Origin of the sequence: Streptomyces liliiviolaceus, assembly GCF_018070025.1 — a bacterium.
Classification (GTDB): Bacteria; Actinomycetota; Actinomycetes; order Streptomycetales; family Streptomycetaceae; genus Streptomyces; species Streptomyces liliiviolaceus.
On the sequence record NZ_JAGPYQ010000001.1, the window covers coordinates 3,091,738 to 3,206,744 of the forward strand.

The 115,007-nt window shown below is 71.5% G+C and carries 94 protein-coding genes, 3 tRNA genes and 1 pseudogene (2 of these 98 only partly in view); 47 read left to right on the plus strand and 51 right to left on the minus strand.

Annotation, left to right across the window (positions count from 1 at the left end; genetic code table 11):
- A protein-coding gene (locus tag J8N05_RS13510) for an FGGY family carbohydrate kinase (RefSeq protein WP_210882852.1) crosses the window boundary here: on the minus strand, window positions 1–114 show its 5' portion. It extends 1,341 nt beyond the left edge of the window; 114 of the gene's 1,455 nt are visible here — the first part of the coding sequence; the start codon lies at window positions 112–114; the stop codon falls past the left edge of the window.
- Between the two features lie 176 nt (window positions 115–290).
- Window positions 291–599, minus strand: a complete 309-nt coding sequence (locus tag J8N05_RS13515) for a YtxH domain-containing protein (RefSeq protein WP_210882854.1) — start codon at window positions 597–599, stop codon at window positions 291–293.
- 161 nt (window positions 600–760) lie between these two features.
- On the opposite strand from J8N05_RS13515, the gene J8N05_RS13520 reads away from it, so the two are divergent.
- The 3 genes from J8N05_RS13520 to J8N05_RS13530 all read left to right on the plus strand — a co-directional run bounded on the left by J8N05_RS13520 (window position 761) and on the right by J8N05_RS13530 (window position 1,166).
- Window positions 761–833: transfer RNA gene (locus J8N05_RS13520), tRNA-Asn, on the plus strand.
- Window positions 834–839: 6 nt separating this feature from the next.
- Window positions 840–912 (plus strand) — tRNA-Asn (locus J8N05_RS13525).
- Between the two features lie 177 nt (window positions 913–1,089).
- Window positions 1,090–1,166, plus strand: a tRNA-Ile gene (locus J8N05_RS13530).
- 282 nt (window positions 1,167–1,448) lie between these two features.
- Here the strand turns inward: J8N05_RS13530 and J8N05_RS13535 are convergent.
- The 6 genes from J8N05_RS13535 to J8N05_RS13560 form a co-directional block, all read right to left on the minus strand.
- Window positions 1,449–3,065, minus strand: a complete 1,617-nt coding sequence (locus J8N05_RS13535; RefSeq protein ID WP_210882856.1) for a GAF domain-containing sensor histidine kinase — start codon at window positions 3,063–3,065, stop codon at window positions 1,449–1,451.
- Window positions 3,066–3,117: 52 nt separating this feature from the next.
- Window positions 3,118–4,155: a rod shape-determining protein gene (locus J8N05_RS13540; RefSeq protein WP_210882857.1), complete on the minus strand. Its 1,038-nt coding sequence runs from the start codon at window positions 4,153–4,155 to the stop codon at window positions 3,118–3,120.
- 252 nt (window positions 4,156–4,407) lie between these two features.
- Window positions 4,408–9,492, minus strand: coding sequence for an SAV_2336 N-terminal domain-related protein (locus tag J8N05_RS13545; RefSeq protein WP_210882858.1), 5,085 nt, complete (start codon window positions 9,490–9,492; stop codon window positions 4,408–4,410).
- On the minus strand, window positions 9,482–10,522 hold the full coding sequence (locus J8N05_RS13550; protein WP_210882859.1) for an AAA family ATPase: 1,041 nt from the start codon (window positions 10,520–10,522) through the stop codon (window positions 9,482–9,484). The genes J8N05_RS13545 and J8N05_RS13550 overlap by 11 nt, the downstream gene beginning before the upstream one ends.
- Before the next feature lie 61 nt (window positions 10,523–10,583).
- Window positions 10,584–12,482 carry a VMAP-C domain-containing protein gene (locus J8N05_RS13555; RefSeq protein WP_210882860.1) on the minus strand — a complete coding sequence of 633 codons (1,899 nt, stop codon included), beginning with the start codon at window positions 12,480–12,482 and terminating at the stop codon, window positions 10,584–10,586.
- Entirely contained in the window at window positions 12,479–12,865 is a 387-nt protein-coding gene (locus J8N05_RS13560) for a CU044_2847 family protein (protein ID WP_210890166.1), read from the minus strand. Before J8N05_RS13560 ends, J8N05_RS13555 begins: the two co-directional genes overlap by 4 nt.
- A gap of 201 nt (window positions 12,866–13,066) precedes the next feature.
- Here J8N05_RS13560 and J8N05_RS13565 point away from each other — a divergent pair, with 201 nt between their 5' ends.
- Entirely contained in the window at window positions 13,067–16,846 is a 3,780-nt protein-coding gene (locus J8N05_RS13565) for a S8 family serine peptidase (protein ID WP_210882861.1), read from the plus strand.
- Window positions 16,847–16,876: 30 nt separating this feature from the next.
- On the opposite strand, the gene J8N05_RS13570 is transcribed toward J8N05_RS13565, so the two are convergent.
- The 3 genes from J8N05_RS13570 to J8N05_RS13580 form a co-directional block, all read right to left on the minus strand.
- A complete protein-coding gene (locus tag J8N05_RS13570) occupies window positions 16,877–18,262 on the minus strand; it encodes a carboxyl transferase domain-containing protein (protein WP_210882862.1) in 1,386 nt (461 codons plus the stop codon).
- A complete protein-coding gene (locus J8N05_RS13575; protein ID WP_210882864.1) occupies window positions 18,255–19,748 on the minus strand; it encodes an acyl-CoA synthetase in 1,494 nt (497 codons plus the stop codon). Before J8N05_RS13575 ends, J8N05_RS13570 begins: the two co-directional genes overlap by 8 nt.
- Before the next feature lie 114 nt (window positions 19,749–19,862).
- Window positions 19,863–21,212: an SLC13 family permease gene (locus J8N05_RS13580; protein WP_210882866.1), complete on the minus strand. Its 1,350-nt coding sequence runs from the start codon at window positions 21,210–21,212 to the stop codon at window positions 19,863–19,865.
- Between the two features lie 205 nt (window positions 21,213–21,417).
- On the opposite strand from J8N05_RS13580, the gene J8N05_RS13585 reads away from it, so the two are divergent.
- The 3 genes from J8N05_RS13585 to J8N05_RS13595 all read left to right on the plus strand — a co-directional run bounded on the left by J8N05_RS13585 (window position 21,418) and on the right by J8N05_RS13595 (window position 24,124).
- Complete coding sequence (locus J8N05_RS13585) at window positions 21,418–22,140, plus strand: FadR/GntR family transcriptional regulator (protein ID WP_210882868.1); 723 nt, start codon at window positions 21,418–21,420, stop codon at window positions 22,138–22,140.
- Between the two features lie 168 nt (window positions 22,141–22,308).
- On the plus strand, window positions 22,309–22,983 hold the full coding sequence (locus J8N05_RS13590; protein WP_210890167.1) for a Type 1 glutamine amidotransferase-like domain-containing protein: 675 nt from the start codon (window positions 22,309–22,311) through the stop codon (window positions 22,981–22,983).
- Window positions 22,984–23,239: 256 nt separating this feature from the next.
- Window positions 23,240–24,124, plus strand: coding sequence for an ATP-grasp domain-containing protein (locus tag J8N05_RS13595; RefSeq protein ID WP_383937710.1), 885 nt, complete (start codon window positions 23,240–23,242; stop codon window positions 24,122–24,124).
- On the opposite strand, the gene J8N05_RS13600 is transcribed toward J8N05_RS13595, so the two are convergent.
- The 10 genes from J8N05_RS13600 to J8N05_RS13645 all read right to left on the minus strand — a co-directional run bounded on the left by J8N05_RS13600 (window position 24,105) and on the right by J8N05_RS13645 (window position 36,619).
- Window positions 24,105–24,737, minus strand: coding sequence for a hypothetical protein (locus J8N05_RS13600; RefSeq protein ID WP_210882870.1), 633 nt, complete (start codon window positions 24,735–24,737; stop codon window positions 24,105–24,107). The genes J8N05_RS13595 and J8N05_RS13600 overlap by 20 nt on opposite strands.
- Window positions 24,706–25,554, minus strand: a complete 849-nt coding sequence (locus tag J8N05_RS13605; protein WP_210882872.1) for an FkbM family methyltransferase — start codon at window positions 25,552–25,554, stop codon at window positions 24,706–24,708. Before J8N05_RS13605 ends, J8N05_RS13600 begins: the two co-directional genes overlap by 32 nt.
- A complete protein-coding gene (locus J8N05_RS13610) occupies window positions 25,551–25,847 on the minus strand; it encodes a Trm112 family protein (protein ID WP_210882874.1) in 297 nt (98 codons plus the stop codon). The genes J8N05_RS13605 and J8N05_RS13610 overlap by 4 nt, the downstream gene beginning before the upstream one ends.
- On the minus strand, window positions 25,738–26,766 hold the full coding sequence (locus J8N05_RS13615) for a hypothetical protein (protein ID WP_210882875.1): 1,029 nt from the start codon (window positions 26,764–26,766) through the stop codon (window positions 25,738–25,740). The genes J8N05_RS13610 and J8N05_RS13615 overlap by 110 nt, the downstream gene beginning before the upstream one ends.
- 2 nt (window positions 26,767–26,768) lie before the next feature.
- Window positions 26,769–27,527, minus strand: coding sequence for a class I SAM-dependent methyltransferase (locus tag J8N05_RS13620; RefSeq protein WP_210882876.1), 759 nt, complete (start codon window positions 27,525–27,527; stop codon window positions 26,769–26,771).
- Window positions 27,524–28,852 carry a condensation protein gene (locus J8N05_RS13625; RefSeq protein ID WP_210882877.1) on the minus strand — a complete coding sequence of 443 codons (1,329 nt, stop codon included), beginning with the start codon at window positions 28,850–28,852 and terminating at the stop codon, window positions 27,524–27,526. Before J8N05_RS13625 ends, J8N05_RS13620 begins: the two co-directional genes overlap by 4 nt.
- Window positions 28,849–33,333 carry an alpha-(1->3)-arabinofuranosyltransferase gene (locus J8N05_RS13630; RefSeq protein ID WP_210890170.1) on the minus strand — a complete coding sequence of 1,495 codons (4,485 nt, stop codon included), beginning with the start codon at window positions 33,331–33,333 and terminating at the stop codon, window positions 28,849–28,851. Before J8N05_RS13630 ends, J8N05_RS13625 begins: the two co-directional genes overlap by 4 nt.
- Window positions 33,330–34,115, minus strand: coding sequence for a class I SAM-dependent methyltransferase (locus J8N05_RS13635; protein ID WP_384275624.1), 786 nt, complete (start codon window positions 34,113–34,115; stop codon window positions 33,330–33,332). Before J8N05_RS13635 ends, J8N05_RS13630 begins: the two co-directional genes overlap by 4 nt.
- Window positions 34,112–35,263 (minus strand): glycosyltransferase family 4 protein, encoded by a 1,152-nt coding sequence (locus J8N05_RS13640; protein WP_210882878.1) that lies wholly within the window; start codon window positions 35,261–35,263, stop codon window positions 34,112–34,114. The genes J8N05_RS13635 and J8N05_RS13640 overlap by 4 nt, the downstream gene beginning before the upstream one ends.
- A 378-nt stretch (window positions 35,264–35,641) precedes the next feature.
- Entirely contained in the window at window positions 35,642–36,619 is a 978-nt protein-coding gene (locus tag J8N05_RS13645) for a DUF3068 domain-containing protein (RefSeq protein ID WP_210882879.1), read from the minus strand.
- A 326-nt stretch (window positions 36,620–36,945) separates the two neighbouring features.
- Here J8N05_RS13645 and J8N05_RS13650 point away from each other — a divergent pair, with 326 nt between their 5' ends.
- The 4 genes from J8N05_RS13650 to J8N05_RS13665 all read left to right on the plus strand — a co-directional run bounded on the left by J8N05_RS13650 (window position 36,946) and on the right by J8N05_RS13665 (window position 40,208).
- A complete protein-coding gene (locus J8N05_RS13650) occupies window positions 36,946–37,098 on the plus strand; it encodes a hypothetical protein (protein WP_210882880.1) in 153 nt (50 codons plus the stop codon).
- Between the two features lie 2 nt (window positions 37,099–37,100).
- Entirely contained in the window at window positions 37,101–38,342 is a 1,242-nt protein-coding gene (locus J8N05_RS13655) for a helix-turn-helix domain-containing protein (RefSeq protein WP_210882882.1), read from the plus strand.
- Window positions 38,343–38,508: 166 nt separating this feature from the next.
- The gene (locus tag J8N05_RS13660) at window positions 38,509–39,282 is read left to right on the plus strand and encodes an IclR family transcriptional regulator (protein ID WP_210882884.1); all 774 of its coding nucleotides are present in this window, start codon (window positions 38,509–38,511) and stop codon (window positions 39,280–39,282) included.
- On the plus strand, window positions 39,279–40,208 hold the full coding sequence (locus J8N05_RS13665; RefSeq protein WP_210882886.1) for an SMP-30/gluconolactonase/LRE family protein: 930 nt from the start codon (window positions 39,279–39,281) through the stop codon (window positions 40,206–40,208). The genes J8N05_RS13660 and J8N05_RS13665 overlap by 4 nt, the downstream gene beginning before the upstream one ends.
- Before the next feature lie 123 nt (window positions 40,209–40,331).
- Here J8N05_RS13665 and J8N05_RS13670 read toward each other — a convergent pair whose 3' ends face one another.
- On the minus strand, window positions 40,332–41,027 hold the full coding sequence (locus tag J8N05_RS13670) for a GntR family transcriptional regulator (RefSeq protein WP_210882888.1): 696 nt from the start codon (window positions 41,025–41,027) through the stop codon (window positions 40,332–40,334).
- Between the two features lie 89 nt (window positions 41,028–41,116).
- Between J8N05_RS13670 and J8N05_RS13675 the strand changes: the two genes are divergently transcribed.
- The 8 genes from J8N05_RS13675 (at window position 41,117) to J8N05_RS13710 (ending at window position 49,740) form a co-directional block, all read left to right on the plus strand.
- Window positions 41,117–41,710, plus strand: coding sequence for a YbhB/YbcL family Raf kinase inhibitor-like protein (locus J8N05_RS13675; RefSeq protein WP_210882890.1), 594 nt, complete (start codon window positions 41,117–41,119; stop codon window positions 41,708–41,710).
- Between the two features lie 35 nt (window positions 41,711–41,745).
- Window positions 41,746–42,639 carry an SCO6745 family protein gene (locus J8N05_RS13680; protein ID WP_210890171.1) on the plus strand — a complete coding sequence of 298 codons (894 nt, stop codon included), beginning with the start codon at window positions 41,746–41,748 and terminating at the stop codon, window positions 42,637–42,639.
- Window positions 42,640–42,823: 184 nt separating this feature from the next.
- Entirely contained in the window at window positions 42,824–44,182 is a 1,359-nt protein-coding gene (locus J8N05_RS13685; protein ID WP_210882892.1) for an extracellular solute-binding protein, read from the plus strand.
- Entirely contained in the window at window positions 44,179–45,120 is a 942-nt protein-coding gene (locus tag J8N05_RS13690; RefSeq protein WP_210882894.1) for a carbohydrate ABC transporter permease, read from the plus strand. The genes J8N05_RS13685 and J8N05_RS13690 overlap by 4 nt, the downstream gene beginning before the upstream one ends.
- Window positions 45,117–46,028: a carbohydrate ABC transporter permease gene (locus J8N05_RS13695; RefSeq protein ID WP_247706267.1), complete on the plus strand. Its 912-nt coding sequence runs from the start codon at window positions 45,117–45,119 to the stop codon at window positions 46,026–46,028. The genes J8N05_RS13690 and J8N05_RS13695 overlap by 4 nt, the downstream gene beginning before the upstream one ends.
- A 47-nt stretch (window positions 46,029–46,075) precedes the next feature.
- Window positions 46,076–47,041 (plus strand): arabinan endo-1,5-alpha-L-arabinosidase, encoded by a 966-nt coding sequence (locus tag J8N05_RS13700; protein WP_210882896.1) that lies wholly within the window; start codon window positions 46,076–46,078, stop codon window positions 47,039–47,041.
- Between the two features lie 112 nt (window positions 47,042–47,153).
- Window positions 47,154–48,668 (plus strand): arabinosylfuranosidase ArfA, encoded by a 1,515-nt coding sequence (gene arfA / locus J8N05_RS13705; RefSeq protein WP_210882898.1) that lies wholly within the window; start codon window positions 47,154–47,156, stop codon window positions 48,666–48,668.
- Between the two features lie 172 nt (window positions 48,669–48,840).
- Window positions 48,841–49,740 (plus strand): sulfite exporter TauE/SafE family protein, encoded by a 900-nt coding sequence (locus J8N05_RS13710; protein ID WP_210882900.1) that lies wholly within the window; start codon window positions 48,841–48,843, stop codon window positions 49,738–49,740.
- Window positions 49,741–49,915: 175 nt separating this feature from the next.
- On the opposite strand, the gene J8N05_RS13715 is transcribed toward J8N05_RS13710, so the two are convergent.
- Both J8N05_RS13715 and J8N05_RS13720 read right to left on the minus strand, forming a co-directional pair.
- Window positions 49,916–51,463: a helix-turn-helix domain-containing protein gene (locus tag J8N05_RS13715; RefSeq protein ID WP_210882901.1), complete on the minus strand. Its 1,548-nt coding sequence runs from the start codon at window positions 51,461–51,463 to the stop codon at window positions 49,916–49,918.
- Between the two features lie 66 nt (window positions 51,464–51,529).
- Window positions 51,530–52,435, minus strand: coding sequence for a LysR family transcriptional regulator (locus J8N05_RS13720; RefSeq protein ID WP_210882902.1), 906 nt, complete (start codon window positions 52,433–52,435; stop codon window positions 51,530–51,532).
- A 154-nt stretch (window positions 52,436–52,589) separates the two neighbouring features.
- Between J8N05_RS13720 and J8N05_RS13725 the strand changes: the two genes are divergently transcribed.
- Window positions 52,590–52,781: a hypothetical protein gene (locus J8N05_RS13725; RefSeq protein WP_210882903.1), complete on the plus strand. Its 192-nt coding sequence runs from the start codon at window positions 52,590–52,592 to the stop codon at window positions 52,779–52,781.
- Window positions 52,782–52,980: 199 nt separating this feature from the next.
- Here the strand turns inward: J8N05_RS13725 and J8N05_RS13730 are convergent, their stop codons facing one another.
- Window positions 52,981–53,742 (minus strand): intradiol ring-cleavage dioxygenase, encoded by a 762-nt coding sequence (locus tag J8N05_RS13730; RefSeq protein ID WP_210882904.1) that lies wholly within the window; start codon window positions 53,740–53,742, stop codon window positions 52,981–52,983.
- Between the two features lie 258 nt (window positions 53,743–54,000).
- On the opposite strand from J8N05_RS13730, the gene J8N05_RS13735 reads away from it, so the two are divergent.
- Complete coding sequence (locus J8N05_RS13735) at window positions 54,001–54,993, plus strand: arabinan endo-1,5-alpha-L-arabinosidase (protein ID WP_210882905.1); 993 nt, start codon at window positions 54,001–54,003, stop codon at window positions 54,991–54,993.
- On the plus strand, window positions 54,975–56,408 hold the full coding sequence (locus J8N05_RS13740) for a family 43 glycosylhydrolase (protein ID WP_210882907.1): 1,434 nt from the start codon (window positions 54,975–54,977) through the stop codon (window positions 56,406–56,408). The genes J8N05_RS13735 and J8N05_RS13740 overlap by 19 nt, the downstream gene beginning before the upstream one ends.
- Window positions 56,409–56,611: 203 nt before the next feature.
- On the opposite strand, the gene J8N05_RS13745 is transcribed toward J8N05_RS13740, so the two are convergent.
- From J8N05_RS13745 to J8N05_RS13780, 8 genes and pseudogenes are all read right to left on the minus strand, one after another.
- Window positions 56,612–58,177: a pyridoxal phosphate-dependent aminotransferase gene (locus J8N05_RS13745; protein ID WP_210882908.1), complete on the minus strand. Its 1,566-nt coding sequence runs from the start codon at window positions 58,175–58,177 to the stop codon at window positions 56,612–56,614.
- Window positions 58,178–58,329: 152 nt separating this feature from the next.
- Window positions 58,330–59,430, minus strand: a pseudogene (locus J8N05_RS13750) (aldose epimerase family protein); the annotation flags it as partial.
- Window positions 59,431–59,495: 65 nt separating this feature from the next.
- On the minus strand, window positions 59,496–60,743 hold the full coding sequence (gene mmsB / locus J8N05_RS13755; protein WP_210882909.1) for a multiple monosaccharide ABC transporter permease: 1,248 nt from the start codon (window positions 60,741–60,743) through the stop codon (window positions 59,496–59,498).
- A gap of 5 nt (window positions 60,744–60,748) precedes the next feature.
- On the minus strand, window positions 60,749–62,290 hold the full coding sequence (gene mmsA, locus J8N05_RS13760) for a multiple monosaccharide ABC transporter ATP-binding protein (RefSeq protein WP_210882910.1): 1,542 nt from the start codon (window positions 62,288–62,290) through the stop codon (window positions 60,749–60,751).
- A 35-nt stretch (window positions 62,291–62,325) separates the two neighbouring features.
- Entirely contained in the window at window positions 62,326–63,438 is a 1,113-nt protein-coding gene (chvE, locus tag J8N05_RS13765; RefSeq protein ID WP_210882911.1) for a multiple monosaccharide ABC transporter substrate-binding protein, read from the minus strand.
- 135 nt (window positions 63,439–63,573) lie between these two features.
- Entirely contained in the window at window positions 63,574–64,542 is a 969-nt protein-coding gene (locus J8N05_RS13770) for a hypothetical protein (RefSeq protein ID WP_210882912.1), read from the minus strand.
- A 131-nt stretch (window positions 64,543–64,673) separates the two neighbouring features.
- A complete protein-coding gene (locus J8N05_RS13775) occupies window positions 64,674–65,687 on the minus strand; it encodes a zinc-dependent alcohol dehydrogenase (RefSeq protein WP_210882914.1) in 1,014 nt (337 codons plus the stop codon).
- A gap of 142 nt (window positions 65,688–65,829) precedes the next feature.
- Window positions 65,830–66,990: a mandelate racemase/muconate lactonizing enzyme family protein gene (locus tag J8N05_RS13780; protein ID WP_210882916.1), complete on the minus strand. Its 1,161-nt coding sequence runs from the start codon at window positions 66,988–66,990 to the stop codon at window positions 65,830–65,832.
- A gap of 277 nt (window positions 66,991–67,267) precedes the next feature.
- Here J8N05_RS13780 and J8N05_RS13785 point away from each other — a divergent pair, with 277 nt between their 5' ends.
- Window positions 67,268–68,023, plus strand: coding sequence for an SCO2400 family protein (locus J8N05_RS13785; protein WP_210882918.1), 756 nt, complete (start codon window positions 67,268–67,270; stop codon window positions 68,021–68,023).
- 397 nt (window positions 68,024–68,420) lie between these two features.
- Here J8N05_RS13785 and J8N05_RS13790 read toward each other — a convergent pair whose 3' ends face one another.
- A complete protein-coding gene (locus J8N05_RS13790; protein ID WP_210882919.1) occupies window positions 68,421–68,867 on the minus strand; it encodes a MarR family winged helix-turn-helix transcriptional regulator in 447 nt (148 codons plus the stop codon).
- A gap of 113 nt (window positions 68,868–68,980) precedes the next feature.
- Here J8N05_RS13790 and J8N05_RS13795 point away from each other — a divergent pair, with 113 nt between their 5' ends.
- Window positions 68,981–70,003, plus strand: a complete 1,023-nt coding sequence (locus tag J8N05_RS13795) for an NADP-dependent oxidoreductase (RefSeq protein WP_210882920.1) — start codon at window positions 68,981–68,983, stop codon at window positions 70,001–70,003.
- 323 nt (window positions 70,004–70,326) lie between these two features.
- On the opposite strand, the gene J8N05_RS13800 is transcribed toward J8N05_RS13795, so the two are convergent.
- Window positions 70,327–71,481 (minus strand): serine hydrolase domain-containing protein, encoded by a 1,155-nt coding sequence (locus tag J8N05_RS13800; protein ID WP_210882921.1) that lies wholly within the window; start codon window positions 71,479–71,481, stop codon window positions 70,327–70,329.
- 69 nt (window positions 71,482–71,550) lie between these two features.
- Complete coding sequence (locus J8N05_RS13805) at window positions 71,551–74,127, minus strand: M14 family zinc carboxypeptidase (RefSeq protein WP_210882922.1); 2,577 nt, start codon at window positions 74,125–74,127, stop codon at window positions 71,551–71,553.
- A 213-nt stretch (window positions 74,128–74,340) separates the two neighbouring features.
- Between J8N05_RS13805 and J8N05_RS13810 the strand changes: the two genes are divergently transcribed.
- Together J8N05_RS13810 and J8N05_RS13815 are read left to right on the plus strand one after the other, a co-directional pair.
- Window positions 74,341–75,204 carry a serine/threonine-protein kinase gene (locus J8N05_RS13810; protein WP_210882923.1) on the plus strand — a complete coding sequence of 288 codons (864 nt, stop codon included), beginning with the start codon at window positions 74,341–74,343 and terminating at the stop codon, window positions 75,202–75,204.
- A gap of 529 nt (window positions 75,205–75,733) precedes the next feature.
- Entirely contained in the window at window positions 75,734–76,537 is an 804-nt protein-coding gene (locus J8N05_RS13815; RefSeq protein WP_210882924.1) for an EI24 domain-containing protein, read from the plus strand.
- Window positions 76,538–76,539: 2 nt separating this feature from the next.
- On the opposite strand, the gene J8N05_RS13820 is transcribed toward J8N05_RS13815, so the two are convergent.
- Window positions 76,540–77,847, minus strand: a complete 1,308-nt coding sequence (locus J8N05_RS13820) for a pyroglutamyl-peptidase I family protein (protein ID WP_210882925.1) — start codon at window positions 77,845–77,847, stop codon at window positions 76,540–76,542.
- A 151-nt stretch (window positions 77,848–77,998) separates the two neighbouring features.
- Window positions 77,999–78,568 (minus strand): TetR/AcrR family transcriptional regulator, encoded by a 570-nt coding sequence (locus tag J8N05_RS13825; RefSeq protein WP_210882927.1) that lies wholly within the window; start codon window positions 78,566–78,568, stop codon window positions 77,999–78,001.
- Between the two features lie 166 nt (window positions 78,569–78,734).
- On the opposite strand from J8N05_RS13825, the gene J8N05_RS13830 reads away from it, so the two are divergent.
- Window positions 78,735–81,173 carry a beta-glucosidase gene (locus tag J8N05_RS13830; protein WP_210882929.1) on the plus strand — a complete coding sequence of 813 codons (2,439 nt, stop codon included), beginning with the start codon at window positions 78,735–78,737 and terminating at the stop codon, window positions 81,171–81,173.
- A gap of 91 nt (window positions 81,174–81,264) precedes the next feature.
- On the opposite strand, the gene J8N05_RS13835 is transcribed toward J8N05_RS13830, so the two are convergent.
- The gene (locus J8N05_RS13835; protein WP_210882931.1) at window positions 81,265–82,179 is read right to left on the minus strand and encodes an SGNH/GDSL hydrolase family protein; all 915 of its coding nucleotides are present in this window, start codon (window positions 82,177–82,179) and stop codon (window positions 81,265–81,267) included.
- A 198-nt stretch (window positions 82,180–82,377) separates the two neighbouring features.
- Between J8N05_RS13835 and J8N05_RS13840 the strand changes: the two genes are divergently transcribed.
- Complete coding sequence (locus tag J8N05_RS13840) at window positions 82,378–82,872, plus strand: DUF3145 domain-containing protein (protein WP_107018521.1); 495 nt, start codon at window positions 82,378–82,380, stop codon at window positions 82,870–82,872.
- A gap of 165 nt (window positions 82,873–83,037) precedes the next feature.
- On the opposite strand, the gene J8N05_RS13845 is transcribed toward J8N05_RS13840, so the two are convergent.
- The 5 genes from J8N05_RS13845 to J8N05_RS13865 all read right to left on the minus strand — a co-directional run bounded on the left by J8N05_RS13845 (window position 83,038) and on the right by J8N05_RS13865 (window position 88,094).
- A complete protein-coding gene (locus tag J8N05_RS13845; protein ID WP_210882932.1) occupies window positions 83,038–84,333 on the minus strand; it encodes a beta-ketoacyl-[acyl-carrier-protein] synthase family protein in 1,296 nt (431 codons plus the stop codon).
- 174 nt (window positions 84,334–84,507) lie between these two features.
- Window positions 84,508–84,756 carry an acyl carrier protein gene (locus J8N05_RS13850; protein ID WP_055611752.1) on the minus strand — a complete coding sequence of 83 codons (249 nt, stop codon included), beginning with the start codon at window positions 84,754–84,756 and terminating at the stop codon, window positions 84,508–84,510.
- A gap of 71 nt (window positions 84,757–84,827) precedes the next feature.
- The gene (locus J8N05_RS13855; protein ID WP_210882934.1) at window positions 84,828–85,859 is read right to left on the minus strand and encodes a ketoacyl-ACP synthase III; all 1,032 of its coding nucleotides are present in this window, start codon (window positions 85,857–85,859) and stop codon (window positions 84,828–84,830) included.
- Between the two features lie 22 nt (window positions 85,860–85,881).
- Window positions 85,882–86,799 (minus strand): ACP S-malonyltransferase, encoded by a 918-nt coding sequence (locus J8N05_RS13860; protein WP_210882937.1) that lies wholly within the window; start codon window positions 86,797–86,799, stop codon window positions 85,882–85,884.
- An 89-nt stretch (window positions 86,800–86,888) separates the two neighbouring features.
- Entirely contained in the window at window positions 86,889–88,094 is a 1,206-nt protein-coding gene (locus J8N05_RS13865) for a PucR family transcriptional regulator (RefSeq protein WP_107018517.1), read from the minus strand.
- Between the two features lie 84 nt (window positions 88,095–88,178).
- On the opposite strand from J8N05_RS13865, the gene J8N05_RS13870 reads away from it, so the two are divergent.
- The gene (locus J8N05_RS13870; protein ID WP_210890174.1) at window positions 88,179–88,835 is read left to right on the plus strand and encodes a pirin family protein; all 657 of its coding nucleotides are present in this window, start codon (window positions 88,179–88,181) and stop codon (window positions 88,833–88,835) included.
- Between the two features lie 44 nt (window positions 88,836–88,879).
- On the opposite strand, the gene J8N05_RS13875 is transcribed toward J8N05_RS13870, so the two are convergent.
- Window positions 88,880–89,722, minus strand: a complete 843-nt coding sequence (locus J8N05_RS13875; RefSeq protein WP_210882938.1) for a helix-turn-helix transcriptional regulator — start codon at window positions 89,720–89,722, stop codon at window positions 88,880–88,882.
- A 124-nt stretch (window positions 89,723–89,846) separates the two neighbouring features.
- Here J8N05_RS13875 and J8N05_RS13880 point away from each other — a divergent pair, with 124 nt between their 5' ends.
- The 11 genes from J8N05_RS13880 (at window position 89,847) to J8N05_RS13930 (ending at window position 101,208) form a co-directional block, all read left to right on the plus strand.
- A complete protein-coding gene (locus tag J8N05_RS13880) occupies window positions 89,847–90,917 on the plus strand; it encodes an aldo/keto reductase (RefSeq protein ID WP_210882939.1) in 1,071 nt (356 codons plus the stop codon).
- A 358-nt stretch (window positions 90,918–91,275) separates the two neighbouring features.
- The gene (locus tag J8N05_RS13885; protein WP_210882940.1) at window positions 91,276–92,013 is read left to right on the plus strand and encodes a FadR/GntR family transcriptional regulator; all 738 of its coding nucleotides are present in this window, start codon (window positions 91,276–91,278) and stop codon (window positions 92,011–92,013) included.
- A gap of 56 nt (window positions 92,014–92,069) precedes the next feature.
- Entirely contained in the window at window positions 92,070–93,143 is a 1,074-nt protein-coding gene (locus J8N05_RS13890; protein WP_210882941.1) for an ABC transporter substrate-binding protein, read from the plus strand.
- A gap of 31 nt (window positions 93,144–93,174) precedes the next feature.
- Window positions 93,175–93,948, plus strand: a complete 774-nt coding sequence (locus tag J8N05_RS13895) for an ABC transporter ATP-binding protein (RefSeq protein WP_210882942.1) — start codon at window positions 93,175–93,177, stop codon at window positions 93,946–93,948.
- Window positions 93,945–94,799 carry an ABC transporter permease gene (locus J8N05_RS13900; protein ID WP_210882943.1) on the plus strand — a complete coding sequence of 285 codons (855 nt, stop codon included), beginning with the start codon at window positions 93,945–93,947 and terminating at the stop codon, window positions 94,797–94,799. Before J8N05_RS13895 ends, J8N05_RS13900 begins: the two co-directional genes overlap by 4 nt.
- Window positions 94,800–94,892: 93 nt before the next feature.
- Window positions 94,893–95,699, plus strand: a complete 807-nt coding sequence (locus tag J8N05_RS13905; RefSeq protein ID WP_210882944.1) for a creatininase family protein — start codon at window positions 94,893–94,895, stop codon at window positions 95,697–95,699.
- The gene (locus J8N05_RS13910; RefSeq protein ID WP_210882946.1) at window positions 95,696–97,126 is read left to right on the plus strand and encodes an amidohydrolase family protein; all 1,431 of its coding nucleotides are present in this window, start codon (window positions 95,696–95,698) and stop codon (window positions 97,124–97,126) included. Before J8N05_RS13905 ends, J8N05_RS13910 begins: the two co-directional genes overlap by 4 nt.
- A complete protein-coding gene (locus J8N05_RS13915) occupies window positions 97,123–98,202 on the plus strand; it encodes an acetamidase/formamidase family protein (RefSeq protein WP_210882948.1) in 1,080 nt (359 codons plus the stop codon). The genes J8N05_RS13910 and J8N05_RS13915 overlap by 4 nt, the downstream gene beginning before the upstream one ends.
- Window positions 98,199–99,866: an amidase gene (locus tag J8N05_RS13920; protein WP_247706269.1), complete on the plus strand. Its 1,668-nt coding sequence runs from the start codon at window positions 98,199–98,201 to the stop codon at window positions 99,864–99,866. Before J8N05_RS13915 ends, J8N05_RS13920 begins: the two co-directional genes overlap by 4 nt.
- Window positions 99,863–100,750 carry a cysteine hydrolase family protein gene (locus tag J8N05_RS13925; RefSeq protein WP_210882950.1) on the plus strand — a complete coding sequence of 296 codons (888 nt, stop codon included), beginning with the start codon at window positions 99,863–99,865 and terminating at the stop codon, window positions 100,748–100,750. The genes J8N05_RS13920 and J8N05_RS13925 overlap by 4 nt, the downstream gene beginning before the upstream one ends.
- Entirely contained in the window at window positions 100,747–101,208 is a 462-nt protein-coding gene (locus tag J8N05_RS13930; protein ID WP_210882951.1) for a cupin domain-containing protein, read from the plus strand. The genes J8N05_RS13925 and J8N05_RS13930 overlap by 4 nt, the downstream gene beginning before the upstream one ends.
- On the opposite strand, the gene J8N05_RS13935 is transcribed toward J8N05_RS13930, so the two are convergent.
- Window positions 101,174–101,995: a serine hydrolase domain-containing protein gene (locus tag J8N05_RS13935; RefSeq protein ID WP_210882952.1), complete on the minus strand. Its 822-nt coding sequence runs from the start codon at window positions 101,993–101,995 to the stop codon at window positions 101,174–101,176. The genes J8N05_RS13930 and J8N05_RS13935 overlap by 35 nt on opposite strands.
- Window positions 101,996–102,074: 79 nt before the next feature.
- Window positions 102,075–102,545 (minus strand): GNAT family N-acetyltransferase, encoded by a 471-nt coding sequence (locus J8N05_RS13940; protein ID WP_210882953.1) that lies wholly within the window; start codon window positions 102,543–102,545, stop codon window positions 102,075–102,077.
- Window positions 102,546–102,640: 95 nt separating this feature from the next.
- Here J8N05_RS13940 and J8N05_RS13945 point away from each other — a divergent pair, with 95 nt between their 5' ends.
- Together J8N05_RS13945 and J8N05_RS13950 are read left to right on the plus strand one after the other, a co-directional pair.
- Complete coding sequence (locus tag J8N05_RS13945; protein WP_210882954.1) at window positions 102,641–103,105, plus strand: MerR family transcriptional regulator; 465 nt, start codon at window positions 102,641–102,643, stop codon at window positions 103,103–103,105.
- On the plus strand, window positions 103,102–104,118 hold the full coding sequence (locus tag J8N05_RS13950; protein ID WP_210882956.1) for an aldo/keto reductase: 1,017 nt from the start codon (window positions 103,102–103,104) through the stop codon (window positions 104,116–104,118). Before J8N05_RS13945 ends, J8N05_RS13950 begins: the two co-directional genes overlap by 4 nt.
- A 128-nt stretch (window positions 104,119–104,246) precedes the next feature.
- Here the strand turns inward: J8N05_RS13950 and J8N05_RS13955 are convergent, their stop codons facing one another.
- The 3 genes from J8N05_RS13955 to J8N05_RS13965 form a co-directional block, all read right to left on the minus strand.
- Window positions 104,247–105,158, minus strand: coding sequence for a DUF4429 domain-containing protein (locus J8N05_RS13955; RefSeq protein WP_247706711.1), 912 nt, complete (start codon window positions 105,156–105,158; stop codon window positions 104,247–104,249).
- Between the two features lie 58 nt (window positions 105,159–105,216).
- Window positions 105,217–106,440 carry an alpha/beta hydrolase gene (locus tag J8N05_RS13960; protein ID WP_210882960.1) on the minus strand — a complete coding sequence of 408 codons (1,224 nt, stop codon included), beginning with the start codon at window positions 106,438–106,440 and terminating at the stop codon, window positions 105,217–105,219.
- Window positions 106,441–106,613: 173 nt separating this feature from the next.
- Complete coding sequence (locus J8N05_RS13965; RefSeq protein ID WP_210882961.1) at window positions 106,614–107,282, minus strand: TetR family transcriptional regulator; 669 nt, start codon at window positions 107,280–107,282, stop codon at window positions 106,614–106,616.
- Window positions 107,283–107,416: 134 nt separating this feature from the next.
- Here J8N05_RS13965 and J8N05_RS13970 point away from each other — a divergent pair, with 134 nt between their 5' ends.
- Window positions 107,417–109,033 carry an MFS transporter gene (locus tag J8N05_RS13970; protein WP_210882962.1) on the plus strand — a complete coding sequence of 539 codons (1,617 nt, stop codon included), beginning with the start codon at window positions 107,417–107,419 and terminating at the stop codon, window positions 109,031–109,033.
- Between the two features lie 293 nt (window positions 109,034–109,326).
- The gene (locus J8N05_RS13975) at window positions 109,327–109,635 is read left to right on the plus strand and encodes a small hydrophobic protein (RefSeq protein ID WP_210882963.1); all 309 of its coding nucleotides are present in this window, start codon (window positions 109,327–109,329) and stop codon (window positions 109,633–109,635) included.
- Between the two features lie 422 nt (window positions 109,636–110,057).
- Here the strand turns inward: J8N05_RS13975 and aceE are convergent, their stop codons facing one another.
- Window positions 110,058–112,805 (minus strand): pyruvate dehydrogenase (acetyl-transferring), homodimeric type, encoded by a 2,748-nt coding sequence (gene aceE / locus J8N05_RS13980; protein ID WP_210882964.1) that lies wholly within the window; start codon window positions 112,803–112,805, stop codon window positions 110,058–110,060.
- A gap of 497 nt (window positions 112,806–113,302) precedes the next feature.
- Here aceE and J8N05_RS13985 point away from each other — a divergent pair, with 497 nt between their 5' ends.
- From J8N05_RS13985 to J8N05_RS13995, 3 genes are all read left to right on the plus strand, one after another.
- A complete protein-coding gene (locus tag J8N05_RS13985) occupies window positions 113,303–113,740 on the plus strand; it encodes a DUF3052 domain-containing protein (RefSeq protein WP_055519877.1) in 438 nt (145 codons plus the stop codon).
- A gap of 351 nt (window positions 113,741–114,091) precedes the next feature.
- Entirely contained in the window at window positions 114,092–114,550 is a 459-nt protein-coding gene (locus J8N05_RS13990; protein WP_210882965.1) for a peroxiredoxin, read from the plus strand.
- A gap of 138 nt (window positions 114,551–114,688) precedes the next feature.
- Window positions 114,689–115,007, plus strand: the 5' portion of a protein-coding gene (locus J8N05_RS13995) for a TerD family protein (RefSeq protein WP_055617911.1). The gene runs 257 nt beyond the window's last position; only the first 319 of its 576 coding nucleotides appear in the window; its start codon is at window positions 114,689–114,691; its stop codon lies off the right edge, out of view.

The following is a 115,007-nucleotide window of genomic DNA, read 5'->3' on the forward strand; positions in this document are numbered from 1 at the left end:
GCCGTCCAACGGATGCGGGGCATACCCCTGTCGGAGTACGGCTCCGCTGTCCGCGTCGCAGACGACGATGCGTGTGAAATCGGGCGAACTGTCCAGCCCGGCGACTATCCCCATGGCGGAAATTCTGCCGTATCGCTGCGCCGGCTCGGGCCGTGGGCGGCGGTGGGGTGCCCGATCTTCTCCGTCTGCGGCGCCGTCGGGGCTGGTCGCGCCCACGCGGCGGAGGCGCAAATGTCACAGCCTCGCGCCCCTGAGGTCGGTGGGGGCGGACCTGGTCCGTACACGTACCGCTAGGTGTTGCTCGTGCCCCAGTCGTCCTCCGTGCGGGTGCCGTTCGCGTTGCGGTCGCGCAGGGAGCGGACCCGCTCGGAGACCGAGTCGGGGACCCGGTCACCGACCTTCTCGCTCACCACGTGGAACGCCTTCCCGGCGAACTGCCGGCCCTGCTGGGCCGCCGACTCGGCGGTGTTGCGCACCGCCGGGTTCTGCGAGACCTGCCGGGCGGTCTTCCTCAGTTGCTCGTAGCGCTCGCGCCCGGCGCGTGTGCCGAGCACGTATCCCAGAGCCAGTCCGACGACGAACGTGAGCCGGTAGCGCATGGGGCCACCCTTCCTCTTGGTCGGTCCTTTGCGGCGGCGTCGGTCGCAGGCGGGTTACCGATTGGCGAAGCACCCCCCTGCTTGCGCTAATGTATGTGTCGCAGCGAGCGCACGCCCTCTGGCGAATACCCAGGGAGCTACGTTCGATGCAAACGAGGCAATCCCCTGTAGCTCAATTGGCAGAGCAGCCGGCTGTTAACCGGCAGGTTACTGGTTCGAGTCCAGTCGGGGGAGCTTCGATCTTCCGTAGCTCAATTGGCAGAGCAGCCGGCTGTTAACCGGCAGGTTACTGGTTCGAGTCCAGTCGGGAGAGCAGTGCGGACGAGGACCCCATGGACTCCATCGGGGTCCTTTTTCATGGCCGCGGGAACCGCTGCGCCCCAGGTGAGGTCCTAGAGGGCAGGCGAAGTCGACCATCCGAAGCAGGAGATCGTATGAGCGGCTATGCTGCGGCAGACGGCGCGCACACATGTGCGCGACGCGCCGTAATGGGGCGGTAGCTCAGCCGGTTAGAGCAGCGGACTCATAATCCGCCGGCCGTGGGTTCGAGTCCCACCCGCCCCACCAGCGCTACGCGTGGAGAAACGATCTGACCAGCATTGTCGCTGGAGGATCAGGCGAGTTGAGGGGTCCTGGGGACCCTCCTCGCGGCTTAGGGGAGACAGGGCACCGCAGCGTCGGCCCGTCCGGCGAACGGCCCATGCCGCCTCATCGCGCGGGCCCAGCGGAACCCCCCGTCCGACCTTGATCGAAAGGCCTGTCCCGGGCCCGCTCCCGGCCCCTTGCACGCCGTGTCCCCGCCCCGTCGGTGACCGTGTGACGGCTTCCGGGGCCTCGATGGCCGGACGGTCAGAGAGGGGCCTGCCACGTCGTCGTGGTGCCCTGGCCGTCCGGGATGTCCGTCGCGGTGTCCGGGGTACCGTCGTCCGAGACCGTCAGACGGACTCCAGGGCGGCCGTCCGGGAGGCTCACCGTCGCGTCCACCGTGACCGCGATACGGGTCGTGCCGGCGCGGTGCGACGCCGTGGCGAGGGCGGTTCTGAGGGCCGTGAGGAGGTGCCCGGCCACCGTGCCCGGGACGCGGGTGTCGACCGGTCCCGTGAACTGGACCGACGGCTGGACGCCGAGCACCGCCGCCGCGCCCGCCGTCTCGCGGAGCACCTTGCCCCTGAAGCTCGTCGGGGCGTCCGCGGGCGGCTGCTGCAGGGCGAAGATCGCCGTACGGACCTCCTGGACGGTGGACCTGAGTTCGTCCAGGGCCCGGCCGATCGTCGCGTGGACCTCCGCCTCCCGCTCCTCCGCGGCGGCGCGGCGCTGCGTGGACTCCAGCATCATGCCCGTGGCGAAGAGCCGCTGGACGACCAGGTCGTGCAGGTCACGGGCGATCCGGTCGCGGTCCTCGAAGACCGCCAGCCGCTCCCGGCGCTGCCGCGCGTCCGCCAGCACCAGCGCCAGCGCGGCCTGCGAGGCGAACTGCGTGGCCAGCAGCTTCTCCGCCGGGCTGTACGGGGTGTCGCCGCGCCGGCGCGGGAGGGCGAGGGTGCCGATGAGCCGGCCCCCGGCCTGGAGCGGCAGCATCATGCTCGGCCCGAACCGGACCCGTACGGGGGTCGTCATGCGCGCGTCGGTCGCCGAGTCGTCCAGGAACACCGGCTCGCCCCCGAGGAGTTGCTCCAGGACCGCGCTGCCCGGCGCGATGGTCGTGCCGATCAGGCCCTCCCGGCCCGTCGGCGCCGACGCCGTGACGATCTCCATGCCGCCCTCGTCCGTGGGCTGGAGGATCACCCCGGCCGACGCGTCGGCGAGGACACGGGCGCTCTCGGCGACCGTCATCAGCGCGTCCGCCGCCGCCTCGCCGGTGAGCAGCGCCGTCGTCACCGCCGCCGCGCCCTCGATCCAGCGCTCCCGCTGACGGGCCGTCTCGTACAGACGGGCGTTGCCGATCGCGATGCCCGCCTGCGCGGCCAGCAGCCGCGCCACCTGCTCGTCCTCGGCGGTGAAGGGGCCGCCGCGCTTCTCGGTGAGGTAGAGGTTGCCGTACACCTCGTCCTGTACGAGCAGGGGTACGCCGAGGAAGCCGCGCATCTGCGGGTGGCCGGGCGGGAAGCCGCACGCGCGCGGGTCGGTCGTCAGGTCGGTGAGCCTGAGCGGCGCGGCCTCGTCGACGAGCGCGCCGAGCAGGCCCCGGCGTCCGTCGGGCGGATGCCCGATACGGGCCCGCTCGGCCTCCGGCAGTCCGGCCGTGCAGAACTCCGCCAGGCCGTTGTCGCCGGGCGCGAGCACGCCCAGCGCCGCGTACCGGGCGCCGGTCAGCGCCGCCGCGTTCTCCACGATGCGCTGGAGCGTGGCGCGCAGTTCGAGATCGCTGCCGTCACCGAGGACGGCTTCGAGGAGCCGGGGGAGCGGGAGCCCGTGTGAGGGGGGCTCCGCGGGGTCCGTGGGGTCCGTGGGCGTGGGTTCCGTCATGGGTGTGGTGGTGGGTGGTGGGGGTGGGGGCTCCGCGGGTCCGTGCGGGTGTTCAGCCGGCCGTCGGGTCGAGGACCAGGGGCTCGATCCGGCCCTCCAGCATCGCGCCCAGACCGAGGACCGCGCACACGTCGGGCCGTTCGGCGATGTGCACCGGCATGCCCGTCGCCTGCCGCAGCATCTGGTCGAGGCCCGGCAGCAGCGCGCTGCCGCCGACCATCATGATCCCGCGGTCCACGAGGTCGGCCACCAGATCCGGCGGGCAGACGCGCAGCACCTTGCCGATGCCGTCGAGCACGGCGGTCAGCGGGGTCTGGATGGCGTCTCGCACGGCGGCCGTGTCGACCTGTACGGAACGGGCGAGGCCGGTGGCCACGTCCCGGCCGTGGATCTCGGTGGACGTGGGCCCCTGGGAGGTGAGCCCGTTCCCGGAGAGGGCGAGCTGCAAGGGGCGCACGGACTGCGAGGGGAGCATCAACTCGTGGTGGTGGCGCAGGTGCTGGACGATCGCGTGGTCGATGGCCTCGCCGCCCACGGGGATGCGTTCGGCGGTGACGATCGAGCCGAGCGACAGCACGGCGACCTGGGTGGCGGCGGCCCCGCACACCATGATCATGGTGGCCTCGGGGCGTTCCACGGGCAGTCCGCAGCCGACACCGGCGGCGATGAGCGTGTCGACCAGTTCGACGCGGCGCGCGCCCAGACCGACGAGCGTCTCCACGGTCGCCCGCTGGGCCAGCGGGTCGGAGTCGTGCGGGGTGCAGGCGGCGGCCCGCAGCCGGGGCTTGCGGCGCAGGGTGCGGCGGACCTTGTCACCGAGGAGCTGGCGCAGCATGCGCTGGGCCATCTCGATGTCGACGACCGTGCCGCCCGAGACGGGGCGCACGACACGGATGTAGTGAGGGGTACGGCCCGTCATCTTCTCGGCGAACTCGCCGACCGCGATCAGGGCGCCGGTCCTCGTGTTCACCGCGGCGACGCTGGGCTGGTCGACGATCAGCCCGGCGCCCTTCACGAAGACACGCGTTCTCGCCGCTCCGAGGTCGACGGCGAAATGGCAGCGGCGCAACTGCTCCAGGCTGGCGGTCATGGCAGATCCTCCCGAGAGCACAGACCGTGGGACTCCACCGGGCGGCGGTCCTCCTACGCATCGTGCGGGAACTGACGGGGTGTCGCCTTTCGGGGTGGGCCGGGCGGGGTGCGGCTGGACGGGTGGTCTTCGCGCACGGCCGGTCCCGGCGAACGACTGGTCCTGGCGAACGACTGGTCCTCGCGGACGGCGTACGGCCGGCAGTGGACGGGCCGTCAGGTGACGGCTGGGTGCGCCGGGCGCCCGGGGGGCTCAGGTGTTGGGGAGGGAGCGCAGGAGGGGGGCCCACGAGGACGTGGTCGCCCCGCAGCCCGCGCGGACCAGGCGCTGCCTGTGCCCCTCGGAGCGGGTGTAGCCGAGGAAGCGCAGGCCGGCCGCCCGCGCCGCGGTCAGCTCGGCGACCGACGAGCCGACCAGCACGGCGTCCTTCGCCGGTACGCCCAGGTGGTCCAGGGCGCGCAGGAGGCAGTCGGGGTCCGGCATCAGCAGGGTCAGGTCGTCCGCGCGGCCGTGCACTCCGCCGGTCACCAGGCCGGTCAGCCGGCCGTGGGAGTGCAGGTACTTCCAGACGGCGCTGGGCGCGTTGTCAGCGACGACCGCGGTACGCCGCCCGAGCGAGCTGAGCGTGGTGATGGCGGCGTCCGAGAACGGGGTGGGCGCAGCGGTCGACACGGCCCGCTCCTCGATCCGGTTGAGCCGGCGGCGCAGATCCGCGCCCAGCGGATGGTCCGCGAAGGCGCGCAGCAGGTCGAGGGGGTTGGAGCGCCCCTCCATCGGCTCCGGGGGCCCGCCCCGGGCGGTGAGCGGCTCGCCCCGGAGCGCGGCCCCGGGGTCCCGCAGCTCTGCGAGCAGCGCGGCGAGTTCCCTGGTGACCTGCTTCTCGGCGTCACTCGTGTAGAGCCGGACGAGGGGCCCGTCGAACCCGAGGAGCACGCAGGGGCTCTCCATCAGGGCCGCGGCGGCGTCCTCCGACCGCCGGGCGGCGTCCCGCCGGGTGGTCGCGGGTTGCCGGGCGGGCGCGGACGGGGTGGTCCCGGCGTCCCGAGCGGCCTCCGACCGGTGCGGGGACTCCGTCTCCGGAGCGCTCCCGGATCGGCCGGCGGCCCCGGACGGCCGATCGGTCCCGGACGGCCGAACGGTCTCGGACGCGGAGGAGGTCTCGGGCGGAGGGGTGGTCTCGACCGCGGAGGCCGGCTCGGGCGGAGGGGCGGTCTCGGGTGGTGGCGTGGTTTCGGGTGGAGGCGCGGCTTCCGGTCGGTGGGTGGTGGGGTGCGGGTCCGGGCGGGAGCCCGTGGGCGGCTGTGGTTCGCCCTCCGGGGTGAGGCGGACCGAGCACGCCACCGAGAGGCCCGGTACCGGCCAGCTGCGCAGTCCGCCGTGCAGCGCGTGCTGGGCCGCGCCCGCGCGGCGGAGCGGGTGGCGGCGCGTGATGCGGCGGGCCTCCCTGAGCAGATGGTCCAGGAGGCGTTCGGACACGTTGGCGGTCTCGCCGTGCACGAAGGCCACCGGGTCGTCGACGTGCCAGGACAGCTCGACGGACGCGGCGAAGGCGCCGCCGCCGGAGCTGGGCAGGGACAGCTCGTGGGCCGCCTGCTGCGTGGTGAGGTCGACCTCGTAGTACGTGAGGCGGGGCCCCGAGGTGGGCGTGCCGGCGAACCCGGCGGGGTCGAAGAGGGCCGGTGCGCCGTCCGGGGGCTGGAACACCACGGCGGTACGCCCGGGCTCGGGAAGGGGGATCGACACCCGTCGGCGCGTGCTGAACGGGCCGCGCACCAGATCGCGCCGTTCGGGCGGCGGGTCCGGAACGCGGTCCGGGATCTCCAGCCGGCAGGACCAGGCGAGGGGCGGCCCGTCGCCCGCCCCGGGACGCAGGGGCCGGAAGTGGACCGGGCCCACCGGCACGTCACCGCTCGTCAGCTCCTCGTAGAGGACGGGCGAGACGACCACGGCGATGTCCGACTGCTCCTGGGAGGGGGGCAGAAGGGGGGTACGGGGAGGGCGCGCGGTGTGCCAGAACGTCAGCCGGATCCTGGGCGGGTCCGGCACCTCCAGGAGTATGTCCGGCAGATCGCGCAGGGTCGCGTTCAGCACGTTCAGTACGGACGCCCCGGGGGCGACGAGGACGAGGAAGCCGTTGTCGAGGGCCTGCATGTCGTACTGGTCGGAGGTCAGACCGCTGAGCGAGAGCAGCCAGGCCACGGTGTGGGAGAGCGTGCTGTGCGCTCCCCGATGGCCGCCGGGCTCCGTGAACTCCACGGTGACGGTCGGCCGGTTGTCGTCGGGGACGGTCCGCAGCTCGCGGTACAGCTCAAGGAGGGTGGGGTCGGGTTCGCCGAACTGCCGGTCCTGGAGCTCCTCGTAGGCCTCGTACGAGTCGATGGCCTCGGCGATGCGGCCTTGGCCCTTGAGGGCGAGCATGTGCAGCCGCCGGAAGTCCTCGCGTTCGGGGTGGTCGCGGAGCAGCTCGCCGAGGTCGGCGGCGGCGCGCTCGAACAGGCCCAGTTCCAGGTCGAGTTCGGCGCGCGTGACGCAGAGCGTGAGGCGCAGGGCGCGCAGCCGGACGCGGGTCGCCTGCGCGGCGGGGCCGGGGACGCCGTCGAGGGGATCGCCGTACCAGAGGCCGAGCGCGCGCCGGACGGCCTCGCGGGCCGCCGTCAGGTCCCCGTCCTCCCGGTGCGACTCGGCCTCGGCGACGAGCGTCTTGCACTGCTCCACGTCGACGGTGCCGAGTCCGGCGTGCAGGGCGCGACCGCCGGGGGTGGTGGCGAGGAGCCCGGGGCCCAGGGTCTTGCGCAGGGCGGCGGCGTACGCGGACAGGAGGCGTCCGGGGTGCTGCGGAGGGCGGTTCCCCCACAGCCCCTCGGTCAGTTCGCCGTCGGCCACCGGCCTGCCGTTGCGCAGGAGCAGTTGGCAGAGCAGGGCCTGTTCCTCGGGGGAGTGGACGGTCGGGGAGGGGTCGCTGCGGTCGACGCGTACGGGGCCGAGCAGCCGGTACCGGTGGCGGTCCGCCGCGACCGCCTCGACCACCGCACCGAAGGCGGGGGTCAGGAAGAGGTCCTTGCCGCGGTGCTGGGTCTCCGTGTCCGACGAGAGCAGCCGGGCGAAGGCGTCGGCGAACCGCCGCCGGTGCTCGGCGGGGATGCCGGGCAGGTCCTCCGACGTCCTGCCGCCGGCCAGCTCGCGCAGCAGGAGCCCGAAGTCGTGCAGGTCCCGTGACTCGTCGAGGCCCCGGGGCCGCTCCGACCGCCCCAGCGGGAAGCCGCCGATCCTGACCGTGCCGTCCGGTGCGAACAGCAGGTGACCGGGGACGAGTGCGCCGTGCGCCAGGCCGCGTGCGTGCACCGCTTCGAGGCCCTGCGCGACCTGCCGGGCCAGGGGCGCCAGCAGGGCGAAGGGCAGCCGGAAGCCGCCCCGGGTCGTGAGTTCGGCCAGCGTGACCCCGTCCACGAACTCCGTGACGAGATACGCGGTGCCGTCCTCGAAGCCGTAGTCGTACACGGCCAGCACATTCGGATGCTCCACGCCCGCGAGGGCCCGCGCGGACTCCAGGAACCGCTGCCGCCGCTCCGGCGCGACGGCGTAGCGGTGCATCGCGACCGTCCGGTCGAGCCGGGTGTCACGGGCCTCCATGACGCGCTTGCCCAGCCCCAGGCGGCGCACGAGCCGATACCTGCCGAGCACCAGCCCCGCGGCGCTCTTCGAGGGCGGTCCGCCCATCCGTCGTACGGACTCCTCCCGCACCGCGGCGAACGGTTCGCCCGCGGCCGGACCGCCCCCGGGGCCCGTACCCCCGCCGCCCGGGGCGAGCACGCGGAACTCGCCGGCCGACAGCCCGGCCCGCTCGTCGATCAACGCGCCTATGCGGGCCAGGAGTTCGGAGGTCCGGCCGTACGCCGAGCGCGGCAGGGTGCGGCGCAGCAACTCCCGTACGCCCGGCCGGAAGACGTACGAACCGGCCGCACCCGGGACCGCGATCAGCGCGCCGCTGAGGATCACCTCGGCCAGGTGCTGCGGCCGGGGGTTCCTCTCGACCGCCGCCTGCACCAGACGCATGACCGGCAACTCCACCGGCCCCACCGCGAGATGACCCGCCAGCCGGAAGGCCTCCGGCGAGGCCAGGGAGCGGAACCGCAGCAGCAGCTCCTCCGGGGAGAGCCGCTCGACATCGCTGCGGCCCCTCTCGTCGACCGGCGCGAGCGGTGGCCCTCCGCCCAACAGGCTCACGGCGCCCGGCAGTCGGCCGCCGCCCGCCACGAGCGACGACCAGTTCGCCAGCCAGGGAGCGGCGGCTTCGAGTACGGGAAGGGGGAGGACGCCGGGTGGCAGGCCCTCAAGCGCGTCCGCGTCCACGTCGTACGCCGAGTTGGGCGCCGCCGGTCCCGGCGCGGTGATCCGCGCGGTCGTGGCCGGCAGCGCGGTGGTGCGCCACAGGCGTTCCGGCAGCGGCTGGACCAGGGCGACCGGCATCCGGGCCGACCAGCGGCGCAGGGTGCCGTACCAGCGGGCGCCCGCCGGGCCGTCCCGCCACTGCGGGCCCATGCAGTCGCTGAGGAGGAGGGTGACCGTACGGCCGTCGGCGAACGACTCCTGCGAGCCGGGGCGGCGTACCGTGCCGTCGGCCTCCAGCCGGTGCAGTTCCACCGTGCGGAAGATGCCCGACTGGACGAGCGCCGCGTGCAGTTCGCGGACGAGCGGGCGCCACACGGGCATCGTCGGGCCGGTGTCGTGCACGAGGTGCAGCGTCAGCCAGCGCTCGGACATGGGCCGCAGCACGGGCAGCCACCACCGGGGTGCGGCGCCGAGCCGGGCGATGCGGTGGGCGGTCGCCGCCTCGTCCAGCTCCTGGCCGACCGGGGCGGGGACGCTCCGCTTGAGGGGGCGGAGGGCCCGTTGCAGTCTGAGGGGGTGGGGGAGCATCGGGGGTGCGGGGGCCAGGAGGGACGTGTAGGGACCGTCCGGGGTGTCCTGGCCCGCGCGGCCGGGCGTGGGTGTGCGGGGGCCCGGCAGACGGAGGGGGATGCGGGTGTCCGGTGGGTCCGGGGTGGTGTGGGGCGGGGGGTCGGGTGCGGGTTCGTCGGGGCCGGGCGCGCCGTTCCCCGCGCCCCTCGGGTGGGTGGGGGTGGAGGGAGTGGGAAGGCTCGGGCCGTCCGGGGTGGGTGCGGGCGTGGGTGGGGTGATGGGCTCCGGGGATGGCATGTGGGCTGCCAGCCACAGGAGTTCGGCCAGTTCCACCGGGGTCGGGTGCGGGGCGCCGGATGCCCGGGCCAGTACGTCGGCGAGGAACGCGGCGCCCGCGCTCCCGCCTTCGTCCGCGTCCGCGCCCGGGTCAGAACGCATCCGGTTCCTCTCCCGAGCGGCTCAGATACGGCATCAGCTGCTCGGCCAGCTCGTCGCGGGACGACGCGTCGAGGCCCGCCACACCCGTGAGGTAGATCGCGTTGAGCAGCTGGTCCGTGGCGAGTTCGCCCTCGGTCCCGCGGGACAGGAAGCGTTCGATCAGGTCGCGGGCGTACGCGTCGGGTTCGCCCAGGTGGGCGCGGACGATGTGCTCCAGGTGCGCGGCGCGGGGCTGGTGGAGTTCGAGACGGACACAGCGGCGGAGGAAGGCGGGCGGGAACTCGCGTTCGCCGTTGCTGGTGAGGACCACGAAGGGGAAGGCCCGGCAGCGGACCCGGCCGCGCGAGACCCCGACCCGTTCGTCCGTGCCGTCGATCATCACCTCGGCCGTGGGGGTGTGCCGGGCGGAGCGGACCAGCTCGGGGATCTCGTACTGGCCCTCCTCCAGGATGTTGAGGAGGTCGTTCGGCAGGTCCAGGTCGCTCTTGTCGATCTCGTCGATCAGCAGGGCCCGCGGCCGGCCGTACGGGAGGAGGGCCGTGCCGAGCGGGCCGAGCCGCAGATGGTCCTGAAGCTCGCTGTCCTTGGGGAGGACGGAGCCGGGCGGGGCCCCGTCGCCGGGGCGGACGTCGCGTGCGGCCGCGTACAGGCGGGACAGCGGGTCGTACTGGTAGAGCCCGTCGTGCAGCGTGGTGCGGCTGGTGATGTTCCAGCGCAGGACGGGGCCGAGCCGCAGCTCCCGCGCCACGGCGTACGCCAGACTCGACTTGCCGCTGCCCGGCGGGCCCGTCACCAGCAGGGGCCTGCGCAGATAGAGAGCCGCGTTGACGAGCTGGACGGCTCGGTCCGTGGCGCGGTACGTGCGGGCACGGTGCCGGCGGTCCGGGGACGTGGCCGAGGCGTCGTCGTCCTCGGCGGGCGTCGCCAGCTCCGGGCCGCCGTCGAAGTCGCGCCAGGGCGGCGGCGCGGGCAGCTCGGCGATGCCGTCGTGGGGCTCACTCGCACCCGTGTAGACGGGCCACAGGGACATGGTCTCTCCGAACGTGTTCCGGTGTGCGGTTGCGGCTTCGGTCGGCTGGGACGCGCACGCCCTAGCCGACCGGGTTGTGCAGATAGCCGGCGGGATCAGGCAGGCATTCGGGGTCCTCCCACAGCAGGGCCAGGTCGTACGCCCAATGCGGCTCCGGGGCGTCGGAGGCGTACGCCGTCTCGCGCAACTCATGGATGTGACGCGGTAGTTCGCGCGGCGGCAGGTTCGCCAGATGTGCGGCGAGGCGGTCCAGGAACTCCGCGCCCCGGCAGTCCACCGACTCCCCGCACCGGTGCTCGCCCCGGCAGCCGGTGCGCGGCCACAGCATCACCGGCACCGCCGCGTTCAGGCTCGCCTGGAACAGCCGCCGGACCCGGTCCGCGCGCGGCGGCGTCGCGAAACCCACCATGTCGGCGTCGCGGCGCAGCCCGATGGTCAGCTTCACCTGGTCCTGGCCGACCGACCAGCAGTCGATACGGTGCAGCCGGGCCGTGGGCCGCTCGTCCAGGTACTGCCACTTCTGCCGGAGCTTGTGCTGCAGGCCGCCGCTGCGCCGGCGCTCCAGGTCCATCACGACGAGCGGGGCGAAGGAGCCGAGCGGGCTGTCGTCGTCCGCGCTGCGCTGCCAGTGCGCCACGTCCGTGTTGAGCCAGCGGCGCGGCAGCACGAAGGCGATCAACTCGCGTGCGCCGAGTTCCAGTTCGCGGTACGCCTCGTCGATCCGCTCCAGTGTGTAGGGGCGTACCCGGTCGACGGGGAGGCGGCGCGAGCCCACCACCCGCCGGTGCCTGCCGTTGTACGCGGACACCTCCACGAGGAAGGCTCCGTCGCCGGAGCCGCTGGGGGCGATCTCCACGAGGATCGGTGACCAGGGGTGTGCGTGTCCTGCGGGGGCGGTCGGGGCGGTCGGGACGGGGTGGTGGGGCTGTGGGGCCGCGGGCCAGGCGCGTAGGGCTGTGCGGGTGGGGGTGTCGTCGACGAAGTCGGCGAGGCGGGTGGTGAAGCGGGTGATCGCTTCCGGGTCCTGTACCTCGGAGAGGAGGTACCAGGCCGCGTCCCACAGGGTGGTGAAGCCGGGGGGTGGGAGTGGGGGGCCCAGGGGGCCCACGGCCTCCTGGTACAGCCGTTCCGGGGAGTGGGTGTAGTGCGTCTGCGGGCCGGTGGGGGCCGGTCGCGCAGTTCCCCGCGCCCCTGAAAGGCGGGGCTGCGCCCCGGCCTGGTATTCGTCTGCGGGTCCGGTGGGGGCTTGTCGCGCAGTTCCCCGCGCCCCTGAAAAGCCGGGAGAACCCAGGTGTTCCAGTTGTTCCAGGTGTTCCAGCAGGTGTCTCAGGGTTTCCTTCTGGTGTTGGTCGTAGGCCGGGGTCGGGATGAGGTCTGCCAGGCGGGGCCAGTAGCGGGCCATGATCTGGGCGGGGAGCATGCGGCCGTTGCGGATCTCGGGGCTGCGGGCGGCGGCCGAGACCATGCCCACGACCCGGCCGGTGTCCGCGAGGGTCACGGCGGCGCCGCTGAACCCGGGCGCGAGCGGCTGCCCGTGCGCGGCCCACGACTCCAGCTGGACCCACTCGCCGGCGATCAACTGCTGTGCGGTGGCCCGGTACTCGGCGAGCGTCCCCTCGTCGTACCGCTTGGGGAAGCCGTAGGCGAGGAGCCTGCGCGGGGGATCGCCGTACGCGTCGGCGGGTGTCGCGAACTCCGCGGGCTTCATCGGCACCGGCCGGTCCAGCTCCAGTACGGCCAGATCGCCCGGGTCGTTCTCGCGGCCGTCCCAGCCGCCGTGCGCGACCACCCGGGCGGGGACCTGCTCGTAGCCACCGTGGGCGAAGGACACCGCGACCGTCTCGGTGTCGCTGCGCGCCACGACATGGGCGCAGGTCAGAACATGCTGCTCGGTGACGAGGAAACCGGCACCGGTGTCCCGTCCGCAGCTGATTCTCGCGTGCCAGGAAGCGCTGCTCATGGGCGCGGGGTGGTCTCCGGAGCGATGGGGGAGGCGGCGGCGGGGGCGGTCTCCGGGGGGCCGTCCGGCCGCTCGGGCGACCAGGAGAGCTTGACCACGAGATGGCCCTCGACAGCGCTCTTGGCGATCAACGCGCCCGCCTCCGCCGTGAGTTTGACGCCGAACTCGATCTCCACGGAGTCGGGCTTCAGCGAACCGTCCCTGAAGACGCGGAGCGCGGCGCCGGCGGCGGCCCGTACCCCCTCCAGCGAGCCCTCGAAGGTGCGGGTCGCGGCGACCGTTCCGTCGCCCCGCGCCACCAGGCGGGAACCCGACTCGTCCTCGGCCCCCTCGACGACGACGAGGGCCCCGTCGTCGGTCTTGAACTCCACTAATCCGTCCATGGCGCCGCACAACCCCCGTAGTCCGTCACTGGTGACCGCCTTCATTGTCACGGACGGTACTTGCCGCTGTCGCGGTTTCCACCGGTCGTTCACCATTGTGGTGGCGGAAAACCGCCAGGGCAGCTTCCCGCCAGGTTCCGTCGGCGCCACCGCGACACCGGCCCCCCGACACTCTTCGCAGCGTCGAGAAGAGGGGCACCGATGATCAGAGGATCCGCCGGAACCGGGGTCGTGCTCGCGTCGGCCGGACTCGTGTTCGCCCTGCTGCCGGCCGGCGGTGCCGGGGCCGACGCGCAGGACACCGGCGCCCGGCCCGCCGTCCGTGCCGTGTCCGCCGCCCACACCGTCACCCTCGTCACCGGCGACCGGGTCACCGTCACCGAACTCGGCGGCGGCAGACGGACGGTGACCGTCGAGCGGGCGGAGGGGGCGACCGGCGCGGTCCGTACGCAGACGGCGAACGGCGCCCTGACCGTCGTACCGGACGAGGCGCTGCCGTATCTGCGGGCGGGCACCCTCGACCGGCGGCTGTTCGACGTGAGCGAGCTGATACGCCAGGGGCTCACCGACCGGAAGACGGACGAGCTGCCGCTGATCGTCACCTATGAGAAGGGCGCGCGGGCGGTGACTCCGCGCGGGGCCGTGAGGACGCGCGGGCTGCCCAGCATCCGCGGTGCCGCCGTCGCGGCCGACAAGGGGCGGACGTTCTGGCGGGCCCTCACCCGGCAGGACGGGGTCGACGCGGACGGGATCGACAAGGTCTGGCTCGACGGGCGGGTCCGTGCGGAGATGGCCGAAAGCAACGCCCAGATCGGTACGCCCGAGGCCTGGGAGGCGGGACTGACCGGTAAGGGCGTCACCGTGGCGGTGCTGGACACGGGGGTGGACGTCGGCCATCCCGATCTCGCCGGGCGGATCTCCGTGACGAAGAGTTTCATCGAGGGTGAAGAGGTGGCCGACCGCAACGGCCACGGCACGCACGTCACGTCGACCGTCGGCGGCAGCGGCGCCGCGTCCGACGGCAAGGAGAAGGGCGTCGCGCCCGGCGCCACGCTCGCCGTCGGGAAGGTGCTCGGCGACCAGGGCTCGGGCAGCGAGTCGCAGATCATCGCTGGCATGGAGTGGGCCGCGCGGGACGTCGGCGCCACGGTCGTCTCCATGAGTCTCGGGTCGACGGAGCCCAGCGACGGCACCGATCCCATGGCCCGGGCCGTGGAGACCCTCACCGCGGAGACCGGCGCCCTCTTCGTCGTCGCCGCGGGCAACACCGGCGCCCCCTCGTCCATCGGCTCGCCCGGCGCCGCCGACTCCGCGCTGACCGTCGGCGCGGTCGACTCCGCGGACCTGGCCGCGTACTTCACGAGCGCGGGCCCCCGCCACGGCGACAACGCCCTGAAGCCCGACCTGTCCGCCCCGGGCGTCGACATCCTCGCCGCCCGCTCCCGGCTCGCCGCGGGCAGCGGCGATTACACCGCCATGAGCGGTACGTCGATGGCGACACCCCATGTCGCGGGCGTGGCCGCCCTCCTCGCCGAGCGGCACCCCGACTGGACCGGCGCCCGGCTCAAGGACGCGCTGATGTCGACCTCGAAGCAACTCGACGCCTCCGCCTATGTGTTGGGCGCCGGGCGCGTGAGCGTGCCCGAGGCGGTGAAGGCCGAGGTCACGGCCACCGGAAGCGCGGACCTGGGCTACCACCGCTGGCCCTACGCGTCGAACGAGCCGGTGACGAGGACGCTCACGTACTCCAACTCGGCCGACGGACCTGTCGAGTTGAAGCTGGCCGTGTCCGGCGCACCCGACGGAGTCGCGACGCTCGCCGACTCCACACTGACCGTGCCCGCGCACGGGACCGCCACCACGACCGTGACCGGGGACGGCGGCAGGGCCCCGGTCGGCAACACCAGCGGACGGATCGTGGCCTCGACGGCGGACGGCACGCCCGTCGCGCACACCGCCTTCGGGCTGGTCAAGGAGGAGGAGCGGTACACCCTCACCGTCCACGTCAAGGACCGGGACGGCGACGCCACCGCGGCCGACCTCGTGGTGCAGCGACTCGCCGAGGGCGTCGACCCGGTCCCGGAGCACGTCGGCGACACGGGCACCGCCGAACTGAGGCTCCGGCCGGGCACGTACAGCCTCAGCACCTTCCTCGACGTACGCGGCAGCCGTGGTGCCGACTCGCTCGGGCTCGGCTTCCTCGCGGCGCCCGAGATCGAACTGGACCGGGACCGCGAAGTCACGCTCGACGGAAGCGGGTTGAGGGAGATCGCGGCCCGCGTCGACCGGCGCACCGAGACCCGCCAGCTGCTCATGGAGTACGACCGGGCGGCGAACGGCGCGGACCTCTTCGGGGCCGTCCAGGTGCCGATCAAGTACGACAGCGTCTTCGCGGCGCCCACGGCGAAGGTGACGAAGGGCAGCTTCGAGTACCGGACCGTATGGCGGCTCGGAAAGCCGGTACTGGAGGTCGGGGGCGTCGGTGAGGCCGTGGTCCAGCCCGGGGGCACCCTCATGGAGGGCCGCCGCAGGCTCCCGCTCGTCGACGTCGGCAGCGGCGGCACGGACTCCGGCGACACGGGCTCCGGGGCCGGGGGGTACGGCGGAAAGGACGTGCGGGGCAAGGCCGTGCTCGTCCGGATGGAGGAAGGCGCGGTGCCCTCGGAGATCGCGCGGGCGGCCCAGGACGCGGGCGCCGCGGCGCTGTTCGTGACGGACGACGTACCCGGCCGGCTCAACGCCTGGTTCGGCACCGACGACAACACCGACCGGCCGATCCAGATCGCCGGCCTCAACACGGCGGACGCGGCGCGACTCCGGGCGGCGGGGTGGGCCGACATGACCGGGACCCGCAACACGCCCTACACGTACGACCTTTCGGAGGGACACAAGGGGAGCATTCCGGCGCGAGACCTCACCTACGAGCCGTCGCGCCGCCAACTCGCCGTGCTGAACACGAAGTTCCATGCGGCGAAGCCCGTCTCGGGCAGTGAGTTCCGGTACTCGCTCACCGATGACGCGTTCCCCGTCGGGATCGGCTTCCAGGAGCGGGCCGACTTCCCGGCCGAGCGGACCGACCACGTGTCCACCGGCCCCGGCCAGTTGTGGCACGAGTCCGTCAACGTGGGTGCCGGGGACCTGGAGGAGCGCAGCGGACTCGTCCGCTATCGCGGGGACACACGGCAGGACCTCGACTGGTTCCGGCCGGTCTGGCACCCCTGGCTCGGTACCGGGCTCGGCTGGGGTCAGCAGCGCTCCGGCTCGACCCTGCAGTTCAACGTCCCCGGCTGGGGCGACTCCGGGCCCGACCACACCGGCTTCGGCAACGTATGGGACGAGGGCAGCGGCATGACGCAGTTCACCGAGGTGTACCTCGACGGGCGATCGGTCGACCGGAAGACCGGCTCCGGCGCGTACGTCTGGGACGCGCCCGCCGACGAGCACACGTACAAGGTCGTCACGGACACGACCCTGGACGCGGACCGCTGGAAGCTCGCGACGAAGGGCCACTCCGAGTGGACCTTCAGATCGGCGGCCACCCCGGAGAACCGCTGGACGACCCTCCCCCTGATCAACCTGGCCTTCGACCTCGACACGGACCTGAACGGGAACGTACGGGCGGGCGGCCGACTGCCCGTGGCCATCAGCGCGTCGTACGTGGCGGGGGCCGGGGAATCCCTGAGGGGGCGCAGCCCCGGCCCCCTGGGGGCGCGGGGAACCGCGCGGCCGGCCCACGGCAACCCGCACCCGACATCGGACAGTCCGTCCCCCGGAACCCTCGGCGGAGCGACCCTCGAAGTCTCGTACGACGACGGCACGTCATGGCGAAAGGTAAGCGTGTCCAAGGCGGGCGCCACCACCTGGCAGGGCACCCTGACCGTGCCACGCGGCGCCACCTACATGTCCCTGCGCGCCTCGACCGCCGACGACCGAGGCGGCTCGGTGACCCAGGAGATCATCCGGGCGGTGGGCGTGCGGTAGACGGGCGCTGGGCGGGCGGTGGGCCGCGCCTCACAGCCCCCGCTCCACAATGCCCCGCACCACACCCAGGTCCACCAAGTCCTGCGGCCGGATGTGGAGTTGGTCGGCCGTGGCCCGTACGTCCTCCGCCGGCCGCTTGAGGATGGCGGCGGCGAGTTCGGGGGCGATGACGGAGAAGTAACTGTCGGGCGTGGCCCATGTGTTGTCGGGGGCGGCGAGGGCCAGGGCCCCGCCCGAGCCGCCCTCCCCGATCAGCAACGTGGTCACCGGGGTCTCCGCCCCCGCCACCGCCGCGAACAGTTCCGCGATCGCCGCCCCCGCGCCCTGCCTCTCCGCCTCCGCGTCGTTGGCGGCGCCCGGGGTGTCCACCAAGGTCAGCACGGGGATACGGAGCCGGTCCGCGAGCCGGATCAGCCGGGTCGCGGTGCGATAGCCGGCGGGGCGCGTGGCGGTGCCGGCCTGGGCCGCGTACGCGACCGTACGGCCGTCCTCCGCCCGGACGCCGAAACCGCAGAGCATGCCCTCGTCGGTGCCGCCGCAACGGTCACCGCTGATCGCCGCGCGCCGTTCGAAGCAGGCGTTCAAATAGGCTTCCGCGCGTGGCCGTCGCGGGGCGCGGGCTGCGTGCACGGCCTCCCAGCCGGTGGCCGGGAGGCCGGCGCCGCCCAGCGCCGGAGGCGGCGGCACGGGGTCCGTCGACGGGTCGGTCAGCAGCCGCAGCCAGCCCGCCAGCGCCTCCGGCAGCTCCCGCTCGGGCACCACCGCGTCGACCGCCCCCGCGGCCAGTTGCGCCTCGGCCGTGTACGCGGCCGGGTCCGCGTCGGGCGGCCGGACCCGCGAACCCGCGAAGCCCACCTGTGCGCCGGGCAGCGCGAGGATCACATCGGCGCCCGCGCCCAGGGTGGCCCAGCCGCCGCCCGTCGTGGGGTCGCGCAGCACGGCGATCTGGGGCAGCCGGGCCGCCCGCGTGAGCGCCGACTGCCGTGCCACCCGCTGGAGTTGGACCAGCGCGCGCATGCCCTCCTGCATCCGGCTGCCGCCCGTCGCGACGAGGGAGACGACCGGGAGGCGGTGCTCGCGCGCGTAGGTGTGCGCGGCCTCCAGCCGGTCGCCCGTGCGCTCGCCCAGTGAGCCGCCGAGGAACCCGAACTCGAAGGAGATCAGCACGGCCGGGGTCGTACGCCCGTCCTTCCCCTCGACGGCGGCGGTGCCGCAGACGACGGACTCCTCCTCGCCGGTGCGGTCCGCGGCCCGGGCGCGCGAGGCGCCGTAGCCCTGCCAGGACAGGGGGCCGTCCGGACCGTACGAGCCCGGTGGGGCGGGGGCGGGCAGGTCGGTGAAGTCGGTGCTGACGAGGGCGATCGCCTCGCGGGCCGTGAACCGGCGGGAGCCGTGGTCCGCGGCGCCCTCAGTCATGGGCCAGCGCACGCTTCATGATCTTGCCCATGTCGTTGCGGGGCAGGGTGTCGAGGTAGTGGACGACGCGGGGCCGCTTGTGGGGTGCCAGACGGTCGGCCACGTGGTCGGCCAACTCGGCCGCGGACGGCGGAGTCCGGGCATCGACGGGCACGATCCACGCCACGATCCGCTCACCGAGGTCGGCGTCCGGTTCGCCCGTGACCGCGGCCTCCCGTACACCCGGGTGTTCGATGAGGGCGTTCTCGATCTCGCCCGCGCCGATCTTGTAGCCGCCGCTCTTGATGAGGTCGGTGGCCTTGCGGCCGACGATGCGTACGTACCCGTCGGGGTCGCGCACCGCCATGTCACCGGTGCGGAACCAGCCGTCCTCGGTGAAGGCCGCCGCCGTCGCGTCGGGCCGGTTCAGATACTCGGTGAAGAGGTTCGGCCCCCTGACCTGGATCTCGCCCACGGTCTCCCCGTCGTACGCCTCCAGGGCCGTCGTGCCGTCCTCCTCCGTCAACCGCAGTTCGACGCCCGGCAGCGGTACGCCGACGGTGCCCGCGCGGGGCTCGCCGTCGGCGCGGACGCTGGTGTTCATCAGGGTCTCGGTCATCCCGTACCGCTCGATGACCCGGAGGCCCGTCGCCTGAGCGATCCGCTCGTGGTCGTGCACCGGCAGGGCCGCCGAGCCGGACACGAGCAGGCGTGCCCGCGCCAGCGCCTTCGCGAGCGCCGGGTCGTCGGGCAGGGACTCCGCGATGCGGTGGTACATCGTCGGCACCCCGAACAGCATCGTGGCGCCGCCGCTCAACTCCCTTGTCACACCCGCCGTTTCGAAGCGGCCGAGGTGCCGTACGGATCCGCCGCGGCGCAGCGGGCCGAGGATGCCCAGGATCAGACCGTGCACATGGAAGAGGGGCAGGCCGTGCACGAGGACGTCGTCGCCGGTCCACTGCCAGGCGTCCGCGAGGGCGTCCAGGGTGGTGGCGACGGCCCGGCGCGGGATGACGGCACCCTTCGGGGGGCCGGTGGTGCCGGACGTGTAGACGACGAGGGCGGGCAGGTCGTCCGCGAGGTCGCCCGTGTCCGGGGCGAGGGCCGGCGAGGCCGGTCCGGTGGCCCGTACGTCGATGTCGACGTCGACGCGCGCCAAGGACGCCGGCGCGTCCGGGAGTCGGTCGTCCGGGGCGGCCAGTACGAGGGACGGAGCGCTGTCCGCCACGATGTGCCCCAGCTCGCCGCCGCCCGACTTCGGGTTGAGTGGCACGGCGGGCACCCCGGCCAGCAGCGCGGCGACCACGGCGACGGCCGTCTCCAGGGTGGGCGTGGCCCAGACGGCGACCCGGCCCGCCTCCCCGACGCGGGCGGCCAGCGGGGCGGCGGTCGCCGCGAGTTCGCCGTAGGTCAGGGAGCGGTCGCCGAAACGCAGGGCCGGCCGGTGCGCGGCGGTGCCGTCCGGGTCCGCCAGTGCCTCGGTCAGGGCCGGGAAGAGAGGGGACACGCGTGCGTACTCCTTGGTCGTCGGGCGTCGGGCGTCGGGCGTCGGGCGTCGGGCGTCGGTGCGCGGGCGTTCTCGTTCGTATCAGGGTGTCGGACGCGGCGGGGCGTGCCGGTGTCACCCCCAGTCGGGTACCACCAGCGCGAGCCACACCACGGCGGGGACCACGGCCACCACGATCCCTCCGTACATCATCAGCTGCCGGAAGAAACGCTCCCGGTCGACTCCGGGTGCCGCGGCGAGGACCAGGGCGCCGTTCGTCGAGAACGGGCTCACGTCCACCACGGTCGCCGACACCGCGAGCGCCGCGACCATGCCGATCGCCCCGATCTCGCCCTGCGCCAGGAACGGCACCGCCAGCGGGATCAGCGCTCCCATGATGCCGACCGAGGAGGCGAACGCGGAGACCAGCGCGCCGATGTAGCAGAGCAGCACGGCCGAGAGCAGCGGGACGCCGATGTCGCTGACGCCCTCGCCCGCCCAGTCGATCGTGCCCATCTCGTCGAGGACACCGACGTACGTCAGCACACCGCAGATCAGCAGGACCGTCGGCCAGGCGATCTGGCTGACGGCGTTGCGGCTGTCCTCGGCCCAGACCGTGCTGAGCAGGACGGCGAGGGTGATGGAGGTGAGCCCGGCGTCCAGGTCGAAGACGAGCACGGCGACGACGAGGGCGACGAGCGCGGCGAGGGTCGCGATCCGGGCGGGGTTGAGCCGGGAGGCGTCGTCGTCGGCGTCCAGCGTCACCACGTCCCCGTCGCCGCCCCCTTCCCCGTCTCCGGTCCCGCCCCCGGTCGCCTCTTCGGCCGACCCTCCGGTCACCGCCGCGGCCTTCCGCCGGTCATGGTCGATCGTTTCGGCGCGGCTCAGTTTCAGGCCCCCGAACAGCACGAACACGATCGCCGCGATCACGAGGTTGACGACGAGGGAGGCGAGGAAGAGGGCGATCTCGCTGCCGGGGAGGCCCTCGCGCTCGACGATGCCGTTGACGATCGATCCGTAGATGCTGATGGGGGAGAAGCCGCCGCCCTGGGCGCCGTGCACCACCATCGCGCCCATCAGCAGCGGGCTGATGGAGTAGCGCGCGGCGAAACTCAGGGCGATCGGCGCCACGATGGCGACGGCGGCCGGACTGACCGCGCCGATCGCGGTCAGCGCGCCGGTCAGCACGAACATCACCCACGGGATCAGCACGACCCGTCCGCGCACGAGCCGGATCGAGGCGTGCACCAGCCAGTCGGTCGTGCCGTTGGCGCGGGCGATCGCGAAGAGGTACGTCACACCGACGAGCACCACGAAGAGGTCGCCGGGGAAACCGGCGAAGATCTTGTCGGCGTCGAGGTCGGCGACGAGTCCGCCCACTCCGAACGCGGCGGCGAAGGCGAGGGCGCCCATGTTGATGGAGCGGGTGGTGGCGATGACGAACACCACGACGAGCACGAGGATCGATATCAGTTCGGCGGACATACGGGCTCCCGTCTTTGGGTCCCTTGTCGAGTGGGGGGCCGAGTGGGGTGGGGGAGGTGGGGGACGTGCGTGGGGTGGTCAACTGGCTGAGTGGCCAAGTGGCTGAACCACATTGGGCGGCCGTGGTGGAGAGCGTCAAGAGAGATGACGTAAATTGGCTCAGCCACTCATCCACCAGATCGAGAGGTAAGGGGGAAGACCGGACATGACCGACGCACTGCGGCCCATGGGGTCCAAGCCGCGCCTGTACGAGCAGGTCCTCGACCGGCTGCGCAGTTACGCCGCCGAGGGCGGCCTCGGTGCCGGTGACAGGCTGCCGCCCGAACGCGACCTGGCGGCGAGGCTGGGGGTCAGCCGCGCCTCCGTGAAGCAGGCCATAGTCGTTCTGGAGGTCCAGGGACTGGTCGAGGTCCGGCACGGCGGCGGCACCTACCTCGTCCGTGACACCCTCGACGCCGAGCCGGTGGAACAACTCGTCGACCGGCGGCGCAGGTTGCCCGACGTGCTCGACGCCCGCGAGGCGCTGGAGACCAAGCTCGCGGAACTGGCCGCCGAGCGGCGCACCGACGAGGACGTGGCCGCCATGGACTCCGCCCTCGCGCACATGCGGGCCGAGATCACGGCGGGCGGCCACGGGGTGGAGGGCGACCGGCTCTTCCACGCGGCGGTCACGGCCGCCGGGCACAGCACGATCCTCGCCGAGTTCATGCGCTCGATCTCCGACCAGATCACCGAGAGCCGCCACGAGTCGCTGCGCCAGCCGGGTCGGCCGACCCGGTCCCTGACCCAGCACCGAGCGATCTTCGACGCGATCGTGGCCCAGCAGCCGGGGCGGGCCGCCGCGGCGATGCGGCGGCACGTCCAGACGGTGGCGAGGGTGCGGCTGCTGGACTGGGACCCGGAGGAGAGCGGGCCGCAGGGGCCCTGACGGGCGTGGTTAGGATCGGGTGTTATGACCGTGTCCTCCGCACCTTTGCCGCCCCAGCAGTCCCCTGCGCCCCAGCCGTCCCCGTCCCCGTCGTCGGTGGCGGCGGGCGGTCGGGAGCCCACCATCCTCGCCACGTCCGGCGGCCACCGCGGCTGGGGCGCCCGGACCATGGTGGAGTTCGACGCGCTGGTGCACCACGCGGTCGACCTGTCGGGTGCGCACGGCCGCCGGCCGCGGGTGATGTACGTCGGTACGGCGATCGGTGACGCCGAACACTTCGCGGCGCGGATGGCCGAGGCCGCGCGGGTGGCGGGGTTCGACCTCGTTCCGCTCAACCTCTTCCCGAGGCCCAACTTCGACGACGTCGAGGGCGCCGTCCTGGAGCAGGACGTCATCTGGGTGATGGGCGGCTCGGTGGCCAACCTTCTCGCGGTCTGGCGGGTGCACGGGCTCGACGACATCATGCGCAGGGCGTGGCGCTCCGGGGTCGTCCTGAGCGGGGTCAGCGCGGGGTCGATCTGCTGGTTCGAGGGCGGCGCGACGGACTCGTTCGGGCCTGAACTGCGGCCCGTGACGGATGCGTTGGGTCTGCTGCCCTACGGCAACGGCGTCCACTACGACTCCGAGTCGCGCCGCCGTCCCCTGATCCACGACCTCGTCGCGAAGGGCACGCTGCCGACGACGCACTGCACGGACGACGGGGTGGGGCTGGTGTACCGGGGGACTGAGCTGGTGGAGGCGGTGGCCGAGGTCTCGGGGAAGGGGGCGTATGTGGTGACGCGGGTCGGTGACGGGGTGGTCGAGGAGCGGTTGGAGCCGCGGCGGTTGCCGGAAGTCGGGTAGGCGCGCCTCAGGGGGTGGGGGTGCGGGATGTACGGCGGGTGCGGGCCGGTGGGGGCTGGTCGCGCAGTTCCCCGCGCCCCTAAAAGATTGCGCCGTTCCCCGCGCCCCTGAAGGCAAAAGATTGCGCCGTTCTCCGCGCCCCCGAAAGCCGAAAGACTGCGCCGTTCCCCGTGCCCCTGAACGTGGGGTGCGGGTGGTTGTTAGTCTGCGGGCCGTATGGCCGGAGTGAGTTGATATGCCGTCTGAGGAGCCTGTCGTGGCCCGTACCGCTTCCCGTATCGCGCTGGTCACCTGCCAGGAGGTGCTGGAGTCCGGGTACGACCGTGACCTGCCCGCCCTCGCGGACGCGGTGCGGGACGCGGGAGCCGAGGTCGCCGTCGTCGGCTGGGACGACCCCGATGTCGAGTGGGGCGGCTTCGACCTCGTGCTCATCCGTTCCACCTGGGACTACAGCTGGCGGGCCGCCGAGTTCCTGGCGTGGGCCGACCGCTGCGGGGCCGCGACGACCCTGGCCAACCCGCCGGAGGTCGTGCGGTGGAACGCCGACAAGCGGTACCTGGGCGACCTGGCCGCCGCCGGTGTGCCCGTCGTCGACACCCGCTACCTCGCTCCGGGTGACCCGGCCGACCTGCCCGGCGACCGCGAGTACGTCGTCAAGCCGACCTCGGGGGCCGGGGCCCGGTACGCGGCCCGCTACACGCCCGAGGACCACGACACCGCCGTACGGCACCTGGAGCGCATGCACGCCGAAGGGCTGACCGCGATCGTGCAGCCGTACGTGCGGAGTATCGACACGGCGGGGGAGCGGGCCCTGCAGTTCTTCGGCGGGCGTTTCCTCCACGCCATCCGCAAGGGGGCCGTCCTCGAACCCGGCACCGCCTTCGACGACGAGAAGGTCCCGCACCCCAACCTGCGGACCTGGGAGCCGAGCCCGGCTGAACTCGCGGTCGCCGAGCGGGCGTTGGCCGCCGTGCCCGGTGCGCCCGAACTGCTCTACGCCCGGGTGGACCTGGTGGACGGCGACGACGGGGCGCCCCGCGTCATGGAGCTGGAACTCGTCGAGCCCAATCTCTTCCTCTTCCTGCACGAGGACTCCGTGCCGGTCGTCGCCCAGGCCGTCGTCAAGGCCGCCGTCCGGTGACCGCCACGCGCTGAAGCAGGCCGTACGTGAACTCCGCGGCGCAGTCCCGCCGCACACCCTCCGGGCCGTCCGGGTCCTGCGGGCCGTCCGGTGCCGTGAAGGCCAGCCCCCAGCGCGTCGGCGCCGACCCCTCCAGCGGCCGGGCGGGCGCGAAGGCGCGGGCGGCCTCGTCGACCGTGCAGGACCAGGGCGTCAGGTCCGCCAGGGAGCGAAGCTCCGGCGCGGGGGCGCCCGGCGCGCGCACCAGCCACTCGTTCCAGGCCACCCCGCCCGGGGCCACCAGCACCTCGAAGCGCAGGTCCGGCCAGAGGGGGACCGGCCACAGCAGCGCGTCGCAGGTCAGGTCGCCGATCCGCCGGGGCGTCACCGACTCCGGGTCGCCCAGGATCGAGCGGTAGCGGGCGACAGCGCCCCGGCTGCGCGGCGCGTGCCGCATCGCCTGCCAGCGCCGGTTGGCCTCACGCATCCCGGCGACCGAGACACCCAGCGTGTGGCGGGCGTCCTCCACGAGGTCCGCGTTGTGGTCGGCCATGCGGCGCAGCAGTACGAGCTGGAAGTCGAGGGGGGTGAACGGGGCGGCGCTAGCCGGCTTGGCGGGAGGCATGCCTCCCATCGTCCCGCACGGGCTCCGCATGGCGTACGTGCCCCGCGTGCCGCCCGCCCGGGCGGCGGCCGTCGGGGAGGAAGAGCACCGAGTTCACGTACCGCACGTATCCCGGGCCCCGGAAGGGCAGCACCCGGCGCAGCAGGCCCTGGGAGACCACGTGCGAGGCGCGTGCCTGGTGGGCCTCCAAGTCGAAGGAGGACAGCGGCAGCCAGGTGTCGCCGGGCAGCACCCAGCCCTCGTAACCCCGCTCGGAGAGGTGGCGGACGACCGTGTCGACGGGCTGGATGCGGGCCTCCAGCTCGATGAACAGGGCCGGGCGGTCACGGCCGAGGAGGGTGCCCGCCCCGCGCAGCACCGCCAGCTCGCTGCCGTCCACGTCGATCTTGATGAAGCCGACGTCGTGGAGGTTCAGGCTGTCCAGGGTGAGGCAGGGGACGTCCAGGGCGCGGGCGTGGATGTCCCGCCGGACCAGGGACGAGACGCCCCGGTCGCCCTGGTCGCCGGGCGGCAGCCACAAGCGGGCCGTGCCGGATCGGTCGCTCGCGGCGGCACGGACGACCTGGACGTTCCCGGGGGTCGCGGCGGTGATCAGCCGGGCCAGATGCGGGACCGGTTCGACCGTCACCACGCGGCGGGCCCGGCCCGAGAGCCGGCGGGTCCAGGGGCCGTACCAGCCGCCCACGTCGACGGCGGTGCCGCAGCCGGACGGGCAGAGGTCGCCGAGCCGGGCCAGTTCGGGCTCGAAACGCGGATAGACGAGCCGGGCGGCCGAGGCGACCAGCCGTACCGGCACGAAGGGGGCCAGACGGGCTGCCAGGGTCATGGCGTCATCGACCCCGGCTTCCGGGGCTCGCCGCGGGAGCCGGTCTCGCCGCCCCCGGTGATCCGCAGCAGCAGATCCTCGTGCTCGTCGTCCGTCACCTGCTCGCCGGAGGACGGCAGGAGCTGCGGGATGCCGTCCACGATCGGGTAGCGGCGGCGCAGCCGCGGATTGTAGAGAGCGGCCTCAGTACCCTCGGTGGCCTCCGGGCCCCCCGTCTCTCTCCCGAGGAGATGCAGCGGCCCCTTGTCCAGCGGGCACGCCAGTATCTTCAGCAGCGGGTCGTCCGGGTTCATGGCTGGTCAACTCCCGTGTGGGGGACAAGGACTGGGGTTGTGGCGGTGGATCGTGCTTGGGCATCGCGAGGAGCACGGAGACCGCCAGCGCCGTACCGCCGATCCGCAGCGCCAGCCGCAGCGGATCCTCGGGCAGTGCCTCGCCGAACGAGACCGTGCCGAGGACGGCCGTGAACAGACAGGTCACCGTCGTGCAGACCGGCACGATCAGCGAGGCCCGGCAGCGCTGCAGCGCCGCCTGCGACATGACCAGGCCGAACACCCCGGTGAACAGCAGGAGATACGGGTACGGGGAGCGCAGCACCCCGAGCACCGCGCCGCCGAACCCGCTCCCGGTGAGGTGGCTCGACACGCCCTTGATGGCCAGCGAACTGACCCCGTACAGCAGGCCCACCGCCACCCCGTACTCGACGCCCGTCGTCGGCATGCGGTGCCGGTGGCGGGCGCGGCGCTCGGCGGACCCGTACAGCCAGACGCCCAGGGCGAGGGTGGGGACGCAGACCAGCAGGATCAGCGGGGCCGGGGCGCTGCGGCTGACCGTGTCGGAGCCCTCCTTCAGGGACAGCACCACCATCAGGAGCGCGAGCAGGATCGCCCCGAGCGCGTACCGTTCGCGGCCCGAGGTCTCCTCGCCGAGCAGTACCGAGGAGAGCAGGACGAGGATGACGAGCCCGGAGACGAAGATGCCCTGCGCGGCGGCGATCGGCAGGGTGCGGTAGACGACGAGCTGCGCGCCGAACCCCGACGCGAGGGCGAGGGACCCGCCGATCCACAGCCAGCTGCCGAGGACCAGCCGCAGCAGCCGGGCGGGGCGGCGGACGCTCACCTCGGGCAGTGCCGCGAGCGCCCGTTTCTCCAGAACGAATCCCGCGCTGTAGAGCACGTTCGCCAGCAGGGCCGCGGCCACTCCCCACCACATGTCTACGTCCTTCGCGCGTGCAGGAGAAGGATCGAGGCCACGGAGGGGGCACGGCACGCCAGCCGGTCCAGGGGGCGCAGCGGGCGCGGTACGCCGTGGAAGGGCGCACCCCGCAGCCGGACGACCTCGAAGCCCGACGCGGTCACGAACTCCCGCAGGGCGCGGGCCGTGTAGAGCCGCAGATGGCCCACCACCTCCTTGCCGGGGCGGCCGTGGATCGCGCGCAGGCTCACCTCCGAGAAGACGGGCTGCACTCCGGCGAGGAGCAGGGCGCGGTTGTACCAGGCGGCCAGGTTGGGTGTGGAGAGCATGAGATGACCTCCGGGGCGCAGGATCCGGTGGAGCTCGTCGAGCGCCGCGTCCGGGTCGACGAGGTGTTCCACGACCTCGCTGAACAGGACGGCGTCGGCGGTGGCGGACCCGAACGGCAGTCCGCCGTCGGTGAGTTCGCCGCGTACCGCGTACGGGAGACGGGCGTGGGCGCGTCTGAGGGCGTCCTGGGACCAGTCGACGCCGACGATGCGGTGACCGGCGAGGAGCGGCGCGGCGGTCGCGGCGGCGGTGCCGTCGCCGCAGCCGATGTCCAGGACCGTGCGCGGGCCGGAGGTGGCCGGGCCGAGCGCCTCCGCGAGCATCCGGGCCTGGCGCAGACTGCGCGGGGTGCCGGAGGCGACCGGGACGGCCGGATCCTCGTAGAAGTCCCTTAGTCCGTTTGGCCCGTGGGCCTCGTGCGGTGGCCTGCGGGGTGTGGCCGTGGTCATCGGATGCTCCCCGTGCGGTGTTCCGTCGCGTGCAGGTAGTGCTCGAAGAGGTCGCGGAGGTGGCTGCCGTCGCCGTGGCTCAGCAGGGAGCGGGACCAGCGGAGCGCCACGTGCAGCCGGCCCGCCGTGGCGGCCGTCGTCACCGTCAGCCCGCGCGGCATCCGGGCCGGCGCCGAGAACCACACGGCGTGCGCCCGCCCGGCCTCCTCGCCGAAGTCCAGGGCGTACGGAACACGGCCGATGTTGCTCAGCAGGGTGGTCGACGTCCAAGGTCCGGCGGCCCTGCGCAGCCCTCTGGTGAACGCGGCCCGCCAGGCGACGGGCACCACCGGAGCCGTCAACAGGGAGGCGCCGTGGCCCAGTTGGGGGCGTGGCTGGGCCTTCAGGGCTCGGGTGCGGTCCGCCGTGCGGCGCAGCAGCGCGGCCATGTCGGAGGCGTCCAGCTCCTCGGGCGCGAAGGGGACCTCGACGAGCCGGGTGCCGTTGCCGATCGGCATGTCCGTGCCGCGCGGCCGGTCGTCCACCGGCATCGTGATGCGCAGCGGACGCGGACGGGCCCCGTGCTCCCGGTTCCAGTGCGCGATCATCAGGGCGGTGGCGGCCATCAGCTGGTCGTTCACGGTGTACGGGGAGCCCTTGGGCCGCCGCGGGACGCCCAGCTCGGTGACGAGCATGCCGTTGCCGTGGTGCTGGGGAGGCTCCGGGGTGCCGTGCGCCACCCGGGCGGGCGGTGCCCAGGTGGAGGGGGTGCCGGGGTCGCGCGGAACCTCGGTGGTCGTGCGGGTCGGGGGCGCCGCGGGGGAGTTGTCCCGGCCGCCGTACAGCTCCGCCGCGGTCGCGAGGACCCGCAGACAGGCCGGGCCGTCGAGAGCGGTGTGGTTGATGGTGAGGAACAGGACCGTGCCGTCGGCCGCGGGGTCCCGGACGACCTCCAGCCGGATCGGCGGCGCCGCCGAGAGCGGCGGGGCGTCGCGCAGCGCCCGGCCCCGCGCGTGCTTGAGCGCGTCCCGGTCGGGCGCCGGGAACAGGACGGCCTCCACATCGGCCTCGGGGGTCAGCTCCCACTCGTAGCGCCTGCCGTACCAGGGGCGGGCCGCCTCGCGCATCAGGATGCGGGGGTGGCGGTGCAGGGCCCCGGCGAACGCCCCGCGCAGCCGGTCCGGGTCGAGGTGGCCCGGCAGATGGACCTCGATGTGGACGGTCTCCGGTTCCTCCTCCTGGAGGCAGTGCCGGGCGACCTCGTCCACCACGGGGAACGGGATGCGGGCGGGCGGTCGCGCGGGGCCGCCCGTGCCGTCGCGTGCGGGATGCTCCACGGCGGTCATGTGCCCTCCCCTTCCCCGAAGGGCCCGCGGCTCCCGGGCCCCGGCGTGCGCGGTGGTGACCCCGGCCCACGCGCCGAGAGCGTCGGGCCGGAGGCGAGCCGCGGCGGCTCCGTCGGCACGAAGGGCGGCGGCGGTGAACCAGGCGTACCCGGAGCTCCCGGAGTACCGGGAACGCCGTGCCGCGGCGCGGGCGCGCGCGGCCCGGGGGCCGCTCCTGGGTCCACCCCAGGGCCCGCGTGCTCCCCGCGCGTCCGCTGCGGCAGAGGCGCCGTCGGTGCCTCCGAACCCGGCGGCGGAGGCGGCAGCGCGCTCGTGCCCGGCCGGCCGGCGCCCCGGCCGCCGCCCGGCCCGCCCGGCGTGCCGTACGACGCCTCGCCGACCGTCACCAGACCGGCGAACAGGCCGATCAGCGCCAGTAGTTGGGCGGTGCGCCCGAACGCCCCGGCACCCTCGGCGACCGGCTCCCCGGCCCCGGTGGCGGCGACGATCCCGGCCCCCGCGAGCGCGAGGAACGCGAGGGGCACGAGCAGCTCGTGCCGTCGCCGGGCGAGCAGCGCCAGGACCGGCACCAGCAGCGCGAGGAACCCGGCGATCACGATCCCCACCAGGGTGAGCGCGACCGTGCCCAGGATCAGGCCGGGCGGGCGCGGCACCGGCGAGGGCCCGTCCGGATTGGGCGAGCGCCGCCGGAACAGCACGAGCCCCGCCAGGACGAGGACCCCGACACCGCCGCCGATCAGCCCGGCCTCGTACACCGTGGACGGCTCGTACGAGAGCTTCACCGTGCCGCCCTCGCCCGCCGGGACGCGCCAGCCCTGCTGCCAGCCGTCGAGGCGTACCGGGTCGAGTTCGCGGCCGTTCAGCGTGGCCTTCCAGCCGTCGTTGGAGTTCTCGTACGTCGTCAGATAGGAGGCCGCGCCCGAGCCGACGGTGACCTCGCGGCGGTCACCGAGCCAGTCCCGTATGCCCAGTTCACGGCTCTGCGCGGTGGGGGTGGTGACCGTGCCGCGGGTCAGCGTGACATCGGTGACGGCCAGCGGGCCGGCGTCGCCCGCCTCCACCCGGTGCGCGCCCGAGCCGAGCGACAAGTCCCCGTCCGTACGCCCTTCCTGGCAGAGCGTCAGCTCGACCGGTCGCCGGGCCACGAGGTCGCCGACCGTTCCCTTGGCGCTCGTCTCGTACAGCTCGTCGTCGACGGCGAGCGTCGGACCCTTTCCGCAGGGAAGTTCGAAGGGTCGGGAGGAGAGGGTCTTCGGGGTGCGGTAGCGGTCGTCCAGGGCGGGGATGTACGCCTCGGTCAGACCGACCGGAAGCTGCATGTCCTCGTCGGCGAGGGGGTTGTGGACGGTCAGCGGGGCCGTCTCGGTGACGGTGATGTCGAGCCGGTCGGTGGTGATCGGGTCGAAGCGGACGATGCCGTTCTCGTCGACACCGGCGACGACCGCGCCGTCCGGGGAGCTGATGTTCACCTCGGTGGGCCGGGTGGACAGTCCGCCGGCCGGGGCGAGGACGACCTCGCCCACCGGCTGCTTGTCCGGCCAGCTCAGCCGGACGGTCGGGTCGTCCCCGGCGATCCACGCGGTGGTCAGATCGCCGTCGGTGAGGTTGCGCGGCGACAGACCGGTGCCGAGGCGGGCCGTCGAACCGGCCGTCGCGGTGATCCGGTCGTTCTGCTCGGGCGCCACGTCGTACAGCAGCGCGTCGAGCGCGTCACCGGGTACGGGGACGGCGCTCCCCTTCACCGCGTACGTACCGGCCGCGTCCGAGGTCCAGCGGCGGTGCAGCCCGACCTCCGTGCCCGTCGGGGAGAAGCTGCCCGGGTCGGAGGCCCGGTGCAGGGAGATTGTCTCGGCGGCCGCCTCGGTGTTCTCGGCGTCCCTCGGGAGCCGCAGCATGCGGGTCACCTGGACGTCGGGGACGCTGATCTCGGAGAAGCCCGCGCCGGAGAGCCCGGAGTGCCGGGCGGTCGACTCGACGACGGTGATCTTCAGCCAACTCGAAGCCCCCTCAGGGGCCTTGACGCGCTGACGCGAGCCGTCGGCCCGCAGGGTGCTCGTCTCCGAGCCGCGTTCCGTCTCCACGCGCACCCGGGTCGGCGCCGAGCGGACACTCTCCTGCGGCAGCGGGGTCACCCGGATTGACGCCGGGACCTCCGTCTCCTCGGTGAAGCCGATCCGCAGCCACTGCCCGTCCGCCGAGCCCACCGCGCCCTCGGCCCACGCCGTGTCGGGGTTGCCGTCGAAGGCGTTCACCGGGTCGTACTGCGGCAGGTAGTACAGCCAGTTGCCGCTCGACGACGCGGTCACCGAGCGCGCCCCGCGCAGCTCGGCCACCGTCTGGTGCCCGATCCCGTCCGACGGCAGGATCTGGTGCGGCTCGTCGCCGGCGTCCTGGTAGCTGCCGGAGTGATTGCGTTCGTCGCGGGTGTACGTGTACGAGGTGTTGGCGCCGACCAGGCCGAAGCGGGTGTCGGCGCGCCGCAGCCCGTCGCCCACCACCTGGAGGTCGGGGGCGCCGAGACCGGGATGGTTGTCGCCGGTCAGCACGGTCGCCCGGTCCCGCATCGCCGGGTCCGCGGCCAGCGGCAGCAGCGCCTCGGGCCCGCCGGACACGACGGCGGTGTCGGAGACGGCCTTCAGCCCGGCCTGGCCCGGCCGGGGTACGTCGGCGGCCGGCTCGTAGATCTCGACGGCCCGCTGGCGCGGATACAGCCCCTCGATCTGGATGGGCGTGTTCTCCGCGATGCGTCCGCCCGTCATCAGCGGCCCGAAGCCGGTCAGACGCCGGTAGCCGGACTCCTCCAGCGTCCGCTTCACGGTCGTGGTCGGTACGTAGCCGAGCTGGTCGGGGTCGAGATCGTTGCGTACGACGATGTAGTGGACGCCCGCCCGGCCCAGGTAGTCCGCCAGACCCGGGACTTCGCCGCCCGTCTGGAGGGACTGCTCGACCGCGTCCATCGCGCGCCGGTTGCCCGCGGTGCCGAACGGCACATAGTCCCGCTGGGCCCAGCGGGAGTCGGCGAGCACGTCGAGGGGCTGGTCGATGGTGGCGCCCCAGGTGAAGATGCCGTGCGCGGTGGCGGGCACGACGAGGGCACGGGAGTCCGGCGAGTACTTCTCCAGCCAGCTCGCCGTGGACTTCCAGTACTTGGGCAGCTCCTGGAACGAACCGGGCTGCAGGATCGACCCGTTGAGATAGGGCCAGGCCAGCCCGGGAAGGACGAGGGCCGCCGCGATCAGGGGCGCGTACCGGCGGCCCCGTATCGGACGGGCGCCCTGGGCCCGCGCGGCGACCCCGACCAGATGGGCCAGCCCGAGGGCCAGTGCGAGGGCGAGCCCCGTCTGGAACTTGTAGATGTTGCGGAAGGGGGCGAGGCCGCCGTCCAGCCAGTCCTGGACCACGCCGTGGAAGGGCGCGCCGAACGAACCGCCGTACCCGGCCAGGGTGATGAGCGCGGCCGTCATCACGGTCAGCACCAGCCAGCGCCGCTCGGGTATGTCCCGCCGGGCCAGTCCGGCGAGGCCGAGGCCGGCCGCGAGCGCCGAGGAGACCACGGCGACCGCCGAGGCGGTCACGGTCCAGCCCGCGGGCAGCCAGGCCTCGTTGAAGTGCAGATAGGCGACCCAGTTGCCGGCGCCGCGCAGCGACTCCGTCGCCGCCATGGTGTCCGTCGTGGTCTGCGAACTCTCCACGTACGGAAGGAAGTTCTCGCCGTAGATGCCAAGCACCAGCAGCGGGACGACCCACCAGGCCGTCGCCAGGAGCACGCCCGGCACCCACCAGGCGATCAGCTTGCGCTGCCGTGGACCGCGTGGCCGGGACAGGAGATAGAGGCCGACCGGCAGCAGGGAGGCCAGGGTGGAGGCCGCGTTGACCCCGCCCATGAAGGGGATGACCAGCGCCGAGCGCAGGGCGGCCACCCGGGCGGTGTAGCGGTCGTTCGTCAGCGGCAGCAGCACCCACGGCAGGAACGCGCCGGGCAGGGCCGCGGCCGAGGTCGAGCCGACGACGATGGTGAACACCGGCCACAGCGCGTACACCACCGCGCCGAGCAGCCGGGAGGCCGAACTGCCGACGTCCAGGCGCTCGGCGAGGCGCAGCGCGCCCCAGAAGGCGACCGCCACGACGAGTGACATCCACAGCCGCTCGGCCAGCCACACCGGCATGCTGATCAGGTCGGTCAGCCAGTAGTAGGGCAGCATCGGGAAGGCGTAGCCGACGTACTGGTCCGCGATGCCGCCGAAGCCGCCCCGGTCGTGCCACAGCTGGCCGAGGTCCGCCAGGAACTGCCCGGGGTCGAGCGCGACCCCGAGCTTGGTGTCGAAGGTCTGCCGGCCCGGGTCCACGGCCAGGAACAGCACGAGGACCACGGCCCAGAACCCCAGCAGCCACCGCCGCGACCGGGGCCCCTGCTCGGGTCCTGGGTCCGGGGCGAGGGGGCGGGTCGCGGCCGGGGGAGGGGCCTGGACCGTGCTGGTCATGGACACCGCCGGAGGATGAGGAGGAGGTTCCAGGTGGCGAATTCACGCAGTCCCGGCGCTCTGGCGACGGCCTGGGCGAGGAACGGCCAGTAGCGGGAACGCGCCGAGACGACCGTGACGTCGTCCCGGGCGCGCACCTGCCGCAGGGTGGGTCCGATGTGCACGGCGAAGAGGTTCTCGCCGAGGGTGTGCTTGGCGGGCCCGCCCGTACGGCGCCGGTAGCGGGCGCGGGCCCGGTCGGCGCCCAGGTAGTGCCAGGGCGCCCACTCGTGACCGCCCCAGGGGGACAGCCAGTTGGTGAACGACACGTAGATCAGCCCGCCGGGCCGGGTGACGCGGACCATCTCGCTGAGGAAGGTCTGCGGGTCGGCGACGTGCTCAAGGACGTTGGAGGAGAAGCAGACGTCGGCGACACCGTCCGCGAGAGGCAGCAGATAGCCGTCGGCGACGACCGATCCCTCGGGGGGTTTGTCACCGAGTTCGCGCGGGTCCGGCTCGAAGAGGTAGCCGTGCGCGCCCCGCCTGCGGAACTCCTCGGTGAACCAGCCGCCTCCGCCGCCCACGTCCACGACGGTCCGGCCCTTCACCGGACCGTCGTACGCCTCCACCTGGTCGGCGGCGTCCCGGGCGAGCAGCGAGTAGCAGCCCTCGGGGTCCTCCTGCTCGTGGCGGAAGGCACGGAAGAGGGCGAGGGAGCGGCGCAGGGAGGGATCCCGCAGGCCGGTGCCGGGCCCTCTGCTCTTCCGCGTGCTGCTCCGGGCGTTCCCGCGGCGGGGGATCATGGCGTCCAGCCCCTCACCGCCTCCGTCGCCACGGCTCTGAACTGGCGGACCGTGCGGTGCCAGCGGTACTGGGCGGCGCGGTCGCCGGCCGCCTTGCCCATGAGGGTGCGACGGTGGGTGGACAGGGCGAGGGTGCACCAGGCCGCGGCGAACGAGGACTCGCCACGGGCCAGCAGGCCCGTCTCGCCGTCCACGATCGAGTCGCGCAGGCCGGGTACGTCGAAGGCGATCGCGGGTGTCTCGCGGGCCGCCGCCTCCGTGACCACCAGCCCCCAGCCCTCCACGGCGGAGGGGTGCAGCAGCAGCCAGGCGGCGCAGAGCAGACGGTGCTTCTCGGCCTCGGAGACATGGCCGGTGAACTCGACGCCGGGACCGGCCAGTTGCTGGAGCCGTTGCCGTTCGGGGCCGTCGCCGACGATGACCAGCCGGCCGCCGGTGACCGGGCGGACCCGTTCCCACAGGCGCAGCAGCAGCTCGATCCGTTTGTACTCCACGAGCCGTCCCACGGCGAGGAACAGCGGTTCCGGTGAGCGTTCGGCCGGTGCGCCCGGCTCCTCCACACCGTTGTGCACGACCCGGATGCGTTCGCGCTCGACGCCGATGGCGCGCAGCGCGTGGGCCGTCGACGGGGAGACGGCGACGAGCAGGCCGCCGCGCTGCCCGCCCGCCAGTGCCCAGTGTTCGAGTCTTCGGCCGAGCCGGGCGGCGGGGGCCAGCGGTCCGCCGAACCGCATCCGCCACAGGTCGGTGTGCACGTGGTTGACCAGGCACAGGGTCGGTCCGCGGTGCCACAGCGGCGCCAGGTACGGCATGCCGTTGCAGACCTCCACGAGCAGGTCGCAGTCGCCGACCTGACGCTGGAACGCCGATCTGGCGCGCAGATAGTGGCCGAGGTCACCGCCCGCCGACACGACGCGGTAGTCGCGGTACGCGGCGGGGCCGCCGCACAGCAGGGTGACCTGATGGCCGAGGTGGGTCAGCCCCTCGGCGAGTCTGTCGACGAGGAGTTCGGAGCCGCCCGCTGCTTCGTTGCCGTAGTCACGGCGGGCGAGGAAAACGATTCGGCGCGGCTGTGGGGGGAGCGCCGGGTGTCGCTGCGCGGAGCGGGGGAAGGCGGCGCGCAACGACGAAGGCACGTGCTGGGGCATGGGTGCTCCAACTCGTCTCGGGGTGCGGAACCAGCGTGGGACGTGGGGGGTTGGTGTGTTCCGGTGCGTGTGAGGGGGTGTGGCGGTGCGTTCGGTGCGTTCGGTGCGTTCGGTCCGTTCGTTCTGTTCGGTGCGGTGCGGGAACCCTGAATGTCCCGCGGTGGATATCCGTATGGAGGGATGGAGCCGATCTGCCGGTGCTTCGGTGGGGGTTTCTGCGGGACTTCTGTGGGGTGTGTTCCGTGGGGGTGAACGGGGCCTGCTGTGACGGGATGCGGGTGGACCGTGTTCGGGTGGGGTGGACAGTTTTCGCCCGCTGGTTCGCTGCGGCTACTCACCGAAGTGACAATTTCGGGGCTTTGTGGAGCTGACGTCTCATCACATTGTGAGCGGTTCCTGGGAGCTCTCGGGCGTATCGGGATGCGGACGCCCTCGTACCACCAAAACGGCACCCACCGCGGCCAGGAGGAAACCGACAATTCCCGCTCCCAGCGGCACCGTCCGCCCCACCGCGCGCAGCAGACCGCTGTCCGTGTCGGCGAGATCCACCTGCTGCTTCTGGGTCTCGGGGGTGAACGCGATCCGTTTGCTGTCGAGCAGGACGACGGCGTCCTTCTTCGTCCCGGGCGCCCGGAGCGTCTTGCGGGGGCCGATCGCGGCGTAGATGATCCGGCCCGTGCGCTGGTCGGCGACCAGCTCGACGCCGTGGTTGGAGTACCACTCCTCGGCGAGGACCTGGCCGGCGTCCTCCACGCCCACGAGGGTGCCCGGGACCAGCCGGGTGCCGGTCTTGGTGGCGGGTACGGTCCCGGTGAACCGCAGACCCTTGTACCCCTGGATCCGCTTCTCACCCCGGTACTTCAGCGTGACGGTCGAGCCGAGGGTGTTGTCCCACCAGATGTACGAGCGTTTCTGCACGTCGAAGGGGAACTTGAGGTAGGCCTCGCCCTCGAAGTACGGCTCCTCCTCGCAGCAGTGGACCGGCTTGTTCGTCCTGCGGTCGGTCACCCAGCGCTCCATGGTCCACTGGAGCGAATCGTGCGGGTCGGCCGCGGGCAGCGTCTTGTCCGTGTCGACGGACGTGGACACGTCCCAGACCGCCCGGCCGCTCTTCTCGCTCTCGGCGACGTCCCCGCGGACCTGCCGGGTGATGGTGAGCTTCTTGTCGTCGACGGTCTCGATCTCGTCGGTGTCGAAATAACTGCCCGTGCCGGTGAAGACGGTCGTCTGGTCGGTGTCGATGGGAGTGCGCTGGGCGCGTGGTTCGACGTACCAGGCGAGCAGTGGGGCCAGGACGAGCAGGAAGACGCCCAGACCCAGTATGACCAGGGAGAAGGGTGTGGCGGTACGGCGCATCCGGGCACTCCAAGGGCTCTTGGTGACGCGGCACGAACAGGTGCCGGCACGGTGGGGGAGGGTGCAGGTGCGGTATGGGCCGGGAACCGTAGGCGCACCCTTGACGAAGTGTCAATGCGTTGATGACACTGAGGACTTGCCGGCACCGGGGACTCTTCGGCCGGGGCGAGGTGGGCCCGGTGGCGAGGGAGATGTGCCGCGCCCGACAGGGGCGCGGGGAACTGCGCGACCAGCCACGGTCGGCCCGCGGATTCCGGGATTTCGGACGGCGCTCCCAGCGGAGCGCCGCGGTGGGGGTGACCTTTCGACAGAGAGGCTGACCCGCGATGTCCAGACTGCTCGCCGCCCTGCTGACCGTGACGGCCGCCGCCGTGCTCGCCGTGGGCGCCGCCCTCGGCATCGTCGCGCTGCTCGACGCGACCCCGGAGCAGCCGAACACGCCGCTCATCACCTATGAGACGGCCGGCCGGGAGCGCTGACCATGGCTCTCCGCCCGGCACCCGTCCCCGTGCGCTCGGCCTGGCACGACGTACCGCGCCTCCAGGTGCGGCAGTTCGCCGCGCTCGCGATGGCCGAGGCGCCCGCGCTCGCCGAGCAGATCCTCCAGGAGATACAGCACGAGTACCCGCATCTGCCCGTGGTGCTCGACGACTCGGGCGAGCCGATGGCGCTGGTCGGCATCCGCCGGGCCATCGAGGTGTTCGTCCAGCACCTGGAGACCGCCGAGGGCCGGCCGCGCGTCCATCCCGAGGTCTTCCAGGAGTTCGGCCGCGGCGAGGGCCTCAACGGCCGCAGCCTCGACTCGCTCCAGGCGATCTACCGGCTCGGGGTACGGCTCGCCTGGCGCCGCTTCGCCGAGATCGGCACGCGCGTGGAGATCCCGCCGCCCGCGATGTACGAGCTGGTCGACGCCGGATACGAGTACCTGGACGGGCTGGTCGACCAATCCGTACGCGGTTACGCCGAGGCCGCCGCCCGGCAGGCCGGGGAACGACTGAGGCTGCAGCGCCGGCTGATGGAACTGCTCCTCGCCGAGCACCACCGCGGTGATCCGGCCGAGGCGCTCACCGAACGGGCCGCGCGGATCGGCTGGCCGCTGCCCGGCAAGGTCGCGGTCGGCGTCCTGCTGCGGCCCGCCCGGGAGGCCGTCGCGCCCGCCGTGAGCCAGGGCGTACTGCTGGACATGGAGTACGAGCAGCCCCGCATGGTCGTGCCCGAGCCCGACGCGGCCGGGCGCCCCGAACTGCTGCACCGGGCGCTGACCGGCTGGGCCGGCGCGATCGGCCCGCCCGTGCCGCTGCGCGACGCGGCGAAGTCGCTGCGCTGGGCGGAGGCGGCGGTACGGCTGATGGAGCGCGGGCTGCTCCCCGCGGGAGAGGTGCTGTACTGCACCGAACACACCGAGGCGCTGGTCCTGCTGCAACCGGAGGAGCTGATCGACGACCTGGCGCTGCGCTGTCTGGAGCCGCTCGCCCACTGCGGTCCCACGCACGGGCGGCGGCTCGCCGAGACGATGCTGGCCTGGCTGGAGACACGGGGCGGGGCTCCCGAGGTGGCCGCGCGCCTGGGGGTCCACCCGCAGACCGTACGGTATCGCCTTCGGCAGATCAGGGAGCTGTGGGGGGACGAGGTCGACGACCCCGACCGGCGCTTCGAACTGGAGCTGGTGCTCCGGGCCCAGCGCCTCCGGGGCGAGCTCGGCGACCCCCGCACCCGCCGCTGAAACAGCTCTTCTCTCCCACCCACCCACCCGTTTGCGGCAGTCGACCGGTGGGCCTCCGGAGCAGGGGGCCTCGCGCGCCCATTGCCCCGCCCAACCCGTGTGAGTAGCCTGTGTTCGCTATGCCGATCGGCTGTTGAAATTTCGAACGTAAGGGAGGGGGCCAGTTGTGGGACGCCTCGTACCTGCCGTAACCAGGGCTCTCGACATACTTGAGCTCTTCCTCGACGGGGACGGCACACTCTCCGCCCCCGACATCGTGCGCCGGCTGCAGCTGCCGCGCACCACCGTCCACGAACTGGTGACGACACTCGCCGCACGTTCGTACATCACGCCCGTACCGGGTCAGCCCGGACGCTACCGGCTCGGCGTGCGGCCGTACCAGCTCGGCAGCCGCTACTCCGAGCAGCTGGACCTCGCCGCCGAGGGGCAGCAGGTCGCCCGGTCCGTCGCGGAGACCTGCGACGAGACCGTGCACGTGGCGATCCTGGAGGGCACGGACGTCATCTACATCGCCAAGGTCGACTCCACGCACGCCGTGCGCATGGTGTCCGCCGCCGGCCGCCGCCTCCCCGCGCACTGCACCTCCGTGGGCAAGATGCTGCTCGCCTCGCTGTCCGAGCCGGAGCTGACCTCGCGGATCCCCGACGACGCCGACCTGATCCGGATGACGCCGAACAGCATCACCGAACCGGGCGCCCTGCGCGAGGCCCTCGTCGAGATCCGCGCCCGCGGCATCGCGGTGGAGAGCCGGGAGTCGAACCCGGACGTCAGTTGCATCGCCGCACCGGTGCGCGACCGCACGGGCCAGGTCGTGGCCGCGCTGTCCATCTCCGTGCCGATGATCCGCTGGAGCGAGGACCGCAAGGTCGAGCTGGAGGGGCTCGCCGCCAAGGGCGCGGCCGAGCTGTCGGAGCGACTCGGACACCGGAGCGTCGGATGAGCCGTCGGCCGTCGGGGACGCACGCGTACGAGGTGGCCGTCCGGGCGGAGGCGGCCCTCGGGGAGGGCCCCACCTGGGACGCCGACGCCCAGCGGCTGATCTGGATCGACATCCTCGGGTCCCGGGTGTTCACGTACGACCCGGTCTCCGGCCGGCGCACGGTGCTCGCCACCGAGCAGCACGTGGGCGCCGCCAAGCCCCGGGCGGGCGGCGGCCTGGTCGTCAACCTCCGTGACGGGATCGGCCTGTACGGCCCGGACTCCGTGACGGGTGCGGACGGGGTCCCCGGCGGGAGCCCCACCGGCGACCCCTCCTCGGCCGCTCAGGAATTCCGCTGGCTGCACCGCGAGGTCGTCCCCGGCCGCCGTGCCAACGACGCGGCGGTCGCGCCCGACGGCTCCCTGTGGGCGGGCACCATGCGCTACGACGAGGCACCGGGCGGCGGCACGCTCTCCCGGTTCGCCCCGGACGGCTCGGCCGAGACCGTCCTCGACGACGTGGCGGTGAGCAACGGCACGGGCTGGAGCCCCGACGGCCGCCTCATGTACTACATCGACTCGCCGACGCGACGGATCGACGTCTTCGACTATGACGGCCAACAGGTCGGCAACAGGCGCCAGCTGGCGGTCATCGAAGAAGGGGAGGGCTTCCCCGACGGGCTCACCGTCGACGCCGAGGGCTGTGTCTGGGTCGCCCTGTGGGACGGCGGCGCGATCCGCCGCTACACCCCGTCCGGCGAGCTGGACCACGTCGTGGAACTGCCCGTACCGCGCCCCACGGCCTGCGCGTTCGGCGGCGCAGACCTGACCGACCTGTACATCACGACAGCCCGTACGGGCCTGGAGACACCGCACCCGCTCGCGGGGTCGGTGCTGGTCGTCCCCGGCGCGGGACGGGGCTTGCCCCAACCGGCCTTCGCCGGCTGACGGTTTCCTACTGCACAGCCGACAGCCGACAGCCGACAGCCGACAGCCGACAGCCGACATCTGACGGCTGGCAGCTGACGGCCGACATCTGATGGCTCGCCCCGCCCGGATTCCGGGCGGGGCTCAGTCCGCCCGGCCCGAGTCCTCGGTCAGCGCCGCGGCCGTCATCGTGAGGTGTTCGATCAGGACCGCCGCCGCGGTGTCGGCGTCGCGGGCCAGCGCCGCCTCCTCCAGCCTGCGGTGTTCCTTCGCGCCGTCCCGGCCCGGGTTGCGGTGCGTCGACCAGCGGCGGGCCAGCTCGCTCGCGGTCCACAGGCGGTCGAAGGTCTCCATCAGCGTGGGGTTGCCGCACCCCTCCAGCAGTGTGCGGTGGAACGCCCGGTGGGCCTCGGCCCAGGCGGCGGTGTAGTACTCGCCCTCCTCCGGCGCGAACGCCGGGGTGCGCGCCAGCCGATGGTGGGCCGCCCGCACGCGCGCCTCCCAGTCGAGGTCGCCGCGCTCCACGGACATGCGCAGCACGACCGGTTCGATGGTCCTGCGCGCCTCCGCGATCTCCTGCCAGCGCCGGTCCGAGAACGACGGGACCGTGAACCCGCGATTGGGCAGCCGGTCGGCGAACCCCTCCCCGACCAGCCGCACCAGCGCCTCGCGTGTGACGGCCAGACTCACGCCCTCCTGCTTGGCGAGGTCCTGCGGCTTGAGGGCGTCCCCCGGGGCGAAGTCCCCGCGCATGATCGCGTCCCGCAGATGTGCGTGGACCTGCTCGGAGAGCATCTGCTTCCCGGTGGGGGCCGGAGACGCGGGCGGAGTGTCAGTCATGACCTCAGCATAGACGATTTCCCAGATAATCGATTATTGGTGTTACTGTCGATTGTGTTGCGACCCGCAGCCCCGAAAGGAACACCCCCATGACCCTCAACGACCCCTTCGCCCGCCTCCCCGAGGTCCCTTCCTTCACCGTCACCAGCACCACCGTCGCCGACGGGGCCGCCTGGCCGCCCGAGCAGCACGCCTCCGGCCTGCCCGGCGGGAAGGACGTCTCCCCGCAGCTCTCCTGGAGCGGCGCACCGGCGGGCACCGAGAGCTACGCCGTCACCGTGTACGACCCCGACGCCCCCACCGGCTCCGGGTTCTGGCACTGGGCGGTCGCCGACCTCCCCGCCACGGTCACCGGACTGCCCGAGGGTGCCGGTGACGACACGGGCTCGGGCCTGTCCGAGGGCGCGTACCAGCTGCCCAACGACGCCCGCGCGGCCCGTTACATCGGCGCCGCCCCGCCCGCCGGGCACGGCCCGCACCGCTACTTCGTCGTGGTGCACGCCCTCGACACCGCCTCCATCGGTGTCCCGGCCGACGCCACGCCTGCCGTCCTCGGCTTCACCATGGCCGGCCACATCCTCGGCCGCGCGGTCCTGACCGCCACCGCCGAGACCCCTGCCGAAGCCACCGCCGAGACCCCCGCCGAAGCCTCCGCCGAGGCCTCTGCCGAGACCTCCGCCTGATGGCGCCGCCCCAACTCGCGGAAGAGGCGACGGCGATGGACCTCGAAGCCGTCCGCGAAGTCGGCCAAGCCGTCAGCGCGGCCCATCTGTTCACCTACCTCGCCCCCGAAGCGGCCCAGGAGGCGGCCGAGTTCGGCGTGACCGACCGCGGACCGGCATACCTGGCGTTTCGGTCGGCCGCGATGGGCGCGGTTCCGTGGCAGGTCACGCTCGCGGCCTTCTACAACTTCAGCCCCCGGGCGGTCCGGGCCATGGACGGCGTGTGGGACGCCGCGCCGCCCGAGCGGTGGCAGGCCGCCCGCTTCCGGGCCGCCGGGCGGGCGATGCGGCGAGTGGGCGTACGCATGACGGCGGGGCGACTCGCCGAGGCGCGAGCGCTGATCGACCCGGTCGTGGCCGCCGCCGACTACGCGGGCAAGGCGCTGGCCGCCGCGAACGCGTCGGTCGCGCTTCCGCCGGATCCGCTGGTCGCGCTGTGGCAGCAGATCACGGTGGTACGCGAGTGGCGCGGCGACGCACACCTCGTCGTGCTCGCGGACAACGGCGTCGGGCCGTGCGACTGCCTGGTGCTGCACACCGCGTCGGGCGGCCTCCCGGCGGCTCTCGCGCGGACGACCCGCCGGTGGAACGACGAGGAATGGGCCGCGGCGACGGCCCGCCTGGTGGCACGGGGCTGGCTCGACTCCGAAGCCACGGACGCCGACGCCAGCGGCACCGGGCTCGCCGCCACCAAGCCCGCCACCACCGCCACCCTCACCGCCGCCGGCCGCGCGGCCCGCGAGCGGATGGAGGCGGAGACGGACGAGCACTGCGCCGCGCTCTGGGCGCCGATCGGCGACGAGGGCGCCCGCCGCCTCGCCGCGCTCGTCGCGCCGATCGCCGAAGCCTTCACCGCGGCGGGGACGTTCCAGGGCCTTCGTCCGACTTGAGCCCCCGGCCGCCGGTCGCTCACCGGTGTCCACAGGTATCCACAGGGAAATTCCTGCGCAAACCATTGACGAGTAAGCGCTTCCTATCTACGGTCCGTTCGAAGTTACGAGCACCAATCGAAATATCGAACGGAATCTCCAATGGAATCTCCAACGGAGACATCTCGAACAGATGGGGCAGGGCATGGGACGACCTGGCCTGAATCGCAGGCAGCTCCTGGCGGGACTCGGCGGCGTGACGGTCGCGGGCAGCCTCGGATTCGCCGCGCTCGGCACCGGAGCGGACGCACTCGCCTCCGGCGCCGACACCCGCGTGCGCTACTGGAACCTCTTCAGCGGCGGCGACGGCTACAACATGATCGCGATGCTGGATTCCTTCCGTAGGGCGAACCCGGACATCGACGTGAAGGACTCGACCCTCCAGTGGGGGAGCCCCTTCTACACCAAGCTGGCCATGGCGGCGGCGGGCAACCGCGCCCCCGACCTGGGCGTCATGCACCTGGGCCGGGTCACCGGTTTCTCGCCGGGCCGGCTCCTGGACCCCTGGGACGTCGACCTGCTCGCCAAGTACGGCGTGCGGGAGGCCGACTTCAACCCCGAGCTGTGGAAGCGCGCCGTCATCGGCGGCAAGCTCTACGCGCTCCCGCTCGACATCCACGTCCAGCTCTGCTTCTACCGCAAGGACGTGCTGAAGAAGGCGGGCCTGCTCGGCGACGACGGCCACATCGTGCCGGTCACCTCCGTCGACGAGTGGTTCGACGTCCTGAAGGAGGCCAAGAAGGCCACCAAGAAGGGCCTGCAGACCATCGGCATGTGGTCCAGCGACCAGAACTTCCAGTGGTGGTTCTTCGTCGCGTTCTACACCCAGCTCGGCGGCACCTGGTTCGACGACGCCAACACCGAGGTCACCTTCGACACCGACAAGGCCACGCAGGTACTGGAGTTCCTGCGCCGGCACCTCACCGACGGCTATGTGAACCCGGGCTTCGCGGGCGGCGCGGGCGCCGAACAGTTCGTCAACGGCGGCCCGTTCGTCTGGGAGGGCAACTGGTCGGTGCCCGTCTTCGACGGCGCGAAGATCGAGTACGGCGCCACCCCGCTGCCCCCGGTCTTCGGCCAACAGGCGACCCACGCCGAGTCGCACTCCTTCGTCCTGCCCCACCAGGCCGACCGCGGCGGAGCCGCCAACGAGGGCGCGCACCAACTCGCCGCCTACATCGTCCAGCACGCCCAGCAGTGGGCCGCCGGCGGCCACATCCCCGCCTACACGCCGACCTTGTCCTCGGCCGCGTACAAGAAGATGAACCCGCAGAGCGAGTACGTCTCGGCGATGGACCACCAGGCCACCGAGCCGAAGGTGTGGTTCGCCGGGTCCACCGGCATCCTCGCCCAGCGTGTCGGCCCGATCGTCGTCTCCTCCACGGTGGGCTCCGCCAAGCCGGACGCCGCCGCCCGCAGCATGAAGAGCACGCTCACCGAGCTGCTCGCCTCGAAGAACCCCATGGACGGCAGGACCGCCGCGCAGGGAGGTGCGGTCGCATGACGACGACCAGCGCACAGACCGTCATCACCCCGGCGCGCACGAGGACGGCGGCGGACACCGTCACCGTCCGCCGCAAGCAGGGATTCCAGCACGGGGCCTGGTTCGTCGCCCCGTTCCTCGTGCTGTTCGCGCTGTTCGTGATCTGGCCGCTGCTGCGCGGCCTCTACCTCAGTTTCACGGACGCCAACATCTCTGGCGACGCCACCAACTTCATCGGCCTCGACAACTACCGCGAGGCCCTGGACGACCCGCTGGTGTGGGAATCCCTGGGCCACAGCGCCTACTTCACCCTCCTGGTCGTGCCCTGCATCACCGTCCTCGCCTTCCTCCTCGCGATGCTCGCCCACCACATCGAGCGCGGGAAGTGGCTGTGGCGGCTGTGCTTCTTCGCCCCGTTCCTGCTGCCGTCCACCGTCGCCGCGAACCTGTGGCAGTGGCTGTTCAACCCCGGTACCGGCATGGTCAACCATGTCCTCGGCATCGAGACGGCATGGCTGACCGACAAGTCGTACGCCATGCTCGCCGTCGTCGTCTGCACCCTGTGGTGGACGGTCGGCTTCAGCTTCCTGCTCTACCTCGCCGCCCTCCAGGGCATCCCCGCGCACCTCTACGAGGCCGCGAAGCTGGACGGCGCGAACGCCTGGCACCGCATGGTCCACATCACCCTGCCGATGCTGCGCAACATCACCGGTCTCGTCCTCGCCCTGCAGATCCTCGCCTCGCTCCAGGTCTTCGACCAGGCCGTGGTGATGATGGACTTCCTGCCGGGACCCGAGGGCTCCACCCGCACGTTCGTGCAGTACACCCTCGAAGAGGGCTTCACCAGCTACCGCGTCGGCTACGCCTCCGCGATCTCCATCATCTTCTTCGTGATCATCGCGGCCGTCGCCCTCGCCCGGATGTGGCTGCTGCGCAACCGTGAGGAGGGCGGCCGATGACCACCGCCGCAGCACAGACCCCCGACGAGACGCGGATACGCGCCGAGGCCCCCGGGGCCGGAAGCGGCGGGCGCGGCGACCGCAGGCCCTGGACGCCCAGCCAGATCCTGCTCACCCTGCTCGCCACCGCCGTCTCGGTGGTGTTCCTCGCGCCGCTCCTGTGGGCGCTGTTCACCTCGCTGAAGTCCGAGACCGAGGCCGTCGAGGTGCCGACGCACTGGCTGCCGAAGGAGTGGACGACCCAGGCCTGGTCGGCGATCTTCGAGACCGGCAACATCACCAACTGGTTCGTGAACTCGCTGGTGGTCTCGGTGTGCGTGACGTTCGTGGTCCTCACCGTCAGCGCGCTCGCCGGATACGGTTTCGCCCGCACGGAGTTCCGCGGCAAGAAGGCCCTGCTGGGCCTGGTCATGACCGGCCTGATGGTCTCCCCGGCCGTCCTCGGCGTCCCGCTGTTCACCACCGTCCAGCAGATGGGGATGGTGGACACCTACTGGGGCATGATCCTGCCGCAGTGCGCGCCCGCCGCGATGGTCTACATCCTCTACAAGTTCTTCCAGGGCATCCCGCACGAACTGGAGGAGGCGGCCTTCATCGACGGCGCGGGCCGCTGGCGGGTCTTCTTCACCATCGTGCTGCCGCTGTCCCGCCCCTCCCTCGCCGCGGTCGGCATCTTCACCTTCATCGCGTCCTGGAACAACTTCCTGTGGCCGTACATGGTGACCAACAACCCCGACCTGATGACCATGCCGAACGGCATCGCGACCGTCATGAACTCCTATGGCATCCAGTGGGCCCAGCTCATGGCCGGCGGACTGATGGCGGGCCTGCCGCTGATCATCGTCTTCGTCTTCTTCCAGCGCCAGATCGTGGCGGGCGTCGCACACACGGGCCTGGCGGGCCAGTAGGCCCCGTACCCCCTCCTGCCCCGTAACTCCCCCCAAGGAGCTACCAGTTGAAGCGCTTCAGACTCGCCGCGGTACTGGCCGCGGCCCTCCTGACCCTGCTCCCGACGACGGCACAGGCGGCCGAATACCCGGACCCCGTGCCCCTCACCGGCCAGCAGATCATCCACGACCCGACGGTCATCCGTCTCAAGTCCGGTGCGTACGCGGCCTATTCGACCGGCGGGATCATCGGCGCCCGGCTGTCCGAGGACCGCACCCACTGGGACGACGCGGGCAACGCCTTCACCGAACCGCCGTCCTGGTGGTACGAGTACAACGACACCGGCGACCCCTGGGCCCCCGACATCTCCTACCGCGCGGGCCGCTACTGGCTCTACTACGCGGTCTCCTCCTGGGGCACCAACCACTCCGCGATCGGCGTGGCCACCTCCAGGTCCGGTGTGCCGGGCACCTGGACGGACCACGGCAAGGTCCTCACCTCGGAGACCACCGACACCTGGAACGCCATCGACCCGGCGGTCACCCGGGCCGACGGCAAGCTGTGGATGGCGTTCGGCTCGTACTGGACCGGCATCCGCATGGTCGAACTCGACCCGGCCACCGGGAAGGCCGTCCCCGGCACGACGGTCCACCACCTGGCGACCCGCCCCGACGCCCCGTACGCGGTCGAGGGCCCGTACATCGTCAGGCACGGCCGCTTTTACTACCTCTTCGCCTCGTACGACGCGTGCTGCGCGGGCGTGAACAGCACGTACAAGATCCGGGTCGGCAGATCGACCTCGATCACGGGCCCGTACGTGGACAGCACCGGCACCCCCCTCCTCCAGGGCGGCGGCGACCTGCTCCTGGAGGGCCACGGCAGATACATCGGCACGGGCGGCCAGTCGGTCTTCAAGGACGATGGCAAGGACTGGCTGGCGTACCACTACTACGACGCGCAGGACGAGGGCACCCCGAAGCTCGGCCTCAACCGCCTCAGCTGGTCCAAAGAGGGCTGGCCCCAAGTCGTCTGACCCGGGGGGCCTTTGGCCCCCAAGGGGCGCGGGGAACTGCGCGACCAGCCACAGAGCACCCGCACCCGCCGACGCACCACAAGCCACCCACCCCGAAAGGCGAAAAGGCACCATGCAAGACAAGGCCCGCTTCACCCTGGACCCCGCCTTCACCATCGGCGAAGTCGACCCCCGCCTCTTCGGCTCGTTCGTGGAACACCTCGGCCGCTGCGTCTACACCGGCATCCACGAGCCGGACCACGACACCGCGGACGAGGCCGGCCTCCGCCAGGACGTCCTCGACCTGGTGAGGGAACTGGGCGTCACGACGATCCGCTACCCCGGCGGCAACTTCGTCTCCGGCTACAAGTGGGAGGACTCGGTGGGCCCCGCCGAGGACCGCCCCCGCCGCCTGGACCTGGCCTGGCGCTCGACGGAGACGAACCGCTTCGGCCTGTCCGAGTACATCGCGTTCCTCAAGAAGCTGGGCCCGCAGGCGGAGCCCATGATGGCGGTCAACCTCGGCACGAGGGGCGTCGCCGAGGCCCTGGAACTCCAGGAGTACGCCAACCACCCGTCGGGCACCGCCCTGTCCGACCTCCGTGTCGCGCACGGCGACAAGGACCCCTTCGCCATCCGCATGTGGTGCCTGGGCAACGAGATGGACGGCCCCTGGCAGACGGGACACAAGACGGCCGAGGAATACGGCCGTCTCGCCGCCGAGACGGCCCGCGCCATGCGCCAGATCGACCCGGGCGTCGAACTCGTCGCCTGCGGCTCCTCCGGCCAGTCCATGGACACCTTCGCCACGTGGGAGGCGACGGTCCTCCAGGAGACGTACGACCTGGTCGACCACATCTCCCTGCACGCCTACTACGAGCCCCACGACGGCGACGTCGACTCCTTCCTGGCCTCCGCCGTGGACATGGAGTCGTTCATCGAGAACGTGGTCGCCACCTGTGACCACATCGGCGCGCGGCTCAAGTCGAAGAAGAAGATCAACCTCTCCTTCGACGAGTGGAACGTCTGGTACCTGTCGCGGACCCAGGAGGAGGCCGAGCGCAACCCGCTGGACTGGCCGGAGGCACCCCGGCTCCTGGAGGACAACTACAACGTCACCGACGCGGTGGTCTTCGGCTCGCTGCTCATCGCCCTGCTGCGGCACGCGGACCGGGTGACGATCGCCTGCCTGGCCCAGCTCGTCAATGTCATCGCGCCGATCATGACCGAGCCGGGCGGCCCGGCCTGGCGCCAGACGACGTTCTTCCCGTTCTCCCAGGCCTCGCGGTACGGGCGCGGCCAGGTCCTCGACGTACGCGTGGACTCACCGACGTACGAGACGGCGAAGTACGGCGAGACGGACCTGCTGCACGCCACCGCGGTCCGGGCCGAGGACGGCTCGGTCACCGTCTTCGCCGTCAACCGCAGCCGCACGCAGGCGCTGCCGCTGGAGGTGTCGCTGGCCTCGCTCGGCCTGACGACGGTGGTGGAGCACAGCGCCCTGTCCGACGCGGACCCGGACGCCCGCAACACCCTGGACGAACCGGAACGCGTGGTCCCGCACGCCGTCACGGCGACCACCCTGAACGACGGCACGCTCACCAGCACCCTGGAACCCCTCTCCTGGAACGTGATCCGCCTGGTCTGACCGCACAGGCGGCACCCCGGTCCTCCCCGGCCGGGGCGCCGCCTGTGCGGCGTCCTCATCCCACGCTCAGGCAATCCTCAGTTCGGGCACCTAGCGTCCCGTCCGTCCCTTCCGTCTCCCCGAGGCGCTTCCCGGAGGGACACCGCGACACGACGGGACGGACTCGCACACGATGCGCACGCTGGTACTGCTCGCCCTGGCGGGCCTGGGCGCCCAGCTGGTGGACGGCAGCCTCGGTATGGCCTACGGCGTGACCTCGACCACCCTGCTCCTCTCCATGGGCACCAACCCGGCCGCCGCCTCCGCCACGGTCCACCTCGCGGAGATCGGCACGACCCTGATGTCCGGTGCCTCGCACTGGCGCTTCGGGAACGTGGACTGGAAGGTCGTCATCCGGATCGGCGTACCGGGGGCCGTCGGGTCCTTCCTCGGCGCGACCGTGCTGTCCGGGCTGTCCACCGGGGTCGCCGAGCCCGTGATGTCCCTGATCCTGCTGGGGCTCGGGCTGTACGTCATGTCCCGGTTCACCTTTCGCGGCCTGCCCAAGGGCAACCTCGGCAAGCCGCTGCGCAAGCGGTTCCTGTCGCCGCTCGGCCTGGTCGCCGGGTTCCTGGACGCGACCGGCGGAGGCGGCTGGGGTCCGGTCGGTACGCCCGCGCTGCTGGCCGGCGGCCGGATGGAGCCCCGCAAGGTCATCGGGTCCGTCGACACGAGCGAGTTCCTCGTCGCCGTCGCCGCCAGCCTCGGCTTTCTCTTCTCCCTCGGCTCCCAGGGCCTGAACTGGCGCTGGGTCGCCGCGTTCCTGATCGGCGGCCTGATCGCGGCGCCCGTCGCGGCCTGGCTGGTACGCCTGCTGCCCCCGCGCGTCCTGGGCTCGGCGGTCGGCGGAATCATCGTCGTCACGAACGTCCGCACGCTGCTCAGAAGCGACTGGGTGGCCGCGTCGGGCGCGCTGAGCGTCTGCGTGTACGTGCTCCTGTACGCCCTGTGGGCCGCGGCACTGACGTACTCGATCCAGGCCCACCGCAAGGAGAGGGAGAGCGAGACCCCTCTGGCGCCCCTGGGCGCCTAGAGGGGGCCCTAGGGCCCCTCAGGGGCGCGGGGAACTGCGCGCCCAGCCCCCACCGGACCCGCACCCGACACGGAACCCCACACGGCAGGGCCCCGCAACACGCCAGTGCCCCAAGTGGGAGCGCAACCGCGGCGAATGACCTCCCCCGTGGGCCATTCGCCGCGCACTGTGCACGTTATGAGGCGACGTCCGCCGACGACCACCGTGCACGCTGGCCAGATTCGGCCGGTGGGTGTGCACGCTGTCCACCCGTCACCCGCAGGGCGTGCACGAGGTCGTGGACGCCCGACCCGGTGGTCAGCAGATCGCGGTTGAGGAGGCGCTCGGCGGCCCGCAGATGCGCGCGGACCGTGTTGCGGCTCAGGCCCACCCGCGCCGCCGTGCGCTGGGCGTCGGTGTTGGCGTCGATCCAGGCCTCCACGGTGAGGTACAGATCGCGGTGCCGGGTGTCGCGCAGAGGGTGCAGGAAGGGCTCCGCCCACGCGGTGGCGGGGGAGGAGCGCAGGAGTTCCGCGAGCGGGGGCGCGACCAGCTGCACCGTGTCGGCCTGGGCGCCGTCGGCGGGATCGGCGGACTGGAGCGCGGTGAGGGACAGGGCCAGATCGAGCGTGGCACGGGTGCGGACCTCGCCGAGGTCGACGCCCAGCGCCTCCTCCGCCCGGCGGCAGTGGGCCGTGACCGTGGTGCGGCTGAGGTGCAGCAGACGGGCCACACCGGACCGGGAGAACGTCACGGCCAGCCGGACGACGTCCTCGGTGGGCTTGGGGACGGCCTGCAACGGCTCCAGATAGCCGCGCGCCCAGGCGAGGGCCGCCCGGCGCGGCAGTACGTGCACCAGCGAGGGCCGGCCCCGGTAGGCGGCCAGCCGGCCGGGGGAGTTGCGGGCGACCGCGAGGGCGTGCACGGCCTCTCCGTAGGCCTCGCCCGTGGCGGCGAGCGGATGGGGCCTGCTGACGCCCAGCGCGTACCCCTGGTTCTCCGCGACCAGCCGCCGCAGCACCTCGCCCTGCCGGAACCGGCCCCCCAGCTCCGGGTCCTCGGCCACGGGACAGATCAACTGCTCCTTGAACACGGGGCAGTTCACCATCAGCCCCGGGCCGTGATAGCCCGACGGATCCAGATAGGTCCGGGTCAGCCGGTCGCGGTCGGCGGGCGGACAGTGCAGGAGATGGACGCGTACGCGCTCCGCGTTCAGCAGCGGCGGTACGTCGCCGGTGGTCATCCGGCGGGCCATGGTGACGTCCCCGGCCAGCAGCGCGGTCAGTACCGCGAACCGCAGCTGCGCCGCCTTCGCCTCGTATCCGCGCGTGCCCCCGTCGGCGTCCGACGCCCTGCCCAGCAGATCGACGATGCCGCCGGCCTGCGAGGCCAGCGCGGCGGCCTCCCGCGGCAGCGGCGACGCGCTGACCGTCACCAGCACCGGGCGCGGCTCGCGTCCGCCGAAGGCCTCCAGGCGGACCTCCCGCTCGCCGACCCGTGCGGTGGCCGCGGCCAGCCGTCCGCCGGCCAGCCGCTCCACCTGTTCCGTCAGCGCGTCCGCGATCCGCCGGGGGAAGCCGGCCGTGGCCGTCTCGACCGTGCCGTCGCGGCCGATCCACGCGACGTGCGCCCCGGTCCGGCGGCCGAGCCAGTCCAGTACCTCCGCCGGGGTGCCCCGCCGCCGTACGAGCCGCAGCAGTTCGTCGACGTCCTCCCCGTGTCCCGGCACCCCCACAGCTCCCACTCACCTTCCCTGCCCCGCGTACCACGGTCCGACAGGGGGGCACCCTAGTGCGCCCCCCTGTGACGGTCACGCCACCGCTGTGGGCGCCAGTTCCCGGAGTTCGGCCAGGGCCGCCGCGACGGCCGGGCGCTCATGGCCTCCGGCGCGGGTGCAGGTGAGGAGTTTGCGGTGCGGGTCGCCCGTGCAGCGGACGCGGGTGATCGGCAGGTGGGGGGTCAGATGGGCGAGCCGCGGGATGAGCGCGACACCCAGGCCGTGCGCGACGAGGTGGGCCGTCACGTTCCAGTCCCAGGCCTGGTGGACGATGTCGGGGGTGAATCCGGCGGCACCGCACGCGGACAGCACCTGCAGACGGCAGGGGTTGTCCTCGGACGGCGCGATCCATTCCTCGCGGGCGACCTCCGCGAGATCCGTCCGCTCGCGTCCCGCCAGCCGGTGCGTGTCGGGTACGACCAGGTCGAACGGGTCGTCCAGCAGCGGCTGCTGGTCGAACCGGGCATCGCTGATCGGGGGGTTGCGCGAGGTCGCCTCGACGACCGCGAGATCGGCCCCGCCCTCGAAGAGCAGGTTGAAGCTCTCGGGTACGACCGCCTCCTGGATGCGGACGGAGAGGCGGGGGTGGCGTTCGCGCAGCCGGGCCGCCATCGGGGCGATCAGCACCGAGACGGCCATCGGGAAGCCGGTGACCCGCAGCAGTCCGGCCGGATCGTCGTGGTCGGCGCGCAGGTCCAGCTCGGCCCGGTCCCAGCGGGCCTGGATGGCGTCGGCGTGCGTGATCAGGCTGCGCGCGGCGGAGGTCAGGCGTACGCCGCGGCCCTGCGGCTCCAGCAGGACGACGCCCAGCTCACGGGCGAGCTGGCGGACCTGCTGGGAGGCGGCGGAGGTGGTGAGGTGCAGGGCTCTGGCGGCGGCGGTGACCGTGCCGTAGTGCTCGACGGCGCGCAGGACGTGGAGTCGCCGCAGATCAATCATGAAGCCCAGACTTAAGGGTCACGTCCAGAAAGTCAACCTGGACGTGCACGGTTGCTGGGCCACACCCTGGAGGTGCGTGCCCCGAAGGGGCGCGGGGAACTGCGCGGCCGGCCCCCACGCGCCCGCAGTCGACCCACAACGTGAGGAGCCCTCCATGACCGGCACACAGCGTGAAGCGTGCCCGCACTGCGGCTGGCCCGACCGCGCCGAGCCCTTCCAGATCGTGTCCCGGCACGGTACGGCCGCCGGCCATACGGTCTGGACCCGCTGCGGGTGCGGCTCGCTGCAGGTACGTGTCGTGGACGCGTGCGGCATGCGCGTGCTCAGCCGTAGTGGGCGGGGCTGAGCGTTCTCTGCGGGCCGGTGGGGGCGGGCCTAAAGGATTGCGCAGTTCCCCGCGCCCCTAGAAGTGCGGTCCGGTGGGGGCCGTTCGCGCAGTTCCCCGCGCCCCTAAAGGGCGAAAAGCTGGGGCGCAGCCCCGTTTTTCAGGGGCGCGGGGAACTGCGCGGCTCGCCCCCACCGGCCCGCAGCCGACGAGCGGTCGATCAGGAGGTTTCGACGCCGAGCGTCAACGCGCCCGCATACCCCGCCGTCGTCGAGCTGCCCAGCGCGGTCAGGGTCAGCAGACCCGACGCCGCGCCCCCGTCGTCGTAGATCCCGTCCTGCGCGAGCGTGGTCCGCGGCACGGTGTTCGCCGCGTACACCGGCACCGCCGCCACCCGCATGGTGATCGCCTCGTCGAAGAACAGCTGCCCGGTGTGGAGCTCCTGACCGCCCTCGAACGAGCCGTCGGAGGTCAGCGTGACATCGGTGTGCACCTTGATGTGGATGTGGATGCACCGCCCCCGGTACCAGCCGGGGTAGACGCTGGTGATCTTCGCGACGCCGTCGGCGCCCGTCAGGACCCCGCCGCGCAGGAACCTGCCGTTGTCGGGCTCGTTGTGCCCGTTCCCGCCGACGAACCCGGAGTACTCGCCGAGCGCGTCGCAGTGCCAGATCTCCACGAGCGCGCTGTCGAGCGGAGCGCAGGTGTCGTCGTCGACGACGGTGAGCGTGAGCTTGAGCGGAATCCCGGTCTTGTCCTCGTGGATGTCCGCGCGGACGAGTTGTCCGTCGAGGTAGTAGGGGCCTTCGGTCATCTCCTTCGTGAGGGTGCAGACGGCCGCGGCGGCGGCCGGCTGCTGGTCGGCAGCCGTAGTGGGGGCCGTGGTGGGGGCCTCGGGGAGCGTGGCACCGACGGCCAGAGTGGCCGCGGTGGCGCCCGTGGCGATGAGCACGGTTCGACGTCCGATCGATGTGTCTGTCATGAACACGGCACCGTAGAAACGGAATCTGTCGAAGCGCTGTGGGTTGGGCAAAGTGACGAAGCGTCAAGTCTGTTGTGAGACAGCCGGGACGCCGAAAGACTTTCGACGTTTACCGGGGCGCGCGGGGCTGTGTGAACCGTTGACGCGCAAGGGGTTCGATTCTACGTTCCGGGTCATCCCGCCGTTCGAAGTCATGACAAGCGTCCGTGATTTCGAACGCGAGGCACTTCGACTCCCCCCACTCGTAGGAGGATCCGCGTGAGCCCCACCTCCAGCAGGACTCCCCGCCGTACGGGCCGCAGGACCGCGCTGCTCGCCCTCCCCGCGGCCATCCTGCTCGCCCTCGTCCCCACCACCGCCTCCGCGTACCCCAACCCGGGCACCGTCACCGGCTCGACCGTCGTCCACGACCCGACGATGATCCGCACCTCGTCCGGGCAGTACCTGCTGTACGCGACCGGCGGCGGCCTCAGCTACAAGACGTCGACCAACCGGATCGCCTTCAGCGCGGGCTCCGACGCCTTCGGCACCAAGCCGAGCTGGTGGTCGTCGTACGCGACGGAGGCCTGGGCGCCCGACATCTCGTACGCGGGCGGCAAGTACCTGATGTACTACGCCGTCTCGACCTTCGGCTCGAACAAGTCGGCCATCGGGCTCGCCGGTTCGACGACCGGACTCCCGGGCTCCTGGAGCGACTACGGGACGGTCTACACGTCCACCACCTCCAGCGACTACAACGCCATCGACCCGAACCTCTTCGTCGACAGCGACGGCAAGTGGTGGCTGTCCTTCGGCAGTTGGTGGACCGGGCTGAAAATGATCCAGATCAACCCGTCGACCGGCAAGCAGCTCTCGACCAACACCACCCGTTACTCGATCGCGTCCCGGCCGACCGGCACCAAGGCCGTCGAGGCGCCCTACATCGTCAAGCGGGGCGGCTACTACTACCTCTTCGCCTCGTACGACACCTGCTGCGCCGGCACCAGCTCCACGTACAAGGTCAAGGTCGGGCGGGCCACCAGTGTCACCGGCCCGTACTACGACAAGAGCGGTGTGGCGATGACGAACAACGGCGGGACGCCCGTGCTGGAGTCGCACGGGCGGTACATCGGGCCCGGCGGGCAGTCGATCATGGCGGACTCCGACGGCGACCTGATCGTCTACCACTACTACGACGGCCAGGACAACGGCACCCCCAAACTCGGCATCAACCTCCTGAACTGGAGCACCGGATGGCCCGTCGCCTACTGACCCTGCTGGCCGCGCTGCTGCTCGCCCTGTCGCTCGGGCAGTCCTCGGCGAGCGCGGCCTCCTTCGCCAACCCGGTCAAGTCCGTGAAGGGCGCCGACCCCTGGATCTCGTACCACGACGGCAACTACTACCTGGTGACGACGAGTTGGACCGACGTCATCACCATGCGCAGGTCACCGACCCTGGGCGGGCTCGCGACCGCGCCCAGCGTGCAGGTGTGGAAGGGTGACGCGGCCTCGCGCTGCTGCAACATCTGGGCGCCGGAACTCTTCTACTCCGGAGGCAAGTGGTACCTGTACTTCGTCGCCGGGCAGAACATCTCCGACTACAACCCGACCCAGCGCACCCACGTCCTGGAGAGCTCCGGGTCCGACCCGCTGGGCCCGTACACGTACAAGAACCAGCTCAACAGCGCGTGGATGCTCGATCCGAGCGTCATGAACGTGAACGGGCAGCTGTATCTGCTGGGCAGCGCGAGCGGCGGGACGCAGAACCTCGTCATCGCGCCGATGTCCAACCCGTACACGCTGAGCGGGTCCTTCTCGACGATCTCCACGCCCACGTACGACTGGGAGAGGTCGGGCGGGACGGTGAACGAGGGGCCCGAAGTGCTCCAGCGCAACGGGGTCACGCGGATCATCTACTCCGCGAGCGGATGCTGGACGCCCGACTACAAGCTCGGGCAGCTGACGCTCACCGGCTCGAACCCGCTCTCCGCCTCCTCCTGGACGAAGAAGTCCACGCCGGTCTTCCAGCGCAACGACAGCGCGGGGGTGTACGGGCCCGGCCACAACGGGTTCTTCACCTCACCCGACGGCAGTGAGAGCTGGATCGTCTACCACGCCAACGACGGCGCGGGCGACGGCTGTGACAACGGGCGCACGACGCGGGCGCAGAAGTTCACGTGGAACTCCGACGGGTCGCCGAACTTCGGTGTGCCGGTCGGGCTGGGGACGAGTCTCGCGGGGCCGTCGGGGGAGCCGTCGAGCACCTCCACCACGTACACGCTGACGAACCGCAACAGCGGTAAGTGCCTTGAGGTGGCGGGTGGTTCGGCTGCCGACGGGGCCAATGTGCAGCAGTACGCCTGCAACGGCGGGAACCATCAGAAATGGCGGGTGGAGGACCGGGGGGACGATACGAGCCGGCTGGTGAACGTGGGGTCCGGGAAGGTGCTGGACACGGCGGACTGTTCCTCCGCCGACGGGGCGGATCTGCGGCAGTGGGCGTGGCTCGACAACACGTGCCAGCGGTTCCGGTTCCTGGTCACCTCCGGGGGTTACGTCCGGATCGTGAACCAGGCTTCGGGGAAGGTGGCGGATGTCGCCGACTGCTCCGCGGCGGACGGGGCGGACGTCCGCCAGTGGACTTGGCTGAACAACAACTGCCAACAGTGGCGCTTCAATACTGCGTAGCGCGACAGCCCAATCCATCACCTGCGGCCCCGGCGGGGGCGGGCCTAAAGGATTGCGCAGTTCCCCGCGCCCCTAAAAGCACCCGCGCCCCTAGGTACCTAGGGGCGCGGGGAACTGCGCAATCTTTGAGCTGCGCGGACGACGGCGCGGTATTTGGGGGCGCGGGGAACTGCGCAATCTTGTAGCGCACCCCCCACCCGGGGTCAGCCGACCCGGTTGACCCCGCCGGCCGCAGGCCAGCCCGCTCCGTTGGATGCGCCCGGCGTGTTCGGCCAGCCGCCCGGCTGCTGCTGAGGCACAGGCTGCGGCTGCGGCATCGCCTGAGGCTGTGGCGGGAACCCCTGCTGGGGGAACCCCTGCGGCTGCCCCGCCGCGGCGACAGCGGTCAACCCGCCCGGCATCCCCGTGGTCCCCCGCGTCTGCGCCGCGGTCAACGGCTGCGGCTGCCCGACCATCCCGTTCGCCGCGGCGACAAGCGGTTGCGGCTGCTGCGGCAACTGCTGCGGCACCGGCTGAGGCTGCTGCACCATCCCGTTCGCCGCGCCCGCGAGCCCCGGATAGCCCTGCCCGTTCGTCGAGCCGACGAGCCGGTCGACCGCCGCGGTCCCCGAGCTGTAACCGGCCCCTTGGCTCAGCTCGGGCACGGCGGCAGCCCGTCTGGTGGTTCCGTAGAGCACCGACTCCAGGCCGACCACCAGTCGGCGTACGTCCTCCTGAGGGCGTACCACGAGCCGCACGAAGCGGCTGGACGAGCCGATCTTGTTGCCGCACTCGCGGACCAGGATCCGGTGCTCGGTGAGCAGTCGGTCCCGGACCACGGTGCCCTCGGCGCCCACGGGGAGGCGCACGAAGAGGAAGTTTCCCTGCGAGGGGTAGACCGTGAGGCCGGGCAGCGTGGAGAGCTGGCGTGCCATGTCGAGCCGGTCGCGGCGCACCATGTGCAGGCTCTCCACGTACTCGGCGCCGTAGTCCTTGAGCATGAAGACCACGGTCTCCGCGAAGGCGTTCAGGTTCCACTTCGGCAGCATCGAGCGGATCTTGCCCGCGAGGCCCGGGTTGGCCACCATGTAGCCGAACCGCACGCCGTGCAGACCGAAGTTCTTGCCGAGGCTGCGCAGCACGATGACGTTGGGGCGCATCACCGCCTCCTCGACGATGCTCGGCTCGTTCTCGGCGTCGGCGAACTCAAGGAACGACTCGTCGATGACGATCAGGTCGAGGTCGGCGAGCGCGTCGCAGAACGCCAGGATCGTCTGCTTGGGCAGGAAACCGCCGTCGGGGTTGTTCGGGTTGCAGATCACGGCCGCGCGGGTGCCCCGGGAGCGGATGAACTGGATGTACTGCGCCGGGTCGAGCGCGAAGCCGTTGCTCTCCTGGAGCGGGAACATGTCGACGCGCTTGCCGGTCTCCAGCGGCTGGTCGGTCCAGCGACCGAAGGTGGGGACGGGGATGGCGAGCGACTCCCGGACCAGCAAGTGGTCGATCCAGGTGATCAGTTCGGTCGATCCGTTGCCCATCGCCACGCACTGCGGGGGAAGTTGCAGCAGGTTGCACAGCTCGGCGGTGATGGTGTCCGCGCTGCTGGGGTAGTACGTGATGATGTCGCGCAGCCGGGTGGTCAGCTCGTCCATCATCCTGGGCGAGGGAAAGTACGGATTGCACGGGATGCAGAAGTCCACCGGACCCGCCTCCCCGCTCTCTCGTGCCAGCGCGGCCATCGAGGGGCTGTGCGCGCCGGTGCGGAACAGCGAGGTGACTTTGTCGGCCATGGACCCTCCGTCCTTGAGGGGCGGCCCGAGCGGTTACGCGGGCGGCGGCCCGAGCGGGGATACCCGGGCCGCCTCTAAGTACGTGCGCCTGTGTGTCCCTGTTCAACGACTGTGAATCGATGTGGAAATTGTGAACCACCTGTGAAGGATGGTTACATGTTGAACGAATGGACCGTCGTCGAGCGGTACGTGCCACCCGGCCTGAGCAGCGTCGACGGGAACTCCGGGCGGTTCGGCGAGTCGGGGAAGTGCTGGGTCTCCAGGCACACCGCGTCGCCCCGCCCGTAGGCCAGGCCGCCGGTCCCGACGAGGGTGCCGTCCAGGAAGTTCCCGGTGTAGAGCTGCACTCCGGGCTCGGTCGTCGCGATGCTCAGCGTGCGGCCGGAGACCGGCTCCCGCAGCTGCGCGATGTGCTCGGGCCGCTCGGTGAGCCCCTTGTCCAGGACCATGTTGTGGTCGATGCCCTGGGCGTACAGCAGTTGTGGGTCCTCCCGCCGCAGATCCGCCCCGAGCGTCTTCGGCGTACGGAAGTCGAAGGGTGTGCCCGCGACCCCGGCGAGCTCACCGGTGGGGACGAGTCCCGCGTCGACCGGGGTGTAGCGGGACGCGGCGACGGTCAGCACATGGTCGTGGACGGAGCCGCCGTTCTCGCCGGCCAGGTTCCAGTACACGTGGTTGGTGAGGTTGACGACCGTGGCCCGGTCGGTGGTCGCCTCGTAGTCGATACGCCAGTCGCCCCGCGCGGTGAGGGTGTAGGTCACCCGCACCGTGAGCGTGCCGGGGTAGCCCATCTCGCCGTCGGGGCTGGTGCGCCGCAGGACCAGGCCCACGTCGGAGCCGGAGGTGAACCCCTCCACGTCCCAGATCCGCCGGTCGAAGCCCTCCGGCCCGCCGTGCAGGTTGTGGCCGCCGTCGTTGACGGGCAGGACGTGGTCCTCACCGTCGAGGCTGAACCGGCCCTTGGCGATGCGGTTGCCGTACCGGCCGATGATCGCGCCGAAGTACGGGCTGGACGTCTCGTACGCCTCGACGGTGTCGAAGCCGAGCGAGACGTTGGTGTGTCCGCCGCGCCCGTCGGGAAGTTCCAGGGACTGGACGATGCCGCCGTACGAGAGGACCTTCAGCCGGGTGCCGCCGTTCTCCAGCGACCAGCGGTGGACCTTCGTGCCGTCGGCGAGTTCGCCGAAGAGTTCCTTCACCAGTTCGTTCACCAGTTCTTTCACCGGTTCCTGTCTTCCCGAGACGTGAGTGGTTCATGACGCGCACAAAGCAAAATGGGGCCCCGTGGACCGTACGTCCACGGGGCCCCACCTGCACGTTACGAACCGACCTTGCGCTTGTTCCAGACGTCGAAGCCGACCGCCGCGAGCAGCACCAGGCCCTTGATGACCTGCTGCCAGTCGCTGCCGACGCCGACGAGGTTCATGCCGTTGTTGAGCACACCCAGCACGACACCACCGATGATCGCACCGAGGACCGTGCCCACGCCGCCGCTCATCGACGCGCCGCCGATGAACGAGGCGGCGATCGCCTCCAGTTCGAAGTTCACACCGGCCTTGGGCGAGGCCGCGTTGAAGCGGGCCGCGAAGACCAGACCGGCCAGCGCCGCGAGCATGCCCATGTTGAGGAAGACCAGGAAGGTGACCTTCTTGTCCCGTACACCGGACAGCTTCGCCGCGGGCAGGTTGCCGCCGATGGCGTAGATGTGGCGGCCGATGACGGCGTTGCGCATCACGTAGCCGAAGCCGACGACGAGGACGCCGAGGATGATCAGCACGACCGGCGCGCCCTTGTAGCTGGCGAGCATCATCGTGACCGTGAGCACCGCGGCGGCCAGGGCCACGATCTTCAGCAGGAACAGCTTGAAAGGCGGCACGTCGAGCGCGAACTCCTGCTGCCGCCTGCGGTCACGGAACTCCTGCAGCACGATGAACGCGATCACGGCGAAGCCGAGCAGCAGCGTGAGGTTGTGGTAGTTGGTGTCCGGGCCGACCTCGGGGAGGAAGCCGTTGGAGACCTTCTGCAGACCCTCGGGGAACGGGCCGAGCGTCTGGCCCTCAAGGAAGATCTCGGTGAGACCGCGGAAGGTCAGCATGCCCGCGAGGGTCACGATGAAGGATGGTATGCCCAGATACGCGATGAAGAAGCCTTGCGCGGCTCCCGCGGCGGCGCCCAGGAGCAGGCACAGCACCACGGCGATCGGCCAGTCGAGGTCGTGCTTGACCATCAGCACGGCCGCCACCGCGCCCACGAAGGCGGTGAGCGAGCCGACCGACAGGTCGATGTGGCCCGCGATGATGACGAGCATCATGCCGATCGCGAGGATCAGGATGTAGCTGTTCTGCAGCACCAGGTTGGAGACGTTGCGCGGCAGCAGCAGGTCGCCGTCCGTCCACACCGCGAACAGCACCACGATCAGGCCCAGCGCGATCAGCATGCCGTACTGCCGCATGTTGCGGCGCATGCCCTCCACCATCAGCTGCAGCAGGCCGTCGCCGCCGCCTGACGAGCCGCCCTTGCCGGCGGGGGCCGGCGCGGGGGACTTGGCGGTCACATTCGTGCTCATCGGTCTTACCTCTTGTCCTTCGTCATCTGGCGCATCAGCACTTCCTGCGTGGCCTCGGCCCGCTGGACCTCACCGGTCAGCCGCCCGGCCGACATGGTGTAGATGCGGTCGCACATTCCGAGCAGTTCGGGCAGCTCGGAGGAGATGAAGACGACCGCCTTGCCCTCGGCGGCCAGTTTGTCGATGACCGTGTAGATCTCGAACTTGGCGCCCACGTCGATACCGCGGGTCGGCTCGTCGAGGATCAGCACATCGGGGCCCGCGAAGATCCACTTGCTGAGGACGACCTTCTGCTGGTTGCCGCCCGACAGCTTGCCCACCGGCTCGAAGACCGTCGGGGCCTTGATGTTCATCGACTTGCGGAAGCCCTCGGAGACCTGCCGCTCCTGGTGCTCGTCGACGACACCGCCCTTGGCGACCTTGCCCAGCGCGCTGAGCGTGATGTTCCGGTTGATGGTGTCGATGAGGTTGAGGCCGTAGTGCTTGCGGTCCTCGGTCACGTACGCGATGCCGTGCTGGACCGCGTCGGACACGGTCTTCGTACGGATCTCCTTGCCGTCCTTGAGGACGGTGCCGCCCGCGTACCGGCCGTAGGTGCGCCCGAAGACGCTCATCGCCAGCTCGGTGCGCCCGGCGCCCATGAGCCCGGCGATCCCGACGATCTCCCCGCGGCGCACCTGGATCGACACGTCGTCGACCACCTTGCGCTGCTGGTCGATCGGGTGGTGCACGGTCCAGTTGCGGATCTCCAGGGCCGGAGCCGCGCCCACCTCGGTGTCGTGCGGGGTGCGCTCCGGGAAGCGGTGGTCGAGGTCGCGGCCGACCATGCCGCTGATGATCCGGTCCTCGGTGGTCTCCGCGGCCTTCACGTCGAGGGTCTCGATGGACCGCCCGTCGCGCAGGATGGTCACCGAGTCGGCGACCGCCGCGATCTCGTTGAGCTTGTGCGAGATGATGATCGAGGTGATGCCCTGGTCCTTGAGCCCCAGGATCAGGTCCAGCAGCTTGCCGCTGTCCTCGTCGTTCAGAGCCGCCGTCGGCTCGTCGAGGATCAGCAGCTTCACCTTCTTCGACAGCGCCTTCGCGATCTCGACGAGCTGCTGCTTGCCCACACCGATGTCGGCGACACGGGTGTCGGGGTGCTCGTCGAGCCCGACCCGCCGCAGCAGCTCGGTCGCGTGCCTCAGCGTCTCGGTCCAGCTGATGAACCCGCGCGTGGCGTGCTCGTTGCCGAGGAAGATGTTCTCCGCGATGGAGAGGTAGGGCACCAGGGCAAGCTCCTGGTGGATGATCACAATGCCGTGCTGCTCGCTCGCCCTGATGTCCTTGAACGTGCAGGGCTCACCCTCGAAGAGGATGTCGCCCTCGTACGTCCCGTGCGGGTGGACGCCGGAGAGGACCTTCATGAGGGTCGACTTCCCGGCGCCGTTCTCCCCGCAGATGGCGTGGACCTCGCCCGGCCGGACGCTCAGTGAGACGTCCGACAGCGCCTTGACGCCGGGAAAGGTCTTGACGATCGAGCGCATTTCCAGGACGGGTCCCGCCATGGTCGTGCCTTCCAATCCTTAGAAAACGGCGGTTGTTACTTGAGGTCGCTTTCCTTGATGTAGCCCGAGTCGACGACAACTTCCTTGTAGTTGGACTTGTCGACGTTGACCGGGTCCAGCAGGTAGGCGGGGATGACCTTCGCGCCGTTGTTGTACGTCTTGGTGTCGTTCGTCTCGGGCTTCTTGTCCTGCAGCACGGAGTCGACCATGTTGGCGGCGACCTCGGCGAGCTTGCGGGTGTCCTTGTAGACGGTCTGCGTCTGCTGGTCGTCGATGATCGACTTCACCGAGGCGACCTCGGCGTCCTGGCCCGTGACGATCGGCAGCGGCTTGCTCTTGCTGCCGTAGTCGTCCGACTTGAGCGCGGACAGGATGCCGATGGAGATGCCGTCGTAGGGCGAGAGCACGGCGTCGACCTTGGCGCTCTTGTACGCCGAGGTGAGCAGGTCGTCCATGCGCTTCTGGGCGGTGCCGCCGTCCCAGCGCAGGGTGGTGACCTGGTTGAGCTTGGTCTGGCCGGACTTGATGACGATCTGCTTCTTGTCGATGTACGGCTGCAGGGCGTTCATCGCGCCCTTGAAGAAGTACTGGGTGTTGTTGTCGTCGTTCGAGCCGGCGAAGAGCTCGACGTTGAACGGGCCCTTCTTGGAGCCGTCCTTGAGACCGAGCTTCTCGACGATGTAGCCGCCCTGGAGCTCGCCGACCTTCTCGTTGTCGAACGACGCGTAGTAGTCGACGTTCGGCGAGTTGAGGATCAGGCGGTCGTAGGAGATGACCGGGATGTCGGCTTCCTTGGCCTGCTGCAGCACGTTGTCGAGCGACTTGTTGTCGATCGCCGCGATGATCAGCGCCTTCACGCCCTGCGTGATCATGTTCTCGATCTGCGAGACCTGGGTGTCCGGGTCGTCCTCGCCGTAGGCCAGCTTGGTCTTGTAGCCGGCGGCCTTGAGGTTCTTCTCCACGTTGGCGCCGTCGGCGATCCAGCGCTCGGAGGACTTGGTCGGCATGGCGATGCCGACGGTGCCCCCCTTCGCGTCTCCCTTGTCGCTCTCACTCCCGCCGTCACTGTCCTGCCCGCAGGCGGACAGGGTGAGGGCGAGAGAGGCTGCCGCGGCTATGGCGGAGAGGGCTGCCTTGCGATTGCGCATGATCATCTTCCTTGATGCTCTGACGGAGGCTCGGTCTTCAGTTTGTGAAGGTGGTGGAGCGAGGACGACCGAGAGGAGGTGTGTGGGATTGTGTTCGGCCGCGTCGTCTTTTGTGAAGGGGGTGTAGTCGGAACGTTATGAGGGAATGTCAAAACGTTGGAGTGTCCCCGGCAGCCGCGAGCCGAGCGGCGCCATGTCGCCGTCCGCCCCGTGCCGCGCCAGCAGGTCCAGGGCCAGCCGGCCGCGCCGCACCCTCTCCCGTGCCGTGGACAGTGTCAGCTCCCTCATGTGGTGGCCGTACGGGTAGATCCCGGGAGCCTTGGACAGGCCGAACTTCAGATACAGCGGTGCGCCGCGCCGGATCAGCTCGGCGACCTCGTACATGCGCACGTAGCCGCCGAGATCGTCGGGAGCCTCGATGTACATGTCCATCGGGGCCGCGCTGACCCTGCGGATCTCCGTCAGGTGGTCCAGCGTGAGGTCGCTGGGCACATTGATGGAGTCCCCGCCGAGCTGCTCGTACACGGCGTACGCGGCCGGGTTGACCGGACCGATGAGCGCCGAGACCTTGAGCGTGGTGTCGGCCGGAATGATCCCGGCGACACGGGCCCTGTGCAGAGTCCACAGCACGCCCTCGTCAGCCACGAGGAGGCACTTTACGCCCAACTCCGTTGCGCGTACGGCGTCTTCCAGACAGCCCGCCACCGCATCGTGACCACGCGCCCTGGTACCGCCGCCCCGCGAGTCCGTACGGGTCGAGCCGCCGATGTCCCAGGTGCCGCGCGGACCGGTGAAGAGGCACAGCTCGATGTCGCGCTCGGCGGTGGCCTCGACCATCTCGGTGATCTCGGCGTCGGTCAGCATCCAGACGCCGCTGCCCTGGCTGATCCGGTGGATCGGCACATCGAGCCGCGAGGACTCCTTGAGGACCACGGCCAGCGCCTCGGGCCCCTCGCACGAGGGGATCTCGGTACGCCACCGGCCGCCTCCCGGGAAGGAGTGCGGGGAGGCGTCGGCGGGGGACAGGGCGGGAGCGCCCAGGCCGAGCGCGGCGAGCGCCTGCTCACCGGGTCGGCGGGCCGCTCTGGGAGAAGCGTCGGTCACAAGCTTTCCTTAGCTCTGGCAAAGTATGCGTTCGATATGTCGGACATGGTTCGTGTCGGTGGATGTACGCCGGTGCGGAGCGTCAGGTCTCCGCACCGGCGTACGGATCGGGGATCGGTCGGCACCGGGCCCTACGGCCTCAGCAGCACCTTGCCGACCTTCGGATCGCCGGACCCCACCAGCTCGATGGCGTGGGCGAACTCGTCCAACGGAAGTTCATGTGTCACCAGCGGCAGCGGATCGAGGAGACCCGCGCCGAAGACCCGTACCGTGTGCGCCCAGGCGTCCGGCGGCGCACCGAACACGGAGTGCACCTCAAGCTGCCGTACGACGAGGTCCGTGGGGTCCAGACCCTGTGCGCCCGCCGCCGGGATGCCCGTGAGCACCAGCCGTCCGCCGCGTCTGAGCAGCGAGGCGGCGGTCGTCGCGGCCGTCGCCGAACCGGCCGTCTCGATCACCACGTCGAAGTCGGCGGGCAGCTCCTGGTCCCGGGTGCGGAAGTCACTGGCGCCGAACTTCCGCGACAGCTCCTCACGGTCCGGGCGGGTGCCCACCACCAGCAGCTCCGAGGGCGAACCCGCCTTCAGGAACTGCACGGCGAACATGCCGAGCGTGCCCGTGCCGACGACCGCCACCCGCTCGCCGGGCCGCGCGTTCGCCTTCAGCGCCGCCGCCGCGATACAGGCCGCGGGCTCCAGGAGCGCCGCGGCCGTCAGGTCGGCGTCCTCCGGCAGGACGTGCAGCAGACGGGCGGGCAGCGTGAGCGTGGTGGCCATGGCGCCGGGCCGGGTGAAGCCCGTCTCCTCGTAGCCGGCCGTGCACAACGTTGTCTCGCCCTCGTGGCAGCGGTCGCAGACCTGGCAGTTGCGGAAGCCCTCGCCCACCACCTTGCGGCCCACGAGCCCCTCGGGCACCCCGCTGCCGACCGCCTCGACCGTCCCCGACCACTCGTGGCCCGGGGTCAGCGGATAGCGGACGTACCCCTCGGGGCGGTTGCCCTGGTACACCTCGCGGTCGCTGCCGCAGATCCCGCTCGCGTGGACCCGTACCAGGGCCTCGCCCGCTGCGGGTGCCGTGGGCTCGTGGGGGGCCAGCCGGTGCTCGCCCGGCCCCTCGATGACGACGGCCTGGGATACGGCGCTCATGACTGCTCCGTGGCGGTGGGGCGGGTCGGGGTCCCGAAGGGGCGGTACGCCCTCCGGTCCGCCGCGGCCCGCGACGGAGGCGGCGTCCGGCGGCTGGGCACAGCCTGCCACAAGCCCCGGTACAACTCGCCGCCGGGCGGCGTCACTTGGTGGCACCCTTCGGCTTGCGCTGCTCCCAGCCGTCCGCCCACAGGTCGAAGCGCGCCTGCTGCTGCGGGAACTCCGCCGCCGCGTCCGTGTCCAGCTCGACGCCCAGACCCGGCTCGTGCGACAGCTCGAAGTAGCCGTCGACGACCTGCGGGGCGCCCTTCACGATCTTCTTGATGTCCGCGTCCGCGAAGTCGTTGAAGTGTTCGAGGATCTTGAAGTTGGGGGAGGAGAAGCCGACCTGGAGGGAGGCGGCGGTCAGCACCGGGCCACCCACGTTGTGGGGCGCCACGAGGACGTAGTGGGCCTCGGCGGTCGCCGCCAGCTTCCGGGTCTCCCAGATGCCGCCGAGGTGGCCGACGTCCGGCTGGATGATGTCCACGGCCTGGCTCTCGAAGAGCTCGCGGAACTCGATGCGATCGTGAATGCGCTCGCCGGTCGCGACCGGGATGTCGACCTTCGCCGCCACCTTCTCCAGCGCCTTCAGGTTCTCCGGCGGCACCGGCTCCTCCAGCCACGCGGGCTTGAAGGGCGCGAGCTCGTGCGCGAGCCGGATCGCCGTGGCCGGCGAGAAGCGGCCGTGCATCTCCAGCATCAGCTCGGTGTCCGGACCGATCGCGTCCCGGACCGCCTCGATCAGCGAGACCGAGTACAGCGACTGCTCGTGGTCCAGCTCGAAGTGACCCGTCCCGAAGGGGTCGATCTTCAGCGCCTTGTACCCGCGCGCCACGACCTCCTGGGCCGCCTTGTGGTACGCCTCCGGAGTGCGCTCGGTGGTGTACCAGCCGTTCGCGTACGCCTTCACGCGGTCGGTGACCTTGCCGCCGAGCAGCTGCCACACGGGCACGCCCAGGGCCTTGCCCTTGATGTCCCAGCACGCCATCTCGATCACGGCGATACCGGACATGACGATCTCGCCGGCGCGCCCGTAGTCGCCGTACTTCATACGGCGGACGAGGTCCTCGACAGCGAAGGGGTCCGAACCGAGAATGTGATTGGCCTGCGCCTCCCGCAGATAGCCGATCAGCGCGTCGGTGTGGCCCAGCATGCGGGTCTCACCGACCCCGGTGATGCCCTCGTCGGTGTGCACCTGGACATAGGTCAGGTTGCGCCAAGGCGTCCCGACCACGTGTGTGCTGATTCCGGTGATGCGCACGGAGAATGCCCCTTGTCGTGCTCTGCGGCTGCTTTTACGAATCTGTTTCGACTGTTCGAGATTTCGTCACATGTTCGAAATGCTGGCCAGACAGTAAGGATTGGGCGGCGGACGTGTCAATGGGTCGAACGAAGAACGGTTTCGGCGAGATGGCGAAGGAAGGCGGGGAATGGTCGGGCCTGTCCTCAACTGGCACACCCGAACCGGCAGTTCAGCACAGAACTTTCACAGCTGCGGCTGGGAACGTGACCTGAGCGGAGTTTAGTCTTCCGGCGTCATGGACTACTGCCTCCCGTGCCAACGGCACCTCAATGGCGCCCTCGCTTGCCCGGGGTGCGGTACACCGGCCGAAGCGAGCCGAGAGAGCGCGGCCTCCCCGGACGACCGCGAGGACGCCGACGGGCGGGACGACGCGGCGGACGAGGCGGACGAGGACGACGGCGACGAACCGGAGGGCGGCGCGGGCCGCCGGGCCCGGCGCGGACGCGGCACGCGCGGCGGGAGCCGGGGGGTGCGGGCGAACCGGCGCGACCGGAAGGCGGCGCTGCACCGGCGCCGGCGTCGGCGCGTGCTGCTCGTGGGGGCGGGGCTGCTGCTCGCGGCCGGCGGGCTGAGCCTGGCCGAACTGGGCATAGAAGCGCCGTCCTCGGAACCGAAGGCGTCCGCGGCGGGGGAGGCGTCCGCCGGGTCCTCGGCCTCCGCGGACGGGGCGTCGGCGTCCGGGGGAGGCGGTGCCGGGGCGCCGGGGGTGTCGCCCTCCGCCTCGGAGTCGGAGAAGTCGAAGAAGTCCAAGAAGGACAAGGACGACGACGAGAAGGACGACAAGGACGACAAGGGGACGGAATCGGCCGATCCGTCGGCGACGGCGACGGCCGGTCCGGCGTCCTCGGCCCCGGCCTCCGTCCCGTCCGCCCCCGAGGAGTCGGATCCGGGTACGCAGGATCCTGATCCCACGACGGACGCGCCGGACCCCGACCCGGAACCGACCCCCACGGAGTCGTCGTGCGACCGCTTCTTGTGGTGGTGCACGTAACCGCTGACCGCGGGGTCGTTTGCCGGGCGCGGGTGCGTTATGGCTGGCCGCGCAGTTCCCCGCGCCCCTAGGGGGGCGGAGCCCCGGCTTGGTTCGCCGACTGCGGGTGCGTCGTGGCTGGTCGCGCAGTTCCCCGCGCCCCTAAAGGCAAAAGACTGGGCCGTTCCCCGCGCCCCTGATGGGGCGCAGCCCCTCTTGGGGGCGCGGGGAACGGCGCGGGTGACCCCCACCGGCCCGCAGGTGACGTCGAGGGGGGCGTGCCCCGTCAGGGGCGCGGGGAACTGCGCGAGCAACCCCCACCGGGCCGCGGGTGAGGTGGGGTGCGGGGAACTGCGCGGGTGGCCCCCGACGGGCCGCTGGGGGTGTCGAGGAAAGCGGGCCCCTGAAGGGGCGCAGGTCAGTCGGGGGTGGGTCCGTTCAGCATGCGGAGCAGCAGGCCCCGCAGAGCCACCCGCTCCTCCCGCGACAACGTCGCCAACGGCTCCCGAGCGAACCGCAGGGACAACCGCAGACTCCGCGCGACAGCCCGCCCCTCCTCCGTCACGGCGGCCAGTTTCACGCGCCGATCGGACGGGTCCGGCCGTCGCTCCGCCAGCCCCCGTGCCTCCAGCCGGTCCACGATCCCGGTCACGTTCGACGGCTCGCACTTCAGCTTCTGCGCCAGCCGCCGCATCGGCAGCGGCTCCAGCGACAACAGGCTCAGCAGCCGCGCCTGCGCCCCCGTCAGCGCATGCTCCGCCGCCGCCTCCTCGTACTCCTCGTGGTAACGGGCCACGACCGTGCCGATGAGGTCGACGACCTCAAGGGTCAGTGGGTCGAACGAGGGAGTCTTCTGTGTGGCCATGCCCGACAGGCTACCCCGTTACTTGACATCATGAAATATTCAGGAGCATGGTTGTTTCACATACTGAAGCATTCTCATGTGTGGAAACCGTTGCACCAGGAAAGGCGCCCTCCATGACCGACACAGCCGAGCTCCCCGCCACCAGCCGCGAATGGCACCTCGTCAGCCGCCCGGTCGGCGTCCCGAAGCCCGAGGACTTCGCCCTGGTCGAGGCCGACCTGAAGCAGCCCGGCCCGGACCAGATCGTGGTGCGCAACAAGCACCTCTCCGTGGACCCGTACATGCGCGGCCGGATGAGCGCCGCGAAGTCGTACGTCGCCCCCTACGAGCTGGGCAAGGTCATGCTGGGCGGCGCGGTCGGCGAGGTCGTCGCCTCGAACGCGGACGGCGTCTCCGTCGGCGACCACGTCCTGCACGGCTTCGGCTGGCGCGAATACGCCGTCTTCGACGCCAAGCACGCCGTCAAGGTGGACCCCGGGGCTGCGCCCCTGAGCACGTACCTCGGCGCGCTCGGCATGACCGGCCTCACTGCGTACGCGGGCCTGCTGCGCACCGCGTCCTTCCAGGAGGGCGACTCCGTCTTCGTGTCCGGCGCGGCCGGCGCCGTCGGTAGCCAGGTCGGCCAGATCGCCAAGCTCAAGGGCGCCTCGCGGGTCATCGGCTCGGCCGGTTCCGACGAGAAGGTCAGGCTGCTGGTGGAGGAGTACGGCTTCGACGCCGCCTTCAACTACAAGAGCGGCCCCGTGAGCGAGCAGCTCCGGAAGGCCGCCCCGGACGGCGTCGACGTCTACTTCGACAACGTCGGCGGCGACCACCTTGAGGCCGCCATCGGCTCCCTCAACCTGCGTGGCCGTATCGCCGTGTGCGGAATGATCTCCGTCTACAACAACACGGAGCCGGCGGCGGGTCCGAAGAACCTCGCGCGCCTCATCGCGACGCGGGGGCGGATCCAGGGGTTCCTCGTCGGGGACCACTACGACCTGCAGCCGCAGTTCGTGCAGGAGGTCGGGCCGTGGGTCGCCTCGGGCGAACTCAAGTACCGGGAGACGGTCGTCGAGGGCATCGAGAACAACCTTGAGGCGTTCCTCGGGGTCCTGCGAGGCGACAACACGGGCAAAATGATCGTGACGCTCTGACGCCGACCCCGGTGGGGGCGGAGCCAAAGGATTGCGCAGTTCCCCGCGCCCCTAGGGGGTGGGACCGCGGGCCCGTCTGTCGGCTGCGGGTGCGTCGTGGCTGGCCGCGCAGTTCCTCGCGCCCCTAAAGGCAAAAGATTGCGCCGTTCCCCGCGCCCCTGATGGGGCGCAGCCCCTCTTGGGGGCGCGGGGAACGGCGCGGGTGACCCCCACCGGGTCGCAGCCGACGTCGAGAGGGCCGTGCCTATTAAGGGGCGCGGGGAACGGCGCAGTCTCTCAGCTCGGCCCCCAGCGGCCCGCAGCTGGCGAGCAACCCCCACTGCTCAGGCCAGCGCCAACGCGCCCCCGTGGACCGCCAGAACCAACCGCTGGTTCTCCGGTGCCGCGCCGCCCGGGAACGCGATCCGCCGCCGCGTGTACCCGTACGCCAACCCACTCCGCGGATCGGCGAACCCCTGCGACCCGCCCGCCCCACTGTGCCCGAAGGCCCCCGCCCCCAGGAACGGATGCCACATGTCGGCCGTGGCCTGGAAGCCGAGCCCGTACGACTTGTGCGCCCGCGCCACCAGGTCGTACCCCACGGAGTGGATCTGCCCCACCTCCGCGACCGTGTCCGGCTTGAGCAGCGCCGCGCGCCCGTTCACCTCCCCGACCGCTGCCGCGTACATCCCGGCGAGCCCGCGCGCGGAGGCGACCCCACCGGCCGACGCCTGCCCGAGGGCCCGTACCGCGCGGGAGTTGGGGAAGTCCACCAGCGGCACGGCACCCGGCACATGCTCGTTGAACGCGATCGAGGCCAGCGTGTGCGGCCCCCGGGGCGTCGCGTCCAGCAGCGCCTGCTCCGGCGGCGTCGGCGCCATCGGCCGCACCGACAGGTACCGGTGCTCCTCCGACTCGGGCAGCCCCAGATGGAAGCCCAGCCCGTACGGGGCGCGGACCCGCTCCTCGTAGACCTCCTGGAGCGTACGGCCGGTGGCCCGCCGGACGACCTCGCCCGTGAGCGCGCCGATCACCAGCGCGTGGTAGCCGAAGGCCGTGCCGGGCCGCCAGAACGGCCGCTGGCCGGCGAGCCGTTCGGCGATCACCCGGTCGTCGGCCAGTTCGTCGAGGGTGAAGCCCGCGTCCGACCCGACCACTCCCGCCCGGTGCGCCAGCAGTTCCCGAAGGGTCACCGCCGACTTGCCCTCCGCCGCGAACTCCGGCCAGTAGTGCGCCACTTCGCGATCCAGTTCCAGCGTGCCGTCCTGCACGAGCAGGGCGACCACCAGATGGGCCGCCCCCTTCGAGGAGGAGAAGACACCGAACAGCGTGTCGCCGTCGGTGTCCGCGCCGGTCCACAGATCGACGACCCGCCGCCCCCGTACGTACGCGCTCAACTGGCCCGCGTAATCGGGACGTTCGGCGGCGACGACGGACGCGAACTCCTCGCGCACCGCCTCGAAGCCTTCGGCGACGGTGCCGTGGATCTCCTGTGCCATCCGTGCTCTCCTCAGATCTGTGCTGTTGCCGTGGATCCCCGTGCGCGGCGCCCGCTGTGCCCCCGGCGCTCAGGACACCGTCAGCAAGGCCCGCGCGACCTGCGCGAATTCTCCCTTGGGATGATCGCGGAAGAGCGGCTCCGTGCCGAACAGCACGGCATGCGGCCCGCTCACCACCGAGGCCCGTCCCGCGGCCTGCGCGGGCCCGCCGCTGCCGTCCTCCAGCGCACGCCAGTGCCCGGAGACGAGCGGATTCCCGCCGGCCCCGCCCGCGTACGACTGTTCCACGCGCACCCCGGCACCGAGGCCCGTGAACCACACCGGCGCGTAGACGAAACCGTGGTCGGGGGCGCCCGCGGTCACCCCGCCGCCGGACGAATTGACCACGCGCACCACGCCGTTGGCGTCCGGATTGCCCTCCACCGCCTCGACCGGGAGCAGCCCGGCCGAGGTGTTGAGCGCCGCTCCGGCGGCTCCGCGGCCCACCAGCCCCTTCCGGCCCAGGAAGGTGTTCAGCGCGGTGCGCGCGGCCGGGGTGAGGTCCGCCGGATCCAGCCCCGAGGACGCGAACAGGACGTCCGCCCGCGACCAGTCGAAGCCCGCGTTCAGGATCGCCGTGGACACCGGGACCACGTCGAAGTCCATCTCCCGCAGCGCGAACAGCTCACCCGGTGTGACCGCCGCGGCCACCCGGACCCTCCGCAGCGGGGCGCCGCCGCTCTCCTTCGTCGCGTCGAAGGCCACGTCGTACGTCCGCGCGGCGACCGCGGCCTTCGCACGGGCCGACGCGGGCACGATCGCACTCCCGTCGGCCACCCGCCGCACCGAAATACCCTGTGCTAGCAAGGAGTTGAGTGCCGCGATCTCCCGGGCGTCGTCGAGGCGCAGCCGCAGTCGGGACTGCTGTGTGCCGCCGGGCGCCACGTACCCCACCTTCGCGGCGGCGCGCACCGCCCGGTCCGGCACGGCGAGCTCCGAGGTCCGTACGGCGTCGACGGTCGCGCCCCACAGGCGGCCGAGGCTCCAGCCGGAGATGTCGTACATCACCGACACCTTGTCACTGATGTCCCGCCCGTCCGCCAGCATCACATTGGCCATGCCGCGCTTGGGCTGCCGCAGATCGACGACGTACGAGCCCTTCGCGTACGCCTTCCCGCCGAGCCTGAAGTCCCGTGTGGCCTGCCGGACCTGTACGTCGTTGGCGAGCAGGTGGTCGATGAGCCGGGCCGCGGCCGGTGCCGAGCGCTGGGAGGCCGCGCCCGCCGGAATCACGTACGCGCGGGGGAAGTCGGTCGTGTAGACGTCCTCCGGGCCGATGCCCGGGACGTCCGGCACCGTCTCCGGCGAGACCGGGACCTGGGCCGCGCCCGTCACGCTCCGGCGGAACACCTCGATCTGGTCGGCGACGAGTGAAGCGCGGTGCGTGCGCGCGTAGTCGAGGCTCGCGCGCATCGCCGCGCCCGCGATGGCCACGTTGATCGACGCGCGGCGGCGCAGCTCGGTGACGGGCAGGTCGTCGTACTCGTCGTTGTTCACCGCCATCGGGAACTCGACCGTGTGCGCGGCGACCGTGCCGTGGAAGGGCATGTACTGCGGGGTGAAGATCGGCGGCCAGTCGTCCCAGCCCTCCTCCTGGTCCCGGAAGGGGATCTGAGCCGGTTCCACCCCGTCCCTCTCCGGCGTGTAGCCGAGGCCGTTGACGGCGGCCTCCATGCCGAGGGCGTTGGCGTAGGTGTTCTTCAGGAACAGGTCGTACTCGTAGTTCTCGCCGTGCGGAGGAGTCGTCGGCTCGATCAGGGTGCCGTTGACGTAACCGTGCAGGTCGACCATGAGCGCGGGCTGCTTGTCGATCGCGATCTGCCGCATCGCCCGTACCTCGGGCTGCGAGGCGGTCACGAAGTCCCGGTTCAGGTCGAAGCCGTTGGCGTTCGCGCGGGTGCCGGCGATACGGCCGTCCGGGTTCGCGGTGATGTTGAAGTACACGCGGTGGTGGGCGAGGAGATCGGCGGTGGACGCGTCCTGGGCCGTGGCGAGCTTCTCGATCAGCTTGAGGGAGGCGTCCGTGCCCTCCCACTCGTTGCCGTGGATGTTGTTGTTGAAGAAGACCGGCGTCTTGTAGTCACGCTTGACGGCGGGGTCCTCGGCGGCGGCGACGGGCGCGTTCTCGATCAGCTCGCGCAGCCGCTCCTGGGCACGCGCCTGCCGGTCGGACTCCGGCGCGGTGACGGTGACCAGAAACAGCCGGTGCCCACCGGCCGACCGGCCCGCGACCTCCACACTCACCCGGTCGCCGAGACGCTGCAGCGCGTTCAGCCTCGGCGCGAGGGAGTGGTACGGGGCCAGGCCCAGCTTGATGGACTTGTCGGCCGGGTTCTCCGGGTCCGGGGCGAGGACCTGCTCGCGCGGATAGCCGCGTACGGCTCCGGCGTCGGGGGCGAGTCCGGTGACCGGGGCGGTCAGCGCGCGGTCGGCGGCGCTCTCGGGCGCCCCGGCGGCGCGGGCGCCGTCCGAGGGGCCGGAGCCCTCGCGGACCGGCGCCCCCGGGCGGGGCGTCGGATCGGCGACGGCGCCGTTCGGGGCGAGCAGGAGCGCGGCCGCCGCGGTGGCGGTGGCCGTGGCGATCAGGACGGGTCTCGGCAGGCGCACAAGTACCTCCACGGAGAGGGCCCGACAGGGGTCACTTCGGTACGGAGGTCTACCTGTTCGCCCCTCCCGCAACAAGGGGGCGTCGGCGTAACCGATGAGGACGGACGCCGTGCCCCGGGCCGGGCGGAGGGGGCATCCTGGGAGGGGACTTGGACGAACCGAGTGGACCCGGCAGGCACCCGGCAGCACGCGTGCGTGAGGCGAGGAGAGCCCATGGCAACGATCCCGTCGCTCCCCAGCAGGGACGACGTCGCGCGTATCGCGCGCAGCACGACCGACATCACCGGCCAGCTCCTGGACACCGCGGGCAACCTCACCCGTATCGCCGTCAACACCTTCGACCCGAGGGACGGTTCGGGGGCGGAGGTGCTGCGGGTACTGCGCGAGACGACCGCCGAACTGGCCGAGGCCAGTGCGTCGCCCCAGGCGCAGGAGGCGTTCTACCGGATGGTCGACACGCTGACGCGGCTGGGGACGAGCGGGGCGCCGCTCGCCGTCCACCCGGTCAGCGAACCGGCCCGGGCGCTGCTCACCGCGCTCGGGGACAGCCTGCTGCCGCTCCTCGACGCGGTGGAGCCCGCGGTGGAGGAGGCGGCGGAGGCGCTCGGCGAACTGGTGGACGCGTCGTCGCCGCTGCTGCCCGGGGCGGCGGGGGTGGCGGCCGGCACGCTGCTGGTGCTCGCGCCGGTGATCCGGGCAGCGGCGGAGGTGTTACGGGACTCGTCGCCCGAACTGCGGCGTATCGCCGACGCGTTGACGTCCGCGGTGGCTCCGCTGCTGCCGGTGCAGGTCGCGCTCGCGGAACGGGCCGTGGGGGCGGGGGCGGGGGTCGTACGGGCCGTGGTGCCGCCGCTGGCCGACCTCACGGAGGTGGCCGTGGCCGGCTTCCGGGCGGGGCGGCCGCTGCTGGTCGCGGGGGAGGAGATGGTGGTCTCCGGGCTCGAACAGCTCCAGCCGCTGCTGCTCGCTTCCGCGGGGTGGGCGGGGCGGGTTGCTCGGGCCGCGTCGGTGCGGGTGTCCGCGGCGGTTTCGCCTGCGGCGGGCTCGGCGGTGGTGGTGACGGGCCACCCGACGTGACCCGCACCCCACGCACGGGCCTGCGGCCGGCTCGTACGGGGTGGGTGCGGGTCGGTGGGGGCTGGCCGCGCAGTTCCCCGCGCCCCTGGGGGGTGGGGCCTGGGGCCGGCTCGCACGCTGAGGCCCGTCGTGGCTGGCCGCGCCGTTCCCCGCGCCCCTGACGGTGACGTTCGTCTGCGGGGCGGTGGGGGTTGCCCGCGCCCCTGAACGTGCGGGTCTGGTGGGGGTTGCTCGCGCAGTTCCCCGCGCCCCTCGGGGAGGGGCTGCGCCCCGTCCCACCCAGGGGCGCGGGGAACGGCGCAGTCTTTTGTCTTTTGCTTTTAGGGGCGCGGGGAACTGCGCAGTCTTTTGGTTTTCAGGGGCGCAGCCCCTAGGGGCGCGGGGAACTGCGCGGCCAGCCACCACGGGGCCGCAGGTGGAGGACGGCCGGGGCGGGGCGGCGCCCCGGGGTTTTCAGGGGCGCGGGGAACTGCGCGGCTCGGCCCCGCCGGCCCGTAGGTGGCACGGCAGCGCCCGGTAGGGTGACCGCATGCGTGATCTTGGGGTGGGATTCAGGTACTTGATGCGCGGCCAGCGCTGGGTCGCCAGGCACGGAAAGCAGTTCGGCTTCGGACTGATCCCCGGCCTCATCACCCTCGTCCTGTACGCCGCAGCCCTGGTCGCCCTGGCCCTGTGGGGCACGGACTTCATCACCTGGGCCACCCCCTTCGCCGACGACTGGTCGAGCCCCTGGCTCGGCCTCTTCCGCGGCTTCCTGACGGCGGTCCTCTTCGCGCTCGCCCTGCTCCTGTCCGTCATCACCTTCACCGCCGCCACCCTGATCATCGGCCAGCCCTTCTACGAGAGCCTCTCCGAGAAGGTGGACCGGGACGTGTCCCCGGACGGCACGGCCCCCGAGTCCGGCCTCCCGCTCTGGCGCGAACTGGTCATCTCGACCCGCGACAGCCTCCGTATCGTGGCCAGGGCGCTGGTCTGGGGCGTACTGCTCTTCGCGCTCGGCTTCATCCCGTTCGTCGGACAGACCGTCGTCCCGGTGATCGGCTTCTTCGTCACCGGCTTCTTCCTCACCGAGGAACTGACGGCGGTCGCCCTGCAGCGCCGCGACGTCGTGCTCCGCGACCGCCTCACCCTGCTCCGCTCCCGCAGGATGCTGGTCTGGGGCTTCGGCACCCCGCTGGGCCTCGCCTTCCTCGTCCCCTTCGTCGCCGTCTTCCTGATGCCCGGCGCGGTCGCGGGCGCCACCCTGATGGCCCGCGACCTGCTGGGCGAGGAGACCCGCGAGGAGAACGAGGACGAGGACGACCAGGCCCCCGCGGGCTCCCTCGGCGACTGACGTCAGTCGGTGACGTCCTGCGTCGCGTCCGCCGCCACCGTCAGGATCGACCGCACCTGGGCGATGATGTCCAGCCGGTTCCGCACGAACTGCGCGTCGGTGACCGTCCCGCTCGCCGGATCCGTGTTGCCCGCCCCGAACTCCAGCACCGGCGTGTGGACGTGCCCGCCGGGCAGCGAGCCCGCCAGACCGAGCCGGTCCCGCAGGAGCGTCGCGCGGTACGCGATCTCGTTGGACAGGTAGTTGCCCCCGCCGCCCGCCCGTGCCGTCGAGCCCGCGGTCGGCCCCTCGGGGCGTACGACGGGATCGGTCCCGCCCGCCGGGATCTCGGTCACCGACGTGTTGTCGTACACGGGGAAGCGTCCCGTGTCCGCCGCGACGATGTCCTTGTACGGCAGGGTCGTGGTCGTCCACTGCGGCTGCGAGGCCGGGTCGGTCACCGGGACGGTCTCGGTGCGGGAGAGGTTCTCGTTGTCCGGGAAGCCGCCCCGCCAGGCCCCGTTGGTCCGCTCGATGTCGATACGGCCCACCCGGCCCTGGCTGACCGTGGTGAACAGGTCGACATGGGGGAGGTGGGCGCGCAGGGTCCGCTCCACCGTCCCGTCGGCGAAGTCCTGCCAGCGGACCGGGAAGACGGCCGTCTCGATGCGCGCGGGACCGTCCGCCGTCCTGATCACCGTGCCGTCCAGCGCGAGCGCGGTCGCCCCCGACGGGTTGGAGATCCGCACGTCCCGGTCCAGCGTGAACGGATCGAACCCGGTCACCAGGATCCGCTTGACCTTCTTCGACCCGGACGCGGCCCCGGACCCGGACGCCGATGCCGACGTGGACTTGGAGTGCGGGAACCGGATCGAGTCCTGGCCCCGTGACGTCCGCTCCAGCGCGGCCAGCAGCTTCGCTCGCCGGGCCTCGGTGAGCCCGAACTCCGGCTGCCACTGCCGTACTTCACGCGTCATACCGAGCCGGGCCCAGTACAGCGGCCGGTCGTCGTCCCTGCTGAGGTCGCCGCCCGCGGGCCCGCGACCCTGGGCCCGGTCCACCGCCCGCTGCCACAGCCGGGCGCCCTGCCGTTCGACCAGCCGCTCGGCCTGCGCGTACGAGCGGGCCCTGCCCAGCGCGCGGGCGAACTCCGGTGCCACCGTGTCGAATCCGGACCGGGCGAGGATCTCCTGGGGCGCCGCCCTGTCGAGGCGCTGCTCCTCCACGGTGGGCGCGGCCGCGGGGTTCTCCGCGGCGAGGGCGGGCGGTGCGGCGAGTCCGGCCAGCAGAGCCAGGCCGAGGGCACCGATCCGAACACGTATGTGCGTCAAGGTGGTTCAGGTCCTTCCGTCGCGAGTGGGGACGTCGTCGGATGGCGGCAGTATGCGCGACGCACGGGACGCACGCCATAACGCGTGGGCCCGGTGACGTGCGTGATGTGTGTGACGTGCGTGATCCCGTGGGGCGTGAACCCCGTGAAGGTCAGCCCTCGCCCAGCAGCGTGAGGAAGTCCCGGAACGCCGCCGGCATGTCCACCGACTCCGGCGCGAGCAGCCACTGGTACTGCAGCCCGTCCATCACCGCGACGAGCAGCGGAGCCGCCCGCTCCGGCGTGAGCCCGCTCGGCAGCCGCTCCCCGTACTCGGTCCGCAGCACCTGTGCCATGTTCGCGCGGACGGCCTCGTACCGCTGGGTGAAGAACCCGCGCGCCGGATGCCCCTCCGTGACGCTCTCGCCGAGCAGCGCCGAGAAGGTCTGTACGATCCCGGGCCGCATGGCGTTGTACTCCACGAGCTGGCCGAGCAGTTCGAGCCGCCACCCGGTGCCGGGGACCGCGTCCCACTGGTCGCGCTCGGCCAGGACGGCGACGAGCAGCGCCTCCTTGGTGGGGAAGTGGTGCAGCAGCCCCTGCGGTGTGAGGGCGACCCGCTCGGCGACCGCCGCGAGGCTCGCGCCGCGGTAGCCGCGCTCGGCGATCACCTCCAGCGCCGCCCGGAGGATCTCCGCACGCCGCTCCGTGCCCCTGGCCGATCTGGGCGCCCCGCTCGTCATGACGTCACCGTACGACGGACGGGGTTTTCCGTGCGGCTCCGCATGACATGAATATAACGCGGGCGTAACGAAACCTACCGATCAACAGGTGACGCGGGCAGGATGGCAGTGACGCAGCGGTGCGCGACGGAACACGACGCGACGGACTCAACGAGGAGGCACGGCCATGGCAGGAACGCGGCCCACCCCGGCCGATCAGGCGCGTGAGGCGGTGGTCGAGGCGGCTCTCGCCCGTCTCGACCTGGACACCAAGGCGCGACTGCTCGCCGGACAGGACATGTGGTCCCTGCCCGAGCTGCCCGGGATCGGGCTCAGGTCACTGGTCATGTCCGACGGCCCGATCGGCGTCCGGGGCGTGCGCTGGAGTGCCGACGACCCGTCCATCGCCCTGCCGTCCCCGACCGCGCTTGCCGCCACCTGGGACCCCGCCCTGGCCCGCCGGGCCGGCCGGCTCCTCGCCCAGGAGGCCCGCCGCAAGGGCGTCCACGTCCTGCTCGCCCCCACGGTCAACCTGCACCGCTCCCCGCTCGGCGGCCGGCACTTCGAGGCGTACAGCGAGGACCCGTACCTCACCGGCCGGATCGGCACCGGATACGTGACCGGTGTGCAGGAGGGCGGGGTGGGCACCACCGTCAAGCACTTCGTCGCCAACGACGCCGAGACCGACCGCTTCACCGTGAACAACGTGGTCTCCCCGCGCGCCCTGCGCGAGCTGTACCTGGCCCCCTTCGAGGCCATCGTCGAGAACGCCCACCCCTGGGGCATCATGACCGCCTACAACTCGGTCAACGGCAGCACGATGAGCGAGCACCGGTACCTCGTCGAGGAGGTCCTGCGCGGCGAGTGGGGCTTCGACGGCTTCAACGTCTCCGACTGGATGGCCGCCCGTTCCACCGTCGGCGCCATCGAGGGCGGCCTGGACGTCGCGATGCCCGGCCCGGTCACCGTGTACGGCGACAAGCTCGCCGCCGCCGTCCGCTCCGGCGAGACCGACGAGGCCAAGGTCGACGAGGCCGTGCGCAACGTCCTGCGTCTCGCCGCCCGCGTAGGCATCCTGGAAGGCGCGGAACCGGTCGTCACCGACCTGCCCGAGACGGTGGACGGCGAGTCCCTGGCCCGCGAGATCGCCCGCCGCGCCTTCGTCCTCGTACGCAACGAAGGCGCCCTTCCCGTCCCCGCCGGGCACTCGGTCGCGCTCATCGGCGCCGCCGCCCGTGACGCCCGCGTCCTCGGCGGCGGCTCCGCGACCGTCTTCCCCGCCCATGTCGTCTCCCCGCTCGACGGCCTCACCGCCGCCCTCCCCGAGGGCACGCTGACGTACGCGCTCGGCGCCGACCCGAGCCAGGAACTGGCCGCCGCCGACAAGGGGTTCGAGCTGCGCGCGGTCTGCCGCGACACCGGGGGCGAGGTCATCGGTACGCGCTCCGCGCCCAGCGGCCACATCCAGTGGATGGGCGACGACCTGCCCGACGGCGTCACCCACGACCGCCTCGACAGCGTCGAACTGACCGGCACCTTCACCCCGCGCGAGAGCGGCCCGCACAGGTTCGGGATCAAGGGGCTCGGCGCGTTCACGCTCACGATCGACGGCACGGAGCACTTCTCCGGCGTCCAGAGCACCGACCTGGACGACCCGTTCGTGACGTTCTTCGGCGACCCCGTCGAGCGCGCCACGGTGGACCTGACCGCGGGCCGCGCCTACGACGTCTCCCTGCGCCACACCGTCGTCGTCCCCGACGACGTGCCCATGCGGGTCATCAGCTTCACGCTCGCCCACCAGGAGCCCGCGCGCGACGCCGACGAGCTGATCGCGGAGGCCGTCGCGGCGGCCCGCGCCGCCGACACGGCGATCGTCGTGGTCGCCACCACCGAACGCGTCGAGTCCGAGGGCTTCGACCGCGCGGACCTCCGGCTCCCGGGCCGCCAGGACGACCTGGTCCACGCGGTCGCCGCCGCCAACCCGAACACCGTCGTGGTCGTCAACTCCGGCTCCCCGGTGGAACTGCCGTGGCGCGACGAGGTCGGCGCGGTCCTGCTCGGCTGGTTCCCGGGCCAGGAGGGCGGCGCGGCCCTCGCGGACGTCCTCACCGGCGCCCACGAGCCCGGCGGCCGGCTCCCCACCACCTGGGGCCCGCTGGACTCCGCCCCGGTCACGAGGGTCACCCCCACCGACGGCGAACTCCCCTACACCGAGGACGTGTTCATCGGCTACCGGGCCTGGGAGAAGGAGCACCGTACCCCGACGTACGCCTTCGGCCACGGCCTCGGCTACACGGACTGGACGTACGACGAGATCGACGTGACGGGCACGACGGTCACGGTCCGCGTCACCAACACGGGCACCCGCCCCGGCCGCGAGACGATCCAGCTCTACCTCGCCCCGACGGACCCCACCCCCGACCGCCCCGCGCGCTGGCTGGCGGGCTTCGCGAACGTCGAGGCCGCCCCGGGCGAGTCGGCCCGCACGAGCATCGACCTCCCGGCCCGGGCCTTCGAGATCTGGGACGAGAAGTCCGACACGTGGACACCGGTGAAGGGCACGTACGAGATCGAGGCGTCCCACAGCCTCATGGACACCAGGCTGAGGGCAACCTGTGTCTTTTAGTCCTTAGAGGGGCGCAGCCCCTCCAGGGGCGCGGGGAACTGCGCGACCAGCCCCCACCGGCCTGCGGCCGAGGACACCGCCCAGCCACCCCTCACTTCGATGGCGTACGGGACGTAACAACCCCGTACGCCATCTCCGCCAGCCGCGCCTGCCCGTCCACGCTCGGATGGAACCAGTCCCAGTGACTCAACTGCGCGGTCCCGAACCGGTACTCGAAGACCGCCCCGCCGTCGAACCGGCACCGCCGGTCCTTCGCGCACACCTCTTCCAGAACCGTGTTGTACGACTCGACCCGGTCCTGCACCCGATCCCGCCGCGTCGTCGCCGCCGCACTCAGCGAGTCCGCGTCACCGAGCATCGAAGGACAGATCCCCAGCTTCCAGATCTGCTTGCCCATCGGATTCGTCCGCCCCTGCGACCACAGCCGCTTCAGATCGGGCACGCTCGACACGTACACCTGGGTCTTCGGCAGGGCCGACCGCAGCGTGCTCAGCGCGTCCTCGAAGTGGGTGCGGAAGTCCGCGACCGTCGTCATCGCGGACACCGACGAACGGCAGGCGTCGTTCGCGCCGGCCATCACCGTGACCAACTGGGGCTTCTTCGCCGCTGCCTGCGCGATCTGACCGGGCAGGTCGGCCATGCGGGAGCCGGTCACGGCGTAGTTCCAGCTGCGCTGCGAGGCGCCTGTCCTGCCCAGGAGCCGTACCGCGAGGCTCTTCACCTTCGTGTCGGTGCCGGTCGCCCACGAGACCTCGGGGCAGTCGGTCAGCACCGAGCAGGCGTCGAACCCGCGGGTGATCGAGTCACCGACGGCGGCCAGCGAACGCGGGCTGCGGTCCCAGTCCGGGGTGGGTTTCGGTGAAGGTTTTCTGCTCTGCGCGTCGGAGCCCGTCGGTCCGGAGGAACTGCCGCCCACCGCGTCGCATCCGGTCAGTCCCGCGATGCCGACAAGAGCCGCCACGACGGCCGCGACCAGGCCCCGCGAACGGTGACCACGGTTCCGCATCCCCATTTCCCCTCGCTCGTCGCGCAACGGCAGCTCACCCCCGAGCGTCCTCCCGGGTGAAACCTCCGTGTTTCGGGGCGCCTGGAGCGACGGTACGTCACACTCCTTGCGCCGCCGCACGGTAGCCTCGCCACGTGGCCGCACTGCCACTGAACGATCCGCCAAGCCGCAAAGTGCCCGCTCTGTCCGGAGGTGCCAGTGACGACACGTGGAGTTCTCTACGTGCACTCCGCGCCGCGTGCGCTGTGCCCGCACGTCGAGTGGGCGGTCGCGGGCGTGCTCGGCACGCGGGTCAGCCTCGACTGGATCCGGCAGCCCGCCTCGCCGGGCACCTGGAGATCCGAGTTCTCCTGGAAGGGCGAGGTCGGTACGGCCTCCAAGCTCGCCTCGGCGCTGCGCGGCTGGCAGATGCTGCGCTTCGAGGTGACCGCCGAGCCGTGCGCGACCGCCGAGGGCGAGCGCTACAGCTGCACCCCTGATCTGGGCATCTTCCACGCGGTGACCGGCATCCATGGCGACATCCTGATCCCCGAGGACCGCCTGCGCGCCGCCCTGGCCCGCTCCCAGCAGGGCGAGACCCACCTGGAGTCGGAACTCACCCGCCTCCTCGGCAAGCCCTGGGACGACGAACTGGAACCCTTCCGCTACGCAGGAGAGGGCGCCCCGGTCCGCTGGCTCCACCAGGTGGTCTAGCCCCGCAGCAACCGCCTCCGGGGGCGCGGGGAACGGCGCAATCTTTTGTCTTTCAGGGGCGCGGGGAACTGCGCGACCAGCCCCCACCGAACCCGCACCCACCCACCACCCCACAAACGAAAGCTGCCCGGAACCTCAAAGAGGTCCCGGGCAGCTTTCACACACTCAAACCGTGCGGAACGCAAGAACCACGTTGTGCCCACCGAACCCGAACGAATCGTTCAGCGCGGCGATCCGCCCCTCGACGGGCAGCTTCCGGGCCTCCCCGCGAACGATGTCCGCGGTGGCCTCCGCCTCGGGGTCGAGGTTCTCGACATTGATGGTCGGCGGAGCGATCCGGTTGTAGAGCGCCAGCACCGTGGCCACCGACTCCACCCCGCCCGCGCCACCGAGCAGATGCCCGGTCATGGACTTCGTACCGGACACGGCGAAGTGGTCGGCGTCGTCGCCGAAGACCTTCCGCAGTGCCTTCAGCTCGGCCACGTCACCGGCCGGCGTGGAGGTCGCGTGCGCGTTGACGTGCACGATCTCCGCCGGGTTCAGGTCGGTGCTGTCGAGCAGGTGCTGCAGCGCGGCCGCGATACCGCGGCCCTCCGGCTCCGGCTGCACGATGTCGTGGCCGTCGGAGGAGATGCCCTGGCCGACCGCTTCCGCGTAGACACGGGCCCCGCGCTTGGCGGCGTGCTCGGCGGACTCCAGGACCAGGACGCCGGCGCCCTCGCCGAGGACGAAGCCGTCACGGCCGATGTCGTAGGGACGCGAGGCGCCCTGCGGGTCGTCGTTGTTCTTGGACATCGCCATCATGTTGCCGAACGCGGCGATGGGCAGCGGGTGGATGGCCGCCTCCGTGCCACCGGCGACGACGACGTCGGCGCGGCCGGTGCGGATCATCTCGATGGCGTAGCCGATGGCCTCGGCGCCCGAGGCGCAGGCGGAGACCGGGGTGTGCACACCGGCGCGGGCGCCGACGTACAGACCCACGTTGGCCGAGGGGCCGTTCGGCATGAGCATGGGGACGGTGTGCGGGGAGACGCGGCGTACGCCCTTCTCCTTCAGCACGTCGTACTGGTCGAGCAGGGTGGTGACGCCACCGATGCCGGAGGCGATGACCGCGCCGAGCCGGTCGGGGTCGACGGCCGCGCCCTGCTCGGCGGCGTCCGAGGCCTCGGCGCCCGCCTTGTCGGTGAAGCCTGCGTCGGCCCAGGCCTCCTTGGCCGCGATCAGCGCGAACTGCGCCGAGCGGTCGAGGCGGCGGGCCTGCGGGCGGGGGATGACCTCGCCCGGCTCCACGGCGATCTGTGCCGCGATACGGACCGCCTGGTCGGCGGCCCAGTCCTGCTCCAGAGGGCGGACGCCGGAACGTCCGGCGACCAGGCCCTCCCAGGTAGAGGCTGCGTCGCCACCCAGCGGTGTGGTTGCGCCGATACCGGTGACGACCACGGTGCGATTGGTCGGGCTCACGGGAATTCTTTCTCCAACGGATACGAGGATTCAGCGGCGCCACCGCCGGGTGGCGGGGCTAAGCGGGTCCGGTGCTGTCCGGTGTGGTTCGGCAGTGCCCCGAAGGGGCGCGGGGAACTGCGCGACCAGCCACAACGGACCCGCGGGCGAAGCAGTGCACTCTCAGCGGAGCGCTCAGCCCTGGTGCTTGAGGATGTACTCGGTCGCGTCGCCGACCGTCTTGAGGTTCTTGACGTCGTCGTCGGGGATCTTGACGTCGAAGCGCTCTTCGGCGGCGACGACGACCTCGACCATGGACAGCGAGTCGACGTCGAGGTCGTCGGTGAAGGACTTCTCCAGCTGGACGTCCTCGACCGGGATGCCGGCGATCTCGTTCACGATGTCGGCGAGACCGGCGACGATCTCTTCCTGAGTGGCGGCCATGTCAGGCGCTCCTTCTTGTGTATCCAGAGGGTGTGGCGGAACTGCCGTCCGGAACGTTCCGGACGGTGTGCCTAGGGGAGGGTAACGACCGTCGCGGCGTACACGAGACCCGCCCCGAAGCCGATGACGAGCGCGGTGTCGCCGCTCTTCGCCTCGCCGGTCGCCAGGAGCCGCTCCATAGCGAGCGGGATCGAGGCGGCCGAGGTGTTACCGGTGGTGCGCACGTCACGCGCGACCGTGACGTGTTCCGGCAGCTTGAGAGTCTTCACCATCGAGTCGATGATCCGCTCGTTGGCCTGGTGGGGAATGAAGACGTCCAAGTCTTCCGCAGTGAGTCCGGCGGCTTCCAGCGCCTCCTTGGCGACCTTGGCCATCTCGAACACGGCCCAGCGGAACACCGCCTGGCCTTCCTGCGTGATCGCGGGGAACTTGACCTCGCCCTTGGAGTCCAGGGGGAGCTGGGACACGTCCCCGCTCCTGAACTGGTCCCACGGCACGGTCTGCTTGATGGTGTTGGACTTGTCGCCCTCGGAACCCCAGACCGTGGGGCCGATGTGCGGCTCCTCGGAGGGGCCCACGACGACCGCGCCCGCGCCGTCACCGAACAGGAAGGCCGTCGCGCGGTCCTCCAGGTCGGTCAGGTCGGACAGCCGCTCGACGCCGATGACCAGCACGTACTCCGCGGAGCCGTCCACGATCATGCCCTTGGCGAGCGTCAGTCCGTAGCCGAAGCCGGCGCAGCCCGCCGAGATGTCGAAGGCCGCGGCCTTCGCCGTGCCGAGCTTGTCGGCGATCTCGGTGGCGACGGCCGGGGTCTGGCTGAAGTGGGAGACGGTCGAGACGACGACGGCACCGATCTGCTCGGCGTTGATCCCGGCGTCGGCGATCGCCTTGCCGGACGCCTCGATCGACATCGCGGCGACGGTCTCCTCGGGGCCCGCCCAGTGCCGGGTCTCGATGCCGGAGCGCGAACGGATCCATTCGTCGGACGAGTCGATGCGTTCGAGGATCACCTCGTTCGGGACGACACGAACCGGACGGTAGCCGCCCACACCGAGGATCCGAGCGAACGGGGCGCCCTTGCGGGCCTTGATCTTCGACATGCTCAGTGGGCTCCTTACGCGCTCAGGCCGAGGCGTGCTCGGCGATGAGCTCGCGAGCCGCTTCGAGGTCGTCGGGTGTCTTCAGCGCCAGCGTCTTCACGCCGGGCAGCGCGCGCTTGGCGAGACCGGTCAGGGTGCCGCCGGGGCACACCTCGACCAATGCGGTCACGCCGAGTTCCTTGAAGGTCTCCATGCACAGGTCCCAGCGGACCGGGTTGGCGACCTGACCGACCAGCCGGGAGACGACCTCGGCACCCGTGGCGACGGCCTGGCCGTCCTTGTTCGAGACGTACGTGAGTGTCGGGTCGGCCGGCGACAGCTCCGCCGCGGCCTGCGCGAGGACGTCGACCGCCGGGGCCATGTGACGGGTGTGGAACGCGCCCGCGACCTTGAGGGCCACCACCCGGCGTACGCCCTCGGGCTTGTCCGCCTCCAGGGCGGCCAGCTCCTCCAGCGTGCCGGCGGCCACGATCTGGCCCGCGCCGTTCACGTTCGCCGGGGTCAGGCCCAGCTTCTCCAGGTGCGGGATCGTCACTTCGGGGTCGCCGCCGAGCAGCGCCGACATACCGGTCCGTGTGACGGTGGCGGCCTCGGCCATCGCCAGACCACGCTTGCGCACGAGCTTCAGGGCGGCCGCGTCGTCGAGGACACCCGCGAGGACGGCGGCCGTGATCTCGCCGACGCTGTGCCCGGCGACGGCGCCGGGCGCCGTGGCACCGAGTGCCGAGGCGGACAGGAGACCCGCGGCGACCAGCAGCGGCTGGGCGACGGAGGTGTCCCGGATGGCGTCCGCGTCGGCCTTCGTGCCGAAGTGGGCAAGGTCGAGCCCGATGGCGTCCGACCACGCGGCGACGCGGTCGGCGGCGCCGGGGAGGTCGAGCCAAGGAGTCAGGAAGCCGGGCGTCTGGGCGCCCTGGCCGGGAGCGACGAGTACGAGCACTCTCACACTCTCTCTTGTGAACGGGCACGGCCGCCCGTGGGGACAGGGACGAAGAACAGGAGGGGGAATTGTAGGTCCCCGACAAAAGCCTAGAGCTGGGGATCTCCATCGGCCAGACGTCCCAGGATCAGCGCGATCCGTAGCGTGAACGCCGAACGTACGTCGGAAGGCGACCAGCCGGTGACGTCAGTCACACGTCGAAGCCGGTAGCGCACGGTGTTGGGGTGCACGAAGAGCATCCGGGCCGCGCCTTCGAGACTGCTCGCCTGTTCGAGATAGACGCTCAGCGTCTCCAGGAGCGCCGAGCCGGCCTCCTCAAGCGGTCTGTAGATCTCCTCCACCAACTGGTCGCGCGCCGCCGGGTCACCGGCGATCGAGCGCTCCGGCAGGAGATCGTCCGCCAGTACCGGCCTGGGGGCGTCCTGCCAGGCGAAACACGCCTTGAGCCCGGCTGCCGCGGCCTGCGCGGACCGGGTCGCGGCCAGCAGGTCGGGGACCACGGGACCGGCCACCACGGCCCCCGCGGCATACGGTCCGATCAGCGATTTCGCGACGGCCAGCGGATTGTCGCTGCCGCCCGCGATGACGACCAGCCGGTCACCGAGGACACCGGTGAGCACCTGGAGCTTGGCGTGCCGGGCGGCCCGCCGGATGGCCTCGACGGTCAGCTCGCTGTCGCCGTCGGGTGCCGTGCCCAGCACCACGCACACATGCTCGGGCGAGTTCCAGCCGAGGGCCGCGGCACGGGACACCGCTCCCTCGTCGGCCTCCCCGGACAGGACCGCGTTCACGACGAGCGACTCCAGGCGGGCGTCCCAGGCACCGCGTGCCTCGGCGGCCTGCGCGTACACCTGGGCGGTGGCGAAGGCGATCTCCCGGGCGTACACGAGCAGCGCCTCACGGAGCACGTTCTCGTCGCCGGGGGCCGCGACCTCGTCGATCGCGGACTCCATCACCTCGATCGTCGTCCGCACCATCTCCACGGTCTGACGCAGGGTGATCGCCCTGGTCAGCTCGCGCGGCGCGGTGCCGAAGACGTCCGTGGAGATCGCCTGGGGTGCGTCCGGATGCCGGAACCACTCGGTGAACGCGGCGATACCGGCCTGTGCGACGAGGCCGATCCACGACCGGTTCTCCGGTGGCATGGCCCGGTACCAGGACAGCGTCTCGTCCATGCGTGCGATGGCCTGGGCGGCGAGACTGCCGGACGACTTCTCCAGCCGCTTCAGGGTCGCGGTGTGCGCGTGGGCGGCGCGCGCGGCGCGCTCGGTGTTGCTGGATTCGGGTTCGGGCACGGAACAAGACTGCCTTATCCGGACGGCAGGATGCGGCGGAGGGTCGCAGGTGGCACGCCCGGCGGGTCTACCGTGGGTCGCGTGATGGACGTACGGCGCGCCGGTGAGCGCTACCGCGGAGGCGACCCGGCGGCCGGGATCGAGTCCCTGCACGCCTTCTCCTTCGGCCCGCACTACGACCCGGACAACCTCCGCTTCGGCGCGGTCATCGCCTGCAACGAGGAACGCCTCGCGCCCGGCGCCGGTTTCGACGAGCACCCGCACAGCCACACCGAGATCGTCACGTGGGTCGTCGAGGGCGAGCTGACCCACCGGGACTCCACGGGCCACGAGTCGCTCGTACGCCCCGGGGACGTCCAGCGCCTCAGCGCGGCGGGCGGGGTCCGCCACGTCGAACGCAACGACGGCGCGGTGCCCCTGCGCTTCGTCCAGATGTGGCTGGCCCCCCTGGAGCCGGGCGGCGACCCCGCGTACGAGATCGTCCACGGCATCGCGGACTCCACGCCGTACGCGCTCCCGGAGGCGGGGGCGATGCTCCATGTACGCCGCCTCGCCGCAGGACAGCGGACCGCCGTCCCCGACGCACGTTTCCTGTACGCGCATGTCGTACGCGGTGAGGTGCTGCTGGGCGGTGAGGTGCTGGGTCCCGGGGACGCGGCCCGGGTCGGGGACGCGAAGGACCTGGAGGCGGTGGCGCGCGGGGCGGCGGAGCTGCTGCTGTGGGAGATGGCGGCCCGCTGACGGCCGGACGTCACCGTACGGGCGGCATCACCGGGCGGGCCGCATCAGCGTGTGGGCAGCCGGCCCATCGCCGACCGGCTCTCGTCGTCCGCGGGGCGGTAGATCACCACCCGCTGGTCCAGATCCTGGATCGGTGTGAGCACTTCGAAGTCGACCGCGATCTCGCCGGCCTCGGGATGCCGCATGACCTTGCGTCCGCGGCCCTTGACCTTGACGTCCCGCTCGGCCCACGCGCGGGCGAACCGCTCATCGTGCGTGCTGAACTCGGCGATGAGGTCGTTCAGGACCCGGTCCCCGGGATACGCGGCCCACGCGGCGCGCAGATGGGCCGCCCCCTCCCGTACGACGCGTTCGCGGTCGACGTACAGCTCGCGGGTCCGGGGATGCATCAGGCACATCCACATCGAATTGCGCCGCGCCGGCGGCAGGGTGGCGAAGTCCACCAGCAGCCCCGCCATCTCGCGGTTCCAGGCGACGATGTCGTAGCGGTGGTTCAGCACCATGGCCGGCAGGGGCGACAGGTCCTCGACCAGCCGGGCGAGGGTCGGCGCCGCGCTGGTGGCGGGCCGTTCGGCGGTGTCGGGGCGGCGCTGCCGGGCCAGGTCGAAGAGGTAGGCGCGTTCGTCGGCGCTCAGGCGCAGCGCCCGGGACAGCGCCGCCAGCACGTCCGCCGAGGGCCGCAGCCCGCGTCCCTGCTCCAGCCGTACGACGTAGTCGACGCTGACCCCGGCCAGTTCGGCGACCTCCTCGCGGCGCAGGCCCGGGGTGCGCCGGGAGCGCCGGCGCGAAGGCAGCCCGAGATCGTCCGGGTCCAGCCGTTCACGCCGGGTCCGCAGGAACGCGGCCAGTTCCTGTGTCGCGTCCACGTCCACGGTGCGGGTCGTCATGTCCGACCCAACCACCAGGGTGGGACCGGTGTTCCCAGGAAGGCCCTTCCCTTACCCCCGGCCCGGGGCGCTCGCAGACTCGCTGGCGACGACGGATCACGAGCGAGCACAGGAGAACGACACCATGTCACTCACCCTCGACACCTACCGGCTGCTGGGCCGTTCCGGGCTGCGGGTCTCACCGCTGGCCCTGGGCGCGGCGACCTTCGGCACCGAGTGGGGCTGGGGCGCGGAGCGGGACGAGGCGCGCAAGCTGTTCGACCTCTACGTGGAGCGCGGCGGCAACTTCATCGACACCGCCAACACGTACACCGAGGGCAGCTCCGAGCGGCTGCTCGGCGAGTTCACCCGCGACCGCGCCAACCGCGAGAGCCTGGTGCTGGCGACGAAGTACACGACGCTGCGGCGCCCCGGCGACCCCAACTCCGGCGGCGGCCACCGCAAGAGCCTGTTCGCGTCGGTGGAGGCCAGTCTGCGCCGGCTGAACACGGACTACCTCGATCTGCTCTACCTGCACGTGTGGGACTTCACGACCCCGGTCGAGGAGATCCTGCGCGGCATGGACGACCTGGTCAGGCAGGGCAAGGTCCTGTACGTGGCGATCTCCAACGCCCCGGCCTGGCAGGTGTCGCGCATGCAGGCGATCGCCGACCTGCGCGGCTGGTCGCCCCTGGTCGCCCTGCAGATCGAGTACAGCCTGATCGAGCGCACCGGCGAACGCGACCTCATCCCCATGGCACGCGAGATGGGTCTCGGCGTGATCCCGTACTCGCCGCTGGCGGGCGGGCTGCTCACCGGGAAGTACAGCCGCGACGACCTGACCGCGGCGGACACCGCGTCCGGCGGCAGCACCCGCAAGAGCTTCAACGCCGCCCTGGGCACGGTCACCGAACGCAACCTTGCCATCGCCGACGTGGTGAAGGAGGTCGCCGCGGAGCAGGGCCGCACACCCGCCCAGGTCGGTCTGGCCTGGACCCTGCGGAACCCGGGCGTGACCGCGCCGGTCGTCGGCGCCCGCACCCCCGCGCAGCTGGAGGGCAATCTGGGCGCCCTGGAGGTCGACTTCACCGCCGCCCAGCTGGCCCGCCTCGACGAGGCGAGCCGGATCGGCCTCGGCTTCCCGCACGACATGCTCGCCGGCGAGCACATCCGCCGGGTGACCGCGGGCGACCTGCGGATCGAGAGCCGCCGCTGACACCGGTGGCAGATGTCCAGGAGGTTTCGGGCCACGCCGGCCGGTCGGGGTGCCCGTCGCCGTGAGGCCGTCGGCGCTCGCCCCCGAGGTGGGCCCGGCCGTCGTCGGTCCCTACTCCGTTGCCGCGTAACGGAGTTGATCCAGTCCTCTCTCCGGTTCGGCGGGTCGCCCAGGGCGCCCGCCGACCGTCGTTTCCCCTCGACGGCGCCCTTTATCGACGCAGGAGCCGTTGTTACGCCCATGCGTCCCGTGTAAACGTCTTGTTCCCGATGTCCGTGAAGTCTTCCGGCTGAAAATGATCGGCCGTACGTTCGCTTCATCAGATGGTCTGACCATCACACCTACCGGTCGGGGAGGAATGGCGTTGGACAAGTCGATCAAGTCGATCAAGTCGGTCACGTTCGACGCGTTCGTGCGGCAGTCGACGAGTGTGAGCAGCGAGATCGTCGCCCACATCGAAACGCTCATCAGCAGCGGTTCCCTGGCACCCGGCACCAAGCTGCCCGCCGAGCGTGAACTGGCGCAGGTGCTCAAGGTCTCGCGGGCCTCTCTGCGCGAGGCCATGCACGAACTGGAGGCCAAACGGGTCGTCGAACGCAGGCCGGGCCGCGGCACCATCGTGCTGGAGGCACCCGCCCACGTACGCACCGTGTACGAGGAGATGCCCGAGTCCGAGCGGACGCTGCGCGATGTGGCGGAGCTGCGCGAGACGATCGAGCCCAAGTTCGCCCAACTCGCCGCGGAACGCGCCACCAAGGCCGGCCTGTACGCGCTGGAACGCGTACTGGAGACCACCGCCCGCGACGACCTCACCCAGGAGGAGTCCCTGAAGGCGGACATCACCTTCCACATGCTGCTCGCCCAGGCGTCGCAGAACCCGCTGATGGTGGCCCTCAACTCGCTCGCCAACAGCTGGACGGAGTCGGTACGCGCCTTCTCCCACGGCACCGACGAGGCCAGGCGCTCCTCGCACCTCGGCCATCAGCTCATCTTCACCGCAGTACGGAGCGGCAACGGCGCCGCGGCCCGGGACGCGATGCTGGCGCACCTCGCGGACGTCACGCATCTCACGAAGAACAACCTGCCTTCGTTCTGACGTTCTGATCCGGCCCGGCAGATCCACCCACCGGCCCCTCCCCGAAAGAGCACCCCATGCACCTCCAGACCTTCCTCCGGCATGCCCGGCCGTCCCGCACCGCCGTCGCCGTCTCGGCCACCGCGCTCGCCCTGGTCGCCGTGTCGGCCTGCGGCTCCGACTCCTCCTCGACCTCCGCGGCGGCCGGGTCCGGCGACACCACCGACTTCAAGGTCGTCCTGCCCTGGTACGCCGACGCCGAGGGCGGCGGCTTCTTCGCGGCGAAGGCCGAGGGCCTGTACGAGGACCAAAAGCTCGACGTCACCCTGCAGTCCGGCGGCCCCCAGGTCTCGGCCACCCAGCTCGTCGCCGCCGGCCGCGCGCAGGTCGGATTCGCCGACGCCGCCGGGATCGTCCAGGCCCAGCAGCAGGGCATCCCGATCGTCGCGATCGGCGCCCTCTACCAGGACAACCCGGTCGGCGTGATGACGCACAAGGACAGCGGCATCACGTCCTTCGACGACATGGACGGCAAGACCTGGGTGACGCAGACCGGCCAGCTAGGCCCGGCGTGGGTCAAGAAGAAGACCGGCATCGACTTCTCCACGCAGGTCTACCAGGGCTCCATCGCCAACTTCCTCAAGAAGGACAGCCTCGTCCAGCAGGGCTGGCCCACCAACGAGGCGTACCAGGCGCAGAAGGCCGGGGTGGAGGTCGACTTCATCCCGTTCTCCGACTCCGGCTACAACCCGTACAACGACGTCTTCTTCACCTCCGAGTCCTACCTCAAGAGCCACCGCGAGGAACTGACCGCCTTCCTCGCGGCGAGCATGCAGGGCTGGCAGGACTACATGGGTGACGTGAGCGTCGCCAAGACCGCCAACGCCGCCATCCTCAAGGCCAACGACCAGCAGACCAGCGGAAGCGTCTGGTACGCGTGGGACAAGCAGCGCAAGTACGTCGTCGCGGGTGACGGCAAGAAGCAGCTCGGCACGATGACCGCCGACCGCTGGAACACCCTCATCGACCAGATGAAGCAGCTCGGCCAGCTCAAGGGCACCCCGAAGGCCGCCGACCTGTACGACTCCTCACTGCTCCCGAAGGTCGCCGCGCCGTCCGCCCTCCCCGCCGCGCCCGACGGCTCCTACTGACTGGTCCCACCGACCGGAAGGAGCGACACCCATGAGTACAGCCACCGTGCACGACCCCGCCGCGGACCTCGGCCCGCTGGTCGACTTCGACGGCGCGGACAAGGTCTACAACAGCGGCTTCCGCGCCCTGGCCCCCATCGACCTGCGGCTGCCCCGGTCCGAGATCACCGCCCTCGTCGGCCCCTCCGGCTGCGGCAAGTCGACTTTGCTGCGCATGGCGGCCGGCCTGACCGCCCCGACCAGCGGCACCATGAACCGCCGCACCGACCGCATGTCGTACGTCTTCCAGGACCCGACGCTGCTGGCCTGGCGCTCGATCCGGGCCAACGTCGAACTCGTCGCCAGACTCCAGGGCGTACCCCGTGCCGAACGCCGCGAACGCGCGCAGAAGGCGATCGACCTGGTCGGTCTCCAGGGGTTCGAGAAGTCCTACCCGCGCGAGCTGTCCGGCGGCATGAAGATGCGCGCCTCGCTCGCCCGGTCGCTCACCAGCGACCCCGAACTGCTGCTGATGGACGAGCCGTTCGCCGCGCTGGACGAGTTCAACCGGGAGAAGATGGGCGCCGAACTGCTCCACCTGTGGCGCACCCGCCAGGTCACCGTCATGTTCGTCACCCACTCCATCCCCGAGGCGGTCCGCCTCGGCCACCAGGTGGCCGTGATGGGCACCGGACCGGGGCGCGTCATCGAGGTGTTCCGCTCCCCGAGCCCGCCCACCACGGACCCCGCCGCCCCGCGCGACGACGCCGCGCTGCGGGAACTGCGTACCGAGATCTCGACCATGCTGGGAGGCGCGGGGATATGACCGTGCTCGACACCGCGCGGACCTCCGCCGAGGACGCGCAGCCCGCCAAGTCCCCGCGCGCCGGGCGGCCCGTGGCCCTGCGGACCGTACTGCCGCCGCTGGGCGCGCTGGTGGTGATGATCGCCCTGTGGCAGCTCGTGATCGTCGCGTTCGACATCCCCGGTTACATGCTGCCCTCGCCCATGACGATGGTGGACACCGTCCTGCACGAGGCCGACTCCATCCTCACCCCGACCTGGGTGACCCTGCGCGAGTCGGTGCTGGGCTTCGTGCTCGCGGGGGTGGTCGGCGTGAGCAGCGCGCTGGTGATGGGGCGCTGGCGGCTGATGGAACGCAGCCTGTACCCCTATCTGATCCTGCTGCAAACCATCCCGATCGTGGCGATCGCGCCGCTGTTCGTGGTCTGGCTCGGCCCCGGTATGGCCACCAACACCATGGTGGCCGCGATGATCGCGCTGTTCCCGGTGGCCGCCAACACCCTCCAGGGACTGAAGTCCGTCGACCGCAACCTGGTCCAGCTCTACTCGATGGCCGGCGCCCCCGCCCGCGTCCAACTGCTCTTCCTGCGGCTGCCGGGCGCACTGCCGGAGATCCTGACCGGCCTGCGGGTCGCCGCCGGTGCCTCCGTGATCGGCGCGATCGTCGGCGAGTTCGTGGCCGGTGTCGGCGGCGGCGCGGGCGGCCTGGGATACGTCATCACCGAGAGCGCGGTGCAGCTGCGTACGCCTCAGCTGTTCCTCGCGGTGTTCGGCGCGAGCGTCGTGTCGCTGCTGCTGTTCGCGGTCGTCGTGGGCGCCGAGAGGCTCCTGCTCGGCAAGTGGCACGAGTCGGCGCTGCCGACCGACGAATAGGCCGCCGGCCGCACGACAAGCCGCCCGCCGAAGCCCGCTGGATCCCGGCGCGGCCCGCTGAAGCCCGCCGAAGAAGAACGACAGGAAATCACCATGAACGACGACAGCACCCGCATGTGGGCCGACCTCACCACCGAGGACGTCGCGGGCCTCGCCAAGGACCGCACCGTGGTGGTCCAGCCGATCGGCGCGGTGGAACAGCACGGCGCCCATCTGCCGCTGATCACCGACGCGTTGACCGCCGAGACCATCGCCCGCACCGCCGTGCGCCGGCTCGGCCCCGACAGCGGCACCTGGGTCCTGCCGACCCTGCACTACGGCAAGTCCACCGAGCACCTGGGCCGCGCCGGAACCATCGCCATGTCCACGAACACCCTGCTGTCGGTCTGCCTGGACCTGGGGGAGTCGCTCGCCGCCGGCGGAGTGCGCAAGCTCGTCTTCGTCAACGGCCACGGCGGCCAGCCGAGCCTCCTGGACGTGGTGTCACGCGACATCCGGCACCGCTTCGGCCTGGAGGTCTTCTCCATCATGCCGTCACGGTTCGCCCTCCCGGACACCGTGGAGGACCCCGACCCCTTCGGCATCCACGGCGGCTTCCTGGAGACCTCCCTGGTGATGGCGATCGCACCGGAACTCGTCAAGCAGGACAAGGCGGTCGCGGACGGACTGACGGTCGGCGCGTTCTACCGCGCGCAGAAGCACCTCACCCTGGAGGGCGTGGTCCCCACCGCCTGGCTGATCGACGACGTGTCGGCCTCCGGTGTCGTCGGCGACCCGACCGGGGCGAACGCCGACACCGGCAGACTGCTCCTGGAGCACTGGAGCGGCCTGCTCGCGGAGGCACTCACCGAGGTACGGGACTTCGCGTTCCCCGCGCTCGGCGGGACGACCGCCGCATGACGGCCGAACTCACTGTCGTCAACGCCCTGTTGCTCACCATGGCCGACGGGCAGGACCCCTTCACCGGATGGTTCACGGTCGGCGGCGACGGCCGCATCACCGGCATCGGCCCCGGCGAACCCCCGGCCCTCGAAGGGACCGTGCTCGACGCGTCCGGGAAGATCGTCGCCCCCGGGTTCGTCTCCGCCCACAGCCATCTGCACACCTCGGGACTGCGCGGACTCGCGGCGGGGGAGACGCTCTACCCCTGGGTGCGCGCCAACAACGACATCCTGCTCGGCGCCGGACCCGAGGACATGTACTGGTTCGCCCTGCACGGCTGCCTGGACTTCCTCGGCAACGGCATCACCTCGGCGTACAACTTCGCCCAGAACCGGGTGCTGTGGATGTACGACCGGACCACCCACCGCGATGTGCCGGGGGCCGTCCACCCCGAGGAGTTCCTGACCCGCCAGTTCGACGCCGCGGCCCGCTCCGGGCTGCGCGTGATGACCGCGATCCGCCTGGACGACCAGGAGTTCGGCCCCGACGGCGCCCGCGCCAACTTCGCCGGGATGGCCGACGAGGCACGCGGACGCATCCCGCGGGACGCCTTCCTCGGCGTCTCCGTCTACGGCGCCGTGCAGTGGTCGGACTCACCGGACACGGCGGCCCTGGAAGCCGAGACCATGCGGCGCCACGGCGTGGTGAACCAGGCGCACTTCGTGGAGACGGCCGAGAACATCGAGGCCCAGCAGGCCAAGTTCGACTGGTACGCGAAGGCCGGGGCGCTGGGACCGGACATGCTGTTCGGGCACTTCGTCCACCCCACCGACGACATGATCGACGCGGTGGCGGCCAGCGGCAGCGCCGTCGTGTGGCAGCCGGCCTCCAACGGGCGGCTGGGCTCCGGATTCGCCGACATCGCCCGCTACCGCGAGCGCGGCATCCGCGTCGGCATGGGCCTGGACGACCAGTCCTGCACGGACGTCTCCGACCCCTTCCAGAACATGCGGATCGGCCTGTACGCGCTGCGCGCCGCGCACTCCCGGGCGTCGGTCATGATGCCGCGCGAGGTACTGCGCCTGCACACGCTCGGCTCGGCCGAGGTGCTCGGCGCCGACGACCGGATCGGCAGCCTCGAACCGGGCAAGTTCGCCGACTTCCTGGTCGTCGACCCGGCCGACCCGGACACCGGTCCGGTCTGGGACGCGTACGCGGGATACGTCCTGGCCTGCGGACCGCGCAACCTCAAAGAGGTGTACGTGGGCGGGCGGCGGGTCGTCGCCGACGGCCGGCCGGAGCATCCGCTGGCGGCCGACGCCACGGCGGAGACACACACCCGGATGGCCCGCGCGGCACACGACCGCGGACTTCCCGCCCCCGTCCTGACCGCCGCGCACCCGCGTGGCGCCCTGAACCCCATGAACCACGCGGAGGAACGATGACGACCGCCGTACGCCGGCACCTCGGTGCCACGGTGGACACGACCCTGTGGGGCCGCCTGCCCAGCGGCGACGACGCCCCGGTGCTCTCCGTCGAGCCGGGCGAGCAGATCACCCTGGACACCGTCAGCCACGAGGGCGTCATGGAGGACCAGGGCCGCGACCCGGTGACCTTCTTCGGCCGCCACGGAGTCGCCCCCGAGGACGTCCTGGCCGACACCGTCGCGATCGCCTCGAACGCCGCGCACACGCCCGCCGACGGCCCGCACATCGTCACCGGACCGATCGAGATACGGGGCGCCGAGGTCGGCGACTACCTGGCCGTCCACGTCGACCGCCTCCAGCCGCGCACCTCGTACGGAGTGATCTCCAGCCGCCACGCCAAGGGCCTGCTCCCCGAGTCCTTCCCCTCGAACTCCCCGCTGACCAGCGTGTTCTGCTCGGTGCTCGGGCTGGACGGGGCGGACCCGGCCACCGCGCTGGCGACCCTGCCGCTCCTCCCCGGCGCGACGGAACGGCCCGTCCGCTTCCCCCTCGCGCCCTTCCTCGGCGTGATGGGTGTGGCCACACCCGGCCCCGAGCGGCTGCACTCCACCCCGCCGGGGCTGCACGGCGGAAATCTCGACATCTCGCTGCTGCGCGAGGGCAGCACCCTCTATCTGCCGGTGCAGGTGCCGGGCGCCGGCTTCTACGCCGGGGACCCGCATCTGGCGCAGGGAAACGGCGAGATCGCGCTGACCGCCCTCGAAGCGCCGCTGCGCGCCACGCTGACGTTCGACGTCGTGCCCGCGGCGCGGGCCGCGGAACTCTTCGGCGCGGCTCGCGGACCCGTGGTCCGCACCCCGCAGTTCCTCGTCCCGACCGGCCTCGACCCCGACCTGGACGAGGCGGTCGCGGCCTGCGCCCGCAACGCCCTGGAAGTGCTGGGCGCGTCCTTCGGCATGGCTCCCGAGCTGGCGTACGCGTACCTGAGCGCCGCGACCGACTTCGACATCTCGCAGGTGGTGGATGTCGTCAAGGGCGTCCACGCCCGCATCAGACTCTCGGACTTCGCCCTGGTGGAAGGAGGTGCGTGGTGACGACGCACACAAGCACGACAGACACGACGGGCACAGCCACCACTGCCGCCGACGCGTGCGAGGTGATCGCACCCGACGCGGTGCCGGACGGACTGCTCGACGCCTTCCGGCGCTACGACGCGGCTCTGCTGGCCAACGACCGCACGACCCTCGACGAACTGTTCATGCCGGGCCCGCACACCATCAGGGGCGACGGCCGCACGCTCCTCGTCGGCCACGACGCCATCGCGGGCTTCCGCTCGGCCCGCGCCAAAGTCCCCACCCGGGTTGTCGTCCAACTGCACGTCCAGGTGGTCGCGCCCGACGCGGCCCTGCTGATGGCGAGCACCCGCGACGGCGACGCCACCGGCCTGCAGACCCAGCTGTGGCGGCTGCTGGACGACGGCCGCTGGGCCGTCGCCGCGGCCCACGTGAGCCTGCCGACCGCTGCCGCGCAGCCGGTTTCCGGGGCCGGGTCGGGCGCCGGGTCAGGCGCCTTCGACCGTACGGTCTGGCGGGCCGTCGGAGATCCGCTGGCGGCGGCCACGGCACCCGGTCCGCTGGACGGGTACGGCCTCGCCGTGAAGGACCTGTTCGACGTCGCGGGCCACCCGGTCGGCGCGGGAGTACCCACCTGGCTCGCCGAACAGCGGCCGCGTACGCACACGGCTCCCGCCGTCGCCGCGCTCCTCGAAGCCGGTGCCCACGCGGTCGGTATCGCCCGCACCGACGAGTTCGCCTACAGCCTCGCCGGAACCAACGCGCACTACGGCACACCGCCGAACCCGGCCGCCCCCGGCAGTGTCAGCGGCGGGTCCACCAGCGGCCCGGCCGCCGCCGTCGCACTCGGTCAGGCGGACGTGGGCCTGGGCACCGACACGGCGGGCTCGATCCGGGTACCGGCCTCCTACCAGGGCCTGGTCGGACTGCGTACGACGCACGGCGCCATCAGTACGGCCGGAGTCCTGCCCCTGGCCCCGTCCTTCGACACGGTGGGCTGGCTCACCCGTGACGTACGCACCTCCGCCCTGGTCGCCGAGGCCCTGCTCGGGCAGCCGGAGCAGGCCGGGGACGACACGGTGGCCGTTCGCCGCACGGTACGGCTGCCGGTGCTGGAGGAACTGGCGAGCACCGAGGTACGGAACACCTTCGCCGCCACCGTCGAGTCCCTGTGCGACGCGGGAGAGCTCCCGCCGCCGGAGCCGGACGATCTGCAACTCCCCGTGCTGGAAAGGTGGTTCACCGCCTTCCGTACGGTCCAGGCGTGGGAGGCATGGCAGGCCCACGGCGCGTGGATCACGGCTCATCCGGGTGCGCTCGGCGCGGATGTCGGCGGCCGTTTCGCGCAGGCGGCCGACGTGACCGAACGGCAGGCGGAACAGGCGCGCGAGGTCGTCGCCGAGGCCCGCGAACAGCTACGGGCCCGGCTCACCGGCACCGTACTGGTGATCCCCTCGGCGTCCGGTCCGGCGCCGGGGCGGACCGCGACCGGTGAGCGGATCGAGGCGGAGCGGGCGGCGACCCTGCGCATGACCTGCCTCGCGGGGCTCGCCGGGGCTCCCGCCCTGTCCCTGCCCCTGCTGCGACTGGCCGACGGCCGCCCGGCCGGTGTGTGCCTGCTCGGCGCGCCCGGCACGGACCACGCCCTGCTCGCCCTCGCCGCCGGTCTGGAGGCCCTTCGATGAGTACCGGTACCGGGGCGGTCGTCCCCGACGGCCGCGCACCCCTACGGCACCGCAACCGCTGGCAGTTCCCCGGCAACGGCAACGGCAACGGCAACGGCAACGGCGATGGCAACGGCAACGGCGTCGCCGGCAGTGTGGACCTGCACCGCCCGCACCTGCCCGAACGGTCCGTCACCCTCCCCGCCCTGCCGACGCCCCTGACGCTCGACCCGTCGCGCACCGCCGTCATCGTCGTGGACCTGCAGAACGACTTCTGCGCCGCCGACGGCTGGCTGGCCGGTATCGGCGTCGACGTGTCGGTCCTGGCACCGGCCGTCGGCCTCGGCGCGCGGGCCGTCACCGGCGCGCGGGCCGCCGGGATCCCCGTGATCTGGCTGAACTGGGGCAACCGCCCCGACCAGGCCAACCTGCCGCCGGGCGTGGCCCACGTCTACGACCCGCGGGGAACCGGCGAGGGCATCGGCTCCCGCACGGCACCCTCGGGCGCCCCCGTGCTGACCAAGGACAGCTGGGGCGCCGCCCTCGTGGACGGGGTGAGCGCCGAGCCCGGTGACATCCAGGTGGACAAGTACCGGATGAGCGGTTTCTGGGACACCCCGCTCGACAGTGTCCTGCGCAATCTGCGCGTGGACACGCTGCTGTTCGCCGGCGTCAACTCCGACCAGTGCGTGTACGCCACGCTCATCGACGCCGCGTGCCTGGGCTACGACGTCGTCATGCTCGACGACGCGTCCGCCACGACCTCGCCGTCCTACTGCCACGACGCGACCCTCTACAACGTCCGCCAGTGCTACGGCTTCACCGCGTCGACCTCCGACCTGCTGGACGCCCTCAAGGCGGAGCCCGCCGATCCGACCACCCCGAACCCCGAGGACACCGTATGAGCACCCCGCCCATCCTCCGCCGCCTGGACCAGGTGACACCGCAGTTGATCTCACCCACGGACACGGTCCGGCTCGCCCTGCTGGCGGGTCCGGCCGACAACTCGCCGACCAGCGTGTTCTACGAGGTCTGGGAGCCCGGCGGTGCCCAGCCCGACAACTCCCACCCCGAGTCCACCGAGATCTTCGTGGTCCTCGCCGGCCACGGCACCGCCCACAGCGACGAGCACTCCGTGCCGATCGGCCCCGGGGACGTCCTCGTCCTGCCGCCGGGTTCGCTCCACCGCATCGAGAACACCTCGGCCACGGAACGCATGTACACCGTCACGATCATGGCCGAGGACGGCGGGGCCATGCCCGGCGGCTTCGCCTCGCTCGTCACCGCGGGGACGGACTCGGCCTGGGACGACGCCGACCGGGCGGTGCTCAGCGGCCCAGCTCGGCCAGCACCGCGTCCGTGAACGCGGGCCAGACCTCCGTCGCCCAGGTGCCGAAGGCGCGGTCCGTCAGGGCCACGCACGCCACGCCCGCGTCCGGGTCGATCCACAGGAAGGTGCCGGACTGACCGAAGTGACCGAAGGTGCGGGGGGAGGACGAACCGCCCGTCCAGTGAGGCGACTTGGAGTCGCGGATCTCGAAGCCGAGGCCCCAGTCGTTGGGGTTCTGGTGGCCGTAGCCCGGCAGGACGCCCTTCGTCCCCGGGTACTGCACGGTCATCGCCTCGGCGACCGTCCGCGGGTCGAGCAGCCGTGGCGCCTGCACCTCGGCGGCGAACCGCACCAGGTCGTCGACGGTCGAGACGCCGTCCTTCGCGGGGGAGCCGTCGAGGGTCGTCGACGTCATCCCGAGCGGTTCGAGCACCGCCTGTCGCAGATACTCGCCGAAGGGGATCTCCGTCGCCTTCGCGAGGTGGTCGCCCAACTGCTCGAACCCGGCGTTGGAGTACAGCCGCCGCTGTCCGGGCGGAGCCGTCACCCGGTGCTCGTCGAAGGCGAGCCCGCTCGTGTGCGCGAGCAGATGCCGCACGGTGGCCCCCTCGGGCCCGGCCGCCTCGTCCAGCTCGACGGCCCCTTCCTCGTACGCGACGAGCACGGCGTAGGCGGCGAGGGGCTTGGTGACCGAGGCCAGCGCGAAGGGCTGTGCGGTGGGACCGTGGGCCCCGAGCAGGGTGCCGTCCGCCCGCACGACAGCCGCGGCGGCGGTGGGGACGGGCCACTTCTCGATCAGCGCGAGGCTCTCCATAGACATGCCCAGAGCCTACGGGCCCCGTGTGGGGGCCCCGTCAGGGGCGCGGGGAACTGCGCGACCGGCCCCCACCGGGCCGCAGTCACAATCGAAGCCGCATAAGAGGATCCGGGGTCCGGACGAACCCCATCGACTCGTACAGCGGCGCAGCCTCCGCCGAGGCGGTCAGATCGATCTGCCCGACTCCCCGCTCCCGGAACCACACCACCAGCTCCTCCATGCAGGCCCGCGCGTACCCCCGGCGCCGCGCACCGGGATCCGTCGCGACGCTGAACACGTAACCGATCCGTCCGTGCGGATTCCCGGGCCGCCCGATCCGGTACTCCAGGGTCCCCACCACCAGCGCGGCCAGCGCCCCCGCCCGCTCCGGGTGATCGACGACGAAGGCCGCGAAACCCCCGTCGGGATCGGCCAGCCGACCCCGTACGGTGTCCAGGGACTCCGCGTGCCAGCCGGTGGACGTGTCCGCCCCGGACATCGAGTCGATCAACACCTGACGCAGTCGGAGCAATTCCTCGGCGTCCTCGGGCACAGCACGGCGTACAAGGCTCATGATCGGCACGCTAGCCAGCGCGGCGCCCCGTGTCCCCGGAATTTCATCCGTTTCCGCTTGCTTGGAGTGCACTCCAAGGTTTTAGCGTGGAGGTCATGACGGTGATGGAGACCACGGAGCCCGGGACCGACGTCTGCGTAGCCCCGCCGCAGAGGCAGAGGCGTCCCGACGGCCGGGACCAGTACACGATCAGCGAGGTCGTCGCCTTCACCGGCCTGACGGCGCACACGCTCCGCTGGTACGAGCGGATCGGGCTGATGCCGCACATCGACCGTTCGCACACGGGCCAGCGGCGCTACAGCAACCGTGATCTCGACTGGCTCGACCTCGTCGGCAAGCTGCGGCTGACCGGGATGCCGGTCGCCGACATGGTGCGGTACGCGGAGATGGTGCGCGAGGGCGACGAGACGTACGCGGACCGCTTCGAACTGCTCGAAGCGACGCGGCGGGACGTGCGGGCCCGGATCGCCGAACTCCAGGACACCCTCGCCGTGCTCGACCGGAAGATCAATTTCTATGCGGACGCCGGGCAGGCCCTGGCGTCGGAGAGGTCCCGATGACGGACAGCAGGATCGCGAAGGCACCGCTCGGCACGGGCGGCCCCGAGGTCGGCGTGCAGGGGCTCGGCTGCATGGGCATGAGCTTCGCGTACGGTCCGACGGACGCCGAGGAGGCCCGGGCCACGCTGGAGCGCGCGCTGGAGCTGGGCGTCACGCACTACGACACGGCCGACGCCTACGGGCGGGGGGAGAACGAGCGGTTCCTGGCGCCGTTCTTCGCGGCGCACCGCGACGAGGTGGTCATCGCGACGAAGTTCGCCATGACGATCCCGCCGGACGAGCCGACGCGGCGGATCATCCGCAACGACGGCCCGTACATCCGGCAGGCGATCGAGGCGAGCCTCAAGCGGCTGGACGTCGACGTGATCGACCTCTACTACATGCACCGCCGTGATGTGAACGTCCCCATCGAGGAGACCGTCGGCGTGATGGCCGAGCTGGTCCGCGAGGGCAAGGTCAAGCAGCTCGGTCTCAGCGAGGTGACGGGCGGGGAACTGCGGGCCGCGCAGGCGGTGCATCCGATCGCGGCCGTGCAGTCGGAGTGGTCGCTGTTCAGCCGGGACATCGAGGCGGGGGTCGTTCCGGCGGCCCGTGAGCTGGGCGTGGCGCTGGTCCCGTACTCCCCGCTCGGGCGCGGCTTCCTCACCGGTTCCTTCACGGACGCCGACAAGGAGCTGACCGCGGACGACGTCCGCCGGCAGCAGCCCCGCTTCAACGGGGACAACGCGGCGAAGAACGCGGCCCTGCTCGACTCGATCCGGACGGTCGCCGAGGGGCACGGGGCGTCCGTGGGGCAGATCGCGCTGGCGTGGGTGCACCGGCGGGCGGAGGTGCACGGGCTGCCGGTCGTGCCGATTCCCGGTACGCGTCGGCGTACGCGGGTGGAGGAGAACACGGCGGCGACGCGGATCGCTCTGACGGACTCCGACCTCGGCGTCCTGGACGCGATCGCCGACCGGGTCGCGGGCACGCGCTACGCCGACATGACGTTCGCGTCGGCGGGCCGGGAGTAGCACGGCGGTTCATCGGGTTCCCCGCGCCCCTGAAGGGCGAAAAGCAGGGGCGCAGCCCCGTTTTTAGGGGCGCGGGGAACTGCGCGACAAGCCCCCACCGGCCCGCGGACGACCCCACGGCGGAACCGTCAGAGCTCCGCCAAAAGCTCCGCCTTCTTCACCGAGAACTCGTCGTCCGTGACGAGCCCCGCCTCGTGCAGCTCACCGAGGTGCCGGATCCGTTCGGCGATGTCCGCGGGGTCGCGCCGGGCCCGCGGGGCCACCGCGACCGCCCCGGCGGCCGGCCCCGACGCCACGTCGGGCAGCACAGCCGGCCCCCCGGACCGCGCCGCCGCCAGCACGGCGGCCGCGAACGGCAGCGACTCGTGCACCGGCCCGTACCCCAGCCCGAACACGACCGCGGCCGGATCCTGATCCGCCTGCCCCGGCCGGGAGGCCCCCGTACCCCCCTCCTCGCGCCGCAGCAGCCGCAGATGCCCCTCGAAGATCTCGGGCGAACGCCACTCCACCCCGCACAGGTCGGCGACGGCGAACGTCTGGTCGCCGGCCTTCCACTTCGCGGACGAGGCACCCGTCCAGAACCACCGGAAGGCCACGGACTTCCCGTCGAAGGACGCCTTGCCGTCGTACGCCTTGAACTGGAGCGGCGTCTCGGGCGCCCGGACGAGATAGCGCTCGACCGGCCCCGCGTCCGGCGGCCCGAGCATCGCGCGCAACTCGTCCGCGTAGTACTCGGCGAGCGTCTCGCGCTCGGCGGGCAGCACGAGGCGGTAGGGGTCGCACACATCCCTCAGCTGTCCCGCGGCCGCCTCCATCAACGGATCGGCGCCCGGCCGCGGCTCGGCCCGCAGGACGACCGTCCCGCGCTTGCCGGGCGTCAGCGTCACCGACGCGATCGCGTCGAGCGGGATGCGCCGCTCACCGAGCGCCTGGAACAGCTTCGGTGTGCGGATCCCCCGTTCGAAGCGGATGAGCACGGAGTCGGACTCGAACTCCCAGGCGGCATGAAATCCGGCCAGTACGTCACCCATGCGGGCCATCGTATGCGGCATGCGCTTCCTAGTCCCCTCCCTGAGCGGCCCGCACTTGTCTCGTCCTCTACGCGCGTCCGGCTTCGGCGGTACCGGGCAGACCCTCCCGGCACACGTCGTCCTCGTGCGCACAGCTGACCGCGCGGTACGCGCCAATACCGATCTCGGCGAAATTCCGCAGGCTGTCGGTCCCGGGCTCGAAATACCCGGTGTGTCCCTTCGCCCCGCGCGCGGACAGCACCCGCGCGCCGAAGTCCGAGGACATCGGGTCGGCGCCGTGGCCGAGCCCGCCGACCTCCAGATGCGGTACGTCCTGGATCCAGTCGTCGGAGTCCCGTACGGCCCACACCCGGGCCGCGGTACGCAGTTGCGCCGCCCGCTCGACCCGCATGCCAGGACTGCCCGCCACCGCTATGTCGGAGACCCGCGGCGGCAGCGAGTGGGCGGCCACTCCGCAGACCACGGATCCGTAGCTGTGGCAGTACAGCGCGACCCGTGAGCGGCCGGGCAGCGCCCGCACTAGGGCGTCGAGCCGGACCGCGCCCTCCTCGGCGCGGATGCCGGTGGCGGCGTCCATGCCGAGCCCGTTCGGGGTCGTGTAGTCGGCCCAGGCGATCACGGCCGTACGCGTGGCCGGGCTTGCCTCCCGCTCGGCGCGGTACAGCGCCTTGGCCATGCCGACCGGCGCGGTGTACTGCCGCTCGGTGCGCTGGAAGGTCAGCAGGTCGGTGTCGACGCCGGGCACCACGACCGAGACCCGTTCGGCCCTGCCGAGGTCTCCGAAGACCTCCGCGACCCGGCCCGAACCCATCGGGTCGAAGGCGAGGATGCGGCGCCCGTCGGCCATCAGCGCCTCGTAGCGGTGCATCCGGCGGCCCGCGTCGCGCTGGCCGATCGCGGAGAGCCGCTTGTCACGCATGCGTTCGATCTCGACCTTGCGTGCCTGGCCGAGGGCGATCCGGTTGGCGCGGTAGCGCAGGGCCACCGGCGCCCCGTTCATGTTGCCGACCGCGAGCGGATAGCGGGCGGCGAGCCGGGTCCGCTGGTGCGCGTCGAGCGAGGCGAAGAACTGGGCCAGCCGGATCGGTGTCGTCTCGTCCGGGTCCGGCAGCCGGTGCCCGCCTATGTGACCGCGTTCCCAGGCGGCGAGGGAGGCCGCGATCGGTGTCGCCGCTCCTCTGTGGCCGCGTACCGCGGTCCAGCCGGTGGTCCCGAGCATCACGAACACCACGGCCAGCGCGAGCAACATGCGCCAGACGTTGAGTTGGGGGGTGGAGTCGAAGGAAGTCACTGAAAGGACACACTAGGAGAACGAGAGGGTCTCGCGTTAACCGAGTGAGGCGGATCACGTTTCCGTTGGGGTAATTGGGGCAATGTGGGCCTGCCCTTTGCCAGGTCATCACGCTGTGTACGCACATGGGGTGATCCGTACCCGTAGGGTCACCACTTTGTGTGCGACAGGAGTTACTCCGCGTCCCGGTGGCCGCTTCCGTCACGCGTGTGCCAGTTCTCGATCAACGCGGGCCCCATCCCGTCGAGATACGAGGCGGTCAGCTCGCGCATCGCGGCCACGCTGAAATCGTCGCCCGCGCCCCACCGGCGGGAGGCCAGCCGCATCACCCCGCCGAACAGGGCCACCGCCACGCGCGGGCGCGGATCGGCGTCCACGTCGACGCCCTCGCGGTCCGCGATCAGCCGGGCGAGCTGCTCCTCCAGTCCCTCGTGCCGGCGCAGATGGGTGGCGAGCAGCGCGGGGGTCGACTCGATCAACTGGTAGGTGCGCATGTGCAGTTCGATCGGCACGACGGCCTCGATCGCCTCCCCGATGGTGTCCCAGCTCGCCATGACGGCCCGGCGCAGCGCGTCCAAGGGGGCTTCGTGGGGCGGGCGTTGGCGTACCGCGTCCAGGAAGTGCGACTCGGTCATCTCCTGGACGGCGAAGGCGGCCTCCTCCTTGCCGGCGAAGTAGCGGAAGAAGGTGCGCTGGGAGACGCCGACCGCCTCGACGATCTCGTCGACGGTCGTCCGCTCGTACCCGTGGGCCGCGAACAGCTCCAGGGCGGACCGCACCAGCGCGTCCCGTGTGCGCTGCTTCTTGCGTTCGCGCAGGCCCGGTCGGGGTGCCGTGTCCATGAGTCCTCTTTCCCGTCCCCGGGAGGCGCCCGGGTGACCATCCGTTGCGCGTACGAGCCCCGCGGATGACTTGTCAGTTACCGAATTGTGAATTGGTTTGTCAATTGTCAGCGGCTGTCACTAATCTCGATCGCATGACTAGTCAGACCACCGTCGACAAGACGGGCCCGGCCGACGAGGCCCCGGCCGCCCCCGGCCCGGCTCCGGCCGAGGGGCTGCGCGGCCACCCGTGGCTCACCCTCATCACCGTGGCGGTCGGCGTCATGATGGTGGCCCTCGACGGCACCATCGTGGCCATCGCGAACCCGGCCATCCAGAAGGACCTCGGCGCCACCTTCGCCGACGTCCAGTGGATCACGAACGGCTACTTCCTCGCGCTCGCCGTCACGCTGATCACGGCGGGCAAGCTCGGGGACCGGTTCGGCCACCGTCAGACCTTCCTCATAGGCGTGGTCGGCTTCGCGGCGGCCTCGGGGGCCATCGGGCTGTCCGACAGCATCGCCTTCGTGGTGGTCTTCCGGGTGCTCCAGGGTCTGTTCGGCGCGCTGCTGATGCCGGCCGCGCTCGGCCTGCTGCGGGCCACCTTCCCGGCCGAGAAGCTGAACATGGCGATCGGCATCTGGGGCATGGTCATCGGCGCCTCCACCGCGGGCGGCCCGATCCTCGGCGGGGTGCTCGTCGAGCACGTCAGCTGGCAGTCCGTCTTCTTCATCAACGTGCCGGTCGGCATCCTCGCGGTCGTCCTCGGCGCGGTGATCCTCACCGACCACCGGGCGAAGAACGCGCCGCGCTCCTTCGACCTGCTCGGCATCGGTCTGCTGTCCGGCGCCATGTTCTGTTTGGTCTGGGCGCTCATCAAGGCCCCCGCGTGGGGCTGGGGAGCCGCGCTGACCTGGTCGTTCCTCGGGATCTCCGTGCTGGGCTTCGCCCTGTTCGCGTTCTGGGAGAACCGGGTGCGCGAACCGCTCATCCCGCTCGCCCTCTTCCGCTCGGTGCCGCTGTCGGCCGGTGTGGTCCTGATGGTGCTCATGGCGATCGCCTTCATGGGCGGCCTGTTCTTCGTCACCTTCTACCTGCAGAACGTGCACGGGATGAGCCCGATCGACGCGGGTCTGCACCTGCTTCCGCTCACCGGCATGATGATCGTCGGTTCGCCGCTGGCCGGTGTGCTGATCGGCAGGACCGGACCGCGCGTCCCGCTCGCGGGCGGTATGGCGCTCACCGCCATCGCCATGTTCGGTGTGTCGACGCTGGAGACCGACACGAGCAGCGGTCTCATGTCGATCTGGTTCGCGCTGCTCGGCCTCGGCCTCGCGCCCGTCATGGTCGGCGCCACCGAGGTCATCGTGGGCAACGCGCCGATGGAGCTGTCCGGTGTCGCGGGAGGCCTTCAGCAGGCCGCCATGCAGATCGGCGGCAGCCTCGGCACGGCGGTCCTGGGCGCGGTGATGGCGTCCAAGGTCGACAACGACCTCGCGGGCAACTGGGCCGACGCGGGCCTGCCGAAGCTCTCCCCGGCCGAGCTGGACCAGGCCGCGGAAGCGGTACAGGTCGGCGCGCCGCCGGTGGCCCCGGGCACGCCGCCCGAGATCGCCGCGAAGATCACGGACGTCGCCCACGACACGTTCATCTCCGGTATGAGCCTGGCGAGCCTGGTCGCGGCGGGGGTCGCCGTCGTGGCCGTCTTCGTCGCCTTCCTCACCAAGAGGGGCGCCAACGCGGAGGCGGGCGCGGGAGTCGGCCACATCTAGTCCGGTTCCGAAATCTCTTTACACCCCGCCGAGTTCGCTCGGCGGGGTTTTCGCTTATCCGGGTGACACCTCTGCGTATGACTTTCATACCGCCCGTATCCCAGGTCAGAGTGGTCTCAACTGATCTGTACGGAACGGGCAGTTCGGTTGAAGTGGCGGCGTGCTGCCGGAGGGGGGCAGCACGCCGCGCAACCGTTTCAAAGAAGTACGCGTCTGAATTGACATGACCGGGGTACCCGACTTCCGAGCCCGAACCGACCGGCATTCGGTCGGCTCAGAGGTCCAGGGAGTTGATGATGGCGGGCTTCGGTCACACCACGCGCAAACACCCTCGCTCACGTAGCCGGACGAGGTCACGTAGCGGGCCGGACAGCGCGACGCTCGGAATCATCGGAGTCATCTGCGCGGTCGCCGGATTCCTTGTGCTGGGGATCATCCTCGGCCCGGCGGCCATCGTCTGCGGCTGGCTGGCAATGGGGCGCCGATGGAACGGCGCCCGCCCCGTACCGGCGCTGATCGCGGTGGTACTGGGAGCGATCGACACCGTTCTGGCCGTCATCTGGATAGCCGGATCGGCAGCCCCCGGCGGAATGATGTTCTGACCGAGCTGAAGATCTCAGATGTGCCCCGCACCCTTCGAAGGGCGGCGGGGCACATCGCTGCCTCGCGTCATGCCCGTGCGGCCCGGCGGGGGCTGGCCGCGCAGTTCCCCGCGCCCCTTCAAGACGGGGCTGCGCCCCGATGGACCCGCGAGGCACGTCTCTGCGCGCGTCATGCCCGTGCGGCCCGGTGGGGGCGAGCCGCGCAGTTCCCCGCGCCCCTATCGGGGCGCAGCCCCGCCTTGAAGGGGCGCGGGGAACGGCGCGCCCAGCCCCCACCGGGCCGCACCCGAAGTTCTTAAGGGGCGCGGGGAACGGCGTGGCTAGCCGCCCACACAACCGCACCCGGTGCTTTTAAGGGGCGCGGGGAACTGCGCGGCCAGCCCCCACGCAGCCGCACCCGAACCCGCACTCCCCGCGGAGCGCTACGCGTCACCCCCCGCGGCCCCAGGATCAGCCGCGGCCACATCGAGCAACTGATACCGATCGATCGCCTGCTTCAGCAGCGACCGATCGACCTTCCCCTCGCGGGCGAGTTCCGTCAGGACTCCCACCACGATCGACTGCGCGTCGATGTGGAAGAACCGCCGAGCAGCGCCCCGCGTATCCGCGAACCCGAACCCATCGGCGCCGAGCGACTGGTAAGTCCCCGGCACCCACCGCGAGATCTGGTCCGGAACCGACCGCATCCAGTCGGAAACGGCCACGAACGGCCCCTCGGCACCCGACAGCTTCCGCGTCACATACGGAACCCGCTGCTCCTCCTCCGGGTGCAGCAGATTGTGCCGCTCCACCTCCACGGCCTCGCGCCGCAGCTCGTTCCAGGAGGTCGCCGACCACACGTCGGCCCGTACGTCCCAGTCCTCGGCGAGCAGCCGCTGCGCCTCGACGGCCCACGGCACCGCCACACCGGACGCCATGATCTGCGCCGGGATGGAGCCCGAAGTACCCGCCGCGAAGCGGTGGATGCCCGCGAGGATGCCCTCGACGTCGACGTCCGCCGGCTCCGCGGGGTGCTGGATCGGCTCGTTGTAGACGGTGAGGTAGTAGAAGACGTCCTCGCCGTGCGGGTGTTCCTCGGACGAGCCGTACATCCGCCGCAGCCCGTCCTTCACGATGTGCGCGATCTCGAACCCGTAGGCCGGGTCGTACGCGACACAGCCCGGGTTGGTCGAGGCGAGCAGCTGCGAGTGCCCGTCCGCGTGCTGCAGACCCTCACCGGTCAGAGTCGTACGCCCCGCGGTCGCACCCAGTACGAAGCCGCGCGCCAACTGGTCGGCCATCTGCCAGAACTGGTCACCGGTGCGCTGGAAACCGAACATCGAGTAGAAGACGTACACCGGGATGAGCGGCTCGCCGTGCGTGGCGTAGGCCGAACCGGCCGCGATCAGGGAGGCCGTACAGCCCGCCTCCGAGATGCCGTCGTGCAGCATCTGCCCGGTCGGCGACTCCTTGTACGCGAGGAGCAGGTCCCGGTCCACGGCCTCGTACTGCTGCCCCAGCGGATTGTAGATCTTCGCGCTCGGGAAGAACGAGTCCATGCCGAACGTGCGGTACTCGTCCGGTGCGATCAGCACGAACCGCTTGCCGATCTCCTTGTCCCGCATGAGGTCCTTGAGCAGCCGTACGAACGCCATGGTCGTGGCGATCGACTGCTGACCCGAGCCCTTCTTCACACTCGCGTACGTCTTGTCCTCGGGCAGTGCGAGCGGCTTCGAGCGCACGACACGCGTCGGGACGTACCCGCCGTTCTGCTTGCGGCGGTCGTGCATGTACTGGATCTCTTCGGAGTCCCGGCCCGGGTGGTAGTACGGCGGCGCGCCGGACTCCAGCTCCTTGTCGGAGATCGGCAGGTGCAGCCGGTCACGGAAGCCCTTGAGGTCGGCGACCGTCAGCTTCTTCATCTGGTGCGTGGCGTTGCGGCCCTCGAAGTTCGGGCCGAGCGTCCAGCCCTTGACCGTCTGGGCGAGGACCACGGTCGGCTGGCCCTTGTGCGCCTTGGCCGCCGCGAAGGCCGCGTAGACCTTGCGGTGGTCGTGACCGCCGCGGCCCAGGTGCAGGATCTGGTCGTCGGTCATGTTCTCGACCATGCCGCGCAGCCGGTGGTCGCCGCCGAAGAAGTGCTCGCGGATGTAAGCGCCGGTCTCGGTGGCGTACGTCTGGAACTGGCCGTCGGGCGTGGTGTTCAGCTTGTTGACGAGCACGCCGTCGCGGTCCTGGGCGAGCAGCGGGTCCCAGCTGCGGTCCCAGACCAGCTTGATGACGTTCCAGCCGGCGCCCCGGAACTGCGACTCCAGCTCCTGGATGATCTTTCCGTTGCCGCGTACAGGACCGTCGAGGCGCTGGAGGTTGCAGTTGACGACGAACGTGAGGTTGTCCAGGCCCTCGCGCGCGGCGATGGACAGCTGGCCGAGCGACTCCGGCTCGTCCATCTCGCCGTCGCCGAGAAACGCCCAGACGTGGGATTTCGAGGTGTCCGCGAGAGAACGCGCCTCCATGTAGCGGTTCATCCGCGCCTGGAAGATCGCACCGAGCGGACCCAGGCCCATGGAGACGGTCGGGAACTCCCAGAAGTCCGGCATGGAGCGCGGATGCGGGTACGAGGACAGCGCGCGCGGGGCCTTCGACTTCTCCTGGCGGAACGCGTCCAGCTGCGCCTCGTCGAGGCGGTCCAGGAGGAACGCGCGGGCGTAGATACCGGGGGAGGCGTGCCCCTGGAAGAAGATCTGGTCGCCGCCGTCACCCCCGTCCTTGCCGCGGAAGAAGTGGTTGAAGCCGACGTCGTAGAGCGAGGCGGAGGACGCGAAGGTGGCGATGTGGCCGCCGACACCGATACCGGGCCGCTGGGCCCTGGAGACCATCACGGCCGCGTTCCAGCGGGTCGCGTTGAGGACCTTGCGCTCGATCTCCTCGTTGCCGGGGAAGAACGGCTCGTCCTTGGTGGCGATGGTGTTGATGTAGTCGGTGCTGCGCATCTCGGGAACGGCCACGCGCTTCTCGCGGGCGCGTTCGATCAGCCTCAGCATGAGATAGCGGGCCCGCTCCCGGCCGCGCTGGTCCACGGCGGCGTCGAGGGAGTCGAGCCACTCCTGGGTCTCTTCGGGATCGAAGTCAGGGACCTGACTCGGAAGGCCGCCAATGATGATCGGGTTGCGATCGGGTCCGGAAGCCACGCTGTTCCTTCGCTCTCGGGGGGCCGCTTCTTCTCAGTTTTTTCTTTGCTTTTTCTCTGGTTTCCTGGGCGTCTGCACCGTTCCCCATCGTGTACCTCGGGAGCGGAAACGTCATCTCTACCGAGAGGTAACCGACACGTTCGAACCGTTCTCCCAAGGCCGGGTCCGGCAAATCGCAACGATACGCCCGACCCGTGACGCGTACCGCAAAGGCATTCGAGTCTCGTACCCTCGTAGGGTTCCGAAATTCACAAACCGGGCAGATTCCTGTGGTGTGCGTCACCAACGGCTGTGATTCCCTGACTGGAGTTGCGGCGACACGGCCTGGATCGTCACCGTTTCGGCGGTCTTGACGGCCGGGTACTTGCGCGATCCGCCCCGCCCGTGTGGACTACGGCCAATGCTGCGCGCACGCGCGTGGCTTGAACTTCCCCAGGATCTCGGCTTCGCCCGGGCCGGGGAGGACCCCATTACCGAACATGATCAGGAGGCAACCCGTGAGCGCGACCGCGGACCACGCGGAGGAGCGGACGAGCCTGGCCGCCAGGCTGGGATTCCAGCCCGAGCAGGTGGTCCAGGAGATCGGCTTCGACGACGACGTCGACCAGGAGCTCCGCTCGGCCATTGAAGAAGTCATCGGCAGCGAGCTCATGGACGAGGAGTACGACGACGTCGCCGACGCCGTCGTGCTCTGGTTCCGAGACGACGACGGCGACCTGACGGATGCGCTGGTGGATGCCACCACGTACGTCGAAGAGGGCGGCGCCGTCCTGCTGCTGACGCCCAAGACCGGCCGAGACGGTTATGTGGAGCCCAGCGACATCGCCGAAGCTGTGACGACCGCGGGTCTGTCCCAGACCAAGGGCATCAGCGTGGGGAAGGACTGGAGCGGCACGAAGCTGGCTACGCCGAAGACGGCGGCCAAGAAGCGCTGAGGCGCTGCCGAGGCCAGGAGGCCCTCGCCGACTCTGTCGGCGGGGGCCTCGTCCCGTATGGGGCACGGGGGACTGCACCTCAGCCGCGACGGCCCCGTCTTTCAGGGGCACGGGGAACGGCGCGCTCAGCCGCGACGGACCTGCTTTTCAGGGGCGCGGGGAACTGCGCGGCCAGCCCCCACCGGTCCGCACCCGACATGCAGGCCCGTGCGCCTCCGCAGGTCCGATGTGGCCGGCCGCGCAGTTCCCCGCGCCCCTTACGGGGCCGGTGGGGTGCCCGCCCCGCTTTCGGGAGCTTTGCGTAGGGTGGGGTCACCCGAACAGCCCGATCTACGGAAGGGACGCAGGACCATGGCGATCGAGGTCGGCGACAAGGCTCCGGACTTCGAGCTGAAGGACAACCACGGTGCCACCGTGAAGCTCTCCGACTTCCGGGGCGCGAAGAACGTGGTGCTGCTCTTCTACCCCTTCGCCTTCACCGGCGTGTGCACCGGCGAACTGTGCGAGCTGCGCGACAACCTCCCGCGGTTCGCCGACCGCGACACCCAGCTCCTCGCCGTCTCGAACGACTCCATCCACACCCTGCGCGTCTTCGCCGAGCAGGAGGGCCTGGACTACCCGCTGCTGTCGGACTTCTGGCCGCACGGCGAGGTCTCGCGCGCGTACGGCGTCTTCGCCGAGGACAAGGGCTGCGCGGTGCGCGGCACCTTCGTCATCGACAAGGAGGGTGTCGTCCGCTGGACCGTCGTCAACGCCCTGCCGGACGCACGGGACCTGGACGAGTACGTCACCGCGCTCGACGCCCTGTAGGGCCTGGATGCCGACACTTCGGGATTCTTCCCGCCCCAGGGACTGCGGTGGCGGGGAACCTCTCACTAGGATCGGCACGTTGATCCGATACCAACGCACTACGGGGCTTCCCGCCCCCGGACACCAATGGGAGGACTCGTGGGAGTCAGCCTCAGCAAGGGCGGCAACGTATCGCTGTCGAAGGAGGCCCCGGGCCTGACCGCGGTCATCATCGGTCTGGGGTGGGACATCCGCACCACCACCGGTACCGACTTCGACCTCGACGCGAGCGCGATCCTGACGAACGCGGAGGGCAAGGTCAGCAGTGACGCCAACTTCGTGTTCTTCAACAACCTGAAGAGCCCCGACGGCTCCGTCGAGCACACCGGTGACAACACCACCGGTGAGGGCGAGGGCGACGACGAGCAGATCAAGGTCAATCTCGCCGGCGTCCCCGCCGACATCGAGAAGATCGTCT

Bases quoted from the DNA above. Each gene is read 5' to 3' on its own strand.
- J8N05_RS13915 (WP_210882948.1), top strand. From the start codon at position 97,123: ATGACGACCGCCGTACGCCGGCACCTCGGTGCCACGGTGGACACGACC.
- J8N05_RS13560 (WP_210890166.1), bottom strand. From the start codon at position 12,865: ATGGACGGATTAGTGGAGTTCAAGACCGACGACGGGGCCCTCGTCGTC.
- J8N05_RS13785 (WP_210882918.1), top strand. From the start codon at position 67,268: ATGGACTACTGCCTCCCGTGCCAACGGCACCTCAATGGCGCCCTCGCT.
- J8N05_RS13930 (WP_210882951.1), top strand. From the start codon at position 100,747: ATGAGCACCCCGCCCATCCTCCGCCGCCTGGACCAGGTGACACCGCAG.
- J8N05_RS13925 (WP_210882950.1), top strand. From the start codon at position 99,863: ATGAGTACCGGTACCGGGGCGGTCGTCCCCGACGGCCGCGCACCCCTA.
- J8N05_RS13730 (WP_210882904.1), bottom strand. From the start codon at position 53,742: ATGACAGACACATCGATCGGACGTCGAACCGTGCTCATCGCCACGGGC.
- J8N05_RS13870 (WP_210890174.1), top strand. From the start codon at position 88,179: ATGGACGTACGGCGCGCCGGTGAGCGCTACCGCGGAGGCGACCCGGCG.
- chvE (WP_210882911.1), bottom strand. From the start codon at position 63,438: ATGCGCAATCGCAAGGCAGCCCTCTCCGCCATAGCCGCGGCAGCCTCT.
- J8N05_RS13950 (WP_210882956.1), top strand. From the start codon at position 103,102: ATGACGGACAGCAGGATCGCGAAGGCACCGCTCGGCACGGGCGGCCCC.
- J8N05_RS13570 (WP_210882862.1), bottom strand. From the start codon at position 18,262: ATGACTGAGGGCGCCGCGGACCACGGCTCCCGCCGGTTCACGGCCCGC.
- J8N05_RS13535 (WP_210882856.1), bottom strand. From the start codon at position 3,065: ATGACGGAACCCACGCCCACGGACCCCACGGACCCCGCGGAGCCCCCC.
- J8N05_RS13895 (WP_210882942.1), top strand. From the start codon at position 93,175: ATGAGTACAGCCACCGTGCACGACCCCGCCGCGGACCTCGGCCCGCTG.
- J8N05_RS13835 (WP_210882931.1), bottom strand. From the start codon at position 82,179: ATGCGGAACCGTGGTCACCGTTCGCGGGGCCTGGTCGCGGCCGTCGTG.
- J8N05_RS13825 (WP_210882927.1), bottom strand. From the start codon at position 78,568: ATGACGAGCGGGGCGCCCAGATCGGCCAGGGGCACGGAGCGGCGTGCG.
- J8N05_RS13585 (WP_210882868.1), top strand. From the start codon at position 21,418: ATGACCGACGCACTGCGGCCCATGGGGTCCAAGCCGCGCCTGTACGAG.
- J8N05_RS13810 (WP_210882923.1), top strand. From the start codon at position 74,341: ATGGCAACGATCCCGTCGCTCCCCAGCAGGGACGACGTCGCGCGTATC.
- J8N05_RS13650 (WP_210882880.1), top strand. From the start codon at position 36,946: ATGTCCAGACTGCTCGCCGCCCTGCTGACCGTGACGGCCGCCGCCGTG.
- J8N05_RS13975 (WP_210882963.1), top strand. From the start codon at position 109,327: ATGATGGCGGGCTTCGGTCACACCACGCGCAAACACCCTCGCTCACGT.
- J8N05_RS13900 (WP_210882943.1), top strand. From the start codon at position 93,945: ATGACCGTGCTCGACACCGCGCGGACCTCCGCCGAGGACGCGCAGCCC.
- J8N05_RS13720 (WP_210882902.1), bottom strand. From the start codon at position 52,435: ATGATTGATCTGCGGCGACTCCACGTCCTGCGCGCCGTCGAGCACTAC.
- J8N05_RS13885 (WP_210882940.1), top strand. From the start codon at position 91,276: ATGGCGTTGGACAAGTCGATCAAGTCGATCAAGTCGGTCACGTTCGAC.
- J8N05_RS13685 (WP_210882892.1), top strand. From the start codon at position 42,824: ATGGGACGACCTGGCCTGAATCGCAGGCAGCTCCTGGCGGGACTCGGC.
- J8N05_RS13855 (WP_210882934.1), bottom strand. From the start codon at position 85,859: ATGTCGAAGATCAAGGCCCGCAAGGGCGCCCCGTTCGCTCGGATCCTC.
- J8N05_RS13655 (WP_210882882.1), top strand. From the start codon at position 37,101: ATGGCTCTCCGCCCGGCACCCGTCCCCGTGCGCTCGGCCTGGCACGAC.
- J8N05_RS13540 (WP_210882857.1), bottom strand. From the start codon at position 4,155: ATGACCGCCAGCCTGGAGCAGTTGCGCCGCTGCCATTTCGCCGTCGAC.
- J8N05_RS13620 (WP_210882876.1), bottom strand. From the start codon at position 27,527: ATGACCACGGCCACACCCCGCAGGCCACCGCACGAGGCCCACGGGCCA.
- J8N05_RS13880 (WP_210882939.1), top strand. From the start codon at position 89,847: ATGTCACTCACCCTCGACACCTACCGGCTGCTGGGCCGTTCCGGGCTG.
- J8N05_RS13690 (WP_210882894.1), top strand. From the start codon at position 44,179: ATGACGACGACCAGCGCACAGACCGTCATCACCCCGGCGCGCACGAGG.
- J8N05_RS13800 (WP_210882921.1), bottom strand. From the start codon at position 71,481: ATGGCACAGGAGATCCACGGCACCGTCGCCGAAGGCTTCGAGGCGGTG.
- J8N05_RS13580 (WP_210882866.1), bottom strand. From the start codon at position 21,212: ATGTCCGCCGAACTGATATCGATCCTCGTGCTCGTCGTGGTGTTCGTC.
- J8N05_RS13965 (WP_210882961.1), bottom strand. From the start codon at position 107,282: ATGGACACGGCACCCCGACCGGGCCTGCGCGAACGCAAGAAGCAGCGC.
- J8N05_RS13515 (WP_210882854.1), bottom strand. From the start codon at position 599: ATGCGCTACCGGCTCACGTTCGTCGTCGGACTGGCTCTGGGATACGTG.
- J8N05_RS13970 (WP_210882962.1), top strand. From the start codon at position 107,417: ATGACTAGTCAGACCACCGTCGACAAGACGGGCCCGGCCGACGAGGCC.
- J8N05_RS13545 (WP_210882858.1), bottom strand. From the start codon at position 9,492: ATGCGTTCTGACCCGGGCGCGGACGCGGACGAAGGCGGGAGCGCGGGC.
- J8N05_RS13695 (WP_247706267.1), top strand. From the start codon at position 45,117: ATGACCACCGCCGCAGCACAGACCCCCGACGAGACGCGGATACGCGCC.
- J8N05_RS13645 (WP_210882879.1), bottom strand. From the start codon at position 36,619: ATGCGCCGTACCGCCACACCCTTCTCCCTGGTCATACTGGGTCTGGGC.
- J8N05_RS13945 (WP_210882954.1), top strand. From the start codon at position 102,641: ATGACGGTGATGGAGACCACGGAGCCCGGGACCGACGTCTGCGTAGCC.
- J8N05_RS13555 (WP_210882860.1), bottom strand. From the start codon at position 12,482: ATGAGCAGCGCTTCCTGGCACGCGAGAATCAGCTGCGGACGGGACACC.
- J8N05_RS13790 (WP_210882919.1), bottom strand. From the start codon at position 68,867: ATGGCCACACAGAAGACTCCCTCGTTCGACCCACTGACCCTTGAGGTC.
- J8N05_RS13625 (WP_210882877.1), bottom strand. From the start codon at position 28,852: ATGACCGCCGTGGAGCATCCCGCACGCGACGGCACGGGCGGCCCCGCG.
- J8N05_RS13830 (WP_210882929.1), top strand. From the start codon at position 78,735: ATGGCAGGAACGCGGCCCACCCCGGCCGATCAGGCGCGTGAGGCGGTG.
- J8N05_RS13815 (WP_210882924.1), top strand. From the start codon at position 75,734: ATGCGTGATCTTGGGGTGGGATTCAGGTACTTGATGCGCGGCCAGCGC.
- J8N05_RS13675 (WP_210882890.1), top strand. From the start codon at position 41,117: ATGACCCTCAACGACCCCTTCGCCCGCCTCCCCGAGGTCCCTTCCTTC.
- J8N05_RS13605 (WP_210882872.1), bottom strand. From the start codon at position 25,554: ATGACCCTGGCAGCCCGTCTGGCCCCCTTCGTGCCGGTACGGCTGGTC.
- J8N05_RS13910 (WP_210882946.1), top strand. From the start codon at position 95,696: ATGACGGCCGAACTCACTGTCGTCAACGCCCTGTTGCTCACCATGGCC.
- J8N05_RS13710 (WP_210882900.1), top strand. From the start codon at position 48,841: ATGCGCACGCTGGTACTGCTCGCCCTGGCGGGCCTGGGCGCCCAGCTG.
- J8N05_RS13905 (WP_210882944.1), top strand. From the start codon at position 94,893: ATGAACGACGACAGCACCCGCATGTGGGCCGACCTCACCACCGAGGAC.
- J8N05_RS13940 (WP_210882953.1), bottom strand. From the start codon at position 102,545: ATGAGCCTTGTACGCCGTGCTGTGCCCGAGGACGCCGAGGAATTGCTC.
- J8N05_RS13955 (WP_247706711.1), bottom strand. From the start codon at position 105,158: ATGGCCCGCATGGGTGACGTACTGGCCGGATTTCATGCCGCCTGGGAG.
- J8N05_RS13635 (WP_384275624.1), bottom strand. From the start codon at position 34,115: ATGATCCCCCGCCGCGGGAACGCCCGGAGCAGCACGCGGAAGAGCAGA.
- J8N05_RS13590 (WP_210890167.1), top strand. From the start codon at position 22,309: ATGGTGGAGTTCGACGCGCTGGTGCACCACGCGGTCGACCTGTCGGGT.
- J8N05_RS13745 (WP_210882908.1), bottom strand. From the start codon at position 58,177: ATGGCCGACAAAGTCACCTCGCTGTTCCGCACCGGCGCGCACAGCCCC.
- J8N05_RS13775 (WP_210882914.1), bottom strand. From the start codon at position 65,687: ATGAGCGCCGTATCCCAGGCCGTCGTCATCGAGGGGCCGGGCGAGCAC.
- J8N05_RS13615 (WP_210882875.1), bottom strand. From the start codon at position 26,766: ATGTGGTGGGGAGTGGCCGCGGCCCTGCTGGCGAACGTGCTCTACAGC.
- J8N05_RS13640 (WP_210882878.1), bottom strand. From the start codon at position 35,263: ATGCCCCAGCACGTGCCTTCGTCGTTGCGCGCCGCCTTCCCCCGCTCC.
- J8N05_RS13630 (WP_210890170.1), bottom strand. From the start codon at position 33,333: ATGACCAGCACGGTCCAGGCCCCTCCCCCGGCCGCGACCCGCCCCCTC.
- mmsB (WP_210882909.1), bottom strand. From the start codon at position 60,743: ATGAGCACGAATGTGACCGCCAAGTCCCCCGCGCCGGCCCCCGCCGGC.
- J8N05_RS13725 (WP_210882903.1), top strand. From the start codon at position 52,590: ATGACCGGCACACAGCGTGAAGCGTGCCCGCACTGCGGCTGGCCCGAC.
- J8N05_RS13610 (WP_210882874.1), bottom strand. From the start codon at position 25,847: ATGAACCCGGACGACCCGCTGCTGAAGATACTGGCGTGCCCGCTGGAC.
- J8N05_RS13670 (WP_210882888.1), bottom strand. From the start codon at position 41,027: ATGACTGACACTCCGCCCGCGTCTCCGGCCCCCACCGGGAAGCAGATG.
- J8N05_RS13850 (WP_055611752.1), bottom strand. From the start codon at position 84,756: ATGGCCGCCACTCAGGAAGAGATCGTCGCCGGTCTCGCCGACATCGTG.
- J8N05_RS13600 (WP_210882870.1), bottom strand. From the start codon at position 24,737: ATGGGAGGCATGCCTCCCGCCAAGCCGGCTAGCGCCGCCCCGTTCACC.
- J8N05_RS13565 (WP_210882861.1), top strand. From the start codon at position 13,067: ATGATCAGAGGATCCGCCGGAACCGGGGTCGTGCTCGCGTCGGCCGGA.
- J8N05_RS13890 (WP_210882941.1), top strand. From the start codon at position 92,070: ATGCACCTCCAGACCTTCCTCCGGCATGCCCGGCCGTCCCGCACCGCC.
- J8N05_RS13795 (WP_210882920.1), top strand. From the start codon at position 68,981: ATGACCGACACAGCCGAGCTCCCCGCCACCAGCCGCGAATGGCACCTC.
- J8N05_RS13665 (WP_210882886.1), top strand. From the start codon at position 39,279: ATGAGCCGTCGGCCGTCGGGGACGCACGCGTACGAGGTGGCCGTCCGG.
- J8N05_RS13740 (WP_210882907.1), top strand. From the start codon at position 54,975: ATGGCCCGTCGCCTACTGACCCTGCTGGCCGCGCTGCTGCTCGCCCTG.
- arfA (WP_210882898.1), top strand. From the start codon at position 47,154: ATGCAAGACAAGGCCCGCTTCACCCTGGACCCCGCCTTCACCATCGGC.
- J8N05_RS13990 (WP_210882965.1), top strand. From the start codon at position 114,092: ATGGCGATCGAGGTCGGCGACAAGGCTCCGGACTTCGAGCTGAAGGAC.
- J8N05_RS13935 (WP_210882952.1), bottom strand. From the start codon at position 101,995: ATGTCTATGGAGAGCCTCGCGCTGATCGAGAAGTGGCCCGTCCCCACC.
- J8N05_RS13550 (WP_210882859.1), bottom strand. From the start codon at position 10,522: ATGTCCCTGTGGCCCGTCTACACGGGTGCGAGTGAGCCCCACGACGGC.
- mmsA (WP_210882910.1), bottom strand. From the start codon at position 62,290: ATGGCGGGACCCGTCCTGGAAATGCGCTCGATCGTCAAGACCTTTCCC.
- J8N05_RS13875 (WP_210882938.1), bottom strand. From the start codon at position 89,722: ATGACGACCCGCACCGTGGACGTGGACGCGACACAGGAACTGGCCGCG.
- J8N05_RS13680 (WP_210890171.1), top strand. From the start codon at position 41,746: ATGGACCTCGAAGCCGTCCGCGAAGTCGGCCAAGCCGTCAGCGCGGCC.